The organism is Streptomyces sp. NPDC099050, from assembly GCF_044759865.1.
GTDB lineage: Bacteria > Actinomycetota > Actinomycetes > Streptomycetales > Streptomycetaceae > Streptomyces.
The window spans coordinates 278183-393525 of sequence record NZ_JBIWAE010000001.1 but is presented as its reverse complement, the minus strand read 5'-3'; the positions used below and the strand labels follow the sequence as shown (position 1 = coordinate 393525).

The 115343-nt window shown below is 72.2% G+C and carries 85 protein-coding genes and 5 pseudogenes (2 of these 90 running past the window's edge); 43 read left to right on the top strand and 47 right to left on the bottom strand.

All coding sequences use genetic code 11. The features are described 5' to 3' along the window. The 3 genes from ACIQV3_RS01720 to ACIQV3_RS01710 form a co-directional block, all read left to right on the top strand. Window positions 1–4248: the 3' portion of an amino acid adenylation domain-containing protein gene (locus tag ACIQV3_RS01720; RefSeq protein WP_403708660.1), read on the top strand. The gene continues 1452 nt to the left of window position 1, outside the view; 4248 of the gene's 5700 nt are visible here — the last part of the coding sequence; its start codon lies off the left edge, out of view; it ends in the stop codon at window positions 4246–4248. Continuing rightward, window positions 4245–7613, top strand: a complete 3369-nt coding sequence (locus ACIQV3_RS01715) for an amino acid adenylation domain-containing protein (protein WP_403708658.1) — start codon at window positions 4245–4247, stop codon at window positions 7611–7613. Before ACIQV3_RS01720 ends, ACIQV3_RS01715 begins: the two co-directional genes overlap by 4 nt. A gap of 195 nt (window positions 7614–7808) precedes the next feature. After that, on the top strand, window positions 7809–10943 hold the full coding sequence (locus tag ACIQV3_RS01710; protein ID WP_403708656.1) for an AMP-binding protein: 3135 nt from the start codon (window positions 7809–7811) through the stop codon (window positions 10941–10943). 131 nt (window positions 10944–11074) lie between these two features. On the opposite strand, the gene ACIQV3_RS01705 is transcribed toward ACIQV3_RS01710, so the two are convergent. The 3 genes from ACIQV3_RS01705 to eno form a co-directional block, all read right to left on the bottom strand. Continuing rightward, window positions 11075–11503: a hypothetical protein gene (locus ACIQV3_RS01705; protein WP_403708654.1), complete on the bottom strand. Its 429-nt coding sequence runs from the start codon at window positions 11501–11503 to the stop codon at window positions 11075–11077. 475 nt (window positions 11504–11978) lie between these two features. Further along, complete coding sequence (locus tag ACIQV3_RS01700) at window positions 11979–12341, bottom strand: transglycosylase family protein (protein WP_403708652.1); 363 nt, start codon at window positions 12339–12341, stop codon at window positions 11979–11981. 196 nt (window positions 12342–12537) lie between these two features. Beyond that, a complete protein-coding gene (gene eno / locus ACIQV3_RS01695; RefSeq protein WP_403708650.1) occupies window positions 12538–13851 on the bottom strand; it encodes a phosphopyruvate hydratase in 1314 nt (437 codons plus the stop codon). A gap of 176 nt (window positions 13852–14027) precedes the next feature. Between eno and ACIQV3_RS01690 the strand changes: the two genes are divergently transcribed. From ACIQV3_RS01690 to ACIQV3_RS01660, 7 genes and pseudogenes are all read left to right on the top strand, one after another. Beyond that, window positions 14028–14450, top strand: coding sequence for a MarR family winged helix-turn-helix transcriptional regulator (locus tag ACIQV3_RS01690; protein WP_403708648.1), 423 nt, complete (start codon window positions 14028–14030; stop codon window positions 14448–14450). Window positions 14451–14599: 149 nt separating this feature from the next. After that, window positions 14600–15820, top strand: a complete 1221-nt coding sequence (locus tag ACIQV3_RS01685) for a 4-hydroxybenzoate 3-monooxygenase (RefSeq protein WP_403708646.1) — start codon at window positions 14600–14602, stop codon at window positions 15818–15820. Between the two features lie 215 nt (window positions 15821–16035). Continuing rightward, window positions 16036–17778 (top strand): annotated as a pseudogene (locus ACIQV3_RS01680) (methyltransferase); the annotation flags it as partial. 272 nt (window positions 17779–18050) lie between these two features. After that, window positions 18051–20240, top strand: a complete 2190-nt coding sequence (katG, locus tag ACIQV3_RS01675) for a catalase/peroxidase HPI (RefSeq protein ID WP_403708644.1) — start codon at window positions 18051–18053, stop codon at window positions 20238–20240. 190 nt (window positions 20241–20430) lie between these two features. After that, window positions 20431–22953: a SpoIIE family protein phosphatase gene (locus tag ACIQV3_RS01670; RefSeq protein ID WP_403708642.1), complete on the top strand. Its 2523-nt coding sequence runs from the start codon at window positions 20431–20433 to the stop codon at window positions 22951–22953. A gap of 90 nt (window positions 22954–23043) precedes the next feature. Next, on the top strand, window positions 23044–24411 hold the full coding sequence (locus ACIQV3_RS01665; protein WP_403708640.1) for a pyridoxal phosphate-dependent decarboxylase family protein: 1368 nt from the start codon (window positions 23044–23046) through the stop codon (window positions 24409–24411). A 196-nt stretch (window positions 24412–24607) separates the two neighbouring features. After that, the gene (locus ACIQV3_RS01660) at window positions 24608–25645 is read left to right on the top strand and encodes a PP2C family protein-serine/threonine phosphatase (protein WP_403708638.1); all 1038 of its coding nucleotides are present in this window, start codon (window positions 24608–24610) and stop codon (window positions 25643–25645) included. Window positions 25646–25655: 10 nt separating this feature from the next. Here the strand turns inward: ACIQV3_RS01660 and ACIQV3_RS01655 are convergent, their stop codons facing one another. The 4 genes from ACIQV3_RS01655 to ACIQV3_RS01640 all read right to left on the bottom strand — a co-directional run bounded on the left by ACIQV3_RS01655 (window position 25656) and on the right by ACIQV3_RS01640 (window position 31585). Then, window positions 25656–28250, bottom strand: coding sequence for a SpoIIE family protein phosphatase (locus tag ACIQV3_RS01655; RefSeq protein ID WP_403708636.1), 2595 nt, complete (start codon window positions 28248–28250; stop codon window positions 25656–25658). A 238-nt stretch (window positions 28251–28488) separates the two neighbouring features. Continuing rightward, a complete protein-coding gene (locus ACIQV3_RS01650; RefSeq protein WP_403709142.1) occupies window positions 28489–29736 on the bottom strand; it encodes an RNA polymerase sigma factor in 1248 nt (415 codons plus the stop codon). A 155-nt stretch (window positions 29737–29891) separates the two neighbouring features. Beyond that, complete coding sequence (locus ACIQV3_RS01645) at window positions 29892–30242, bottom strand: YciI family protein (protein ID WP_403708634.1); 351 nt, start codon at window positions 30240–30242, stop codon at window positions 29892–29894. A 269-nt stretch (window positions 30243–30511) separates the two neighbouring features. Further along, a complete protein-coding gene (locus ACIQV3_RS01640; protein WP_403708632.1) occupies window positions 30512–31585 on the bottom strand; it encodes a glycosyl hydrolase in 1074 nt (357 codons plus the stop codon). 303 nt (window positions 31586–31888) lie between these two features. Between ACIQV3_RS01640 and ACIQV3_RS01635 the strand changes: the two genes are divergently transcribed. Beyond that, window positions 31889–32500 carry a hypothetical protein gene (locus tag ACIQV3_RS01635; protein WP_403708630.1) on the top strand — a complete coding sequence of 204 codons (612 nt, stop codon included), beginning with the start codon at window positions 31889–31891 and terminating at the stop codon, window positions 32498–32500. Between the two features lie 133 nt (window positions 32501–32633). Here ACIQV3_RS01635 and ACIQV3_RS01630 read toward each other — a convergent pair whose 3' ends face one another. Then, the gene (locus ACIQV3_RS01630; protein WP_403708628.1) at window positions 32634–33764 is read right to left on the bottom strand and encodes an NADH:flavin oxidoreductase; all 1131 of its coding nucleotides are present in this window, start codon (window positions 33762–33764) and stop codon (window positions 32634–32636) included. Between the two features lie 161 nt (window positions 33765–33925). Here ACIQV3_RS01630 and ACIQV3_RS01625 point away from each other — a divergent pair, with 161 nt between their 5' ends. Further along, on the top strand, window positions 33926–34426 hold the full coding sequence (locus tag ACIQV3_RS01625; protein WP_403708626.1) for a MarR family winged helix-turn-helix transcriptional regulator: 501 nt from the start codon (window positions 33926–33928) through the stop codon (window positions 34424–34426). Here the strand turns inward: ACIQV3_RS01625 and ACIQV3_RS01620 are convergent. Continuing rightward, window positions 34416–34766: a PRC-barrel domain-containing protein gene (locus tag ACIQV3_RS01620; protein ID WP_403708624.1), complete on the bottom strand. Its 351-nt coding sequence runs from the start codon at window positions 34764–34766 to the stop codon at window positions 34416–34418. The two genes, ACIQV3_RS01625 and ACIQV3_RS01620, sit on opposite strands and share 11 nt — an antisense overlap. 97 nt (window positions 34767–34863) lie before the next feature. Beyond that, a complete protein-coding gene (locus tag ACIQV3_RS01615) occupies window positions 34864–35715 on the bottom strand; it encodes a DUF1206 domain-containing protein (protein ID WP_403708622.1) in 852 nt (283 codons plus the stop codon). 225 nt (window positions 35716–35940) lie between these two features. Between ACIQV3_RS01615 and ACIQV3_RS01610 the strand changes: the two genes are divergently transcribed. Then, a complete protein-coding gene (locus tag ACIQV3_RS01610; RefSeq protein WP_403708620.1) occupies window positions 35941–37044 on the top strand; it encodes an AI-2E family transporter in 1104 nt (367 codons plus the stop codon). A gap of 113 nt (window positions 37045–37157) precedes the next feature. Here ACIQV3_RS01610 and ACIQV3_RS01605 read toward each other — a convergent pair whose 3' ends face one another. The 4 genes from ACIQV3_RS01605 to ACIQV3_RS01590 all read right to left on the bottom strand — a co-directional run bounded on the left by ACIQV3_RS01605 (window position 37158) and on the right by ACIQV3_RS01590 (window position 41965). Next, window positions 37158–37868, bottom strand: coding sequence for a CAP domain-containing protein (locus tag ACIQV3_RS01605; protein WP_403708618.1), 711 nt, complete (start codon window positions 37866–37868; stop codon window positions 37158–37160). 369 nt (window positions 37869–38237) lie between these two features. Further along, window positions 38238–39002, bottom strand: coding sequence for a phosphatase PAP2 family protein (locus ACIQV3_RS01600; RefSeq protein WP_403709140.1), 765 nt, complete (start codon window positions 39000–39002; stop codon window positions 38238–38240). 196 nt (window positions 39003–39198) lie between these two features. Further along, on the bottom strand, window positions 39199–40152 hold the full coding sequence (locus tag ACIQV3_RS01595) for a YihY/virulence factor BrkB family protein (protein WP_403708616.1): 954 nt from the start codon (window positions 40150–40152) through the stop codon (window positions 39199–39201). 85 nt (window positions 40153–40237) lie between these two features. Continuing rightward, entirely contained in the window at window positions 40238–41965 is a 1728-nt protein-coding gene (locus ACIQV3_RS01590) for a diacylglycerol kinase family protein (protein ID WP_403708614.1), read from the bottom strand. A 268-nt stretch (window positions 41966–42233) separates the two neighbouring features. Between ACIQV3_RS01590 and ACIQV3_RS01585 the strand changes: the two genes are divergently transcribed. Next, window positions 42234–42842, top strand: coding sequence for a LuxR C-terminal-related transcriptional regulator (locus tag ACIQV3_RS01585; RefSeq protein ID WP_403708613.1), 609 nt, complete (start codon window positions 42234–42236; stop codon window positions 42840–42842). A gap of 38 nt (window positions 42843–42880) precedes the next feature. Here the strand turns inward: ACIQV3_RS01585 and ACIQV3_RS01580 are convergent, their stop codons facing one another. The 4 genes from ACIQV3_RS01580 to lanKC all read right to left on the bottom strand — a co-directional run bounded on the left by ACIQV3_RS01580 (window position 42881) and on the right by lanKC (window position 49446). Next, a complete protein-coding gene (locus ACIQV3_RS01580; RefSeq protein ID WP_403708611.1) occupies window positions 42881–44662 on the bottom strand; it encodes an ATP-binding cassette domain-containing protein in 1782 nt (593 codons plus the stop codon). After that, window positions 44659–46560 carry an ABC transporter ATP-binding protein gene (locus tag ACIQV3_RS01575; protein ID WP_403708609.1) on the bottom strand — a complete coding sequence of 634 codons (1902 nt, stop codon included), beginning with the start codon at window positions 46558–46560 and terminating at the stop codon, window positions 44659–44661. The genes ACIQV3_RS01580 and ACIQV3_RS01575 overlap by 4 nt, the downstream gene beginning before the upstream one ends. Before the next feature lie 67 nt (window positions 46561–46627). Then, a complete protein-coding gene (locus tag ACIQV3_RS01570; protein ID WP_215025788.1) occupies window positions 46628–46762 on the bottom strand; it encodes a SapB/AmfS family lanthipeptide in 135 nt (44 codons plus the stop codon). Continuing rightward, complete coding sequence (gene lanKC, locus ACIQV3_RS01565) at window positions 46759–49446, bottom strand: class III lanthionine synthetase LanKC (protein ID WP_403708607.1); 2688 nt, start codon at window positions 49444–49446, stop codon at window positions 46759–46761. Before lanKC ends, ACIQV3_RS01570 begins: the two co-directional genes overlap by 4 nt. A gap of 244 nt (window positions 49447–49690) precedes the next feature. Here lanKC and ACIQV3_RS01560 point away from each other — a divergent pair, with 244 nt between their 5' ends. Then, window positions 49691–50539 (top strand): YihY/virulence factor BrkB family protein, encoded by an 849-nt coding sequence (locus ACIQV3_RS01560; RefSeq protein WP_403709138.1) that lies wholly within the window; start codon window positions 49691–49693, stop codon window positions 50537–50539. 81 nt (window positions 50540–50620) lie between these two features. Here ACIQV3_RS01560 and ACIQV3_RS01555 read toward each other — a convergent pair whose 3' ends face one another. Next, on the bottom strand, window positions 50621–51001 hold the full coding sequence (locus ACIQV3_RS01555) for an ATP-binding protein (protein ID WP_403708605.1): 381 nt from the start codon (window positions 50999–51001) through the stop codon (window positions 50621–50623). A 73-nt stretch (window positions 51002–51074) separates the two neighbouring features. After that, window positions 51075–51860 carry a response regulator gene (locus ACIQV3_RS01550; protein ID WP_403708603.1) on the bottom strand — a complete coding sequence of 262 codons (786 nt, stop codon included), beginning with the start codon at window positions 51858–51860 and terminating at the stop codon, window positions 51075–51077. A gap of 113 nt (window positions 51861–51973) precedes the next feature. On the opposite strand from ACIQV3_RS01550, the gene ACIQV3_RS01545 reads away from it, so the two are divergent. The 3 genes and pseudogenes from ACIQV3_RS01545 to ACIQV3_RS01535 form a co-directional block, all read left to right on the top strand. Next, window positions 51974–53581 (top strand): ATP-binding protein, encoded by a 1608-nt coding sequence (locus tag ACIQV3_RS01545; RefSeq protein ID WP_403708601.1) that lies wholly within the window; start codon window positions 51974–51976, stop codon window positions 53579–53581. Beyond that, entirely contained in the window at window positions 53578–54756 is a 1179-nt protein-coding gene (locus ACIQV3_RS01540) for a PP2C family protein-serine/threonine phosphatase (protein WP_403708599.1), read from the top strand. The genes ACIQV3_RS01545 and ACIQV3_RS01540 overlap by 4 nt, the downstream gene beginning before the upstream one ends. Before the next feature lie 107 nt (window positions 54757–54863). After that, window positions 54864–55004 (top strand): annotated as a pseudogene (locus tag ACIQV3_RS01535) (DUF6357 family protein); the annotation flags it as partial. Window positions 55005–55065: 61 nt separating this feature from the next. Here the strand turns inward: ACIQV3_RS01535 and ACIQV3_RS01530 are convergent. Both ACIQV3_RS01530 and pgm read right to left on the bottom strand, forming a co-directional pair. After that, window positions 55066–56706 (bottom strand): oleate hydratase, encoded by a 1641-nt coding sequence (locus ACIQV3_RS01530; protein WP_403708597.1) that lies wholly within the window; start codon window positions 56704–56706, stop codon window positions 55066–55068. A 155-nt stretch (window positions 56707–56861) separates the two neighbouring features. Next, window positions 56862–58502 (bottom strand): phosphoglucomutase (alpha-D-glucose-1,6-bisphosphate-dependent), encoded by a 1641-nt coding sequence (pgm, locus tag ACIQV3_RS01525; protein ID WP_403708595.1) that lies wholly within the window; start codon window positions 58500–58502, stop codon window positions 56862–56864. Between the two features lie 507 nt (window positions 58503–59009). On the opposite strand from pgm, the gene ACIQV3_RS01520 reads away from it, so the two are divergent. From ACIQV3_RS01520 to ACIQV3_RS01510, 3 genes are all read left to right on the top strand, one after another. Next, window positions 59010–60473: a hypothetical protein gene (locus ACIQV3_RS01520; RefSeq protein WP_403708593.1), complete on the top strand. Its 1464-nt coding sequence runs from the start codon at window positions 59010–59012 to the stop codon at window positions 60471–60473. A gap of 236 nt (window positions 60474–60709) precedes the next feature. Further along, complete coding sequence (locus ACIQV3_RS01515; RefSeq protein ID WP_403708591.1) at window positions 60710–61618, top strand: hypothetical protein; 909 nt, start codon at window positions 60710–60712, stop codon at window positions 61616–61618. Window positions 61619–61784: 166 nt separating this feature from the next. After that, window positions 61785–62879 carry a glutamate--cysteine ligase gene (locus tag ACIQV3_RS01510; RefSeq protein WP_403708589.1) on the top strand — a complete coding sequence of 365 codons (1095 nt, stop codon included), beginning with the start codon at window positions 61785–61787 and terminating at the stop codon, window positions 62877–62879. Window positions 62880–62939: 60 nt separating this feature from the next. On the opposite strand, the gene ACIQV3_RS01505 is transcribed toward ACIQV3_RS01510, so the two are convergent. The 4 genes from ACIQV3_RS01505 to ACIQV3_RS01490 all read right to left on the bottom strand — a co-directional run bounded on the left by ACIQV3_RS01505 (window position 62940) and on the right by ACIQV3_RS01490 (window position 65451). Next, entirely contained in the window at window positions 62940–63350 is a 411-nt protein-coding gene (locus ACIQV3_RS01505) for an SsgA family sporulation/cell division regulator (protein WP_403708587.1), read from the bottom strand. A gap of 106 nt (window positions 63351–63456) precedes the next feature. Further along, window positions 63457–64512: an iron-containing redox enzyme family protein gene (locus tag ACIQV3_RS01500; protein ID WP_403708585.1), complete on the bottom strand. Its 1056-nt coding sequence runs from the start codon at window positions 64510–64512 to the stop codon at window positions 63457–63459. Then, complete coding sequence (locus ACIQV3_RS01495; RefSeq protein ID WP_403709136.1) at window positions 64509–64775, bottom strand: CDGSH iron-sulfur domain-containing protein; 267 nt, start codon at window positions 64773–64775, stop codon at window positions 64509–64511. The genes ACIQV3_RS01500 and ACIQV3_RS01495 overlap by 4 nt, the downstream gene beginning before the upstream one ends. A gap of 4 nt (window positions 64776–64779) precedes the next feature. Continuing rightward, a complete protein-coding gene (locus ACIQV3_RS01490; RefSeq protein WP_403709134.1) occupies window positions 64780–65451 on the bottom strand; it encodes a HemK2/MTQ2 family protein methyltransferase in 672 nt (223 codons plus the stop codon). 287 nt (window positions 65452–65738) lie between these two features. On the opposite strand from ACIQV3_RS01490, the gene ACIQV3_RS01485 reads away from it, so the two are divergent. Together ACIQV3_RS01485 and ACIQV3_RS01480 are read left to right on the top strand one after the other, a co-directional pair. Beyond that, window positions 65739–66467: a VOC family protein gene (locus ACIQV3_RS01485; RefSeq protein ID WP_403708583.1), complete on the top strand. Its 729-nt coding sequence runs from the start codon at window positions 65739–65741 to the stop codon at window positions 66465–66467. Window positions 66468–66654: 187 nt separating this feature from the next. Beyond that, window positions 66655–67032 (top strand): STAS domain-containing protein, encoded by a 378-nt coding sequence (locus tag ACIQV3_RS01480; RefSeq protein ID WP_403708581.1) that lies wholly within the window; start codon window positions 66655–66657, stop codon window positions 67030–67032. Window positions 67033–67047: 15 nt separating this feature from the next. On the opposite strand, the gene ACIQV3_RS01475 is transcribed toward ACIQV3_RS01480, so the two are convergent. The 4 genes from ACIQV3_RS01475 to ACIQV3_RS01460 all read right to left on the bottom strand — a co-directional run bounded on the left by ACIQV3_RS01475 (window position 67048) and on the right by ACIQV3_RS01460 (window position 70936). Next, complete coding sequence (locus ACIQV3_RS01475; protein WP_403708579.1) at window positions 67048–68001, bottom strand: AraC family transcriptional regulator; 954 nt, start codon at window positions 67999–68001, stop codon at window positions 67048–67050. A gap of 285 nt (window positions 68002–68286) precedes the next feature. Beyond that, window positions 68287–68610: a plasmid stabilization protein gene (locus tag ACIQV3_RS01470; RefSeq protein WP_403708577.1), complete on the bottom strand. Its 324-nt coding sequence runs from the start codon at window positions 68608–68610 to the stop codon at window positions 68287–68289. A 144-nt stretch (window positions 68611–68754) separates the two neighbouring features. After that, a complete protein-coding gene (locus ACIQV3_RS01465; RefSeq protein WP_403708575.1) occupies window positions 68755–69873 on the bottom strand; it encodes a fatty acid desaturase family protein in 1119 nt (372 codons plus the stop codon). A gap of 7 nt (window positions 69874–69880) precedes the next feature. Beyond that, the gene (locus ACIQV3_RS01460) at window positions 69881–70936 is read right to left on the bottom strand and encodes a ferredoxin reductase (protein WP_403708573.1); all 1056 of its coding nucleotides are present in this window, start codon (window positions 70934–70936) and stop codon (window positions 69881–69883) included. 86 nt (window positions 70937–71022) lie between these two features. Between ACIQV3_RS01460 and ACIQV3_RS01455 the strand changes: the two genes are divergently transcribed. Then, window positions 71023–72195: a PucR family transcriptional regulator gene (locus tag ACIQV3_RS01455; RefSeq protein WP_403708571.1), complete on the top strand. Its 1173-nt coding sequence runs from the start codon at window positions 71023–71025 to the stop codon at window positions 72193–72195. A 52-nt stretch (window positions 72196–72247) separates the two neighbouring features. Here ACIQV3_RS01455 and ACIQV3_RS01450 read toward each other — a convergent pair whose 3' ends face one another. The 6 genes from ACIQV3_RS01450 to ACIQV3_RS01425 form a co-directional block, all read right to left on the bottom strand. Continuing rightward, the gene (locus ACIQV3_RS01450; RefSeq protein WP_403708569.1) at window positions 72248–73255 is read right to left on the bottom strand and encodes a sugar phosphate isomerase/epimerase family protein; all 1008 of its coding nucleotides are present in this window, start codon (window positions 73253–73255) and stop codon (window positions 72248–72250) included. A gap of 16 nt (window positions 73256–73271) precedes the next feature. Beyond that, window positions 73272–74513, bottom strand: a complete 1242-nt coding sequence (locus ACIQV3_RS01445; RefSeq protein ID WP_403708567.1) for a Gfo/Idh/MocA family protein — start codon at window positions 74511–74513, stop codon at window positions 73272–73274. Between the two features lie 121 nt (window positions 74514–74634). Continuing rightward, window positions 74635–75681: a substrate-binding domain-containing protein gene (locus tag ACIQV3_RS01440; protein ID WP_403708565.1), complete on the bottom strand. Its 1047-nt coding sequence runs from the start codon at window positions 75679–75681 to the stop codon at window positions 74635–74637. 128 nt (window positions 75682–75809) lie between these two features. Continuing rightward, the gene (locus ACIQV3_RS01435) at window positions 75810–76841 is read right to left on the bottom strand and encodes an ABC transporter permease (protein ID WP_403708563.1); all 1032 of its coding nucleotides are present in this window, start codon (window positions 76839–76841) and stop codon (window positions 75810–75812) included. Continuing rightward, window positions 76838–78361 carry a sugar ABC transporter ATP-binding protein gene (locus ACIQV3_RS01430; RefSeq protein WP_403708561.1) on the bottom strand — a complete coding sequence of 508 codons (1524 nt, stop codon included), beginning with the start codon at window positions 78359–78361 and terminating at the stop codon, window positions 76838–76840. Before ACIQV3_RS01430 ends, ACIQV3_RS01435 begins: the two co-directional genes overlap by 4 nt. Window positions 78362–78615: 254 nt before the next feature. Then, entirely contained in the window at window positions 78616–79797 is a 1182-nt protein-coding gene (locus ACIQV3_RS01425) for an ROK family protein (RefSeq protein WP_403709132.1), read from the bottom strand. 414 nt (window positions 79798–80211) lie between these two features. Here ACIQV3_RS01425 and ACIQV3_RS01420 point away from each other — a divergent pair, with 414 nt between their 5' ends. From ACIQV3_RS01420 to uppS, 4 genes are all read left to right on the top strand, one after another. Then, window positions 80212–83058, top strand: coding sequence for a PQQ-dependent sugar dehydrogenase (locus tag ACIQV3_RS01420; protein WP_403708559.1), 2847 nt, complete (start codon window positions 80212–80214; stop codon window positions 83056–83058). Between the two features lie 17 nt (window positions 83059–83075). Further along, the gene (locus tag ACIQV3_RS01415; protein WP_403708557.1) at window positions 83076–84827 is read left to right on the top strand and encodes a ThuA domain-containing protein; all 1752 of its coding nucleotides are present in this window, start codon (window positions 83076–83078) and stop codon (window positions 84825–84827) included. Window positions 84828–84972: 145 nt separating this feature from the next. Continuing rightward, a complete protein-coding gene (locus ACIQV3_RS01410) occupies window positions 84973–85134 on the top strand; it encodes a hypothetical protein (RefSeq protein WP_403708555.1) in 162 nt (53 codons plus the stop codon). Between the two features lie 503 nt (window positions 85135–85637). After that, complete coding sequence (uppS, locus tag ACIQV3_RS01405) at window positions 85638–86411, top strand: polyprenyl diphosphate synthase (RefSeq protein ID WP_403708553.1); 774 nt, start codon at window positions 85638–85640, stop codon at window positions 86409–86411. 312 nt (window positions 86412–86723) lie between these two features. Here uppS and ACIQV3_RS01400 read toward each other — a convergent pair whose 3' ends face one another. Beyond that, on the bottom strand, window positions 86724–86846 hold the full coding sequence (locus tag ACIQV3_RS01400; protein WP_403708551.1) for a hypothetical protein: 123 nt from the start codon (window positions 86844–86846) through the stop codon (window positions 86724–86726). A 486-nt stretch (window positions 86847–87332) separates the two neighbouring features. Beyond that, on the bottom strand, window positions 87333–87470 hold the full coding sequence (locus ACIQV3_RS01395) for a hypothetical protein (protein WP_403708550.1): 138 nt from the start codon (window positions 87468–87470) through the stop codon (window positions 87333–87335). Between the two features lie 31 nt (window positions 87471–87501). Here ACIQV3_RS01395 and ACIQV3_RS01390 point away from each other — a divergent pair. The 3 genes and pseudogenes from ACIQV3_RS01390 to ACIQV3_RS01380 form a co-directional block, all read left to right on the top strand. Next, a pseudogene (locus tag ACIQV3_RS01390) lies at window positions 87502–88794 on the top strand (phosphoketolase); the annotation flags it as partial. Window positions 88795–88912: 118 nt separating this feature from the next. Then, the gene (locus ACIQV3_RS01385) at window positions 88913–89398 is read left to right on the top strand and encodes a Crp/Fnr family transcriptional regulator (RefSeq protein ID WP_403708548.1); all 486 of its coding nucleotides are present in this window, start codon (window positions 88913–88915) and stop codon (window positions 89396–89398) included. Window positions 89399–89442: 44 nt separating this feature from the next. Then, entirely contained in the window at window positions 89443–90132 is a 690-nt protein-coding gene (locus ACIQV3_RS01380; protein ID WP_403708546.1) for a response regulator, read from the top strand. Window positions 90133–90141: 9 nt separating this feature from the next. Here the strand turns inward: ACIQV3_RS01380 and ACIQV3_RS01375 are convergent, their stop codons facing one another. Then, window positions 90142–90984 (bottom strand): universal stress protein, encoded by an 843-nt coding sequence (locus tag ACIQV3_RS01375; protein WP_403708544.1) that lies wholly within the window; start codon window positions 90982–90984, stop codon window positions 90142–90144. Next, complete coding sequence (locus ACIQV3_RS01370; protein ID WP_403708542.1) at window positions 90981–91889, bottom strand: universal stress protein; 909 nt, start codon at window positions 91887–91889, stop codon at window positions 90981–90983. Before ACIQV3_RS01370 ends, ACIQV3_RS01375 begins: the two co-directional genes overlap by 4 nt. A gap of 266 nt (window positions 91890–92155) precedes the next feature. Here ACIQV3_RS01370 and ACIQV3_RS01365 point away from each other — a divergent pair, with 266 nt between their 5' ends. Beyond that, window positions 92156–92785: a CBS domain-containing protein gene (locus tag ACIQV3_RS01365; RefSeq protein ID WP_403708540.1), complete on the top strand. Its 630-nt coding sequence runs from the start codon at window positions 92156–92158 to the stop codon at window positions 92783–92785. 161 nt (window positions 92786–92946) lie between these two features. After that, window positions 92947–93810, top strand: coding sequence for a slipin family protein (locus tag ACIQV3_RS01360; RefSeq protein ID WP_403708538.1), 864 nt, complete (start codon window positions 92947–92949; stop codon window positions 93808–93810). A gap of 88 nt (window positions 93811–93898) precedes the next feature. Here ACIQV3_RS01360 and ACIQV3_RS01355 read toward each other — a convergent pair whose 3' ends face one another. Both ACIQV3_RS01355 and ACIQV3_RS01350 read right to left on the bottom strand, forming a co-directional pair. Continuing rightward, on the bottom strand, window positions 93899–94402 hold the full coding sequence (locus tag ACIQV3_RS01355) for a flavodoxin domain-containing protein (protein WP_403708536.1): 504 nt from the start codon (window positions 94400–94402) through the stop codon (window positions 93899–93901). A gap of 252 nt (window positions 94403–94654) precedes the next feature. Continuing rightward, the gene (locus ACIQV3_RS01350) at window positions 94655–95743 is read right to left on the bottom strand and encodes an alcohol dehydrogenase catalytic domain-containing protein (protein WP_403708535.1); all 1089 of its coding nucleotides are present in this window, start codon (window positions 95741–95743) and stop codon (window positions 94655–94657) included. 232 nt (window positions 95744–95975) lie between these two features. Here ACIQV3_RS01350 and ACIQV3_RS01345 point away from each other — a divergent pair. From ACIQV3_RS01345 to ACIQV3_RS01335, 3 genes and pseudogenes are all read left to right on the top strand, one after another. Beyond that, window positions 95976–96648 (top strand): annotated as a pseudogene (locus tag ACIQV3_RS01345) (CBS domain-containing protein). A 170-nt stretch (window positions 96649–96818) separates the two neighbouring features. Next, window positions 96819–97400, top strand: coding sequence for a DUF5994 family protein (locus ACIQV3_RS01340; protein WP_403708533.1), 582 nt, complete (start codon window positions 96819–96821; stop codon window positions 97398–97400). 405 nt (window positions 97401–97805) lie between these two features. Further along, a pseudogene (locus ACIQV3_RS01335) lies at window positions 97806–98127 on the top strand (histidine phosphatase family protein); the annotation flags it as partial. A gap of 337 nt (window positions 98128–98464) precedes the next feature. Here the strand turns inward: ACIQV3_RS01335 and ACIQV3_RS01330 are convergent. Then, a complete protein-coding gene (locus tag ACIQV3_RS01330) occupies window positions 98465–98740 on the bottom strand; it encodes an isoamylase early set domain-containing protein (RefSeq protein ID WP_403708531.1) in 276 nt (91 codons plus the stop codon). A gap of 206 nt (window positions 98741–98946) precedes the next feature. On the opposite strand from ACIQV3_RS01330, the gene ACIQV3_RS01325 reads away from it, so the two are divergent. Next, on the top strand, window positions 98947–99159 hold the full coding sequence (locus tag ACIQV3_RS01325; RefSeq protein WP_403708529.1) for a hypothetical protein: 213 nt from the start codon (window positions 98947–98949) through the stop codon (window positions 99157–99159). 620 nt (window positions 99160–99779) lie between these two features. Here ACIQV3_RS01325 and ACIQV3_RS01320 read toward each other — a convergent pair. Then, the gene (locus ACIQV3_RS01320; RefSeq protein WP_403708527.1) at window positions 99780–100817 is read right to left on the bottom strand and encodes a magnesium and cobalt transport protein CorA; all 1038 of its coding nucleotides are present in this window, start codon (window positions 100815–100817) and stop codon (window positions 99780–99782) included. A 412-nt stretch (window positions 100818–101229) separates the two neighbouring features. On the opposite strand from ACIQV3_RS01320, the gene ACIQV3_RS01315 reads away from it, so the two are divergent. From ACIQV3_RS01315 to ACIQV3_RS01305, 3 genes are all read left to right on the top strand, one after another. After that, on the top strand, window positions 101230–102375 hold the full coding sequence (locus ACIQV3_RS01315; RefSeq protein WP_403708525.1) for a magnesium and cobalt transport protein CorA: 1146 nt from the start codon (window positions 101230–101232) through the stop codon (window positions 102373–102375). Window positions 102376–103012: 637 nt separating this feature from the next. Beyond that, a complete protein-coding gene (locus tag ACIQV3_RS01310) occupies window positions 103013–104416 on the top strand; it encodes an MFS transporter (protein WP_403709130.1) in 1404 nt (467 codons plus the stop codon). Between the two features lie 91 nt (window positions 104417–104507). Then, entirely contained in the window at window positions 104508–106430 is a 1923-nt protein-coding gene (locus ACIQV3_RS01305; protein WP_403708523.1) for a helix-turn-helix domain-containing protein, read from the top strand. A gap of 95 nt (window positions 106431–106525) precedes the next feature. On the opposite strand, the gene ACIQV3_RS01300 is transcribed toward ACIQV3_RS01305, so the two are convergent. Further along, a complete protein-coding gene (locus ACIQV3_RS01300) occupies window positions 106526–107239 on the bottom strand; it encodes a response regulator (RefSeq protein ID WP_403708521.1) in 714 nt (237 codons plus the stop codon). Next, window positions 107236–108120 (bottom strand): sensor histidine kinase, encoded by an 885-nt coding sequence (locus ACIQV3_RS01295; protein WP_403708519.1) that lies wholly within the window; start codon window positions 108118–108120, stop codon window positions 107236–107238. The genes ACIQV3_RS01300 and ACIQV3_RS01295 overlap by 4 nt, the downstream gene beginning before the upstream one ends. Window positions 108121–108318: 198 nt before the next feature. Between ACIQV3_RS01295 and ACIQV3_RS01290 the strand changes: the two genes are divergently transcribed. Together ACIQV3_RS01290 and ACIQV3_RS01285 are read left to right on the top strand one after the other, a co-directional pair. Continuing rightward, on the top strand, window positions 108319–109173 hold the full coding sequence (locus tag ACIQV3_RS01290; protein WP_403708517.1) for an ABC transporter ATP-binding protein: 855 nt from the start codon (window positions 108319–108321) through the stop codon (window positions 109171–109173). Beyond that, the gene (locus ACIQV3_RS01285) at window positions 109170–111479 is read left to right on the top strand and encodes an FtsX-like permease family protein (protein WP_403708515.1); all 2310 of its coding nucleotides are present in this window, start codon (window positions 109170–109172) and stop codon (window positions 111477–111479) included. The genes ACIQV3_RS01290 and ACIQV3_RS01285 overlap by 4 nt, the downstream gene beginning before the upstream one ends. A gap of 34 nt (window positions 111480–111513) precedes the next feature. Here the strand turns inward: ACIQV3_RS01285 and ACIQV3_RS01280 are convergent, their stop codons facing one another. Further along, window positions 111514–112233: an ABC transporter ATP-binding protein gene (locus tag ACIQV3_RS01280; RefSeq protein WP_403709128.1), complete on the bottom strand. Its 720-nt coding sequence runs from the start codon at window positions 112231–112233 to the stop codon at window positions 111514–111516. A gap of 232 nt (window positions 112234–112465) precedes the next feature. Between ACIQV3_RS01280 and ACIQV3_RS01275 the strand changes: the two genes are divergently transcribed. Then, window positions 112466–115343, top strand: partial view of an FtsX-like permease family protein gene (locus ACIQV3_RS01275; RefSeq protein ID WP_403708513.1) — the 5' portion only. 473 nt of this gene lie beyond the right edge of the window; only the first 2878 of its 3351 coding nucleotides appear in the window; the start codon lies at window positions 112466–112468; its stop codon lies beyond the right edge, outside the window.

Here is a 115343-nt window from a genome sequence, read left to right as displayed (position 1 = left end):
GTACTGGGGGCCTGGGCCACCGGTCCCGCGCTGCCGGACGGCGGTCCCGCGACGCTCACCCGGGCACTGGCCGAGGCGGCGGCCCGGACGCCGCAGGCGCCCGCGCTGGTCTTCGAGGACCGCACGCTGACCTACGCCGACCTCGACCGGCGAGCGAACGCCATGGCCCGGCGCCTTCGGGCCCTGGGCGTGGGCGCGGACGACCGGGTCGCCGTCTGCCTGGAGCAGTCCGCCGAACTGGCCGTCGCCCTCGTCGCCGTACTCAAGGCCGGCGGCGGCTATCTGCCGCTCGACCCGGAACAGCCCCCCGCCCGGCTCGCCCACCTGGTCGCCGACGCCGGCGCCAAGGTCCTGATCACCGACACCGTGCTGCGCGCGCGGTTCGGCGACCACCCGGCGGCCGACCTGCTGACGGACGATGACGGCGACGCCCCGGACATGGACGCTCCGGAAGGCGACGGGACCCCGCTGGAGGAGGTCTCCGGCGCCGACCACCTGGCGTACGTGATCTACACCTCGGGCTCCACCGGCACGCCCAAGGGCGTCGCGGTGCAGCACCGCCAGATCCTCAACTACCTCGCGGGAGCGCGCGAGCGGCTGCGGATCGAGCCCGGGGGCTCCTACGGGCTGCTCCAGTCGCTCTCCTTCGACTTCAGCATGACCATGCTCTACCTGGCGCTCACCACCGGCGGCCGGGTCCATCTGCTGCCGCGCCGGATCGCGGGCGTGGAACTGGCCGCCGAGATCGAGCGGGCGGGCATCGACCACCTGAAGATGACGCCCTCCCACCTGGCCGCGCTCACCGCCGACGCGCCGATCGAGCGGCTGCTGCCGCGCCGCACCCTGGTCCTCGGCGGCGAGGCCAGCAGCTGGTCCTGGGCCGCGGGCATCGCCGCACTGGGCCGGTGCGCGGTGTTCAACCACTACGGGCCGACCGAGGCTACGGTGGGGATCACCGTCCACGAGGTCACCGCCGACGGCCTGGAGGCTCCGGGCAACACCCCGATCGGCAGTCCGCTGGCCGGCGGGCGCTGCTACGTGCTGGACGAGGCACGCAACCCCGTTCCGCCGGGCGTCACCGGCGAGTTGTACCTGGGCGGGGACCGGCTGGCCCGGGGATACCTCGGCCGGCCGGACCTGACCGACGAGCGGTTCCTGCCCGACCCGTACGCGGACGCGTACGCCGACACGTCCGGCGACACGCCCGGGGACGGCCCGTACGCCCACCCGTCCGGCGGAGGCCCGGGCGCCCACGCGACCGGCGGCCCCCGGATGTACCGCACCGGCGACCTGGCGCGCTGGCGCACCGACGGGACCCTGGACTACCTCGGCCGCGGCGACGACCAGATCAAGGTCCGCGGCTACCGGGTCGAGCCCGGGGAGATCGAGGCCGCGCTGACCGCCCTGCCCGGCATCACCCAGGCGGTGGTCCTGGCGCGCGGTGAGGGGGTCAAGCAGAACCTCGTCGCCTACCTGGAACGCCCCGCCGGCGGCGAACCGCCGACCGCCGCCGAACTGCGCGCCACTCTCGGCGAGGTCCTCCCGGACTACATGGTTCCGGCCCGGTACGTGGTGCTGGAGCGGCTGCCCCTGCTCGCCCACGGCAAGGTCGACCGCAAGGCGCTGCCCGCGCCCGCCGACGGCCCGGCCGCCGGTACCCACGTCGACCCCGAGGACGGCGCCGAGCAGGTGATCGCCGCCATGTGGGCGGACCTGCTGGAGCTCCCCCGGGTCGGCGCGCTGGACGACTTCTTCGAGCTCGGGGGCCACTCCCTGCTCGCCACCCAGGTGGTCGCCCGGATGCGCCGGGCCTTCCCCGACCTGGCCACACCGGTCGGCGTGATGGACCTCTTCAAGCACCCGACGGTACGCCGGCTCGCCGCGCTGGTGGCCACGCCGGAGGCCGACCGCGGCCCGCGCCGGCTGCTGCACCTGCTCACCCCCGAGCGCCGCGAGACGGTCGCCAGTGTGGTCTGCGCCCCCTACGGCGGCGGCAGCGCACTGATCTACAAGCCGCTCGCCGACGCCATGCCCACGGACTGGGCCCTGCACTCCATCGCCGTCCCCGGCCACGAACTGGGCGAGGAGGCCATGGACATCGACGAGGTCGCCCGGCTCTGCGCCGAGGAGATCGTCGCCACCGTCCCGGGACCCCTGGTGCTCTACGGGCACTGCGGGGTCGGCGTCCGGCTGACCGTGGAGATCGCCCGCCGGGTGGAGGCCGCCGGCCGGGAGATCGACGCCGTCCACCTCGGAGGCATCTTCCCCTTCGCCCGCCCGAGGGGCCGCGGTGCGGCGCTGGCCGAGCGGTTCGCCGAGCTGGCCGCGCGGCTGCGCAGCGACCAGGGCATGATCAACGCCCTGGCCGCGGCGGGCCTGGACGTGGACGAGGTCGACGAGGAGCAGCTGCGGCTGATCGTGCACAACCGCCGGGTCGGCACCAAGGGCGCCGAGCGCTACTTCGGCGAGCTGTACGAGAGCGAGGGCGGCACCATCACGGCGCCGGTGATCGCCGTGTGCGGGGACCGCGATCCGGCGACCGAGTTCTACGAGGAACGCTTCCGCGAGTGGCACCGGATCACCGGTACCGCCGCCGTGGTGGTCCTGGACGAGGCCGGGCACTTCTACCTCAAGTACCGCGCCGAGGAACTGGCCGGCATCGTGACCGGGGTGCACCGCTCGATCGCCGCCGGCGAGGAGGCGCGCCACGAACGCACCGCCGACGCCACCTGGTGGCTGGCCGGGCTGTCCCGGGACGCGGCGGGGGCGGAACCCGCCCCCGCGACGGAGCCGCACCCCGGGCGGGAACTCGGGCCGGAACTCGGGCCGGAACCCGGGCAGCCGGAGGAGCCGGAGCGGTCCGGGAGCCCGGGGAAGTCCCGCGGGACCCGCCCGCGCCGGCCCGTCCGGCCGACCATGGGCCGCTTCCTGGCCATCGCCACCGGCCAGCAGCTCTCGATGATCGGCTCGGCGCTCACCGAGTTCGCCCTGCCGATCTGGATCTACCTGCAGACCGGGTCGCTGTTCCAGCTCGGCCTGCTCGCCGCCTTCGGCCTGGTGCCCGGCATCGTGGCCGCCCCGCTCGCCGGCGCCATCGTCGACCGCGGCGACCGCCGCCGGGTGATGCTGTGGGGCGACGTCGCGGCCGGCCTGACGCAGGCCGCGCTGCTGGCGCTGTACCTCAGCGACTCACTGGAGATCTGGCACTGCTACGTGATGATCTCCCTGCTCTCCGCCGCGCTCGCCTTCCAGCGCGTCGCCTGGGGCTCGGCGGTGCCGCAGCTGGTGCCCAAGCGGTTCCTCGGCCGCGCCAACGGTGTGGTCCAGATGGCCCTCGGCCTCGCCCAGTTCCTCGTTCCGCTGATCGCGGTCGGCATCCTGCACGTGATCGGCCTCGGCGGCATCCTGATCTTCGACGTCGTCAGCTACCTGATCGCCACCGGCGTCACCCTGGCCGTGCGCTTCCCCGACGTGATGGCCGCCACCCGACGCGAGAGCGTCGCCGCGGAGATCCGCGCGGGCTTCCAACGGGCTCTGGGCAGCCGCCACTTCAGGGCCATGCTGTTCTGGTTCGCGGCGCTGAACATCTTCCTCTCCCCACTGTTCCTGCTCGTCACCCCGCTCGTGCTCTCCTTCTCCTCGACCGCCGCGGCCGGCTGGGTGTCCACCGCGGCCGGTCTGGGCGCCGTCCTCGGTGGCCTCACCCTGCTGGTCTGGGGAGGCCCGCGCCGGATGCGCCTGCGCGGCGTCCTGTTCGCCACGCTCGGTGTCGCCGCGGCCTGTTTCGTCACCGGCCTGCGGCCCTCGGTGACCGTGGTCGCCGTCGGTGCGTTCGGCATGACCTACGGGCTGGCCCTGCTCAACGGCATCTACGCGACGGTCATCCAGACCAAGGTGCCGATGCGCTTCCACGGCCGGGTGATCGCGGTGAACACCCTGGTCGCCTGGTCCACCCTGCCCATCGGCTTCGCCCTGGTCGCCCCGGCCGGGCCCGAACTGCTCCAGCCCTTGATGGACGAGGGCGGCGCGCTGGCCTCGAGCGTCGGCGCGCTGATCGGCACCGGCGACGGGCGCGGCATCGGCCTGCTCTACCTGGTGTTCGGCCTCGCCATGGCCGCGCTGGTCCTGATCAGCCTCTGCATTCCCGTCCTGGCCCGCTTCGACCGGGAAGTCCCGGACGCCGAGTCCGACGACCTGATCGGCCTGGAAACCCTGCAGGCCCGCACGAAGAGCGAGACGAACAGATGACTTCACTGACCTCTCCTGTCTCTCCGAACTCCCCGGCCTCCCCGGCCTCCCCAGCCTCCCCGACCCCGATCTCCCGTCACCCGCTGACCGATGAACAGCGCCGCCTCTGGTTCCTCCAGCAACTGGGGCCGAAGGACGCCGGGTTCAACATGTACCTGAACCGGCGCTGGAGCGGTCCGATCGATCCGCGCGCGCTGGGTGCGGCGCTCACCCGGCTCACCGCGCGGCACCGGGTGCTGCGCACCCGGTTCGCCCTGGACGGCGAGCAGCCCGTCCAGCTCGTGGAACCCGTACGGGACGTCGAGCTCACCCTGGTCCCGATACCGGATGCCGCGGAGGAGTCCTTCACCGCGGCCTGCGCCCCCTTCGTCAACGCCCCCTTCGACCTGAGCGAGCGCCCGCCGCTGCGGGCCGTCCTGGTCAGCGCGGGCGACAACGAGCACGCGCTGAGCGTGGTGGTCCACCACATCGTCTCCGACGGCTGGTCGTTCACCGTGCTGTGGCGCGAGCTGCTCGCGCTGTACCGCGAGGAGACCGGTGAAGGTCCGGCCGAACTGCCGGAGCTCAAGCTCCAGTTCGGCGACTTCGCGCTCGCCGAACGGACCAGGCTGGACGGCGGAGCGGCCGAGGAGGCGGTCCGCTACTGGACCGGACGCCTGGCCGGCGTCGGCGCCCTGCGGATGCCGCTGGACCACCCCCGGCCCGCCGAGCCCGCCCATCCGGCCGGCTTCGCCGAGCTCGCCCTCGGTTCCGAGCTGGTCTCCGGACTCGACGCCCTGGCCCGCGAGCAGCGCTGCACCCCCTTCATGGTGCTGCTCGCCGCCTACCAGTGCGTACTGGCCCGCTGGAGCGGCACCTACGACTTCGCCGTCGGCACCCCGCTGGCCGGCCGCAACGAGACCGCCCACGAAGCCCTCCTCGGCTACTTCTCCCGCACCGGGGTGATCCGCGCGGACCTCACCGGTGACCCCGGCTTCCACACCGTGCTGCGCCGGGTCCGCTCCGCCACGATGGCCGCGCTGAGCCATCAGGACGTCCCGGTCGAGCGGGTGGCCGCCGAACTGGGCCTGCCCGTACGGCCCGGCGTCGGCCCGCTCTACCAGGCGGTGTTCGTCCACCAGAGCCAGTACGAGCTGGCCGGCGCCGGCGAGCGGACCTCGCTGCCCGCGGGTGTCCGTACGGCGGACATGGACTCCGGCTTCGACCGGGCCAAGACCGATCTGCTGCTGGACAGCTGGCGGACCCCGGACGGCGGGATGACGCTGTCGTTCTGCTTCGACCGGGAGCTCTTCGAACGCGCCACCGTCGAGGCCCTGGCCCGCCGGGTCCGCGACCTGCTCGGCCGGGCGATCGCGGACGTGGAGGTCCCGCTGCACGGCGACTGGCTGCCGTCCGGCGAGGAACGCGCCGCGCTGCTCGCCCTCGGCGCCGGGCCCGCCGTCCCCGTCGCCCCCGCCGCCAGGGACGGCGCCGGCACGATCCTGCGCGGCTTCGCCGACCAGGTCGCCGCCCGCCCCGACGCACCGGCTCTCGAATGTGCCGGCACCATCCTGACCTACGCCGAACTCGACCGCGCCTCGGATGAGTTGGCCCGCAGGCTGGGCCCGCTGGCCGGTCGCGCGGTGGGCGTCCGGATCGAGCCGTCCTTGGAACTGGTCACCGCCCTGCTGGCGATCTGGAAGGCCGGCGCCGGCTACCTGCCGCTCGACCCCGCGCACCCGGCCGAGCGGCAGCGGCTGATGCTCGGGGAGGCGGACGCCGCCCTCCTGCTCACCGGAGGCGAGCGCCCGGACCTCGGAGTCCCGGTGCTGGCCGTCGGCGGACCGGACCCCGAAGGCGGGCATTCGGCGCACACCGGCATCGGGGCGGGAAGTACGGGGCCCGCGCTGCCCGGGACCGACCCGCGCGGCCTCGCGTACGTCCTCTACACCTCGGGCTCCACCGGCGCCCCCAAGGGCGTCGCCGTCGAACACGCCGCGCTGGCCGGGCGCGTCCGGTGGATGGCCGGACCGGAGGGCTACGGGCTCCGGCCGGGCGACCGGATCGTACAGTTCGCCTCCATCGGCTTCGACACCCACGCCGAGGAGATCTGGCCCGCCCTCACCGCGGGCGCCTGTGTCGTCCTGCTGCCCGGCGGCGGCCGGATGCTGCCCGACCTGCTGCGCGGCGGGGCCGGACGGACCGTCACCGTACTGGACCTGCCCACCGCGTACTGGGAGGAGCTGGTCTCGCTCGGAGACCAGGCCCCGTGGCCGCCGGCGCTGCGCCTGGTGGTCCTCGGCGGTTCCGAGGCGCGGGCCGCCACGCTCGCCCGGTGGCGGGAGCGGCACGGCGACACCGTCCGGCTGGTCAACACGTACGGCCCGACGGAGGCCACCGTCATCGTCACCGCGGGCGAGCTCGCCGGCGAGCGGTCCGGCGAGCGCGGCAACGGCTCCGGCGATGCCGCCGGTACCGGGCCCGGCGGCCGTCCCACCGCCGAGCAGCGCCCTCCGCTCGGCCGTCCGCTGCCGGGGGTGCGGCTCTACCTCCTGGACGAACGCGGCAGCCTGCTGCCCGCCGGATCCGAGGGCGAGCTGTACATCGGCGGCGCCGGCCTCGCGCGCGGCTACGTGGCCCGGCCCGATCTGACCGCGGAGGCCTTCCTCCCCGATCCGTTCACCGACGCCCCGTACGGCCGGATGTACCGCACCGGTGACCGCGCCCGGTGGCGCACCGACGGACAGCTGGAGTTCCTCGGCCGCGCCGACGGCCAGGTGAAGATCCGCGGATACCGGATCGAGCCCGCCGAGATCGAGGCCGCCCTCACCGCCCATCCGGCCGTCGGCCTGGCGGCCGTACTGGTCCGGGACGGCCGCCGGCTGATCGCGTACGCCGTCCTGCGACCGGCCGCCGGACAGGGGTCCCCGGCAGCCGCGCCGCGGCCGGGCGAGCTGCGCGAGCACCTGGCGCTGCGGCTGCCGGCCTTCATGGTGCCCGACAGCGTGGTGCTGCTCGACGCCCTCCCGCTCACCGCCAACGGCAAGCTCGACGCGGCGGCGCTGCCCGACCCGGTTCCGGCGGGGGCCGGCGCCGGCTACCTGGCGCCCCGTACCGATGCCGAGGCCCTGGTGGTGGACCTCTGGCAGGAGGTGCTCGGCGTACCGAAGGTCGGCGTACTGGACGACTTCCTCACCCTCGGCGGTGACTCGCTGCTGGTCACCAGGGTCGCCGCCCGCATCCGGGCGGGGGTCGGACTCGACGTGTCGATCCGCGACGTCTTCGAGAGCCCCACCCCTGCGGCCCTGGCGGCCCGGATCGAGGCACTGCTGATCGCGGAGATCGACGCCCTCAGCGAGGAGGAGGCGGCCGGCCGGCTGGACTGACCCGGCGCCGACGCCTCGATCCAGACCGGTCCGCCCTGTCCGCCCGGACCGCCCGGACCGTCGCTCCAGCGGACCGTCGGTCCAGCGGGCCGTCGCTCCACCGGACCGCCATCAGACGCACTGCCGGGCAGCAGGCTCGGTCCTGCTGCCCGGACCTCCCACCGAATCGCACCGGAGACCGCCATCGCCACCACCGTGCCGCCCACCGCGACGACCGTCCCGGAGCTCCTCGACGCCCGGGCCACCGAACACCCTGACCACGTGGCGCTGCAGGTCGTCGGCGGCGGGGAACTGACGTACCGCCGCTGGCGCGAGGAGGCGCTGCGCGCCGCAGCCGGGCTGGCCGCGGCCGGGATCGGACCGGGCGACCGGGTGCTGCTCCGGTTCGCCAACGCGCGCTGGGAGCGGTACGCCGTGGGCTTCCTCGCCGTCCAGTACGCGGGCGGGGTGCCCGTACCGGTCCGCGAGGACCTGTCCGGGGCCGATGCCGCCGCCCTGGCCGAGCTGGCCGGAGCCCGTACGGTCCTGCGGGACGGTGAACCGACCGCCGTACCGGGGCCTGCGGAGCTGGACCTGGACACCCTGCTGGCGGCGCACCCCGAGCCGCCGGCCGGGCCGCCGCACCGGGTCGGCCCGGCCGACCCGGCCCAGGTGATCGGCACCTCCGGCACCACCGGCGCGCCCAAGGGCGTCCTCGCCGCACACGGAAACCTGACCGCCGGTCTGGCCACCCGGCCCCGCCGCCGCGCCTACGCGCACTCGCGGCACGCCCTGCACGCCTTCCCGATCGGGACCAACGCGGGCCAGGTGATGCTGCTGGGCGCGCTGACGGCCGCGCCCACCACGCTCAGCCTGCCGCGCTTCGACGCGGACCAGTTCGGCATCGCGGTCGAGAAGTTCGGGGTCGGCACCGCCTTCCTGGTGCCCTCGATGGCGATCGAACTGGTCAACGCGGGCACCGCCGGGCGGTACGACCTGAGCAGTCTGCGCCTGGTCAACTCCTCCGCCGCCGCGCTGCCCGTGCCGGTGGCGGCCGCGCTGGCCGCGGCGCTGCCGGGCGCGACGCTGGTCAACACCTACACCTCCGCCGAGGCCTCGCCCGCGCAGATCTCCACCGTCGTCGACACCCGCCGCCCCGGTTCGCTGGGCCGCCCCTCCGACCCCCGGGACCTGCGGATCCTCGACGCGGACGGGCACGCGCTGCCCGCCGGGCAGGTGGGCGAGGTCTGGCTGCGCCAGCCCGGACCGCCCCGCGGCTACCTCGGCGCCGACGGGGAGAGCGCGAGGGTGTTCCGGGACGGCTGGGTACGGATGGGCGACGTCGGACGCCTCGACGCGGACGGCTACCTGTACTTGGTCGACCGGGAGAGCGACGTCATCAAGAGCGGCGCGCTGAAGGTCTCCACCCTGCGGATCGAGGAGGTGCTGCACGAGCACCCAGCGGTCGCGGACGCCGCCGCGCTCGGCCTGCCGCACCCCGTGATGGGCTCCGTGCCGGTGGCGGTCGTGGTGGCCGGGCCCGGCGGGCTGGACCTGGACGAGCTGCGGCTGTTCCTGAGCGCCCGGCTCGGCAGGCCCGAACTGCCGGTACGGATCCTGCTCGCCGCCGGCCTGCCCAGGAATCCGAGCGGCAAGGTGGTCAAGCACCTGCTCCGCCCCCTCTTCGACGCGCCCCCGGAGCCCACCGGTCCGGCGGTCGCCCCGGCCACCCCGACGGAACTGCGCCTGGCGGGGCTCTGGCGGCGTCTCCTCGGACGGCCGGTCACCGACGTGGCCGCCGAGTTCTTCGCGCTCGGCGGCGACTCGTTCCGGGCGGTCCAGCTCGCCGCCGGCATCAGCGGCGAGTTCGGGGTCCCGACGGGCACCGCCGTGGTCTTCGAGCGGCCCTCGCTGCGCTCCCAGGCCGCTTGGGTGGACCACCCCGACCGGCGTGCGACCACTTCCGGCGGCGCGTCCGCCGGGACGGAGACGATGACACCGGACACGGTGGTACGGGACACCGTGGCACGAGACACCGCGGCACGGGACACGGTGGCACGAGAGACGGTGACGCCCTATCTGGCCGCGCTCCGCGCGCAGCCGCACGCGATCGCGCTCACCTCGCAGCAGGAGAACTTCTTCCGCTGGATGGCCGAGGCCCCCGGGCGGGACGCCGGCGCGGTGACGGCGCTCTTCCGGGTGACCGACCGGCTGGAGCCGGAAACGCTCGGCCTGGCGCTCACCGAGGCGGTCAGGCGCCATCCGGCGCTGCGGACCCGGTTCGAGGCGGCGGTCGACGGGGTCGTGCGGGCGGTGCTGGACGAGGAGCCCCGGGTGCGGATCACGCTGACCCGCGCCCCCGGGGCCACGGACGCGGAGGTGGACGCCCTGCTGCTGGCCGAACGCGACCGCCTCACCGACCTGGCCGCCGACCCGATGGCACGGCTCCTGGTGGTGAGCCGTTCGGAGACCGACCACGTGGTGCTGGTCGCGGTGCACCACATGGTCTCCGACGGCTGGTCGGTCGGTGTGCTGCTGGCCGACCTCGGGGTGTCCTACTCCGCACTGCGGCGCGGCCGGTCGGCCCCGCCGGCCCGCTCGGGCCCGGGCTACGAGGAGTTGGTGGAGTGGGCGAACGCGCACTGGCCGGCCTCCCGGGCCCACTTCGCGGCCGCGCTGGCCGGAGCCCCGCAGGCCCTGGAGCAGTTCGCCGGCCGCCGGGCGGTGGAGGAAGTCCTCACGCAGGGGCACGAGTTCGAGGTGCCGGCGTCGTTGGCCGAAGCCCTGCGGGCCAGGGCGGCCGAGCTGGGCGCGACCCCCTTCCTGGCCGTGACGGCGGCCTGGACCGGACTGCTGGCGCGCCGCAGCGGCCGTCCCGACCTGGTGGTGATGACCCCGGTGCCCGGCCGCCCGTGTCCGGACTCCGAGCGGACGGTCGGCTGCTTCGTACAGTCCCTGCTGCTCCGGGTGGACGCGAGCGGGGAACCCGGCTTCGCCGAACTCGTGGACCGCCTGCGGACCACGTACAGCGAGGCGCTGGACCACCAGCTGTACCCGTTCGCCGAGTTCAGCCCGTCCGTACCGTTCGCGGCCTGGCTGCGCTACGAGGCCTGGGCCGCGCCCGCCCAGCTGCCCGGCCTGACCTGCGCGCCCTGGGAGCTGCCCCGCGGAAGCACCGTGCCCTGGCCACTGCCGGGCGGGGACCGGGGCGTGCCCGAGCTGACCGTGGTCGAGCAGCCGGACGGCGGGCTGCGGTGCTGGCTGCAGTACAACGCGCTGGCCTTCGACCTCCCCGTGATCACCGAACTCGCCGGGGAGTTCACCGCCGCGCTGACGGCCGCGTGCGGCTGACGGGGTGCGGGCCCGGCCGACGGTGCGGGCCCGGCCGACGGGGTGCGGGCGGGGCGCCCCTACCGCGCCCCGCCCGCACCCCCGAAGCCGGGCCTCGCCCGGCGGTGCGTCCCGTCTGCTTCAGCCCCGTGTCAGCCGCACTGCAGGCTGCTCTGGGCGCTCGCGACGGCCGTGTCGAGCTTCTGCAGGTCCGGGGTGAGCTTGGTGAGGGCCTCGGCACCGGTGGTGTCGCCGGGCAGGTCCTCGTACGTCTTCTTCACGTCGTTGGTCGCGTTCTTGACCGCGTCCTTCTGGGCGGCGTTGAACTGCGCGGTGGACTCGGCGACGGTCTTCCAGTCGTCCTGGACGGCCTTGTGGGCGTCCTTGATCTGGTCCTTGGTGGCTGTCGCCGGGTCGAGCGCACGCAACTTCGCGTTGTCGGCCTTGAGTTCGGTCAGACTGCTGCACAGCTGCGTGGTCGCGTCGTCGGTGGGCCCCGCGGCGAAGGCCGAGGCGGCCCCGCCGGCCACGAGAAGCGCTGCGGCGGCCGTGCTCACGGCCGTGGCGAGAAGTCGATTCATCTGTGATGCACCCCTTCGGGGAAGACGCCCCCCGCGGTCCAGCCCCCACTCGTACCAAGCTGACACAGGGCCCCGGGGCCCGCATCCGCACGGCATACCCCCACCCCGTTCCCGTTCGGGATGAAGCCGCAGGTCAGACAGCGTGTACGGCCCCGCCGGAACGGGGGCCGCACTCAGCCGTGGGGTGGCCTGAACGTCCGGCGCCGGCGAGCGGGCACGCGTACTCCCATCGGGCCGTCCGGCAACGCCGCGCCCGCCCCCGACCGTCTCGCCTGCCTCGTCCGCCTCGCCGGACTCATCCAGACCGCGGCGCGCGCGGTCACCGGCAGGCGAGGGAGGCGTCCCCCTCCACATGCCGTACGTGTTGATCGGCAGCGGGCGGCGGCGCGGGAAGTTCATCGCGCCCGGCCTTCGGGGGCGCCCCCTGCGCATCGCCCCAACAGGGCTGTGGAGCAGCCCTGTTGGGGCATTCCCCTCAGCTACGGCGTGCGCAGGTCCAGGCCCCCATTCCCTGGATCCTGGCGAGCCTCCTCGCCGTGGCGATCTGCTCCGACTTCGTGGCGAGGTCGGCCCGTGGTGCGTACTTGCGGCCTCCGGCCGCCTTCCAGCTCGACTGGGTGAACTGCAGTCCGCCGTAATGGCCGTTGCCGGTGTTCGCCCGCCAGTTCCCGCCGGATTCACAGCGGGCGATGGCATCCCAGTCGGGGCCCTGTTTGGAGTGGACCGCGGCGGCGTGAGCCCCGGAGACGTCCAGGAGCGGAACCGCCAACACCATGACCAGGAAGAGCAGTTGACCGATCCTGCTCCGCCTTCGCCGGTCCTTCGAGTAGCGCGACATCAGTCCTCCTTCGCTGTTGGGGCCGTACCTGCCGCGAACAGCGGGCGGGCCCGCGTACGACCGTGCTCGGGTCGTGGCCACAGCACAGCACGGACCTGCCGACTTCCAGGCGCACTTACCACCCGCAAAGGGACAACGCCACCCGAACGGACGCTCTACGCCCCTCGCGCGGCCGCGTCCACCCTCGGACCGCCGCTCATCCGCGGCCCAGTGCGGAGCGGCCCGCGTAGCGTGCCGAGTCGCCCAGTTCCTCTTCAATCCGGATCAGCTGGTTGTACTTCGCCGTGCGGTCGGAGCGGGAGAGCGAGCCGGTCTTGATCTGACCGCAGCCGGTCGCGACCGCCAGGTCCGCGATGGTCGTGTCCTCCGTCTCACCCGAACGGTGGGACATGACGGCCGTCCAGCCCGCCCGGTGGGCCGTGGCCACCGCGGCCAGCGCCTCGGTCAGCGTGCCGATCTGATTGACCTTGATCAGGATCGAGTTGCCGGCGCCGGTGGCGATGCCTTCGCGCAGCAGCGTCTCGTTGGTGCAGAACAGGTCGTCGCCGGTCAGCTGGCAGCGGTCGCCGACGCGGGCGGTCAGCTCGCGCCAGCCGTCCCAGTCATTCTCCGCCATCGGGTCCTCGATGGAGAGGATCGGGTAGGCGTCGATGAGCTTGACCAGGTAGTCGACGTTCTCGGAGGGGGTGCGGCGCACCCCCTCGCCCGCGTAGTCGTAGACCCCGTCGCGGAAGAACTCCGACGACGCCGGGTCCATGATCAGGCCGATGTCCGTGCCGGGGCGGTAGCCGGTGCGCTCGATGGCGGCCATCACGAAGTCCAGCGCTTCCTCGGCGGAACGCAGCGCGGGCGCGAACCCGCCCTCGTCTCCGACTCCGGTGGAGTGACCGGCGGCCAGCAGATCCCGGCGCAGGGTGTGGAAGACCTCGCTGCCCATGCGGACGGCTTCGGCGAAGGTGTCCGCGCCCACGGGCGCGATCATGAACTCCTGGAAGTCCAGCGGGTTGTCGGCGTGGGCTCCGCCGTTGACGATGTTCATCATCGGCAGCGGCAGGAGGCGCGCGTCGGCTCCGCCGAGGTGGCGATAGAGGGGCAGGCGGCGGGCCGCCGCGGCGGCCTTCGCGGCGGCGAGGGAGACGCCGAGGATGGCATTGGCTCCGAGCCGGGACTTGGTGGCGGTGCCGTCGAGGGCGACCAGGGCGGCGTCGAGGCCGGCCTGGTCCGCCGCGTCCCGGCCGCGCACGGACGCCGCGATCTCCCCGTTGACGTGAGCCACCGCCTGATCGACACCCTTGCCGTGCCAGCGCGCGGAGTCTCCGTCGCGCAGCTCCACGGCCTCCCGGGCGCCGGTGGAGGCGCCGGAGGGGACGGCCGCGCGTCCCAGGGATCCGTCCGCCAGGACGACGTCGACCTCGACCGTGGGGTTGCCCCGGCTGTCGATGATCCGGCGAGCGGTCACGGTCTCGATGGCGGCGGCGATTTCGGTGGTTCCGACTGCCTGTGCGGACATGGGAGTCCCTCCCCGTTGTCGTGTTGCCGTGGCCCCGGCTGCGACAACGCTGGCGCTGAGCCCGACAAGCCAAACCATACAGCAAGACTGCACAGTTGTGCTGTACAGCCAGCCTGTACAGCATTACTGCGCAGATCAGGTGCACAGCTTTGCTGACCAACGGGGTAAAGTGCCCTATGCCCACCCCGGAAGCCGCCGCCATCGCCGCCGAACTACGCACCGCGATGGGCAAGCTCACCCGACGCGTCAAACACGAGGACCACATCCCGCTGGGCCAGATCGCCGTGCTCGGCGCACTCGACCGCGACGGCGCCATGACCACCAGCGATCTCGCCGCCGATCAGCGCGTACGCCCCCAGTCGATGGCCCGCGCCGTGGGACTCCTCCTGGAGCAGAACCTGATCACGCGCCGCGCGCACCCCACGGACGGCCGCAAGTCGCTGGTCGAGCTCTCAGACGCGGGGCGGGCCGCACTCGAAGCGGAGCGCGGCCGCAGGGCCGGCTGGCTCGCCCAGGCCATCGAGGCCGAACTCACAGATGAGGAAAGGGAGTTGCTGGCACGGAGCGCCGCCCTGCTGGAGCGGCTCGCCACCCGCTAGCGCCACCCTCGCGGCCTTCGCGGCCTTCGCGACCACCGGCGCCGTCCTCGCCGTCGACGAGAACGGAATCCGGCGATTTTCACCCTATTGCTGCATGTGGGCGACTGGTGATCTTGCTCGGGTTTTTCCGTGCTTATGATTCCCGCGCTATGACAGAAAGTCAGAATTGTCGAGGCTTACGCGCCTCGGCCGACGTGGTCGTGCTCGGTGCCGGCCCCGCCGGCCTGGTGCTCGCCAACCTCCTCCTCGCCGCCGGGATCGACTGCGTCGTTCTCGAACGCGCCGACCGCTCGCACGTCCAGACCCGGGCCCGGGCCGGCTTCCTCGCGCCGAACACCGTACGGATCCTGGACCGCCACGGCCTCGCCGACGGACTGCACCGGCACGGGCGTACGCACGGCACGTGCGAGTTCCGCACCGGGGACGGCAGCTTCCGGCTCGACTACGGCTCCTTGGGCCGGGGCGAGCAGCACACCGTCTACCCGCAGCAGAACCTGGTCACGGACCTCCTGGCGCACTATCTCGACGCCGGGGGCAGGATCCACTTCGCGACCGAGGCGCTGGCGGTCCACGACGCCGACGGCGCCCGGCCGTACGTCACCGCCCGGGAGCCGGACGGCCGCCCCGCGCGGTGGGACGCCCGGTACGTCGCCGGCTGCGACGGCCGCCACGGAGCCTCCCGCCGCTCGTTGCCGCCCGAGGCGGTCCGCCACCACCACGACCACGGAGTGAGCTGGCTCGGCCTGCTCGCCGAAGCTCCGCCCAGCCTCGACGCCGTCGGGTACGCCGTCCACGACCGCGGCTTCGCCGGCCACATGGCCCGTAGCCCGCAGGTCACGCGGTACTACCTCCAGTACCGGCGCGGCGTCCCAGCCGACGCCTGGTCCGAGGAGCGGATCTGGGACGAACTCGACCTGCGGATGCGCGCAGCGGAGCACGGTCCGCTGCACAGGGGGCCGATCATCGAGCGCGGCGTCGTCGACCTCGCCTGCGATGTGGTCGAACCGCTGCGCCACGGCTCGCTCCTGCTCGCCGGCGACGCCGCGAGCCTGACGGCGCCGGCCGCCGCGAAGGGCGCGAACCTCGCCGCACTGGAGGCGGAGATCTTGGGCGGAGCCCTCGCCGAGACCCTCGCCGGAGGGGACGGCGCAGCCCTCGACCGCTACTCGGCGCACTGCCTGGCGCACATCTGGCGCGCCCAGGAGTTCACCCAGTGGATGACCGGCCTGCTGCACGCGATCCCGGGCCCGGGCCCAGAGCGATCGGGCGGATCGTTCTTCCAGGCATCCCTGCGGCGTGCCCGCCTCGACTCCTTGCGCACCTCCCGCGCCCACCAGGACTGGTTCGCCGAGAACTACGTCGGCGTGTGACCGCCGCCCTCCCCCGCACCCTCCCCCTCCTCCCATCCTCTTCCCCTTGCCTCACCCTCCCCGTTCCCCGTGCCCTCCCCCTCCCCCCTTCCCCTTGCCGCACCCTCCCCATTCCCGGTGCCCTCCCGCCCGCGCCGCACCCCCGCACAGCCAGTCCGTCCACCGTGCCCGCTCCACCGGAGCACCCGCCCCCGCACCGCCCGAGGAACTCCGCGATGACGACGACCCTCCCCGCCGAAGCGACGCTCCCCGCCGGATCGCCGCCTCGTGGCGAAACGATGCTTCCCCTCGACACCATGCTCCCCGACGACACGGCCCGCCTGCGCGCGGCCGTCGCCTTCGTACGGGACCACGAGACCGCCACCCTGTTGCCCCTCCTGCTGCCCGGTCTGCGCGGCCCCGAACTGCGGTCCCTGGCCCCGCACTGCCGCTTCGCCCACGCCGGCCTGCTGCTCTTCCCCACCGACCCGCAGGACCTGCGCCGCCACCTCGCCGACTGCGGGCTCGCCGTCGACACCCCGTCCCAACCCAGCGTCGTCGTACGGGAACGGCTCGCCCGGCGCCACCGCCGTGACCTGGTGGAGCTCGACGTCCGCATCCTGCGACCCCGCGTCCACGGCCCGGCCGGAGAGCACCGCGCGGTGGAAGTGTTCGCCCTCACAGTGCCCGCGCACTCGGACCTGGAAGCGCTCGCCGCGCACGAACGCGCCCGGGGCCACGAGGCCCACCTGGCCCTCGAACTGGAGCATCCCGACCCGCTGGTCCTGCGCGGCCTGTGCGCGGTGCTCGGCCGACACGGCGCCCGCCCCGACGGCGGCGGCTACAACCCGCACGAGGACGGCACCGTCCTCTACTTCACCACCCCCGCGGCCGGAGCGTGCGGGTACCGCCGCCTGGAGCTCTACACGCCCGGCGACCACCGGGACGCCCTGGAGGACCACCTCCGCGCAGACCCGCGGGGGCGTACCGACGCGGGCCGGCCCGCCGAGGCGCTCCTGCGCCTCCTCACCGGAGCATGGACCACCCAGGCACTCGCCGCGTTCGCGCGCCTGGGTCTCCCCGACGCCATGGACCCGGACGCGGCCACCAGCACCCGGGAACTCGCCCGGCGCACCGCCACCCGCCCCGAGAACCTCGCCACGCTCCTGCGCTACCTCACGATGCTCGGCGCCGTGGCCGCGGAGCACACCGGGAACACCCGGCACACCGACCAGACCCGGCGCTCCGACGAAGAGGAAGGCTTCCGCCTCACCCCCCTCGGAGCCCTGCTCCGCGCGGACTCCCCGGACTCGATGCGCCCGCTGGCCCTGATGTACGCCGGCCCCTTCTACCGCTCCTTCGCCGCCCTCGACCACACCGTACGGACCGGGCTGCCCGCCTTCGACCACCTCTTCGGCGAGAACCACTTCGACCACTTCGCACGCGACCCCGAACTCGCCGACCTCTTCGACCGTTCCATGGGGGCCAGTTCGCGCATGTTCGAACCGCTCCCCGCCCACCCCGTGATCACCGCCGCGGCCCGGGCGTCCACCCCGCGGACCGTCGTCGACGTCGCCGGCGGCAACGGCGAACTCCTCGGGCGCGTCCTGACCGCGCACCCGACGCTGCGGGGCATGCTCTTGGAGCGCCCGCACGCCGTCGAGGCCGCTCGCCGCTCGCTCGACGCCGCCGGCTGCGGCGCGCGGTGCGGCTACCGCAGCGGCGACTTCGCCGACGTACCGCACGGCGGCGACGTGTACGTCCTCTCCCGCATCCTGCACGACTGGGACGACGACCGGTGCCGGGAGATCCTGAGCCACTGCGCCCGCGCGATGCCCGCCCACGCCGACCTGCTGGTCGTCGAGCGGCTGCTGCCCGCCGACGGTTCCCCCTCGCTGGCCACGGCCTGGGACCTCCACATGATGTGCAACGTCGGCGGTCGCGAACGCCGCCGCGAGCACTACGCCCGGCTCCTCGCCGACGCCGGACTGGAGCTGGTCGACCACACCCCCCTCCCCCTGGAGGCGTACGTCCTGCACGCCCGCAAGTCCGGTAGCCGAGGCCCGTCCGCCATTTCGCCGCGAAGTCCATCAGGCCATTCGGAGAATCGCGCCCTGCGTGTTCTCACACCGCTCCGGCTCACGGTGCGAAACCATACGGACGCCGAGACCCGTTCCGCGTACGGAAGCGGGCACGGTACTCGATCGAACCGAATCGAATCGGAAAAGCAGCGACAGGAAGAAGGACGGACGTGTCCGGCAGCGACAGCGAAAACCCAGCCATCCCCTCCCCCACCCCCGCGCCGGCCCGGCCCCGCGCGAACCGGGACTGGTGGCCGAACCAGCTGGACCTCCAGGTTCTCCTCCAGCCGTCCCCCGGCGCCAATCCGCTCGGTGCGGGCTTCGACTACGCGAAGGCGTTCTCCGCCCTGGACGTCGACGCGCTGAAGCGGGACGTCTTCGAAGTGATGACGACCTCGCAGGACTGGTGGCCCGCCGACTACGGCCACTACGGTCCGCTCTTCATCCGGATGAGCTGGCACGCCGCGGGCACGTACCGCATCGCCGACGGCCGGGGCGGTGGCGGATCGGGCGCCCAGCGTTTCGCCCCGCTCAACAGCTGGCCGGACAACGCCAGTCTCGACAAGGCGCGCCGGTTGCTCTGGCCGGTGAAACAGAAGTACGGCCGTAAGGTCTCATGGGCCGATCTTCTGGTTTTCGCCGGAAATTGCGCGATGGAATCCATGGGATTCGAAACGTTCGGATTCGGATTCGGGCGCGAGGACATCTGGGAGCCGGAGGAAATCTTCTGGGGGTCCGAAGACACCTGGCTCGGAGACGAGCGCTACAGCGGCGACAGGGAACTCACCGGTCCCTTCGGCGCCGTGCAGATGGGACTCATCTACGTCAACCCGGAAGGCCCCAACGGAAACCCGGATCCGATCGCGGCCGCCAAGGACATCCGTGAAACGTTCGCGCGCATGGCGATGAACGACGAGGAGACCGTCGCGCTCATCGTCGGCGGCCACACCTTCGGCAAGTGTCACGGCGCAGTCAGCCCCGAGTACATCGGTCCGGAACCGGAGGCCGCACCGATCGAGCAGCAGGGCTGCGGATGGAAGAACGCGGCCGGGAGCGGCGCGGGCCCCGACACGATCACGAGCGGCCTCGAAGGGGCGTGGACCTCCGAGCCGACGCGATGGGACAACGGCTACCTGGACAACCTGTTCCGGTACGACTGGGAGCTGACGACGAGCCCGGCCGGCGCGCAGCAGTGGGCTCCGACGGACCCCTCGGCCCGGGGCACCGTGCCCGACGCCCACGATCCGTCGAAGCGGCACGCTCCCATGATGCTGACCACGGACCTTTCCCTGAAGCTCGATCCGGTCTACGGGCCGATCGCGAAGAGCTTCCACGAGAACCCCGGCAAGCTCGCGGAGGCCTTCGCCAAGGCCTGGTACAAGCTGCTGCACCGTGACATGGGGCCCCTCTCCCGCTACCTCGGGCCGTGGATCCCGGCGCCTCAGCTGTGGCAGGACCCCGTGCCCGCGGTGGATCACGCCCTCGTCGGGAGCGCGGAGATCGCCGACCTCAAGGGCCGGATCCTCACCTCGGGGCTGTCCGTCCCCCAACTGGTCACCACCGCCTGGGCGTCGGCGGCCAGCTTCCGCGGCACCGACAAGCGGGGCGGGGCAAACGGGGCCCGGATCCGGCTCGCTCCGCAGAAGGACTGGGTGGTCAACGACCTGCCCGAGGTGGCGGAGGCCGTACGGACCCTCGACCGGATCCGGCAGGATTTCAATGCCTCCGCGGGCGGTGGGGTTCAGGTCTCCCTCGCCGACCTGATCGTGCTGGGCGGATGCGCGGCCGTCGAGCGGGCCGCCGGGAACGCCGGGCACCCCGTCACGGTCCCCTTCGCGCCGGGTCGCACGGACGCCTCGCAGGATCAGACCGACGTGGAGTCCTTCGCCGTGCTCGAACCCTCGGCCGACGGGTTCCGCAACTACCTGCGGCCCGGCGAGAAGCTGTCGCCGGAGACCCTCCTCCTGGACCGCGCCTTCATGCTGAACCTGACCGCGCCGGAGCTGACGGTTCTGGTGGGCGGGATGCGCGCGCTCGACACCGGCTTCCGTGGGGCCGCACACGGACTCCTGACCGACCGGCCGGGGACCCTGACCAACGACTTCTTCGTCAACCTGCTCGACATGGGGACGGAGTGGAAGGCTTCGGCCACGGCCGAGAACGTCTTCGAGGGCCGGAACCGCTCCACCGGCGAGGTCAGGTGGACCGCTACCGCGGTCGACCTCGTCTTCGGTTCGAACTCCCAGCTCCGAGCCGTCGCGGAGGTGTACGCGTCCGAGGACGGCGGGGAGGAGCTCGTACGCGATTTCGTGGCGGCGTGGGACAAGGTGATGAACCTCGACCGGTTCGACCTCGCCTGAGGACGTGTCCCGGCGGGCCGGGGGCCGGGGGCGGGGGCCGGGGGCGCTCAGGCCCCGTTCCCTCCCCGCGGCGCCGCGCTCGGCGCGCCGCCCGGGGAGGGCCCTTACCGGAATGGCGTAGCGCCTCTGGACCTCGTTCCGGACATCGACCAGCATGGACAAGAGGGACCGGCGGACGGGATGGGCACGCATGCGCGCCACTGAGGGCAACCAGGAGCATCCCTTCGCTGTCACGAACACGGCCGCGGCGCTGCTGGACGACGCCGGGACGATCGTCGCCTGGACTCCGGCCGCCGAAGCCCTCCTGGACCGCCCGTCCACGGACGTGTGCGGCCGGCCGGCGCGGGACCTCCTGGCGGACCCGGGCAGCTGGGAAGCGGTTCTGGCCCAGGGCGGGCGGGGAGAGCAGGAGGGACGGGAGGGGTGGCAGGGGTGGGAGGGACGCGCCACCCTGCGGCACGGCTCCGGGCGCACCCTGGAGATCGAGTTTCGCGTCGTCCCGCTGGACGGCGGGGAGGGAAGGGAGCGCGGGAAGGGCGGTGACACGGCCCGCCGGCTCGTGCTCGCCTCGCCCCTGGAGCAGGTCTCCCGATGGCGGCAGGACCACGCCTTCACGCACGAACTGTTCCTCCAGGGCCGAGTGGGCCTCGCCCTCTTCGACGCGGACCTGCGCCTGCTCCGGACGAACACGCACCTGCTGCCCTACACCGGGGTGCCCGTCGACCTGAAAGGCCTGCGCCTGGGCGACTTCCTGCGGGCCGAGGACGCGGGGATCATCGAGGACCGGCTGCGCGGGGTCCTGCGCAGCGGAAACCCCCTGACCGGTTTCAGCACGACCGCCCGCACCCTGCAGGACTCCCGGGGTGGCCGGGTCGTGACCATCCAGGCGTTCCGGCTGCAGGAACCCGACGGACATCCGATGGGCGTGGCGGCGGTGTTCACCGACGTCACCGACCACGAGCGGTCGCGCGGGCGACTGGACCTGCTGTACCGCGCGACCGGAGCACTGGGCGGTTCGCTGTCCGTCCCGCGCACCGTCGAGGACTTGGTCGGCATCCTGGCGCCGGGGCTCGGAGACTGCGCCGCGGTGGATCTCTCGGAGACCGTTCTGACGGGCGGTGAACCGGCCGCCGACGGGCATCCCGCGCAGCCGCTGATCCGGATGGCCGCGGCCGGAGCGGAATCGGACGTGCCGCGTACGGCTACGGTCCATTTCGCGGCTCCTCGCGCCGCACCCGACCCGACCGCGCCCGCGGCGCGGGAGTGCCGGGGGGAACTGATCACCGGCCTCGGGACCCGCTCCACCGGGCCCGGGAACGAGGGCGAGGGCGGGGATGAGGGCGGGGACGAGGACGACGCCGCGCCGGAGTGGGCCACTGCCGTCCCGGGTGCGCATTCGGCGATGACGGCGCCGCTGAGCGCACGGGGCATCGTGTTCGGAAGGATCACGATCTGGCGCACGGGGGACGCTCCCCCGCTGGACGAGGACGACCTCGCGCTCCTGGAGGAGATCGCGGCCCGTGCGGCCGTGGCCGTGGACAACGCGCGGCGGTACACCAAGGAGCGCCGTACCGCCGTGGGCCTGCAGCGCAGCCTGCTGCCCCCGGCCACCGCGGAGACGCCCGCGCTGGAGGCCGCCGGTCTCTACCTGCCCGCCGACGCGGACAGTGGAGTGGGTGGCGACTGGTTCGACGTCATCCCCCTGTCGTCGGCCCGCGTCGCCCTGGTCGTCGGGGACGTCACCGGTCACGGGCTGCACGCCACGGCCATGATGGGGCGCCTGCGCAGCGCCGTACGCGCGATGGCGGACCTGGAGCTGGAACCCGAGGAACTGCTGGCGCACGTGGACGACATGGTCCTGCAGGTCGTCGCCGAGGGCGACAGCGAGGACTCGGACGAGGGCGACGCGGGCACGCTGCTGCGCATCGGACCGGCCGGCGCCACCTGCCTGTACGCCGTCTACGACCCGGTGACCGGAAAGTGCGTCATGGCGAGCGCCGGGCACCCGCCGCCGGCCGTGGTCAGCCCGGACGGAACCGTGGAGTACGTCGAGCTGAGCCCCGGCCCGCCCCTGGGGGTCGGTGGCTGGCCCTTCGAGCCGGTCGAACGCGATCTGCCGCCGGGGAGCGTCCTCGCCCTGTACACCGACGGCCTGATCGAACGCGGAGAGGGCGACATCGACGAGGGGATGCGCGACCTGGCGGACCGCCTGTTGCGTACGGACGTACTCGGCCGGCCGCTGCGCCGGGCCCGGCACGACATCGTGGAGGGGCTGCCGCCGGGCCGGCTGAGGGACGACGTCACGCTCCTGCTGGCCCGTACCCGCATGGTCGATGCCGACTCCCTCGCGACCTGGTGGCTCGACGCCGACCCGGCGATCGTCGCAGAGGCCCGCCGTCTCGTCCTGGATCAGCTGACCGCCTGGGAACTCGACGAGCTCGCCTTCAGCACGGAGCTCATCGCCAGCGAGCTCGTCACCAACGCCATTCGTCACGCCGGCGGCCCGGTCCGGCTCCGGCTGATCCGGGCGGACACCCTGACCTGCGAGGTCTCGGACTCCAGCAACACGCAGCCGAGGATGCGGCGCGCGCGGAACCACGAGGAGGGCGGCCGCGGCCTGTACATCGTCGCCCAGCTCTCGCACCGCTGGGGCAGCCGCTACACCGTGGAGGGAAAGACCGTCTGGTCCGAGCAGAGCCTGCCCCCACCTTGACGGTTCCGCCGGGTACGGGGGCCGCCGGGTAGGGGCCGCCGGCCGGACCGTGGCTTGCGGGGTGGTGGCCGCTGCCCCATAGTCCGGAGTATGGACGCGCGCGAGGCAGCGCTCCGCCAGGCACACGGCCATGCCGTCCGCTGGCTCGCGAGCCTGAACGACCGCCCGGTTCCCGCCCGCGCCTCGGTCGAGGAGATCGTGCGCGCGCTCGGCACCGACCTGCCCGAGGCCCCCAGCCCGCCCGCCGAGGTCGTCGACCTGCTCGCCACGGCGTGCGAGCCGGGACTCACCGCGTTCCCCAGTGGCCGCTTCTACGGGTTCGTGGTCGGTGGCACCGAACCGGCCGCGCTCGCCACGGACTGGCTCGTCAGCGCCTGGGACCAGAACTGCGTGATGCGCGCCGCCTCACCCGCGTACGCGGCGGTGGAGGAGGTCGCCGGTGCGTGGCTGCTGGATCTCCTCGGCCTGCCGGACACCAGCGCCGTCGGCTTCACCACGGGAGCCACGATGGCCAATTTCACCTGCCTCGCCGCCGGGCGCGACGCGGTGCTGCGGCGCGCGGGCTGGAACGTGGCCCGCGACGGGCTCACGGGCGGGCCGGCCGTACGCGTCCTCGCGGGCGAGGACCGCCACATGGCCGTCGACCTGGCGCTTCGCTACCTGGGACTCGGCCGGCCCGAACTGGTGTCGGCGGACCGGCAGGGACGCATCGAGCCCGCGGCCCTGCGACGAGCCCTGGCATCCGGCGGGCGGCGCCCCACGATCGTGGTCCTGCAGGCCGGAGACATCCACTCCGGGGCCTTCGACCCCTTCGCCGAGGCGATCGGCGCCGCTCGCGAGGCGGACGCGTGGGTGCACGTCGACGGCGCCTTCGGACTGTGGGCGGCCGCGTCCCCCCGGTACGCGCACCTGACGGCGGACTGCGCGGACGCCGACTCCTGGGCGACGGACGCCCACAAGACCTTGAACGTTCCCTACGACTGCGGCCTGGCCGTCGTGCGCGACCCGTCGGCGGTCCGGTCGGCGATGGGTCTGCGCGGCGACTACCTCATCCAGGACGAGCAGGGCGACCCCATCGACAAGGTCCCCGAACTCTCCCGCCGCGGGCGGGCCTTTACCGTGTGGGCGGCCCTCAGGTCCCTCGGCCGGTCGGGCGTGGCCGACCTCGTCGACCGGCTGTGCCGGCACGCTTCGGCGTTCGCCACCGGGATCGCCGGGACGGACGGCGCGACCGTCCTCAACGATGTGGTGTTCACCCAGGTCTGCGCCGGGTTCGGCGACGACGAGCGCACGGAACGGGTGCTCACCCGGCTGCTCGACGACGGCACGGCGTGGATCAGCGGCTCCACCTGGCGCGGGCGGCGCGTCATGCGCATCTCGGTGAGCAACTGGTTGACGACCGACGACGACGTGAGGCGCGCGCTCGACGCGATCCGGCGCGCGGCCGCCGGCGCCTGACGCGGATCCCGTGACCAGGGCCGGGTGCGGCGGGGCCAGGCAGGCTAGGCAGGACGGGCAGGCCAGGCAGGACGGGCAGGACGGGCGGTCGAATCGGTCCGCCAGCGCGCCGCGCCTCCGTTCGGTGGATACCCTGACAAATGTGATCGAGTCTGGACCACCGCGGCGCCGTAGGCGCCCAGGCCCGGGAAGGCTTGTGCGGCTGTCGCCGGTCGTCCTGACCGTCGTCATCGCCGCCCTGGCCTACACGACTCCGCCGGACATGGCCTTCAGTCGCCTCCTCCCCGCGGCGCCGGCCCTGGCCGCCGCCATGTGGCCGGTCCTCCCCACGGTCCTGCTCGGGACGGTCTGTCTCCTTCTGATGATCGGCCTCAGCCTCGTCTTCCCCGATCTGGGAACGTGGTGGACGGCCTCGGGAATCATCGCGGTCACCGTGGCCGCCGCGTACGGAAGCCACGTCCGGCTCCAGCGGGAGCGCACCCTCTTCCAGGTACGGCTGGTCGCCGACGCCGCGCAGCAGGTGGTGCTGAGCCCCATGCCGCACCGCCTGGGCACCATCGAGATCGAGTCCCTGTACCTCGCGGCCGCGGCGGAGGCCCGCATCGGCGGGGATTTCTACGAGGTGGTCGACACGCCGTACGGGATCAGACTGCTCATCGGTGACGTGCGGGGCAAGGGCCTGCCGGCCGTGGGGGCGGCCGCGACGATCGTCAACGCCTTCCGGGAGGCGGCGTACGGCGAGAGCGACCTGGTCGACGTCGCCCGCAGGCTGGACGCCAGCAGCACCCGTTACAACGCCGCCTTTCCCCCGGAGGGGGCGATGGAGCGCTTCGCCACGGCCCTTCTCGTCCAGATCCCGCACGAGGGCGGACGCATCGGCATCCTCAACTGCGGGCACCCCCCGCCGATGCTCCTGCACCGCGGACGGCTTCGCGTACTGGAGTCCGCGGATCCCTCGCCGCTGATCAGCCTCGCGGAGCTCGTCGGCGACCACTACACCGTGGACGCCTACGATTTCGCACCCGGCGACCTGCTGCTGCTCTATACCGACGGGATCGCCGAGGCCCGCGCCCGCGACGGCGAGTTCTTCCCCCTGGCGGCCTGGATGCTCCGGCAGCCGACGACACCGCCCCGCGAGCTGCTCACGGCCCTTCACCGCGATCTTCTGCGTTACAGGCGGGGGCGCCTCGACGACGACGTCGCCGCCCTCGCCGTACGCCGGAGCGAGCTCTGAGCCCGCCCGCTCAGTGGTCCGGCAGCGGCTGCTCCGACCAGATGATCTTCCCGGTGGGCGTGTAACGGGTGCCCCATCGGCCGCCGATCTGGGCCACCAGGAAGAGCCCGCGCCCCCCTTCGTCGGTGGTCGCGGCGTACCGCAGGTGGGGTGCGGTACTGCTTCCGTCGGAGACTTCGCAGGTCAGCAGCCTGCCGTCGTTCAGCAGCCGGACACGGACCGGTGCGCTGCCGTGCCGGATGGCGTTGGTGACGAGCTCGCTCAGTACGAGTTCCGTACCGAAGGCGAGCTCGGACAGGCCCCATTCGTCGAGCTTCTCCACGGCGCGGGCCCGCACGCCCCCCACCGCCGTCGGCTCGAACGGCACCTCCCAGTCGGCGATGCGGTCCGCGCCCAGCGCGTGCGTCTGCGCGATGAGGACGGCCACGTCGTCCCGCGGGCGCACCGGCATCAGCTCCTTCAGGACCGCGCGGCAGGTCTCGTGGGGCCCCGGGCCGGCGTGGGAGAGTGCCGAGCGGAGCAGCTCCAGGCCCTCGTCGATGTCGCGCCCCGGGTCCTCGATCAGGCCGTCGGTGTAGAGCACCAGCTGCGAGCCCTCGCTCAGGTCCAGCTCCGCCGACTCGAAGGGGAACCCGCCCAGCCCCAGCGGGGCGCCCGGGGGCAGGTCGGGCATCTCCGCCGATCCGTCGGGACGCACCACGAACGGTGGCACGTGCCCCGCGCGGGCCATCGTGCACCGCTGGGTCACCGCGTCGTACACGGCGTACAGGCAGGTCGCCCCGATCAGTTCGCCGTCGTTGACGCCGCCCTCCCCGCTCTGGTCGATGTACTGGACGAGGTCGTCGAGGCGCGCCAGCAGTTCGTCGGGGGGAAGGTCCAGGGACGAGAAGTTGAGTACGGCCGTCCGCAGCTGGCCCATGGTCGCCGCGGCGCGCAGTCCGTGGCCGACGACGTCGCCCACGACCAGGGCGACCCGGCTGCCGGGCAGCGGGATCACGTCGAACCAGTCGCCGCCGACCCCGGAGTGGGCGGGCAGGTAGTAGTGCGCCACCTCCACGGCGCTCTGTTCGGGCAGCTCGCGCGGCAGCAGGCTGTGCTGGAGCGTCACGGCCAGTGCGTGCTCGCGGGTGTAGCGGCGGGCGTTGTCGATGGTGACGCCCGCCCGTGCCACGAGCTCCTCGGCGAGCGAGAGGTCGTCTTCGTTGAAGGGTTCGGGCTTGCGCGAGCGCCAGAAATTGGCCACGCCGAGCGTGACCCCGCGGGCCGTGAGGGGGGCGGTGATCAGGGAGTGGATCCCGAAGTCGACGATCTCCCGGGCCCGGCGTGGGTCCTGGGCGTGCCAGCCGGGCGCGTCGGCGAGGTCGGCCACCACCTCGGCCCGGCCGCTGGCGAAGCCGCGGGCCTGTGGTGTGGAGGGCAGGAAGTCGATCAGCCTGCCGCGCGGGTAGAGGGGCGAGTCGTCGCGGATGCCGCTGACCCCGGTACGGCGCAGGTCCGAGTCCGGGGCGGGCTCGTCCCCGTGGAGCACGGTCTCGGCCAGGTCCACGGTGGCGAAGTCCGCGAAGCGCGGTACGGCGACGTCGGCGAGCTCTTGGGCCGTCCGCTCCACGTCGAGGGTCGTGCCGATGCCGGTGCCGGCGTCGTACAGCAGCTTCAGCCGTCTGTGGGCCGCGTCGGCCCGTGCGCTGAGCACGCGCAATTCGGTGGAGTCACGGATGGTGACGGCCGCGCCCTCGGGTCCGCCGCCGGGCCGGGTCGGCCGCTGGCTGATCACCAGCAGCCGGTCCCCGGCCTCGTGCACCTCGTCGGTGGCTTCCCGACCGGACAGCAGGAGCTCGGACACCTGCCGGTCGAGGCCGGGCAGGTCGCGGATGAGGGCCCCTTCCGCACCGGGGGAAAGCCGCAGGAGCCGCTTCGCCTCGTCGTTCGCGAGCAGCAGCCGCCCCGCGCCGTCGGTGATCAGCACTCCCTCGCGGACGGAGTGCAGCACCGCGTCGTGGTGCTCGTACATCCGGGTCATCTCCAGGGGGCCCAGGCCGTGGGTCTGGCGCCGGAGGCGTCTGCTGATCAGTGCCGCGCCCCCGGTGGCCAGGGCGAGGCCGGTCGCGGCGAGACCGAGGATCACGGGGAGTTGCCGGTCGACCGCTCCGGTGAGGTTCTTGACGGTGAGACCGGCCGATACCAGTGCCACGACCCGGCCGTCGTCGGAGAACACCGGCACCACGGCCTGGATCTCGTTGCCCAGCGGACCATCGACGCTCTCGATGTACACCTGACCTGCGAGCGAGGGCGCGATCGTCCCCACGAACCGCTTGCCGATGCGGTCCGGCAGGGGGTGGGTGTAGCGGATCCCCTCGGTGTCCATCACGACGATGAAGTCCACCCCCGTGGCCTTGCGCGTGGACTCGGCGAGGGGCTGGAGGATCGCGGAGGGGTCGGGTGAGCGCAGGGCCTCCTGCAGCCCGAGCGAGCGGGCGAAGGTCTCGGCGACCGCCACGGACCGGCTGCGGGCCTCGCGGTCGATGTCGTGGCGCGACTGGAGCACCAGGGCCAGCACCGCACCGGCTGCGAGCAGCACCACGACCGCCACCTGCAGGACGAACACCTGGCGGGCGACGCTTCGCGGGCGATTGGCGCTCAGTGACCGCACCGACGTCCCCGGTACGGGTTACAAGGAGAGGTCACAAACCAGTTGTAGCACTGCCGACCGCCCGTCGTGGGGTAGGAAGGCCGTGCCGGGCGAGGTACCTGCCCGGCACGTGATGCCGAGCGGGAGGTCACCGCCCCGTGCCGCCGCGAGCGGGCCGCCGTCGGGAACCGGAACCGCCGTCCGGCGGCCGCCGTCAGGAACCGGAACCGCCGTCCGGCCCGGGCGGCAGCACCGCGTCCAGCCTGCGCCGCAGGTGGGCGCGTTCCGGCTCGGTGCCGGCCAGGTCGAGTGCTTCCCGGTAGGCCGCCGCGGCCTCCGGCAGCCGGCCGAGCCGGTGCAGGAGGTCCCCCCGGGCGGCCGGGTAGGGGTGGTGGCCGCGCAGCTGCTGCTCGCCGGCGAGGTCGTCGAGCAGGGTCAGGCCGGCTTGCGGGCCGTCGCGCATGGCCACCGCCACCGCCCGGTTCAGCGCCACGACGGGGGACGCGGTGAGCGCGAGCAAGACGTCGTAGAGCGCGACGACCTGCGGCCAGTCGGTGGTGTCGAGATCGGCGGCCTCGTCGTGCAGGGCGGCGATGGCGGCCTGCACCCCGTACGGACCGGGTGGACCCCCGGTCAGGGCGCGGACCACCAGGCCCTGGCCCTCCTCGATCATCGACCGGTCCCAGCGGCCGCGGTCCTGGTCGTCGAGCAGCACGAGCTCGCCGTCCGGTCCGGTGCGGGCATCGCGTCTGGCGTGGATCAGGAGCATCAGCGCGAGCAGGCCGGCGACCTCCCGCTCGGCGGGCAGCAGCCGGCGCAGGATCCGCGCCAGCCCAATGGCCTCCTCGGCCAGGTCGAGCCGTTGCAGCCGCGGGCCCGAACTGGCCGCGTACCCCTCGGTGAAGACCGAGTAGACGACCTGGAGCACTCCGGGCAGTCGCTCGGGCAGCTCGTCGGCGCCGGGTACCCGGAAGGGGATGCGCGCCTCGCGGATCTTCCTCTTGGCCCGCACGATCCGCTGCGCCATCGTCGCGGGCGGCACCAGGAAGGCACGCGCCACCTCGGGCGTCGTCAGACCGGCCAGGCAGCGCAGGGTCAGGGCCGTGCGGTCCTCGGCCGCGAGCGCGGGGTGGGCGCACGTGAAGAACATCTGCAAGCGCTCGTCCGGCAGCCCGCCGTCGGCGTCCGCGGGCGGGGCCGGGTCGGCCCGCTCCGCCTCCACCTGAAGGACGGCTAGCCGGGCGGCGTACGCCTGGTCCCGACGCAGGCGGTCGACGGCCTTGCGCCGGGCCGTGGTCAGCAGCCAGGCCCCGGGTCTGGCCGGAACACCCTCGACGGGCCAGTGCACCAGAGCCGCCTCGACCGCCTCCGAGGTGACCTCTTCGGCCAGGTCGAGGTCGCCGAAGCGGCGGACGAGGGAGGCGAGGAGCCGGCCGCGCTCCTCCCGGAACACCGCCTCCACGGACGATCTGGCGGAAGACCGGTGGACGGACCCGACGGACCCGACGGACCCGACGGACCCGACGGGCCCGTCGGACGGGTCGCACCCGGCGGTTCCCTCGTCTCCGATGCCCTCGTCCCTGAGGCCCTCGTCCACGATTCCCTCGTCCCCCACCGTCAGGCCCCGAAATCGGCGATCGGGCGGACCACGACCGACCCGCTGCCGCGCGCGCCGGGGCAGCGGGCGGCCCAGTCGAGCGCCACGTCCAGGTCCGGTACGTCGATGACGTAGAACCCGCCGAGCACCTCGCGGGTCTCGGCGAACGGCCCGTCGGTGACGGCCCGCCTGCCGTCCTGGCCGACCCGCACCGTCGTGGCGGTGACCAGGTCCGCGAGCGATTCCCCGGACACCCAGATCCCGGCCTCCCTGACCTCCTTGTCGTAGACCATCCAGTCCTCGACGGTGCACTCGGCGGCGCCGCCGTCCTCGGCGATCGCACCAGCGTTGATCAGCAGCATGTACTTCATGGTCCGGCTCCTATCAGGCCCTGTCGGGCCTGTCGTTTCCTGGTGCGGCGGGTGGCCGCACACCATGACGACGAACGGGGCGGGGCCGGATCGACACCGCTCCCGAGATTCTTTTCCGAGACGCACCCCTCGGCCGTGCCGCCGCTCCGGCGATCGGCCTGACGGCGGCACGACCGTCCTGCCCTGGGTCCGCCGGCGAGGCTCAGCCCGGCCCGGATGCGGGGCGGCGGCGGCGGCACCGGCCGGAGGAGCCCACGCTCCACCCCACGTCAGGTAGCGGAACCGGCCCCCGCGCCGCCCGTGGACGTGATCCCACCCCGCCACGTACCTGCCACCCACCCGCCACCCGCCCTGCGACCTGAGAGGGAGTCCCGGAACACCCGCGAGGAGCGCGGGTTCTGCCCGCACTGCCACACGCCATGCGGGCAGAAGTCCGTGATGCTGTGGTAGAGCGGCCTGGTTTCCTCGATCCATTCCAGCATGCGCCGCACGTACTCGGGGTTGTCGCCGTGCCGGAACAGCCCCCACTCGGGGTACGAGGTGTCCTTGCCGTGCGCCCTGGCGAAATCGACCTGGTGCCGCAGTCCGTAGGGCTGGGACACCTGCTCGTCGAAGGTCCGGCCGGGTTCCTGGTCGTACGAGTCCATCCCGACGACATCGACCACGTCGTCACCCGGGTAGCACCGGGTCCACGCGATCGCGTCACCGCCGCGGTTGGGGGCGAAGTCGAAACGGAAGTCCTGCCCCGCGACGGAGCGCATGGCGGCCACGATGCGCCGCCAGTACTTCTTCCAGTTCTCGGGGTCGGGCCGGCACCGGTGGGTGTAGTCGAAGCCGTTCATCTCCCAGCCGAGCACGATCACGGTGTCCGGCACGCCGAGGTCGACCAGGCGCTCGGCCAGCCGCCGGAAGTGGTGGTCGTACGTGCCCCGCGCACCGCTGCGGATCAGCTCGGCGACCCGGGCGTCGGTCAAGCGGGCCTCGTTGCGCTCCTGCATGGGCACGTTCAGGACGAACAGCCGGTCGGCTCTCGCGTTGCGCCACCGCGCCCAGGTGCGCAGGGAATCGGGCGCCCCCTCGATGTTCGCCCAGGTGTCCCCCGGCAGATAGGTGTGCCCGGCACGCAGCTCCGTACCCCCGAGCCAGCGCGAGAGCTCCTGCATCCGCTCGACGCCCGGCGATCCGTAGTGCAGGTAGGCACCCACCGCGACCTCGCTCCCGGCCCGCGTGCCGGGGTCCTGGCGCGGCGGCGTCGGGCCGCCCCGGGCGCCCCCGGTCAGGAGCAGGCCGACGGCGACCGTGGTCGCGCAGACACCCGCCAGCAAGCCGCCTCGACGGGACATGACACCTCCACGAGCCGCACGCACCGATGTCTCTGCCAGCGACGTTAGGCATCTCATCCGATGTACGGCCTGTCCGGTGTCCCGATGCTGGGCCATTCGCGGCAGCCACCCGCCCCCGCTTGACCCGACCAGGTGAAACCTCACCATGCGCCCGGCCCGGGCCGTCGGCGGCGGCACCGGCACTGCGCCAACCCGGCGACGTGTCACGGCCGCACACCGACGGACACCACCTCATGCCAGAGTCCGGCATACGGTCGAGTGACCGGCCGACCCCCGCCGCCGGCGCCGGAACAGGAGCAGCCCATGCCCGTGCGTCTCTACGCCCAGACCCCGGCACGGCGGAACCGACAGATCCTCGCGGACCTGTTCGCCGTCCTGCTGATCGCCGCCGCGGTGACGTTCGCCCTGACCGTCCACGGCGCGATCATGCGGCTGGCCGAACCCGGACGCAAGGTCGAGCGCTCCGGCGAAGGCCTCGCCGACGCCCTCACCGAAGCCGGCGACACCGCCTCCGGCGTGCCGCTCGTCGGCGACCTCCTGAGGAAACCGTTCCGGTCCGCGGCGGACGCCGGCACCGGACTCGCCGACGCGGGACAGTCGCTGCAGGACGTCGTCAGCCAGGTGGCCACCCTGGCCACGCTCGCCCTGATCGTTCTCCCCGTGGCCTTCGTCCTGCTGCTGTGGCTGCCCCTGCGCGTGCGCTGGATGCGCCGCAGCGCGGCCATCCGGGACCTCCTCGACGCACCCGGAGGCGCCGACCTGCTCGCCCTGCGCGCCCTCACCGGACCGCCGCGCGCCCTCTCCGCGGTCCCCACCCCCGCGGGCGGACTCGCCGACGCCTGGCGCCGCGGCGACCCGCACGTCATCGCCGATCTGTCCGAGATCGCCCTCAGGCGGGCGGGCCTGAAGCCCTGAGGGGCGCGGCAGGCGCGCGGGGTCGAACCGGAAGGAGCGGAGCGGTCACCTGGACATCCTGCGCGAGATGCCCGACGGCACGGCCGGCCCCTGGATACGGGGGCCGGCCGTTCGGGCGGCGTCCGGCTTCGGGCTATCGGCTGAGCGACTTCAGGGCCGCCGCGTCGTACGGCTTGAGCTCGTCGAAGCGGTTGCCCAGGACCTTCGCCGCCCAGTGCGGGTCCTGGAGCAGCGCCCGGCCGACGGCGACCATGTCGAACTCCTCCCGCTCCATGCGGTCCAGGAGGTTGTCGATGTCGCCGAGCGCCGCGCCTTCGCCGGCGAAGGCGCGGAGGAAGTCGCCGTCGAGGCCGACCGAGCCGACGGTGATGGCCGGCCGGCCGGTGAGCTTCTTGGTCCAGCCCGCCAGGTTCAGGTCCGAGCCCTCGAACTCCGGGATCCAGTAGCGCCGGGTGGAGGCGTGGAACGCGTCCACCCCGGCCGCCGTCAGCGGTGCCAGGATCGCTTCCAGCTCCTCCGGGGTCCGCGCGAGCCGCCCGTCGTAGGCCTCCTGCTTCCACTGGGAGAAGCGGAAGATCACCGGGAACTCGGCCGCGACGCGCTCGCGCACCGCGGCGACGACCTCCGCGGCGAACTTCGTGCGGGCCACCGCGTCGCCGCCGTAGGCGTCGGTGCGGCGGTTGGTCCGCTCCCACAGGAACTGGTCGATCAGGTAGCCGTGGGCGCCGTGCAGTTCGACACCGTCGAAGCCGATCCGCTCCGCCGCCGCCGCCGCGTCCGCGAACGCGCCGATGACTTCGTCGAGGTCGGCGCGGGTCATCGCCTTGCCCGTCCCCTCGGTGCCGTCGACGCGGATGCCGGAGGGCCCCACGGCGGGGGCCTCGGCGTACGGTGCCTCGCCCTGGTTGCGCACCATGCCTATGTGCCACAGCTGGGGCACGATGGTGCCGCCCGACTCGTGCACGGCCGCGGCGACCTTCGCCCACCCCGCCAGCTGGTCCTCGCCGTGGAACCGCGGGACCCGGTCGCTCTGCCCGGCGGAGTCGTGACCGACGTAGGTGCCCTCGGTGACGATCAGGCCGACACCCGCCGCGGCCCGGCTGGCGTAGTACGCCCGCACGTCCTCACCGGGCACGCCGCCGGGGGAGAACATCCGCGTCATCGGCGCCATCGCGATGCGGTTGGGGACGGTCAGGCCGTTCAGTTCGACGGGCCGGGACAGGATCTCGGCCGCGCGGGAGGCAGGGGACGTGGTGACGGTCATGCGGGTCCTCCGGGTTGAGCTGCGGCTCGCCGGATGACGACGAGAAGTGCATAGTACACACGCTATGTATCATGCATATTGCAGCCCGGCCCCGGGCGGCGGCGCCGCACCCGGGCCGGTCCGTGGGGGCCGCCGACCCCCGCGTTCACACGTCCGCGACAATGGGACATCGCAAGGAGCGGGGAGGCGCAGTGCTGGAAAAACTGGAGCGGGAGCTGATGCTGCTCGCTCGGCACCAGGTGCCGGCCCGGCGCGAGCGCGACACCGAACGCCTGGAGCGGTCGGCATACCTGCTGCTCAGCCGGATCGACACACAAGGCCCCATGTCCATCGGGCAGTTGTCGGAGGCGTTCGGGCTCGACACGTCGACCGTGAACCGCCAGACGGCCGCGCTGCTACGCTGCGGGCTGGCCGAACGCGTTCCGGACCCGGAAGGCGGCATGGCCCGCAAGCTGTGCATCACGGACGAAGGCGGTCGCCGGCTCGCCGAGGACCGCGAGATCAACCGGTCCTGCCTGGCCCGGGTGGTCGCCGGCTGGTCCCCCGAGGAAGTGCGGCAGCTGGAGGACTCCCTCGTCCGCCTCAACCGCAGCGCCGAGGCCCTCGAAGGACGGCACTGGCCGCGCCTCGAGGAGAACGGCCCCCGACGTCTCAGCCCATGAAGCCGCCGTAGTAGCCACCGATCCGGCTGTAGTAGTCCGTGTCACCGGCGTGCTTCTCGCTGAAGAATTCGGGAGCGGCCTTGATCTGGTCCTTGGTGCGGTCGACGTGGATCTTCTCGCCCTCCACGTCGACATGGATGACCGTGCCCGCCGGCAGGAGCACCTCTCGGCCGAAGATCCAGGGCCCGGTGTCCACGACGATGTACGAGGTGCCGACCTCGTCGGAGTGCTTGCTCACCTTGCCGATGCTCCCGTCGGCCGCCTCGACCTCGAACCCGCGCAGGTCGACCGCCTCCAGACGGCCCGAAGTCTCGCGGTAGCTCCACACGTTCACGTTCACGGGTATCTCCTTCTCCTCCGGGTCTGCGCACCCGCTCCCCCGTCGTCCGACGCGGGAGCGAGTGCCTCGGCCAGGCGACTGCCCCGAGACCCGGGTCTCACACGTCGTCTCGCCAGCAGGCCATGGCCCAGGAGAACAACCCGAACAGCACGAGCCCGACGGCGACCACCACGAGGAGCCACGGGCCCGCAGGGGTCTGGGTGAACGCACGGAGGGTGTCGTCGACCCCCTTCGCCTTGGCCGGGTCGTAGCTCAGGGCGGCGTGCAGGGCGAAGCCGCCGGCCGCGGCGAAGACGGTGCCGCGCGCCACACCGCCCACCACGCCGAGGAACTCGACCGCCTTGCGGACCCCCTCGGGCTGCCGGTTCATCGCCAGGTGCTTGCGGAATTTGCGCCGCGCGGCCTGTACGGCGATCACGACACCGCCGATGGCTATCCCCACTCCCACGACCGCCACCCACCACGGACCCCCGGGTACATCGAGCACCCGGGCCGTCACGTCACGCGACTGCTCGTCGCCGGACTGGCCGCCGCCACCACCACCGCCACCACCGCCGGTGCCGGCGGCGAAGGAGAGTACGGAGAACGCGGCGACCCCGTAGAACACGGCCCGGGCCGCCGCGGCCAGTCGTTTGCCGGGCTTGTGTCCGTCGGGGCCGGACGCACCCAGCGCCGCCTCCGAAAGCCGCCACAGCGTCATGCAGACCAGGCCGATGCCGACGGCCCATACGAGGAAACCACCGAAGGGCTTCTCCGCGAGCTCCTCCATCGCGCCCGTCCGGTCCGCTTCCCCACTGCTCACGCCGAAGGCGACGCGCACCGCGAGTACACCAACGAGCACGTACAGCAGCCCCCGCGTCACCAGGCCGCACCGCGCGAGCAGGCCTCGCGCCTTGCCACCGCGCGAGGCGGTCTCCAAACCTTCTCGTACCGCTCCGCCAGCCGTCATGCTCCGCGAATACCCTGCATTCCCCGCTCCATGCCCGGCCCGCCGGGGTCACGGGCGCGGTGCGGGGTCCGGAATGTCCGGGCCCCCTGGAGCGGTCGCCCGCGGGGAAGATCGAAGCCACAGGAGCGGCGCGGGAGTTGCCGAGTCCCGCCCTCTCCCACCTTCGCGATCCGTACCCACCGGGGCGGGGGCCGTCGGCGTCGTGGCGCTCCATAGGGTGAGCCCATGCCTGACACGCTGAGTTCGAGAAAGACCGCGTCCGCGCTGCGGACGTCCGCGCGGGTTTCCGCCGAGTTGCTCCTGGTCCTCGTCATGACCGCCGTGACGTTGTGGCTCCTGGGGCGGATGTGGCCGGTGGTCTGGCCACTGGTCGTGGCCCTGCTGCTCACCACGCTGACGTGGCCCCTGGTCGCGTTCCTGCGCCGGCGCGGCTGGCCTCCCGCTGTGGCCGCGTCCTTGGTGACCGTACTGTTCCTCGTGGTCGCCGCGGGCGTCGTGGCGCTGATCGCCGTGCCGGTGGCGTCGCAGGCCGGCGAGCTGGGCGACGGCGTGGTCAAGGGGATCCAGCAGCTGCGCGGGTGGGCTGCCGGGCCGCCGCTGAACATTGGCGACGCCCAGATCACGGCGGCCTTCGACAAGGCGGTCGACCGGGTCCAGAACAGCGTCGGCACCACGGTGTCGACGGTCGCCACCGGCGTGAGCACCGTCTTCAGCGGTCTGGTCACCGCCGTCCTGGCGCTCTTCCTGATGTTCTTCTTCCTCAAGGACGGCCCGCGGTTCCTGCCGTGGCTCACCCGGCAGCTCCCCGGCCGACTCGCCACCGACGTCCCCGTGGTCGCCGAGCGCGGCTGGGAGACCCTCGGTTCGTTCGTGCGCTCGCAGGCGTTCGTCGGGCTGCTCGACGCCGTGTTCATCGGGCTGGGGCTGTGGATCGTCGGTGTGCCCCTGGTGTTGCCGCTGGCGGTACTGACCTTCGTGTCCGCGTTCGTGCCGATCGTGGGTGCCCTGTTCGCCGGCCTGGTCGCGGTGCTCATCGCGCTGGTCTCGAACGGCCTGACGGACGCGCTGATCGTGCTGGCGATCATCATCGTGGTGCAGCAGCTGGAGGGCAACGTCTTCCAGCCGATGATCCAGAGCCGCGGTCTCGGGCTCCACGCGGCGGTGGTCCTGTTGGCGGTGACGCTGGGGGGCAGTCTGGCCGGAGTGGTCGGCAGCCTGCTGGCGGTTCCGGCCGCGGCGCTGATCGCGATCGTGTGGAGGTACCTGCGCGAGCAGCTCGCCGAGCCCGCGGCCGACCCGGAATCCGGCACGCGACCCGACACGGGCTGAACGGGGCCCCGGCTGTGAAGCGGGGGGCGGACGGATGCCGACCGCCCCCCGCCCTCACTCGTCGTACGCCGGCTGCCGACGCGGGCGGATCAGCGGCCGGATCAGCGGCGGGATCAGCGGCCGGCGCCGAAGTCCTGAGTCCAGTACTGACCGGGCTGCGCCAGGCCGATGCCGATCTCGTTGACGCCGCAGTCGAGGATGTTCCGCTTGTGGCCCGGGCTGTTCATCCAGCCCTCCATGACCTTGGCGGCGGTGTCGTAGCCGTACGCGACGTTCTCGGCGTACGTACTCCACTGGTAGCCGGCACGGGTGATCCGCTGCCCCGGGTCGGATCCGTCGGAGCCCGTGTGGGACATGTGGGAGTGGGCCGCCATGTCCTCACTGTGGGCCTGCGCGGCCTTCGTCAGCTTCGCGTTGACGGTCACCGCGGGGCACCCGACGGCGGCGCGCTCCTTGTTGACGAGCGCGAGGACCTCGGCCGGCGCTCCGGAGGGTGCCGCCGAGTCCGAGGGCGCGGGGGTCCCGGCCGGCGCGGCGGGCGGCTGGTCGACCGGCTGCTCGGCGGTCTCGGCGGGGCCGCCGACCTGAACCGGGATCTCCGCGGGCTGCCGCGCGCCGGGGTCCCCGTACGGCTCGCCGTAGGGCTCGCCCTGGGAGTCGGCGTACCAGGGGCGGCTCTCCTGCCCGGCGGCGACAAGCCGCATCGGCCCGGCCTCCTGCGGGTCGAGGCAGGCCATGGCCGTGGTGGGTACGGCCACGAGCGCGAGCGCCCCGATGGCGATGGATATCTTCCTGTGGTGCGTCTTCCTACGGTGCTTCTTCATGCGGGACCTCACTCGGTGATCGCGAAGCTCCCGGCGCCGGACCGCGAAGGCGCCGGAGGAATCGCCATTCTTAGAAGCCCGCCGGCGACCTGGCAAGCCGTCGCCGCTCAGCCGCGCAGGACGTGCGGGAGGCGGCTTGAAACGGCCGCAAGATCGTGCATCCACCCGTCGCGGCCGGTGCCGCACCCGCCTGGCCCGCCGACAGAACCCACCCCCGTCAGCCGTGTTGAAGACGAGGAAACAGGAGCGGCAGCTTCCGTTTCCGGCGGAGTACGGCATGTCATAGCCAAACAAGTACATACGGCGAAATGTCCAAGGCCGAGGATCGCCGAGGACGGCGCCACGGCGGCCTGCGGACCGTGACGCATGTCACGAGCCGGAGGGGGAACCGGGCGACGCTTCGGGGTCGGGTCCGGTGAGTTCCGGCTCAAGGCCCTCGGCCACCGCGCTGCGGCGCCGTCCGGTGTCGGACCGCCAGGCCTCGAAGACCAGCGCCGTCGCGGTGACCACCCCGAGCCCCAGCAACCAGCCGCCCACGACGTCGCTGACCCAGTGGACCCCGAGCGCGACCCGCGTGTAGCCGACGCCCACCACGGTGACCAGCGCTGCCGCCCAGGGCAGCGGACGCCAGGCCCGCGGAACCAGGGGCAGCAGGACCAGCAGCAGGACGGCACACGAGGTGGTCGCCGTCATCGCGTGGCCGGAGGGGAAGGAGAAGCCGGGCGCGTGGGCGACGGGATCCGGCAGGTGCGGCCGCGCCCGCTCCACCGCACTCTTGGCCAGGAGCCCGATCAGACCGCCCGCGATCGCCGTGACGCCGGCCCAGGCCGCCAGCCGCCAGGCGCGCCGGCTCACGAGCCAGGCCACGAGCACGGCGACCATAAGGCGCATGGTGACCGGGTCCCACACCCAGTCCGAGAGCACGCGCAGGAAACCCACCCGGTCCGGGTGGGCGAGCGCGTCGGCATGGAGGCTTTCGGCCGTGCCCTGGTCCAGGCGGCGCAGTGGCGCCCACTGGGACTCCACCAGCACCAGGGCGAGGGCGAACGGTACGGCTGCCACGGCCGTCGCGGCCGCGGCGAGCAGGAGTCTCGCGCCGAAGGTGGCGTCGGGCCCGGCGTGCCGCGCGAGCAGGCTGCGTAGCGGACCTCGCGGATGACGCGGTCCGCGCGGATGTCCGGCTCCTTCCGAATGCCCGGCTCCTACCGGATGCCCGGCTCCTTCCGGATCTCGCTGAACGTGTCGGGCACCCTTCGTGCGCCGTGCCATGGTTGCGGCTTCCTCTCGTGTGCGTGCGGTGGCGGCCTCCGGCCGCCGGTGGCCGGGGTGGTCAGACCCCGGGATCGTTCTTGACCGGTCCCTTGACCCCCGCCCGTACGGCTTCCAGCTGGGCGGCGAAGGAGAGGCCGAGGAAGAGCGCCATCGAGGTCAGGTAGGACCAGAGCACCAGGGCCACGATGGCGCTGAGGGGTCCGTACACGCTGGTGAAGGAGCTGCTCTCGCCGATGTAGAGGCTCAGCGCCCAGGTCGCGAGGTTCCACAGCACCAGGTGGACGACGGCCCCGAAGGCCAGCCAGGTGTAGCCGGGTTGGCGCCGGCGCGGGGAGAGCCGGAAGATCGCGCTGGTGGCGATGACGGCGAGCAGGATGCCCAGCGGCCAGCGCAGGAGTTCCCAGGCCCGCACGGTGTCGGGAGAGAGCCGGTACACCTCGGCCAGCGCACGGGTCAGGTGGGTGCCCAGCACCGTGAGGATGAAACTGAGCCCCAGCGGGAGTCCCGCGAGGGCCGCCATCGCCAGGCCCCGGCCGTACTTGGCGAGGAAGGGCCGGTCCCGCTCGTTGCCGTAGATGCGGTTCGCGCCCCGTTCGACCTGGCAGAGGGCGGTGGTGACGTTGGACAGGGAGAACAGCAGGCCCAGCCACAGCGCGGCCTGGCCGCCGTCGCCGGCGTGGCGTCTGCTCTCGCTGAGCGCTTCGTCCACGACGGCCTGGCCCGGGCCGCTGGTGAGCCCGCGGATGGTGAGCTCGGCGACCCGGCCCACGTCCTCGGTGTGCAGCACCCCGGACAGGCCGACGGCGGCGATGGCCAGCGGGACTATCGACAGGACGGTCTGCAGGGCGAGCGCGCGGGCGTGGCTGAAGCCGTCCGCGTAGCGGAAGCGCACGAAGGAGTCGCGCGCCAGGCTCCAGCCGCCGTAGCGGCGCAGTGCGGTCCACGCCTCGTCGGCGGAGAGTTCCTCGCCGCTCACGTCGTGGCGTTGCGGTACCCGTGTCGCGGTGCCCATCGTGTTCCTGCCTTCTGGTGTCTCGTGGAGCCCGCGGACCTACGGGGCTTGCGGTCGGCCGGTGGTGTGGGGGCGCCGCAGGACTTCAGGACGGTGCGCCGGGGGCCGCCGCCGGAAGCCGCTCGGCGGGCGGGTCCTGCGGCGCCCCGGGAGCGCGGGGCAGGTACAGGAGCAGGGCGCCCGGTTCGATCTCGGCGGTGAGGCGGACACCCTCGCTCACGGCATCACCGTCGAGCTCGCGCGGCTGCGGTACGGCGCAGCGGACGTCGATCCGGGTGGCACTGAAGTACTCCAGCGCTCCCCCGGCCTCGCTCCGCCCGTCCGGGGCGGCCGGGCCGGCGACCGCCGGCGGGCGCCGGCGCAGCGGGCGGGTCGCGAGGTGCCCGGCCGCGGTGAGCCATCCGAAGGGACCGCGCGGGTCGAAGAGCACCACTTCCAGGCGTCCGCTGTCCGCTCTGGCCGCCGGGAGGAGCGGCAGGCCGCCCTGCAGGGTGCCGACGTTGCCGATGACGACCATGCGGGCCCGGCGCCGCAGCCGGCGGCCCCCGTCGATGCGGACCGTGAGGCGGACGCCGGGATCGCCCAGGTGCCGCAGGGCCGACAGGACGTACGCGGCCCAGCCCATCCGTGACTTGAGCCGCGGGGAGGCGTCCCGGACCATCGCGGCGTCGAATCCGGCCCCGGCCATGACGGTGAACCGCATCGGCTCGAGCCCGTCGCCCCGGACCCGGCCGAGGTCGATGCCGAAGCTCTCTCCGGACAGGGACCCGGCCAGGGCGGCGACCGGATCCATCGGGAGGCCGACGTTGCGGGCCAGGAGGTTTCCGGTGCCGCAGGGTGCGACGGCCAGTGGGATCCGCGTGCCCGCCAGGATCTCGGCGCAGGCACGCAGGGTGCCGTCGCCTCCGCAGACCACCACGAGGGCGGGGCGCACGGTACGGAGCTCCTCGGCCAGGGTGCCGCAGGGGAGCTCGGCGGAGGTCAGGATCCACCGGAGGTCCCGGTGGCCGTGCTCGCGCAGGACGGCGGCCAGCCGGTCCGCGAGCTCGTCCGGGCAGCCGTACGGGTGGCGCACGACGAGGACCGGACCACCCGCGGCGCGCGGGGCGGGCACGTCCCGGTCGGATCGCTCCGTCGCGTCGGGCTCCGCGGCGGGCCGTCGCGCGTACAGCAGCGCGAACCCGGTGATCAGCAGGGTCAAGGTGCCGTTGAGCAGGCCGCCCGCCACATCGCTGGGGTAGTGCATGCCGCGGTACATCCGCGACATTCCGACGGCCGGCGGGATCAGCAGCAAGGTGCCCGTCACCACGTAGCGCCACGGGCCGCGCATGCGCAGCGCGGCGATGACGGCCAGTCCCCCGTAGAGCGCGAGGGAGGCGCCGACGTGCCCGGAGGGGAAGCTCGACGTGGGCGGCGCGGCGTCCTCGTGGGGAACCGCGGGCCGCGGGCGGTCCACCAAGGCCGTCACCACCACGAACACCGCCGACTGCGCGGCCACCGAGATGCTGAGGAACAGCGCCTCGCTCCGCAGCGCGACGCGCGGGAGGACGAGCAGGGCGACGACGCAGACCAGGGTCGTGCCGATGACTGCCTGGGTGTCGGCGAGTTCGGAGAACAACCGCGTGACTCCGGTCGTCGCCGGATCCCGGCCCGCTGCCAGCTCCCTGCCGATCGAGGCCTCCGCCGACAGCGGCCAGTAGCCGGCGCCCGGTCCGGTGACCAGCCGTCCCAGCCCGACCATCAGGGCCAGCTGCACCGGAAGGAGCAGGAACGGTCTGGCACCGCGCACGGCGGCGCCGCAGCTTCTCTTCATGGATGCCTTCTGGCCCGCGACCACCGAAAGATGCACGACCCCGGCCCCTGGGCCGGCGGCCCCGCCCCGCAAACGGCGTTGTTGCGGGTTGTTCAGGCTTGTTCAGCCTTGTTCAAGGGGGTAACCCGCCGAACGGAAGCGGAATCCAGTGGGCATCTCGGCCAAGGTTGTCCTTACGCCCCTGCGCGCCCCCGCAGTGACGTTCCATCGTCCCCGTACGGGGGCACCCGCGTGGTGTCGTTGGTTCGTCTACCGAGGAGAGCACACGATGACGACCGTCCTCGTCCTGCACAGCGTCAGCCTCGTCAGGTCGGCTCTCGCCGCCCTGCTGAGATCGGAGGGGCCCTTCGACGTCACGTCGGCGGGCTGGCGGACCGCCTCGCGCCGCGCCGAGTCCTTACGACCAGACGTGACCGTGGTCGACGTCGACTGTCCCGGGGCGGCGGCCGCACTGGCTTCCGGTGGGAACGCCGACCGCCAGGGCCTCCCCTCCACCTCCCGGGTCCTGATGCTCGCCTCGGCCGGGACGCCCGGCACGTTGCACCGGGCCTTCCGGGCCGAGGCCCGCGGATACGTCGACAAGGGCGGTTCGCCCGGGCGGCTCGTCCGGGCGGTCAGCCAGGTCGCCGCGGGAGAGAGGTTCATCGACGCCTCGCTGGCCTCCGCCTTCATGGAGGCGGACCCCGCACCGCTGAGCCGGCGGGAGCTCAGCGTGCTGGCGCGGGCCGCGGAAGGCGATTCCATAGCCGAGATCGCCGGCACGCTGCACCTGGCCACGGGCACGGTGCGCAACTACATGGCCGCGGCGACCCGCAAGACGGGCGCCCGCAACCTCATCGACGCGATCCGGATATCCCGGCGGGAGGGCTGGGTCTGACCGGATCGGAGGCCGCCGCGGGCGGGTACGCAGTACTGTCATGCGTCCGCGGCACGGTTCCACATTCCCACCAGATCCCGGTACAGCGGCGATCTGGCCGGGAGTTCCGCGTGCGTGCCGGAGACGACGCGCGTTCCGTCGAGGACGAGGACCCGGTCGGCGCGGGCCGCGGACGTGATGCGGTGGGCCACGACGACGAGGGTGCCGGGGCGGTCCGCGAGGACCCGTTCGGCGCGCTCCTCGGTACGCGCGTCCAGGTGGCAGGTGGCCTCGTCGAGGAGGAGCAGCGGCGCCGGTGAGAGGTAGGCGGCGGCGAGGGCGAGGTGCTGGCTCTCGCCCCGCGACAGCAGCCGGGGGGACACTTCGCCGTCCAGGCCGCCCAGCCGCTCCACCAGTGCGTCCAGCCCCAGTCGGGCGACGGCGCTTCGTACCTGTGCGTCCCCGGGCAGGTGGCCGTCCGGGGTCGCGGCCAGGTGGGTGAGGTTCTCGCGCACGGTGCCGGTGAACACGTACGCCTGCTGCGGCAGCAGGGTGCGCCGCGGGTCGGGACCCCCGGCTCCGGGTTCCCGCCGGGCGGACTCGCCCGCGACGAGGACCGTTCCCGCGCCGGGGGACAGCATTCCGGCGAGCAGGGCGGTGAGCGTGGACTTCCCGATGCCGCTCGGTCCGACGACGGCGAGGTGCTCGCCGGGCCGCACCACCAGGTCGAGGGCGTCGAGCACGGGCGCCGCACCCGGGCCGTAGGCGAAGGTGACGCCGCGGAGTTCGGCCGCCGCCGTGGACTGGGCGCCGGCCCGCGGACCGGCGTGGCCGTGCGCCCGCGGCTGCGTCGTGCCGCCGCCGTCCCCGGTCGGCGGCGCCGGGGCGCAGAAGCGTTCGAGGACCACCAGCAGGCGGGTGCCGGCCGTGCCCAAGGCGGCCATGAGCGTGTCGAGGGCGGGCAGCAGGGCCTGCACCAGGTAGGTGAGGGCGCCGGCCAGCGTGCCGGCGGTGATGCCGCGCGCGAGGAGCCAGGGCGTCGCGACGAGCAGTGCGACCACCGGCAGCCGGCCTGCGATACCCAGGGCCAGCGTGCGCAGGGCCGACCAGTGCGCGAGGCGGCTCGCGAGCCGTTCCTGGGTCGCGATGAGGGGCTCCACCCCGGCTTCGGCCGCGGACGCCGCGCCGCAGGCCACGATGTCGCGCAGCCCTTCCGCCACCGCTCCCACCCGGTCCGACAGCGCCTCATCGGTGTCGAGCCACCGGCGTTGTACGGATGCCATGGGCCGGAGCGTGGCCAGGAAGGCGGCCGCTCCCAGCAGCAGCGGGGGCAGCACGATCAACAGCAGGACGGGGGCCAGGGCCGCCATGCCCGCGATGGCCCCCACGGCGGTGAACACGAAGGAACGTGCCGTGAGGACGAGTCCCGCGAAGGAGTCCCGGGCCATCTCGGTCTGCTGGGTCAGCCGGGACACGGATCCGGTGTCGGGCGCGCGCGCCGGGTCGCCGACCGCCCGGTCCAGCGCCTGCCGCACCGCCCGCCTGACCAGGCCGTCGCGCAACGGCTCCACGAGGTCAGCGAGTTCGGCGAAGACGCCCCGGAGCGCGAACCCGCCGAGCAGTGCGCCGGCTCCGGCCGCGGCCAGCCAGGCGAGGCCGACGGATACGTGGCCGGCCAGGAAGCCGTCGTCGAGTGCGCGGGCCACGCCGTAGCCGCCGAGGAACGTGTGCGCGGACTCCAGGAGCGACCACGCCGCCAGTCGTACCACGGTGCCCTTGCGGCCCCGTAGGAAGCGGCGGCCCTCGGGGGCCACCCGCCGCCAGGTTTCGGCCTCGGTCACCGCGCCGCCCCTTCCTTCTCCGGGGGTGCCGACCGCTCGTCCGCCTCCGCGAGCCCTTCCGCTCCGGGAGCCGCTTCCGCCTCTGGCGTCCCTTCCGCTTCCGGGAACCCTTCCGCTTCCGGGGCCCCTTCGGCTTCCGGAGGCCCTTCCGCTTCCGGGGACCCTTCGGCGAACACCGCGCGGTAGGCCTGCTCGTGCCGCCACAGCTCGTCGTGGCTGCCGGTCCCCCGTACCCGACCGTCCTCGAGCCATACGACGAGGTCGGCGCGGACCGCGGACGAGAGGCGGTGCGCCACCACGATGCGGGTGCCCGGCCGCACTTCGTGGGCGAGGGCCCGCTCGACCTCGCGGGCGGTGACGGTGTCGAGGCTCGAGGTGGCGTCGTCCAGCACGAGGAGCCGGCCCGCTCGGCAGAAGGCCCGTGCCAGCCCCAGGCGTTGGACCTCGCCGCCGGACATCGGGGCGTCGGCGAGTCGCGTGTCGTACCCCTGCGGGAGGCGCGCCACGAACGCCTCGGCGCCCGCCGCGCGGGCCGCGGCGCGGACTGCTTCGCGGCCGGGGTCCGGACCCGGCCCGAAGCCGATCGCGCCGCCGACCGTGCCGCCGAGCAGCGCCGGCCGGTCGAAGGCGTACCCGACCTCGCGGCGCAGCGCCTCGGCGGTCACCTCGCGCAGGGGTACGCCGTCCAGCAGGACCTCGCCCGCGTCGGGGTCGGTGAGCCGGCCGGCCACGGCGGCGAACAGCGTCTTGCCGGCCCCCGACCTGCCCACCACGGCCACCGTGGCGCCTCCGGGGACGACCAGGTCGATGTCGTGCAGGACCGTCGATCCGCCGCGCACGACCCGGACTCCGCGCAGTTCCAGGGTGCCGGGGCCGCCGTCCGGCAGCTCGGCCCGGCCGTGGTCGAGTACGGGAAGGGAGAACAGCACGGCGGTCCGCCGGGCTCCGGCCCGGCCGCGGACGACGGCCGCGAGGCCTCCGGTCACGGCGCCGACTCCGGCGGCGAGGCCCGCGTACCGCGCCGCGGCGAGGAGTTCGCCGACGCCCAGGGCGCCGGCCGACAGGCGGATGCCGCCGACGGCGAGAACCGCGTAGAGGAGCATCGGCATGAGGGCGGTCGAGCGGGCCGTGGTGCCGCCGTAGACCTGCCACATGCGTCGGCCCTCGGTGCCGAGTTCGGGCAACTGGGCAAGGATGCGGGCGCGTTCGCGATCCGCGGTACCGGCGGCGGCGATCGTGCGGGCCCCGGCGAGCGCCTCGACGAGCCGGCCGGCGGTCGCGAGCTGCACCTGCTGGTAGCGGGCGACGCTCGTGCGGGTGTCCCGGGCGAAGGCGCGCAGCAGGAGCACCAGGAGCGGAACGCCCGCGAGGAAGGCGAGCGCGGTCCACAGGTCGATGAGGAGGAGCGCGGCGATCGCGCCGAGCGGCGGCAGCAGGGCGGCGACGGCGTGGGCGACGGCGGTCGGTACCTTCCCGGCCTCTACGGCGTTCGCGGTCAGCCGCGCGGCGGTTTCGCCGGGTGCGTGGCGGGCCGCGTGGTGCGGGGCCGTCCGCAGCAGCCGGGCGAGCCCCAGCCTGCGCAGTCGGGCGGTGGAGCGGCCGTCCACATCTCCGGACAGCCGTGCGGCGGCGGCGTCCAGTACCACTTCGGCCGCGATGACCGCGGCGCACAGCAGCGTCCAGGCCCGGCCCGCGGGATCCCGGCGGAGCAGCAGGTCGAGGGTGTGGCCGAGGACCACCGGTTCGGCGAGCGCCGCCGCGGCGGCGGCCACCGTGCATGCCAGCAAGGCGACGGTGCGCCCACCGCTGTGCCGTGCCGCCGCCACGAGCGCCCGGTCGGCGGCGCGTGCGAGGGCCTGCTCCTGCGCGGTGTCGGCCTCCGGACCGGGGGCTTTCATCGGCGGATGCCTCCAGGGGTGTGGTGCGGGCCCGGGCGGCGAACCGCCCGGGCCCCAAGTGACCTGGTCAGTTACAGGTCGTGATGCTCAGGCTGCTGTCGCCGCAGAGCAGCAGGCTGGCCCGGCTTCCGCCGCCCGTCATGCCGACCTCCGCGGTCTCTTCCTTCGGGGTCTCCATCGACTGCAGGTCAAGAAGCGTCATGTCAGATTCCTCTTCATCGGTCGAGTGGTGCGATGGGTCACGGCCCCGGACGGGGCCGGCTCTGGGGCCGCCGCGCGCTCGCGCAGCGGCGGGAGGAACGGCAGGTGTGCGCGCCCGCCGGGCGCGGCGCTGCCGAGGGCGAGGAGTGCGCCGGCCGTGCCCGTGGTGAGATCCATGGACAGGCGCATCATCTGCTCGCCGGGGAAGGCCAGGTGGCCCTGGTACGGGACCGCGTGCCGGGCCAGCGCGTCGATCTGGCGGGCGACGGCCGCGGTGTCGGTACCGGGGCCCGGGGTGGTGGTCCGGGCCAGGTGGAGGATCATTCCGGCGGCGCCGCGCATCAGCCCGGGCTGGGCGTAGAAGGTCGCCTGGGCCGCCCGTACGATCTCCGGCCGGGCCTGTTCGAAACGCTCGTCCGGGCCGTGTTCCAGCCAGTCGTCGAGCACCATGCCGATGCCGACGCTGCCTTCGCCGAGGTACGGCATCGTGCGCCAGCCCTCGTTCACCTGGAGGGTGCCGAAGGCACTGGTGACGCAGCGGTCCAGGTCGCGGTGGAGCGCCTGGGAGGCCTGGAGCAGCAGGTCCTTGTCACCGGTGCGTTCGTACAGCCGTACGAGGAGCAGGGCGGGGCCGGAGTTGCCGTACAGCAGGCCCGCGCGGGCGGGTCGGTGCTCGGGCCGGGCGATCAGTTCGGCGCAGTGCAGGGCCGCGGCGTGCAGTTCGCCCTCGCCCGAGGCGGCGCCGAGCGCGTCCAGGGCCAGGCCGATGCCGGCGAGTCCGCCGTACAGGTCGGGTCCCGCACTCTGCCAGGGCTGGTGCAGCAGTTGGTCGACGAGGTCGAGGGCGCGGCCCGCGTGTCCGAGCCGGTGCAGCGTCCAGGCCGTGCCGGCGAGACCGTCGTAGAAGCCGAGCGGAGTGCCGGACGTGGTCTTCGCGGTCCGGTCGAGCAGCCACTCCTCGGCCTCGGGCCAGGCCTCGGCCCCGGTCTCGGCGAGGGCGTACAGCACCCCCGCGATGCCGACGCCGAAGCCGAAGCCTCCGCCGGCGGTCGCGAACTGGGCGATGTCACCGGGGACGAGACGGTCCTCTCGGTCCGGGGTGGCGCTCGCGCGCAGCGCCGCGGCCATCGACGTGCGGGCGGCGGGCCATTGCCCCGGCCCGACGGTCAGGTACGGGCCGGACGGCGCGGGACGGCGCCCGCCGTTCGGGGCTCCGACCGGGACTCCGACCGGGGCTCCGGTCAGGGCTTCGTTCGGGGCTTCGTTCGGGGCTCCGGTCAGGATTTCTTCGACGGCCTCGTCCAGGAACTGCCGCGGTACGGGGAACTGTTCGGCGATGACGGTGGCCAGGTGGGTGGCCTTGGCCCGGTCCAGCACGAGCAGGCTGGTCAGCGGGAGGAACAGGGCGAGCCGCAGGCAGGCGAGGGCGTAGCGGTCGACGGAGAATCCGCGCCGTTCGGCCGGGGCGACGAAGGCGGGGTTCGCCACGGTCTGCCGCAGGCCCTCGTCGACGTGCGCGGCGGCTTCGAAGTCCAGGAGCGAGACGGTGGGTTCCCCGGCCTCGTCCTCCGCGACCATGATGTTGAAGAGGTGGAGGTCGTTGAAGACCACCCCGCGGGCGTGCACGGCGTCGACGGCCTCCGTCACGCGCCGGTGGATGGCGAGGGCCCACTCGGTGTACGCGGCGAGCTCGGCGGCGTCGGGATCGGCTTCGATCAGCGGGTGGCGGCGGGCGAAGTAGGTGTTGAGCGGTTGGCCCGCGAGATGCTCCAGGACCAGGAAATGATGGTCGCCGAGCGTGAAGGTGCCGCGGACCGCGGGGACGCAGTCGAGGCCCGCCAGCCTGTCCAGCGCGGCCCGTTCGCGGTGCAGCCGGGCCACGGCGTCGGCCCCGTCGGCGGCGAGGCCCGCGTGCGGCCGGGCCTCCTTGAGGACGACGGACTCGCCGGTGCGGGTGTCCTTGCCGACGTAGACTCCGCCGCCGTTGGAGAAGTGCAGCGCCCGCTCCACCGTGAACGGGATCCCGGTCAGGGTGACCGCGGAGCGCGCTGCGAGGTGGGGCTTGAGGAAATCGGGCAGTTCGAGCCACTCGGGCGGCTGGAAGACGGGCCCCCTGAGGTCCGGCACGAGCTGCCCGTCGGGGGTCTCGATCGCCGGGACCAGCTCGCCGTGCTCGTCGTAGCAGTGCCGCAGGGTGAAGCTGCCGTAGCGGAGGTGGACCGGTCCGGCGCCCCACCGCAGGTCGCTCAGGATGTACGGGCCGGCCGCACCGTCGAGGGCGGCGTCGAGGTCCTGGGCGATCCGGCGGCACTGCTCCTCGTCGGCCGGGTACACGGTGATGAACTTTCCGCTGGCCGCACGATCGGCGTACTTGGCATTGCGCAGGTGCAACAGGTACTGGCTGGGGACGAACTTGAAGGCGATGCGCCGGGCGGTGCAGTACTCGTACACCGTCGTCAGCAGCGATTCGGCGTTGCCGAGCGTGGCCGAGACGTGGATCTTCCAGCCCTGGGCGGGGAGTTCCGCGTCCACGGGGCGCAGCGCCAGCCAGTCGCCGCTCCGGTGCGAGCGCCATCCGGCCGGGACTGGGGCGAGGGCGGCCCGGTAGCTCTCGCCGGCGCGCCGGTACGGCGCGTCGTAGAACCAGCGGTCTGCGTCGCAGAAGGCGGCGTACCCCTTGTTCACACCTGCTCCCTCGGTCGGTTGCTGACCCGACCGTGTCACGTCCGGCGATGGCGCCGACAGTCACCGCTGTCACCGCCGGATGTGCAGTACTCACGAGTCACATGCCGCGGGTCTCCTCGCGCCCCCGTGGGCGCGATCTTCCCCGCGGGCGCATGCGACGGGCCCCGTAGGGCACCTGCGGGGCATGACCGGCATCCCCCGCAGCGCAGCATTCAGTGGACAACGTCCCACCCTCGCCCTCGTGATGCGCACCCGCGGCGAGCTGCGGCGTACCGCCGTCCGCGTCTGGACCGACAACGTCGCCGATCACGCGGCCGCCCTCACCTACTACGCCGTACTGGCGCTCCTGCCCGCGCTCGTCATCGCGGTGTCCCTGGTGGGGTTCGTGGGCGGGGCGACGAGGGAGCGGTTGATCACCGACCTCACCTCGTACGCACCGCCCCAGTCCGCACAGGTGCTGCGCGACGCGCTCGGCGGCCTCGCCGCCGGGCACGCTTCGATCTGGGCCCTGATGATCAGCGGCGGAGTGAGCGCCCTGTGGTCGGCGTGCAGTTACCTCGCGGTGTTCCGCCGCGCCCTGCACGCGATGCACCAGGTGCCGGACACCCGGCCCCCGCTCCGAGCCGCCCACACGCTGATCACCAATGCCGTGCTGCTGCTCGTCCTGCTCGTGGTCGGCGCCGCGGGGCTGGTGGTGTCCGGGCCGCTGGCCCGCTGGCTCGCGCACACCACGGGCGGGGCGAGCGCCGAGGGGATCGCGCTCCTGCGCTGGCCCGTGCTCCTGTCCGTCGTCACCCTGCTGGTACTGATGCTCTTCCGGACCGGACCGGCCCAGAGCCGGGGCACCCGCCGGGGCCTGCCCGGCGGCGTACTGGCCGCCCTGCTCTGGCTGGCCGCCTCGGCGCTCTTCACGCTGTACACGGAGCTGGACACGTACGGCCGGGTCTACGGGTCGCTGGCCGGCATCGTGGTCTTCGTCATCTGGCTCTGGTTCGCGAACCTGGCCCTGCTCACGGGAGCACAGTTCAACGCCGAGCGCGCACGGGAGGACCATGCCCCAGGGCCATCGGAAACCCCCCGGGCCGTCGGATAGGGTCCGCAGCGCCAACGGTCCGATCGAGAAGTCACGGCCCGGGGGCGACCCCGAACCGAGGCGCGTGGAGAGTCGGGTTCGCTAAGCGGCCGGAACGCCGAGGGGAAGGTAGGCGGTGATCGTCTTTCCGTCGCGGCCGGACCGGATCTGCGTACGGTCCGCGAGCTTGTTGACCAGGAGCCAGCCGAACCCGCCCGGCACCGAAGCCGCTGTCCCCGGCGAACGGGGCAGGACCGGTGACGCGTCCGAAACCTCGACCGCAACGGCGTCCGGGAGGCGCAGGACGCGGAAGCCGGTGACGCCGCCCGCGTGACGGATCGCGTTGGTCACCAGCTCGGCCACCACCGTGAGCACGTCGTCCAGGACCCGCTCCGCCACACCCTGGGCGGAAAGAACCTCCCGGGCGACCTTCCGGGCATCCGCAGGTCTGAGGCCCGTCACGGGACCCGATGGTCCTGACATCACAGCTCCTCTCTCCCCCCTTCCGTCTTCCCCGGCAGCGCCCCGAATCCCACCGCGGCCGCCGGTTCGCGCCTCAGCTGCGGGGACGCGTCGCGGTATCGAGGTAGAAGGCGTCGATGCTCTGGACCGCCTTCTCGAACTCATCCAGGTTGACCGGCTTGGTGACATACGCGTTGGCGTGCCCGCTGTAGGCGCCGACGACGTCGTCGGGTGCGGAGGAGGTGGTGAGGACGACCACGGGGATGGTCTGGAACGCCTCGTCGTTCTTCAGGATGCGGAGCAGGTCCCGGCCGTTCATGCGGGGCATGTTGAGGTCGAGGACGATGAGATCGGGGCGGACGCTGCCGGGGGCACGCAGGTGTTCCAGGGCGGCGACGCCGTCGGTGACCTGGACCAGGTTGCGGGCTCCCCGCTCGGAAAGGGCTTCCTCGATGAGTAGGGCGTCGGCCATGTCGTCCTCGACCAGGAGGACGTCGAAGGGCCGGGCGGGGGTGGTCATCATCGGATGCTCCATGGGTGCTTCGTCGGTGTGGTGGAAGAGTCCCGGCCAGCGGCGCCGTGCACCCTGCCGGGTCAGGCCGCATGCGGAGCCCAATTGCGGGTATCCGGCTCCCGCGCGGGCCGCCGCGCCGGCCGTCTCCTGTTGGAGTCGTTCCGTTGCCTTCTGCAGGTGCTCCAGCAGGTGCAGAAGGGCCAGCGCCCGCGCCGGCCCTTGCCGCGACGGCTCTTGCGGTACCGGACTGTCCGGGGTTTGGAGCAGTTGGAGGGCAAGACGTCTGGCAAGGTCGCCGACTGCCGCGTCCACGACGGCGGCGGTCTCCTGCGGGTCAGTCCGCAAAACGAAATTCTTGCCAGGCATACCGGGCACCTTAGGCCCAAGATCTACCCGCGACAACATGAGTTGTCGCCCTCCCTCTAGAGTGTGCGGGCCGCGCTCCTTCTTGGGCGGCTTTTCGTGGAGGGATTTACAGCATGAGCGGCGATCCAGAACTTCCGCGCGCGCGGAAGTTCGCCACGTGGACGACCCGGCGCTGGCTGCGCGCGGGAGTGGCGGCCGCCTCGTCGGTACTCGTCCTGCTCGGGGTGACCGGAGCGTGGGTGCTCGGACGTACGGCCTCGCTGACCGAGGATCTCGTGGACACCCGCTCCCCCGCGCTGACGATCTCGTTCCGGCTTGAATCCGCCCTGCTCAACCAGGAGACCGGAGTCCGCGGCTACGGCCTCACCGGCGCCCCCGACTTCCTCGATCCGTACCGCGAGGGGATCGCCGAGGAGCAGGAGTACTCCGCGCGGCTGCGGGAGCTGCTGCGCGGAGACCGCGCAGGCCTCGACGACCTGGATGCGGTCCAGAGCGCGGTGAGGACGTGGCAGGAGCGGATCGCCCGGCCGATCGCCGCCTCACCGGCCGGCTCGGCTTCCCCGCTGATCGCGGAACGCGCCGCGGAGGGCAAGACGACCTTCGACGCGGTGCGCGCGACGATGGCCGCCCAGCAGGAGCGACTGCGGGCCTCGCGGGAGCGGGCGAGGGACGACCTGATGGCCACGATGGCCCTACGGAACTGGCTTTTCTTCACGATCGCCGGAGTGATCGCCCTTCTGGCGATCCTGGTCTTCGAGGGGCTGCGCAGGGGCATCACGACACCGCTGGGACAGCTCGGGTCGGACGCGCGGGCCATCGCCGGCGGTGATTTCGACCATCCCATCGCCTCGATGGGCCCCGCCGACCTGCGGCGCCTCAGTGCGGAGATCGACTTCATGCGCCGGCGTCTCGTCCGGGAACTCGCCTTCACCGAGGAATCCCGTCAGCGTCTCGACGCCCAGGCCGCCGACCTCCAGCGGTCCAACGCCGAGCTGGAACAGTTCGCCTACGTCGCCTCCCACGACCTGCAGGAACCTCTCCGAAAGGTCTCCAGTTTCACCCAGCTCCTCCAACGACGCTACGGCGGGCAGCTCGACGCCAAAGCCGACCAGTACATCGAGTACGCCGTCGACGGTGCCAACCGCATGCAGACCCTGATCAACGACCTCCTCGACTTCTCCCGCGTCGGCCGGGTCCATCACGACCACCAGGACGTGGACCTGAACAAGGTGCTCGCGCGGACACGGTCGTCGCTGGAGGTGAGCATCGAGGAGTCCGGTGCCACGATCACCTCGGACCCCCTGCCGACGATCGCCGCCGACCCCACCCAGATGGGCATGCTCTGGCAGAACCTGATCGGCAACGCCGTCAAGTTCCGCCGCCCCGGGCATGCCCCCGAGATCCGCGTCACCGCCGCCCGGGAGGACGATCTGTGGCGGTTCACCGTGACCGACAACGGGATCGGCATCGCCCCCGAGTACGCCGAGAAGGTCTTCGTGATCTTCCAGCGGCTCCACACCAAGGACGTCTACAGCGGCAGCGGCATCGGCCTGGCCATGTGCAAGAAGATCGTCGAGTTCCAGGGCGGCACCATCGCCGTGGACCCCGAGCACCGCGACGGCACCCGCGTCACCTTCACCCTCGCCCCCCAACCCCCGCAGAACCCCGGCCCGTCCAGCATGCCGGAGGCCACTCGCGCCGGCACGGAGCCGCAGCCATGACCGAACCACTTGCCGACTCCGTCGCGACCACCTACCGCATCCTCCTCGTCGAGGACGACGCGGGTGACGCCCTCATCGTCGAGGAGCTCCTGGAGGACACCGGGCTCCGGTTCGAGCTGATCACGCGAACGACTTTGGACGAAGCCCGCACCGAACTGACCCGCGGACCCGTCGACTGCATCCTCCTCGACCTGCACCTGCCGGACACGTCCGGGACCAAAGCGGTCACCACCGTGCGGGACCTGGCCCCGCATACAGCGGTCATCGTCCTGACCGGACTGTCCGAAGCACAGGCGGGCACGGACGCCATGGCCGCCGGAGCCCAGGACTACCTCGTGAAGGGCAAGGTCGACGCGGACCTGCTGCACCGCACCGTCCGCTACGCCGTCTACCGCAGCGAAACCGAACGCGTCAGCGCCGAAGCCCAGGCCGTTCGCCTCCGCGCGGAGGAGAACGCCCGCCTCGAACGCGGCCTGCTGCCACAGCCGCTTCTGGGCACGTCCGCCATAGCCGTCACCACCCGCTATCTGCCCGGCGCCAAAAGCGCCCTCCTCGGAGGCGATTTCCTCGACGTGGTGGAGGAAGACGACGGGCTGCTGCACGCTGTGGTCGGCGACGTCAGCGGACACGGCCCCGACGCGGCGGCCCTCGGCGTGTGCCTGCGCATCGCCTGGCGCTCCCTCGTCCTCGGCGGCCACCGCGGCCCCGAACTCCTCCACCTCATGGAGCGGCTCCTCGTCGCCGAACGCGGCAACCTCCCGCTGTTCGCGACCTGCGCCCTCCTCACCCTCGACCAGAGCACCCGCACCGCCACCCTCCACCTCGCCGGCCACCACGAGCCCCTCCTCACCACCAGCCAGGGAACCCGCGAACTCCGCGCCACCCACGGCATCGCCCTGGGCGTCGCTCCGCAACTCGGCAACTGGCAGCCCACCGTCATCCCGCTCCCGCACTCCGGCGCACTCACCCTCTACACCGATGGGCTCACCGAGGGACACAACGGCGCCGCTCCCGGCAGACTCGAAGTCGACGGACTGCTCACCCTCATCGACAGCCTGCCCCCGGCCGATCCCGCCACTTTCCTCGACCGCCTCATCAAGGAGGCCCAGACCCTCAACGCGGGCCGGCACACCGATGACCTCGCCGTCCTGCGCCTCGACTGGGACGGTCCGTAGCGCCGTGACCACCGGATCCGCGGAACCGGCGGCATCCATGAGAGAGATCGTTTCACGCGCGACAGCGGCTGGATCCCGACCGTGATCCGCGAGGACGGCTGCTCGCCGCGCCCAACGGAACACGAGCTCAGGTGGACCACGCGGACCGCCGCCGCGCCGAGCGCGGAGCGGTACTCGCTCCGCTCGACGCCGCGGTTCTGAGGTACACGGGCCAGTATCCGCACGGCTCGGCGCGACGGGCATCGGATGGAGACGGCGGTCCAGGAGCCCGCGCACACGCCGCCGGCCGCTCCGGCGAGGGATCCGCGGCTACGGCGCCTCGGGGATGAGCCCGAATTCGGTCAGCAGTTCGCCGATCTCCGTCTCCTGCAGTTTGCCCAGCAGTCGCTTGCGCAGGATTTCGGGGCCGGGCAGGCCGATCGCCTTCCCGTCGCGCAAGTGACCCGCCGCGTCCAGCAGGGCGCGGATGTCGTAGGTGGAGTTGACCACCTCGGGTACGCCGCGTTCGATGCCGAGCAGCCGGTAGGCGGCTTCCATTCCGGTCCGCACGGAGTACTCGGTGGTGAAGATCGTGTCCCGCGTCGTCTCGGCGAACTGGCCGATGAACCCGAAGTTGACCGCGCCCTCGGGAACCACGTCGGGGCGGTCGCCGGCCCGGCGGGGCAGGAAGAAGGAGGTGACGTACGGCATCATCACCGGGACGCACAGGGCGCCGGAGGCCGCGAGCTCCGCGATGTCCTCGACGGGAGCGCCGAGGTGGTAGAGCCACTCCTGGGTGATCTCCTCGCCCGTGCAGTCCTGCATCGGCTTGGCCACGTAGTCGCCGGGACGGTCGGTGAACAGGCCGTACAGCCAAACCACGATCTGGTCCGCGGGCTGCTGTGTGAAGTGGGGCTGCCGGTTGACCGTCCAGCTCATGAGCCAGCCGGAGTCCCGGGCCGTGACGATTCCGCCGGTGACGACCTTGCCGCTGAAGGGATCCCGCTTGGCGATCTTCTCGATCAGCTTCGGGATGCGCGCGTCGAGGGTGGTGACGGTGGCCGACTCCCACTTGCTCTCGGGAATGTTGCCGCAGAACACCTCCGGCCGGCCGAACGCCTCGTCGTGGCGGGCGATCTTCCGCCACAGGTCCCACGCGGGCGCCGGGCCTTCGTCGAGGCGGGCCGCGGTGTGGTGGTCGCCGTTGTCGGAGTTCTCGGTGAGGGAGCCGATCGTCGTGAAGAGCAGGTCGTCCGCGCCGAGGTCCGTACCGCCCGGCTCACCGCCGCTGAGCCACTCGATGCGGGTCGCCTGCTTGCGGCCGGGGGTGATCTCGAAGCCGATGTCGGTGACCTCGGTGTCGAAGCGGAAGGTGACTCCCTGCCCGATCAGCCACCGGGTCAGGGGCAGCACGAGCGACTCGTACTGGTTGTACTTGGTGAACTTCAGCGCCGACAGGTCCGGCAGTCCGCCCACGTGGTGGATGAAACGGTGCAGGTAGAGCTTCATCTCCAGCGCGCTGTGCCATTCCTCGAAGGCGAACATGGTGCGCCAGTACAGCCAGAAGTTGCTGTCGAGGAAGGAGCGTCCGAAGACCTCGCTGATGCGCTTGCCCTCCATCTCCTCGCGGGTCGCGAGGAAGACCTTGACGATGTCCTTCTGCGCGCGGTCGTCGAGGGTGAACAGCCCGTCGGTTCCCGCGTCCTGGCCCTGCCGCTCGGTGACGCGCTGGAGGGAGGAGTTCGGGTCGTCCTTGTTCAGCCAGTAGAACTCGTCGAGGACCGACGCACCCTCGATCTCCAGGGAGGGGACCGACCGGAAGAGGTCCCACAGGCACTCCATCCGGTTCTCCAGCTCACGGCCGCCGCGGATGACGAAGCCCTTCTTCGGCTCCTTGATCCCGTCGAGCGCGCCCCCCGGCAGCTTCAGCCGTTCCAGGACGGTGATGCGGCCCCCGGACAATAGACGCAAAGCAAACGGAAATGCGATGCGCAATACGACTGTGCGAATCAGTTGGAATGTACAGCCGCTTGCTCAGCGGCGGCCGGGGCGACACGGCCCCGGCCTCGGCCGCGCCCCCGGTTCCTCACTTACGCGGCCCAGGGCGGCCCCGCGCGGTCCAGGCGTCAGCCGCCCAGAGCTGCCAGTACCACGGACCTGGCTTCCTCCTGGACCCGGCCAAGATGGTCCTGCCCGAGGAAGGACTCCCCGTAGATCTTGTACACGTCCTCGGTGCCCGAAGGTCTGGCCGCGAACCAGGCGTTGGCGGTGGTGACCTTGATGCCGCCGAGGGCGGCGCCGTTGCCGGGCGCCTCGGTGAGGACCGAGGTGACCGGGTCTCCCGCGAGGGTGTCGGCGGTGATCTGGTGCGGGGACAGCTTGGCGAGCAGCGCCTTCTCCTCTCGGGAGGCCGGGGCGTCGACACGCGCGTAGGCCGGGGCGCCGAAGCGGTCGGTGAGCCGGACATAGTGCTGCGAGGGGGTCTTGCCCGTCACCGCCGTGATCTCCGAGGCGAGCAGGGCCAGGACGATGCCGTCCTTGTCGGTCGTCCACACCGAGCCGTCGCGGCGCAGGAAGGACGCCCCCGCGGACTCCTCGCCGCCGAAGCCGAGCGTCCCGTCGGACAGACCCTCCACGAACCACTTGAATCCGACGGGGACTTCGACCAACGGTCGGCCCACGTCCTTCGCGACCCGGTCGATCATGCTCGACGACACGAGGGTCTTGCCGATCCCGGCGCCCGCGGGCCACTGCTCCCGGTGCGGGAACAGGTACGAAATGGCCACGGCCAGATAGTGGTTGGGGTTCATCAGGCCCGCGTCCGGCGTGACGATGCCGTGCCGGTCCGCGTCGGCGTCGTTCCCGGTGGCGATGTCGTAGCGGTCGCGCTGCTCGATGAGCGAGGCCATGGCGTGGGGCGAGGAGCAGTCCATGCGGATCTTGCCGTCCCAGTCGAGCGTCATGAAGCGCCAGGTGGGATCGGTCAGCGGGTTGACCACCGTCAGGTCGAGCGCGTGCTGTTCGGCGATGCGGCCCCAGTAGGCGACCGAGGCTCCGCCCAGCGGATCGGCGCCGATGCGCACGCCGGCGGCCCGGATCGCCTCCAGGTTCAGCACGTTCGGCAGGTCGGCGACGTAGGTGCCGAGGAAGTCGTACCGGCCGGTGCCGGGTGCGGTCAGCGCGCGGCCGTACGGGATGCGCCGTACGGCCTTCAGCCCGTCGGCGATGATCTCGTTGGCCCGGTCCTGGATCCAGGAGGTCGCCTCGGAGCCGGCCGGGCCGCCGCTCGGCGGGTTGTACTTGAAGCCGCCGTCGGCGGGCGGGTTGTGCGAGGGGGTGACCACCACGCCGTCGGCGAGGCCGGAGGTGCGGTTCCGGTTGTGGGTGAGGATGGCGAGCGACACCGCCGGGGTGGGCGTGTAGCCATCGGCCTGGTCGATGAGGACGGTCACGTCGTTGGCCGCGAACACCTCCAGCGCCGTGACGCGGGCGGGCTCGGACAGGGCGTGGGTGTCGGCGCCGAGGAAAAGGGGGCCGTCGGTGCCCCGCGCGGCGCGGTACTCGCAGATGGCCTGGCTGGTGGCGGCGATGTGGTCCTCGTTGAACGCCGCCGCGAGGGAGGAGCCGCGGTGTCCCGAGGTGCCGAACGCCACCCGTTGCCCCGGCTCGGCCGGGTCGGGGTGCAGTGCGTAGTACGCCGTGACCAGGCGGGCCACGTCAACGAGGTCCTCCGGCCCGGCGATCTGCCCCGCTCGCACATCGTGCATCTTCCCGCTCCTCCGCAAGGTCGACCGTTGTGAACGGCCCCATTCTGCCCAGCCGGGCCCGCCCGGGCCGTCTCTTTCGGGTCTTGCCGGGCCCCGCGTCGGCGGGAGCGGCGACGGCCCGTGCGGTTGGGGCGTGCCCGGCCGGGCCCCACGGCGGCGACAACCCCGCCGTCTGTTGCTCCGATGCTGCGGGAGCGTGAACTACGTGAACAAGCCGTGGCCGGCGGCCACGGAAAGATCCGGATCGCACGGGCACCGGCTAGCGTCCCTGACAGAGCCGTTCCGAGGAGCAACCTCCCCCCGGAACCAAGGGCCCGGAACCGCACCATCGGCTCCGCACCATCGGCTCCGCACCATCGGCTTCCGCCGCGTCGGCCGGCACCACCGCGTCGGGCCGGCGCCGCAGCGTCTCGCACGGCCATGGTGACCGCCGGCCCCTCGCAGCACACCTCGTTGTCCGCAGCGCTTCCCGGCTGCTCCCTCCCCCTCCAGTTCCGAGGACCCCTGATGCCGTTCTCCCTGCCCTCGGGCGGGCGCCTCGCCGTGCTCGCCCTCTCCCTCGCCGTGGCCCTCAGCGCCGCGGGCCTCGGCGGAGCGCCCGCCTCCGCCGCCGACCCGGCTTTCCCGTACGGCCCGCAGCCGCCGCAGAACCCGGTCACCGCGGCCAACGGCGCCGCGACCATGCACGGCGACAGTGCCTCCAGTGGCACCACGCCCTACCCGGGGCCCGGAACGGCCGGCATCAACTACAGCCGCACGGCGCTGGCTTCGGCCTGCCCCACCGTGGTCGTGGGCAGTGACGGCTACGTGCTCGCCCTGTGCACCAGCATTTTCGGCCAGACCCCGACCGTCCACCTCCTCGACCCCGCCACCGGCGCCGACCTCGCTTCGCTCGCCCTGCCCAAGGGCAGTCTCTTCGGCGGCGTCTACGCCTACCTCGACAACGGCGACCGTGTGGTCGTCGTCGACGGAAACAACAACCTCGTCCGCATCGGCCACCACCGCGCCGGATCCGGATGGACGCTCCGGATCGACCAGTCCACCCCCCTCGGCAACGCCGTCCCCGCCGGGGACAACATCGTCGGCCTGACCCCCGCCTGGGACGGCAAGGTCTGGTTCGCCACCAGCGGCGGCGTCATCGGTACCGCCGACACGGGCACCGGGGCGGTGCGCAGCATCAGCACCGGCGAGGGCGTCCAGAACAGCATCTCCACCGTCCCCGGCCGCACGGCCGTCGCCACCGACCACGCCCTCTACCTCCTGTCGGCCGCCCCCGACGGCACCCCCGTCGTGGACTGGCGGGCGCCGTACGACCGGGGACCGGCCCGCAAGCCCGGCCAGCTCAGCTGGGGCACCGGTACCACGCCGAGCTTCTTCGGACCGGGCGACGGCACCGAGTACGTCACCATCGTCGACAACGCCGCCCCGCACCCGAACCTGCTCGTCTACCGGGCGGCAGGCGGACCCGACCCGGTCTGCCGGATCCCCGTACTCACCCAGCACGCCCGCAGCGGCACCGAGGACGCCGTCATCGCCTCCGGCCGCAGCGTCTTCGTCACCAACACCTACGGCTACCCCTACCCGGCCCTGCCCGAGGGCGCTCCGGCGAGCAGCCCCGCGTCCGCGGACTTCGACGGCGGTCTCAGCCGGGTCGACGTCAACGCCCAGGGGACCGGCTGCGACGTGGTGTGGAACAGCCCGGTGAAGTCCGCCGCGCTCCCCCGGCTCTCCCTGGCCGACGGGAAGATCTACACCATCTCCGTGAGCGGCCCGACCGGCAGTGCCGGGCTGAACACCTTCGCCCAGTACCACCACTCCGTCATCGACCCGGCCACCGGCGCCCAGCTCACCAGCTCCTACCTGGGCATCGGACTGGTCTACAACCCGCTCCAGATGCGCGGGACGGCCGCCCCGGACGGCACCCTCTACCAGGGCACCACCACCGGAGTGGTCCGGATCTCCAAGCGCTGACCAGGACGCCCCGCGCATGCCGATGCTCAACGGCACGGACTCCCAGCCCCAGACCTCGGCCCCCGAGGTCTGGGGCCGAGGAGTAGGCCGCGGCACCTGCGGACGCGAGCCCGGACGCTCCGTCAGTGGGCGGTGGAGCAGACCTCCGTGCTCCGCCGAGCCGACCGGGCAGCGCCTTCCTCACGGGTCGTGACGGACGCAGACGGCGTGAACACCGGCGCAAGCCGCGGCGGTTGATGTTCCTCACCGCCGCCATGGCCTCGGCGGCGGTGATCGCCGCCGGCATCGCCTACTCCGGACTGGGCGATGATGCCCGGGCCGTGTCCGTACGAGCCGGTACGGAGGCCGCCGCACCGGCCGCCGCGCCCGCCCGGGACCAGGAGCCCGAACCCCTCGCGGCCGCGCCCGCCAACGAGACCGCGCGCGGCATGGTCTACGACGGTCTCGCCCCCGCCCCGAAGGGCGATCGGTGTGCCGGCGTCTACCGGACCCGCGCGGGTCTGTGTACCCACGGCCCGGACGCCCCGCCCAAGGGCGTCGACATCACGAAGGACATCGCGCCCGCGGTCAAGGCCTCGGCACCGGCGGCCGACCCGGCTCGCCCCGCCGCCGACGACCCGGCCGGCGGCGCGGGCGGCGGGCGTCCTCAGGACGCGCCCGCGGCCGACGCCGACCGCGCGGCCGACAAGTCCGCGGCGCCCGCACCCTCCGCCAGCGGCCAGTCCGTCGCCGCGGTGGCCGCCGGCCCCGCGGGCCAGACCGTCCAGTGCGACGGAGACGGCAGCACGGGCAACCGCGTCCAGGTCGTGTACGTCCACGGCCCCGGCCGTGACCGCTACTCCCAGTACGTGGCCTCGTTCCGCAAATGGGCGGCCGACGCCGACCTCATCTACTCCGCCAGCGCCCAGGAGACCGGAGGCGTCCGGCACCCGGTCCAGGGGCTGTCCGGGGACGGCCGGAGTCACCGGGCTGACCGACATCACGGGCGGGAATCGTACGGTCGGCGTCCCGGCCGCGTAGTGGCAGGGGGGGAGGCCACTACGCGGCTCGGGCCGCTCGGGAGCCCTGCGCGCTCACCGCCGCGGACTCCCCTGTCCACGCTTGTGGCCCGTTTTCCGGGGCCCAAACCGAATGCCGGGTCTTGATTCCAGTTGGCACCGCCGCACCTCCGGCGGTTGCGAGGCCTGCTCGGGAGTGATTCCCGTCGCACAGCCCGGGTGGCCGCCCGTGCGGACCGTGTCCGCGCGGACCGCGTTCGCGGCATCGGGACGGCGGGCGCGTGATCAAGGCGTGGCGGGGTAGTCGCCGGACGTGATCACGGTAGGCGTCGAAGAAGAGTACGTGCTGGTGGACCCGGTGACCGGGCTGCCGGTGTCCCGGGTGGAGGATGTCCGCCGCACAGCGGGCCTCGGGCCGCTCACCGAACGGGGAGAGGTCCAGGACGAGCTGCTCCAGGCCCAGATCGAGGTGGCCACTCCCGTCTGTTCGAGCCTGGACGAGGTGGGCGGACACCTGCTGCGCTTGCGCCATGCGGTGGCCTCCGCCGCGGAAGCGAACGGCTGCCGGATCGCCGCCACGGGTACGGCACCCTTCCGGGGGGCCCTGCCCGTGCCCGTGACCCCCACCCCGCGCTACCTGCGGATGGAGGGGGAAGCACGGCAGCTGGTCGACGAGCACCTGATCTCCGGGATGCACGTCCACGTGGCCGTCCCCGACCCCGAAACGGGCGTCGCTGTGCTGAACCGGATACGTGGCTGGCTGCCCGCGCTGCTCGCCATGTCCGGTAACTCACCCCTGTGGGAAGGGCGGGACACCGGATTCGCCAGCTGGCGAACCATCATCTTCGGACGCTGGCCGGTGAGCGGCCCGCCGCCGGTCTTCGGCGGCTTCACCGACTACGAACGGCGTCTGGACGCCCTGGTGGAGTCGGGGATGATCGCCGACCGCGGTCAGGTGTACTGGCAGGCCCGCCTCTCCGACCGCTATCCCACCATCGAGGTGCGCTGCCTGGACGTCCAGCTCCGGCCCGAGGACGCCGTCATGCTCGCCGGCATCGTACGGGCGCTGGTCGCCACGTCGATCGCGGAGGAGAAGGCGGGCGCACCCCTGGCCATGAGCGACCAGGAGCTCCTGCAGGCCGGAAACTGGCACGCGGCCCGGCACGGACTGAACCGCACCCTGCTGGATCCGTACGGCCACCCGCACTCCAGCGGCGACGTGCTCTGCTCCCTCCTGCAGCACATCACCCCGGCCCTGGAGGAAGCCGGTGACCTCCGGGAGGTCAGCGCCCTCATCCACCGGCTCCTGCGGGAAGGCACCCCCGCAGACCGCCAACGCCGCGCCTGGGCCGAAGGGGGACTGCCCGGACTGCTCGCCCTGATCACCGGTGCGGCATCCGTGGCCTGACTCCCCACCGGCACCGGCACCCGTGCCGGTGCCGGTGCCGGTGCCGGCCACGTTCCGCTTCTACCGGGCCAGGAACTCGTCGAGGAGTCTGTCGAGGTCCAGGAACTCTTCCCCCGCGCCGATGACCGTGTAGGTCTGCTCCAGGAAGACCGCGAGCGGGTCGGCATCCACGAAGAGGACGGCTTCCTCTTCCCGCTCACCCCCCTGGCCGCGCAGGTCGATCCGAAGTTCACCGATGCCGGCCCGCGCGTGGGGACGGAAGGCGACGTCGCCCTCACCCACCGGGCGGTGGAGCCCCTCGGCGAGCATCTGCCGGTCGAAGCGCCAACGTGCCAGGAGGCAGGGGCCGTCGAAGAACGCCGCCTGCACCGCGAACGGGTCACGGTCGTTGTACGAGAAACGGACGAGGAGGAGCACACCGCCCGTCGACGCATCAAGACGCACAGGGACCGGAGCGGACTCGCAGAACATCGACAGGCCTCCTGGGTGGGCTGGTGCACGGCTCCCTTCGTCTGCCCTGCCTCGCCGCCTGCCACACTGCCCCACAGAAATCCGCGCGCAGGGGGCCGCATCTCCCCTATGCGGTGGTGTCGTGGCTGGGCAGAGGCGTGCGCAGGGCGCTGGCTCCCTGCGTCCACGCCGTACGGATGTGGGTCGCGAGGCGGTCTTCCAGGAAGACGGTCGCCGTGCAGCCGAAGGCCACATCGGGTTCCAGCCCCGGCTCGTCGGTCAGCAGTCCTGCGATGACCTCGTGGCGCACGACCTGCTCGTGGACGGCGTCGGCCTCGACGTGCTCGGCGTAGAAGTGCTCGGCGGCCGGGCCGGCCCCGCAGCGCCGCATGGCGTTGGCCAGGCGTCGGGAGCCGGGGGAAGAGGTGACTTCGACGCACGCGAAATGACCGACGAGCGCGCCGCGCAGGGCCCGGTGCAGACCGAAGAGGGACATCAGGTTCACGGTCGCGAGCAGGGGCGCCGGCGCCTGTTCCACGTAGTGGCCGTAGGCGGGTTCGAGGCCGAGGTCGCTCATGAGGTCCGCGAAGAGCCGCGCGTGGATGCGGTCGGCATGCCCGGCTCCGAACTCGTCGTACTCGATGGCCGCCATCGCGGCCTTCGCACGGCCGGTCAGCCTGGGGATCACCCACACGTGCGGGTCGGCCTCTTTGAGGTGGTAGAGGGAGCGCAGGGCCGCGTACTCGCGCAGTTGCCAGAGCTCACCCTCGGTTTCGAGATGGTGGCTGAGGCTGTCGGAGAGGTCCACGGGTTCCACCAGGAGCGGGGCGAAGGCCTCCTCCACCGATCTGGGCCCGTCGGAGAGTTCCGTGCGCAGGGCGTGCAGGAAGCGGTCCTCCAGAGCCCGGCGCAGCCGCAGCAGGTCCGGGTCCCACTCCCGGGCATCGTCCACTCCCTCGAAGCCCCGGTAGTGCGGTTCGTACAGCAGGTAGAGGGCGAGCTGCAGGTCCTCGCCCCACGGATCCGCCTTCAGCACCGTGCCGAGGGCGTACACCGGTGGGGCCCCCGATGTCAGGGCCTCGATCACGGCGTCGGAGAGTTCGCCCCGCCCGTCCGCGAGGTGGGGACCGGGGGCGATGGCCGCGGCACTCGTGCCGGGCGTGATCGTGGGCTTCAGGGTCATCGAGGGCTCCTGACGTCGGGCGTCGCCGGGCGTTCACGGCGACGGTGGCTGGTGTCGCACCAGGGCTGGGTGCGGCTCCGGCGGCAGGTGCACAACGCGACGACGAACCGGTCGGACCGGGCCACCGTCCCGTCTTCGAGGGCGATCTCCACGGGGCCCTCCACCAGTACCGGGCCACCGGGCTCGACCGACACCCGGCGTGCGTCCGCCTCCCCGAGCGCGGCGGGGCGCGGGCAGTCGGGGCGCGGGCAGTCGACGGCGATGTCGTCAGTGGAGTCGGGCACGGATGACCACCAATTCTTCCCATTGCTCCGCCGCGTCCACCAGACCCCTCTGCTCCAGCCAGGCCCGGCGTGAGCGCAGGACGGGCCCCCAGGGCACCGCCGCCTTCGCGGTGATCTCCGCGGTCATCCCCGCGCCGGTCAGCCGGGCGAGGGTCTTTCCCGCCCCGCACAGGCCCGAGTGGACCATGAGCAGGACCCCGCCGGGCCGCAGCAGGGCCGGGGCGCCCGCACAGATGCGGTCGATCACCGCCCGTCCGTCGGTTCCCGCGTCCCAGGCCCGCGCGGGCCCGTGTGTGGGCAGGCGGCTCTCCGGGGCCGGGACGTAAGGGGGGTTCGAGACGACCATGTCGTACCGGTGTCCCGCCGTGCGTGCCTCGAAGTCCCCGTGGAGCACCCTGAGGGGAAGCCGGAGCTTCCGGGCGTTCAGCCGGGCCGTGGCCACCGCCCGCCAGGACACGTCGACCGCCGTGACACGGGCACCCCTCTTCGCGGCGTGCAGGGCCAGTGCGCCCGTACCCGTTCCGATCTCCAGGAGCTCCGTCCGGGGGCCGATGTCCTCGAGCGCGAGGGCATCGGCAAGGAGCCGGGTATCGGCCTGTGGCCGGTAGACGCCTTGCAGGGCCAAGAGGCTGCCGGGCAATGCAGCCGAGGTCAGAGCTGGATTGGACACCGTACCTCCGCTTGAGCCGTGGCCCTCGAAGTGGCCGCCGGAACTTGATCGGGTACTGCGCCTGCCCGGTCCGGAGCACCTCATCCGGACCGGCGCGGATCTTCGGAGGTTCAGACGGAGTCGATCTTCGGAGGTTCACACGGAAAGGGCCCCCCTCCTCGCCGGAGGCTACCGTGGAGAGATCCCCCTGCGAGGTGAGCGCCATGATGCGGCCCGGAGCTGCGACCACGTCAAGTCATGAGGTACTCGGCGCTCCCTGCTGGGTGAGCCTGATGACCCGCGATCTCGATTCCGCCCGGAGGTTCTACGGCTCAGTACTGGGGTGGACCTTCCGCGGCACCCACTTCGGCGAGCGGTTCGCGCTCGCCCACCGTGACGGCGCTCCGGTCGCCGGCTTCGGGATGCTCGCCGACGATCTGACACTGCCCGCCGCTTGGACTCCGTACTTCGCCGCCGACGACGCCGACCTCGCCGCCGCCCGCATCCGCGAGCGCGGTGCGACCGTGGCCGTCGGCCCCCTGGCCTTCGGCGCCGGCCGGGCCGTACTGGCCGCTGACCCCGCCGGGGCGGTGTTCGGGCTCTGGCAGGGCGCCGTCCTGCGGGACTGGCGCGTGGGCCACGGCCCCGCTCCGGCCTGGCTGGAGCTCCGTACGCGTGACGCCTTCGCGGCCGCCATCTTCTACGGGGAGGTCCTGGACTGGGCCGGCGAGGGACCCGGAGCCTGCGCGGCGGCCTACGAACACGACCACGTCGTCCTGCGCCACGGCAACGACACGGTCGCACGGATCAGCGGCGGAGCGGTGGACGAGGACCCCGACCCGCACGTCCGGCCCCGGTGGCACGTCCATTTCCGGGTGCCCGACCTGGAGGCCGCCGTCACGGCCGCGACCAGCGCGGGCGGGCGGCCCGTCTCCCCCGTGGAAACCTCCGCGGCCGACCGGTGGATCACCCTCCGGGATCCCGAGGGGGGCCTGTTCACCATCCTGGCACCGCGGGGGTGAAGGCCTCGTCGCCCGTCCGCCTGGTCTGGTCGGCGGTCCGTTAAACGAAGAAGGTGTTCTCGTCGTTTACGGGGCTGTCGGTTCCGCCTGCCGCGGCTACGGTCGAACCACGCAGACGAGCGAAGCCCGACCGGTCGCACCCGCTGCCGCGGACGGTTCCACGACCGCATCCGAAGGAAGGAGTGGCGTGAACCCGACCGACCCCCCAGGTCCGCAGGACGTCACGGTCCGCACTCGCCCCGATGCCACCGTCATCACGCTCACCGGTGTCATGGACCTCGACCACGTCGACGCCTTCCGCACCGTTCTGTCGGCCGCCTGTACCGGCGTCAACGCCCCCGCGCGCGTCGTCATCGCTCTCGCCGGGCTCACCTTCTGCGACTCCACCGGGCTCAACGCGCTGCTGCAGGCACGATTGATGTGCACGCAGAGCGGGCGCACGCTGACCCTCGCGGGCCCGAGCCCGCAGTTGTCGCGCCTGCTGAGCATCACGGGCGCCGACACCCTCTTCGACATCACCGACTCGGTCGGCGACGGCACGGACCGGTCCGCGACCGCGTGGTGACACCGCCCGTCGGGATCACCTCGTACCGAGGGTGACCGACGGTGCCACCTCGTAGACCTTCCGGTACGCGGCGGCGAAACGGCCCTGGTGGGCGAAGCCCCAGCGGGCGGCCACACCGGACACGGTCGCCCCGGACGCCGGGTCCGCCGCGCCGAGTTCCGCATGCGCGCGGGCCAGCCGGACGCGGCGCAGATGACCGAGCGGCGTGGTGCCGGCGTGGCGGGTGAAGGCGTACTGGACCGCGCGCGGCGTGACGGGAATCGATGCCGCAATGTCGGCGAGGGTGATGTCGCGGTGTGCGTTGGCCTCGATGAACTCGACGGCGCGGCGCAGAGTGCCGCTGCCGGCGTCGCGGCTGTCCCTCGGGTCCCTTCGCTGCGCGTACGTGGTGTTCGGCAGGGTCGCCAGGACCGTCGCCGCCAGGTGCTGGGCAGCCGTGGAGACCACCAGTCGGTTGCCTTCGCCGGACGCGGAGGCCTCGTCCAGAACGTGGTCGCGCAGATAGGCGACGGCCGCGCCCAGCTGCCGGTTCGCGGCCGGTGCGATCGGCCGGGCTCCGGTGATCCGCACCTCTCGGCCCGCCTGCGTCGAGGAGACCCGGTCCAGTAGCCGGGGATCGAACATCGTGATCGTGTACCGGGCCTCGCGGACCCGTCCCGCGTACGGCCGGTCGTGGGGGGCCAGGAGGAAGGTCTCGCCCGGGCCGAACACCTCCTCCCGGCCGCCGGTGGTGTCCACGATCGTCCCGGCGTGCATCGTCACCAGGCAGACCTTGCCGAGGCAGCCCGCGTCGTAGGCCAAGGTGTATCCGAACTCCAGCCGGTCCACGCTCAGCCCGCCCACCGCCCTACGGGAGATCCGCGCCCGCGTCTCCGCGGGGCGGCCGCCGATCCGCATGGGGGTGTAGGCCGAGGACAGGAACTCCTGCGTGGCCTCCAGGTCTCCGCTGTCGAAAAGCAGGCTCTCCACCGACTGCTCCCCCTCCCCGACGACTCGGCGCCCTCCCCCGGGATGTCGCGCCCATGATGACGCCGTCCCCAGACCCGAGGGACAGGGTTTGCGGCCACTCCCGCCATTCTCGCATCGGCCGTCGCCACCGCCCGACCGCCCGTTCAGCCCTGGCGGTGTCGCTGCGCTGCAGCCGCCACCGGGCCCGGATCGTGCCGGGCGGGGCCGTGGGAGTCGACACGCGGGCCAAGGTCCGCGTCGTTGCGGCGATCCCGCGTCAGTTGCGGCACTCTCCCGTCCTCGTCTTCAGTGACCGAGGGCGCGCTTGAGTTCGGCCTTGTCCATCGTGGAGCGGCCCTTGACGTTGCGCTGCTTCGCCTCGTTGTACAGCTGCTCCTTCGTGGGGCCTTGCGCGCCGCTGTGCGAGCGCTGCCCGCCCCGCTTCGAGGAAGACATGTCTTCCGTCGAGGACCGGCTTGCGGTCTTCGACTCGCCGGCGCGCGCCCGCTCCTTGTTGACGGTGCGGGCCGCGATCTCCTTCGCCCGCTTGGTGCTCTCGCCGCGTGCCTCGGCGCTCTCCTTGATGTGCTCGTACTGCCGCTCCCGCTTGGGACTGGAACCGCGAGGCATGGCCACTCCTCGAGTCGTCACGTGCCGGCCCGGTGGCGGATCCCCCGGACCCGCCTTGCGCCTGCCCACACGAACGCGGCTCACACGGGGCACAGGAACGCGAGCTACCGCAGCGGAGGAGTGGGCAGCGGCGCGACGGATGAATCAGGCCGCGACGAGCTCCTGCTCGCGGTCCGGCGTCTTGACCTTGGGCTTCTTGTTCGGCAGCGAGAGCCGGAAGACCTTGTGCCAGGCGGAGAACACCTGCTTGGGCAGCGGGCCGGTGACGTACTCCAGCTCGTACTTTTCGAACAGCGCGCGCACCTTCACCGCGACCTCGGCGTACCGGTTGCTCGGCAGGTCCGGGAACAGGTGGTGCTCGATCTGGTGCGACAGGTTGCCGGTCATGAAGTGCATGGCCTTGCTGCCGCTGATGTTCGCCGAGCCCATCATCTGGCGCAGGTACCACTGGCCGCGCGTCTCGCCCCTGATCGAACGGCGCTCGAAGACCTGTACGCCCTCGGGGAAGTGCCCGCACATGATCACCGAGTGGGTCCAGATGTTGCGGACCAGGTTCGCGGTGAACGTGGCGGCGAGCGTGGGCAGGAACGACGGGCCCGACAGCAGCGGGTGGATCACGTAGTCCTTGAGCACCTGCTTGCGGATCTTGCGCCCCACGGCCTTGGCCCGCGCACGGAACTCCGGGTTCTTGCGGCGGCGCTTGTGCAGGTTCTTGCCGAGCTCCAGGTCGTACGCGGCGATGCCGTACTCGAAGAAGCAGGCGTTGAGGAAGTTCCACAGCGGCTGGCCGAGGTGGAACGGGTGCCACCTCTGGTCCTCGTCGACGCGCATGATGCCGTAGCCGAGGTCGTTGTCCTTGCCGATCACGTTGGTGTACGTGTGGTGCAGCTCGTTGTGCGAGTGCTTCCACTGCTCGGACGGAGACACGTGGTCCCACTCCCAGGTGGTGGAGTGGATCTTCGGGTCCCGCATCCAGTCCCACTGGCCGTGCAAGATGTTGTGGCCGATCTCCATGTTGTCCATGATCTTCGCCACGGACAGCCCGGCGGTGCCGATCAGCCAGGCGGGCGGGAAGATCGAGAACAGCAGCACGCCCCTGCTGACCAGCTCGAGCTTGCGCTGCGCCGAGATGACCTTACGGATGTAGGCGGCGTCCTTCTCTCCGCGGTCGGCGATCACCTCGTCGCGGATCGCGTCCAGCTCGCGGCCGAGCTCCTCGATCTGCTCCGCGGTCAGGTGGGCGGTGGGGTCGATGGCGGTCAAGGTGTTCCTACCGTTCGATGTCGCAGGGGCCCGCGGCGGCGGACACGCAGGTCTGGATGAGGACGCCCGGCTCGGCCTCGGTGATCGCGCCGGTGCGCAGGTCGCGGACGGCGCCCGACTTGAGCGGCGTGACGCAGCCGAAGCAGATGCCCATGCGGCACCCGGAGGGCATGAGCACGCCGGCCTCCTCGCCGATGTCCAGCAACGGCGTGGCGCCGTCCGCGTCGACGGTCTTGCCGGTGGCGCTGAACGTGACCTCGCCGCCGTCGCCGGCGACGACGATGCCGGGGCGGAAGCGTTCGGTGTGCAGGCGCTCTTGGACGCCGTGCTCGGTCCAGTGCTTTTCGGCGGCGTCGAGCAGGCCGGCCGGTCCGCAGGCCCAGGTCTCGCGCTCGGCCCAGTCGGGCACGAGTTCGTCGAGACGGGCGATGTCGAGCATGCCGTCCGTGTCGGTGTGCAGCTCGGTGAGACGCAGCTTCTCGTCCGCGACCAGCTCGTGCAGCTCGCCGCGGAAGATCACGTCTTGCGGCCGTGGCGCGGAGTGGACCATGACGACATCGTCGAACTCGGTGTCGCGCAGCATGCCCATCACGGGCGTGATGCCGCTGCCGGCCGTCAGGTAGAGCACTTTGGCGGGCTTGGCCCGCGGCAGCACGAAATCACCGGTCGACTGGTCGAGCTGGATCAGCGTGCCCGGTTTCGCCTTGCGGACCAGGTGGTTGCTGACCTTGCCGTCCGGGATCGCCTTCACGGTGATCGTGAAGCGGCCGTCCCGGCGGTTCGTCGGCGAGGTGATCGAGTAGGCACGCCACAGGCGCACCCCGTCGACGTCTACCCCGATCCGCACGTACTGACCGGCCGTGTGGCCGCGCCAGCCCCGTCCCGGCCTGATCACGACGGTCGCGGCGTCATCCGTCTCGGGGTGCACGGCCTCGATGCGCCCACGCAGGTCGGCGCCCGCACGCAGCGGGCTGACCAGGTCGAGGTAGTCCGACGGCAGCAGCGGCGTCGTGACCATCTCCAGCAGTTTCCAGGCCCTGCTGCGGAGGGCTGTGCTCGTCATGACCCCAGCTTGCTGCGCCTCAGGGCGTAAAGTCCTGTCCGTAGGACGTGAATCTGATCGGCTGGATTGTTCGTAGGGAACAAAAAATGGGGCATGCGGTCCGGAGAGCCAGCGAGCTGGCTCTGGATGAGACGACGGTCACAGCAGTTCGGGCCGCGCTGAAGAGCACCGCCGACGAGGTCGTCCAGGCGATCATCGACGAGGTCCCGTCCTACGCCAACGCCCTTTCGGGCCGCATGGGCGGCACCATCCGCCGATCCGTCCGCACCGCCCTGGGGCACTACCTGGACCTCGCGAGCGGCAACGCCACGGGCGGTGACGCCGGTGACGCGGCCTACGAGCTGGGCCGCGGCGAGGTGCGCGACGGCCGCTCGATGGACGCCCTGCTCAGCGCCTACCGCGTCGGCGCCCGCGTGGCCTGGCGATGCCTGGCAGCGGGCGCCGTACCCGCGGGTCTGCCCGCCGCCGAGGTCGCCAAGTTCGCCGAGCTGACCTTCGCCTACATCGACGAGCTCTCCGCCGCGAGCGCCGCGGGCCACGCCGACGAACTGGCCGCCCGGGGCAGGGCTCACGAGCGCCACCTGGAACACCTGGCCCGCGATCTCCTCGCCGACGCGAGCCCGGACGTGCTGCTCGCCTCTGTTCAACGGGCCGGGTGGCAGCCTCCGGTCTCACTGACCGTGGTCCTGCTGCCCGCCGCCCAGGCCCGGCCCGCCTACCGCGCGCTCGACCCGAGCACCCTCGTCCTCGATGATCTGCCGGACGCCACCGGTGTGCTGCTCGTACCCGACGCCGACCGGCCACATCTCTTGCGGCAGCTGACCGACCGCACCGTCGTGGTCGGCCCGGCCCGGCCGTGGACCCGCGCGTCCGCCTCGTACGCACGAGCCGTACGCGCGCGCTCCCTCTCCTCTGACATTCGCGACACCGAGGACCACCTGCCCGAGCTGGTGCTGAGCGCCGACGCGGACGCGTTCGCGGACCTGCGCGCTCGAGCCCTCGCGCCGCTCCGGACCGTGCCTGCCGCGACCGCGCGGCGGCTGGAGGAGACGTTGCGGGCGTGGCTGCTGCACCAGGGCAGGCGGGACGAGGTGGCGGCGGCGCTGTTCGTCCATCCCCAGACGGTCCGGTACCGGATGGCACAGGTGCGGGAGCTGTTCCCGGACCTCGCATCTCCACAGCGGGTCCTCGAACTGACGCTGGCGGTCGGCCCCCGGGTGCGAGCGGGGGGTGGCCGGCCCAGTAGGGCGCCGGGATGAGGATCTCGTGCGCCGCTCCGCGAGAGCGGAGCTCCGGCTCCTGGGTGGGCGGCTACCGCTCGCGACCGGAGAACGCGGCGTCGAAGGAGGCGCTCGGCGGGTCGAAGTCGAACCGCTTGAGGTGGGCGAGCGCCTCGGGGGCTCCGGTCAGGCGGTCCATCCCCGCGTCCTCCCACTCCACCGAGATCGGGCCGCCGTAGCCGATGGAGCGCAGCATCCGGAAGACGTCCTCCCAGGGGACGTCACCGTGTCCGGCCGAGACGAAGTCCCATCCGCGCCTCGGGTCGCCCCACGGCAGGTGGGAGCCGAGCCTGCCGTTGCGTCCGTCGAGGCGTTTGCGGGCCTCCTTGCAGTCGACGTGGTAGATCCGGTCCCGGAAGTCGTAGAGGAAGCCGACCGGGTCGAGGTCCTGCCAGACGAAGTGGCTCGGGTCGAAGTTCAGCCCGAACGCGGGCCGGTTCCCGACGGCTTCCAGGGCCCTTTGGGTGGTCCAGTAGTCGTACGCGATCTCGCTGGGGTGCACCTCGTGGGCGAAGCGGACTCCCTCGGTGTCGAACACGTCGAGGACGGGGTTCCAGCGCTCGGCGAAGTCCTCGTAGCCGCGCTCGATCATGCGCTCGGGGACGGGCGGGAACATGGCGACCAGGTGCCAGATCGAGGACCCGGTGAAGCCGACGACGGTGTCCACGCCGAAGGCCGCGGCTGCCCGCGCGGTGTCCTGGATCTCGGCCGCGGCCCGCCTCCGGACCCCCTCCGGCTCGCCGTCCCCCCAGATCCTGCCGGGCAGGATGCCCCGGTGGCGTTCGTCTATGGGGTCGTCACAGACGGCCTGGCCCACCAGGTGGTTGGAGATCGCCCAGCACCGGAGTCCGTACTTCTCCAGCAGGGCCCGCCGGCCGTCTAGGTAGGAGGGGTCGGACAGTGCCTTGTCGACCTCGAAGTGGTCACCCCAGCAGGCGAGTTCGAGGCCGTCGAAGCCGTTGTCGCGGGCGAACGCGCAGACTTGCTCGAGCGGCAGGTCGGCCCACTGTCCGGTGAACAGCGTGAAGGAACGGGGCATCGGCTCTTCTCCTCGGTCAGAGCTGTGCTCGCGCGCGCCCGGCGCCGGGCGCCGGGGCGAGCACGGGGACGGGCGTGTACACGGCGTTCTTCGCGGCGCTCTCCTCCACGGCGGCCAGCACGCGCTGGACCTGGAGGCCGTCCGCGAACGACGGCGCGGGGTCGGTTCCCGCCGCGATGGACATCACCAGGTCGCGCGCCTGGTGGGCGAAGGTGTGCTCGTACCCCAGCACGTGGCCCGGCGGCCACCACGCCTCCAGGTAGGGGTGGTCCGGCTCCGTGACCAGGATGCGCCGGAAGCCGGCGACGGCGGCCGGTTCCCGGTGGTCGTGGTAGAGCAGCTCGTTGAGTCTCTCCAAGTCGAAGGCGAGGGAGCCGAGTTCACCGCTGATCTCCAGGCGCAGGGAGTTCTTGCGGCCCGGCGCCATCCGGCTCGCCTCGAAGGTCGCGAGCGCACCGGACGCGAGGCGACCGGTGAACACGGCCGCGTCGTCGACGGTGACGGGTCCCCGTCCGGTGCCGCCGGATGCGCTCGGCCCGGCCGACACCCCCGCGAGCAGGGGCCGCTCCCTGACGAACGTCTCCAGCTGCGCCGAGACCCCGACCAGCGGCTCCCCGGCCAGGAACTGCGCGAGGTCGACGATGTGCGCCCCGAGGTCTCCGAGTGCGCCGGAACCGGCGCGCCGGCGCTCCAGCCGCCAGGTCAGGGGGAACTCGGGATCGACGAGCCAGTCCTGGAGGTAGGTCAGCCGTACGTGGCGCAGGGCGCCGATCCGGCGCTCCGCGATGAGCCGGCGGGCGTGGGCGATGGCGGGGACCCGGCGGTAGTTGAAGCCGACCATGGCGACCTGGCCGCGCGCCCCGGCCCGCTCGGCGGCCTCCGTCATGGCCTCGGCCTCGGCGACCGAGTTGGCCAGCGGCTTCTCGCACAGCACGTGCTTGCCCGCGTCGAGCGCGGCGATCGCGATCTCCGCGTGCCGGTCGCCCGGGACGCAGATGTCGACGAGTTGCACGTCGTCGCGGGCCACCAGCGCCCGCCAGTCGGTCTCCGCGGCGGCCCAGCCGTGCCTGTCGGCCGCCGCGCGCACGGCCGCTCGGTCCCGGCCGGCCATGGCGGCGAGTACCGGGCGCAGCGGCAGGTCGAACACGCGGGTCGCGGTGCGCCACCCCTGGGAGTGCGCGGCGCCCATGAACGCGTATCCGATCAGACCGACGCCGAGCGTCGGCGGCGGCGCCGTCTCGCTGTGCCTGTCCTGCATGGGTCTCCTCTCGCGGGCACCGGACGCGGCCGGTGCGGATGGCGGTTCGGTGGAGCGCTACGGGGCCGGGGCCCGCCCGGGTGGGGGCTTCCGGGAGCCCGCCCGGGCAGCGCTCGCGCCGTCAGTTGAAGCCGACGGGCAGGTAGTCGTCGACGTTGTCCTTGGTCACCACGGCCGAGTAGAGGGTCACGGAGGACGGGATCTCCAGCTCGGCCATGCCGGTGAGTCCCCGGCCCTGTCCCAGGGCGCGGGCCAGGTCGATGGCGGAGGCGGCCATCGTCGGCGGGTAGAGGACGGTCGCCTTCAGCACGCTGTCGTCGGCCTTGATGGCGTCCATCGCGGATCGGGCGCCGGCGCCGCCCACCATCAGGAAGTCCTTCCGGCCGGCCTGGGCGATGGCCCGCAGGGCACCGATCCCTTGGTCGTCGTCGTGGTTCCACAGTGCGTCGAACTTGGGCTGGGCCTGCAGCAATTGGGCCATCTTGGCCTGACCGGACTCGACGGTGAACTCGGCTGCCTGGCGGGCGACTTTGGTGATGTTGGGGTAGTTCTTCAGTGCGTCGTCGAAGCCCTGAGTCCGCTGCTTGGTGAGTTCCAGGTTGTCCAGGCCCGCCAGTTCCACGACCTTGGCGCCGGGCTTGTCCTTGAGCTTCTCGCCGATGTAGCGCCCGGCGTTGAGTCCCATTCCGTAGTTGTCGCCGCCGATCCAGCAGCGGTAGGACTGCGGGGAGGCGAACACGCGGTCCAGGTTGACGACGGGGATCCCGGCGGCCATGGCCTGAAGTCCGAGCTGGGTGAGCGCCTTGCCATCGGCGGGCAGGATCACCAGGACGTCGACCTTCTTGTTGATCAGCGTCTGGATCTGGCCGATCTGGGCGGCCGTGTCGTTCGAGCCCTCGGTGATCTCCAACGTGACGTCGGGGTACGTCTTCGCTCTGTCCCTGGCGTTCTGGTTGATGGCGTTGAGCCAGCCGTGGTCGGCCTGCGGTCCCGCGAAGCCGATCGTGATGGCCTTGCCCGGCGCGTCGGTGGCGACGGGGGCGCCCTGGGGCGCGGCGGCCTTGCTCTTGGGTTCGTTGCTGGTGCAGGCGGTCAGGAGCGTTCCGGCGGAGACGGCGGCGGTGCCGAGGAGCAGTCCTCTGCGGGTGGGGGTACGGGTTTCGGGCATGGCGGATCCACCTCTTCGGTCGGGTCGGTCCGGGCGCGGGAGGTGCCGGACCGGGCGGGGGGCGAGGAACGGGCGGGGGGGAAGAGGAACGGGCGGGCGGAGGGGAGGAGCAGGGGGATCGGGCGCGGTCAGCCGTCGCGGAGGGTGCGGCGCTGGATGAGGACGGCGGCGACGATGATCGCGCCCTTGGCGATCTGCTGGACGGCGCTCTCCAGGTTGTTCAGGGCGAAGATGTTGGTGATCGTCGTGAAGACCAGGACACCGAGCACCGAGCCGACGATGGTGCCGCGGCCGCCGCTGAGCAGGGTGCCGCCGATGATGGCCGCGGCGATGGCGTCGAGTTCGTAGAGGTTGCCGTTGGTGTTCTGCCCGGAGCCGGCCAGGACGATCAGCATGAACGCGGCGATGCCGCAGCACAGACCGGACAGGAGGTAGAGGTGGAGGCGCTGGCGGCGCACGTCGATGCCCGCCAGCCGCGCGGCCTCCGCGTTGCCGCCCACGGCCACCGTCCGGCGCCCGAAGGTGGTGCGGTTGAACAGGACCCAGCCGACGAGGGTGACGGCCGCGAAGACCAGGGCGAGCGGTGGAACGCCGAGGAGGTAGGCGTCCTTCACACCGAGGTCGAGCACGGTGTCGACGGTGACGATCTGGGTCTTGCCGTCGGTGAGCTGGAGGGCGAGACCCCGCGCGGAGGCGAACATCGCGAGGGTCGCGATGAAGGGGACCATGCCGCCGTACGCGACGAGGACTCCGTTCACCAGTCCGCAGCCCACCCCTACGGCCAGGGCCGTGAAGAGGATCCCGGCGAATCCGTACTCCTGGGTGGCCACCGTGGTGGCCCAGACGGAGGCCAGGGCGACGATGGCCCCCACCGACAGGTCGATGCCGCCACCGGTGATGACGAACGTCATGCCGACGGTGACCACACCGATGATGGACGCCTGTGTCAGGACGAGTTGCAGGTTGCTCGTGGCGAGGAAGGAATCGGGCCGGGTGATGCCTCCGACCGCGACGAGCACGGCGAGGACGCCGAGTAGGGACAGGTTGCGCACGTCCGGTCGGAAGCCGAGCGGCCGGTGCGCCGCGGGCTTCCCGTCCGGCGCGAACGGGGCGGGTGCGACCGGCGCGTCCTGCCCCGCCGGAGTGGCTGACTGCGTCATGCCGTCGGGCTCCCTTCCATCACGAGATCGAGTACGCGGTGCTCGTCGAGCTCCCGGGCGTCGCAGGTGTGGACGACGGTGCCCTCGCGCAGCACCAGCACGCGGTCGGCGAGGCCGAGGACTTCGGGTACCTCGCTGGACACGAGAAGGACGGCGAGGCCGTCGTCGGCCAGCCGTCTGATCACGGCGTACAGCTCGGCGCGGGCGCCGATGTCCACGCCTCGGGTCGGCTCGTCGAGCAGCAGGATGCGGCAGCCGCGCAGCAGCCAGCGGGCGAGCACCGCCTTCTGCTGGTTCCCGCCCGACAGGTTCCGGACGGGGGTGTCGGGGTTGTCGGGGCGCAGGGACAGTTCACGGGTCGCCAATTGGGCTGCGGCCCGCTCCCGCCGGCGGTCGAGCCAGCCGCCGCGGGAGAAGCGGGAGAGCGTGGCGACGGTGACGTTGCGGGTGACGGACTCCATCATCAGCAGGCCCTGGGCCTTGCGTTCCTCGGGGGCGAGGCCGATGCCGGCGCGGACGGCGGAGCGGACGCTGCCGGGCCGCAGGGGCACGCCGTCGACGAGGACCCGCCCGGCGGTGGGCCTGCGCGCCCCGTAGACGGTCTCCAGGATCTCGCTGCGTCCCGATCCGACGAGCCCGGCGAGTCCCACGATCTCGCCGGGCCGCACCTCCAGGTCCACGGGGGCGAACTCGCCCTGCCGGCACAGTCCTTCGACGCGCAGTACGGGTTCTGTCGTGGCGGCTCCCGCTCGGTGGGCGCGCGGCTGGAAGACGTGCTCGACGTCGCGGCCGGTCATCAGCGTCACGACCGCGTCGGTCGAGGTGGACTTGGCGGGCAGCCCGCACGCGACGGTCCGGCCGTCCTTGAGGACCGTGACGCGGTCCCCGATCCGTCGGATCTCCTCGAGCCGGTGGGAGATGTAGATGACGGCGACGCCCTCGGCGGTCAGGTCGCGGACGGTCCTGAACAGGTTGTCGACCTCCTCCGGGTCGAGGGCCGCGGACGGCTCGTCCATGACGATGAGCCGTACTTCGTGGGAGAGCGCGCGGGCCATGGAGACGATCTGCTGCTGGGCCGCGGAGAGCTCACCGACTTGGCGGGCGGGGTCGATCTCACCGTGGCCGAGACGTTTCAGCAGGGCGGCAGCCTCGGTCCGGGTGGTGCGGGCACGGACGAAGAAGCGTGCGGAGGTGGGTTCGTGGCCGAGGAAGACGTTCTCCGCGACGGACAGTCCCTCGACCAGGTCGAGTTCCTGGTAGATGGTGGCGATGCCCAGGCGCATGGCCACGATCGGGGAGCCCAGCGACACCTTCTCGCCGCGCCAGGTGATCCGTCCCCCGTCCGGCTGATGCGCGCCGGCGAGGATCTTTATCAGGGTGGATTTGCCGGCACCGTTCTGGCCCAGGACGCAGTGGACGTCTCCGGCGCGGACCTCCAGGTCCACGCCGTCGAGGGCCCGGACGCCGGGGAAGGATTTGGTGATGCCCGACATGGTGAGCAGGGGTGGTTCGGGTGCCATGACGATTCCTCGGCTGGGTGCGGGAGGGCCGTGAGCGGGCGGTACGCGGCGCGGGGCTGGAGCGAGCGGTGGCGGCGGGGGCGGTGGCGGCGGTGGCGGCGGGCCTGGCATGCCAGGACGAACGCCGGCGGGTGCGTACGGGGTCGGCCTCGTGCGTGCCGGACTCGGCGGGTGCATGCCGGGATCGGCGGGAGCCTGCCGGGATCCGGCGGGTGCGTGCCGGCCGGCTCGGGGCCGGGTCGGTCTGCTCGGGGTCAGGCCGGGGAGAACAAGTGGTCGCTGATGAGGCGGGCGGCGCCGATCACGCCGGCGGTCGAGCCCAGTTCACCGAGGACGATCGGCAGGTTCCTGGTCGCCAGGGGGAGGGAGCGCCGGTACACCTGGGTGCGCACGCTCGCCAGGAGCGTGTGCCCGAGCCCCGTCACCCCTCCCCCGATCACGACCATCCCCGGGTTGAAGAAGCTGACGAGGCCCGCGATGACCTGACCGACCCGGTCACCGCCCGCCCTGATCAGGTCCAGGGCCGCCGCGTCACCCGCGACGGCCGCCGCGGAGACGTCCTGCGCCGTCAGCTTCCCGGCCGCCTCCAGCCGCGCGGCGAGTTCGGGCGAGCGACCGCCGCGCGCCGCGTCCTCGGCGTCGCGGGCCAGCGCCGCTCCGCTGAAGTGGGCTTCCAGGCAACCCCTGTTGCCGCATCCGCACACCCGCCCCTCCGGGTCGACCTGGATGTGCCCGATGTCGCCGGCGCTGCCCGTCGGGCCGCGGTGGACGTTGCCCCCCGCGATGATGCCGCAGCCGATTCCGGTGCCGATCTTGACGTAGAGGAAATCGCTCACGGACCGGGCCACACCCGCGTGCTGCTCCCCCATGGCCATCAGGTTCGCGTCGTTGTCGACCATCACGGGGCAGCCCAGTTCCTGGCTGAGCGCTTCCCGGACGGGGAACCCGTCCCATCCGGGCATGATGGGAGGAGCCACCGGGACTCCCTCGGGAAAGCGGACCGGTCCCGGTACGCCGATGCCCGCGCCGTCCAGGCCGTCGGCCAGGCCGGATGCCTTGAGCTTGGCGGTCATCGACAGAACCTGCTCGAAGACCGCGACGGGGCCTTCGCGCACGTCCATGGAATGGTTGAGGTGCCCCAGGATCTCCAACTCGGCGTTGGTCACCGCGACGTCGATCGAGGTGGCGCCGATGTCCACGGCGAGGAAGCGCAGGGTGGGCGCCAGCCGGATGTTGTGCGAGCGGCGGCCGCCACGCGAGGCGGCGAGCCCGTCCGCGACCACGAGTCCGGTCTCCAGGAGGCGTTCCACTTCCACCGCCAGCTTGGATCGCGAGAGGTCGACATGATCGCCCAGCTGTGCGCGGGAGTTGGGGCCGCCGTCCCGCAGCAGACGGAGCAGTCGAGCCTGATGGGCGTTGCCTGGCCGAGCCGTCATGCGTCGCACGTGTCCCTCCTCCACAACCGGTTCCGATCGGTCAACTTCCGCTGACCGTCTGTGCTTTCGACGGAACGTAGCAGCACTCCTCTCAGCACGGAAGAACTTGCGCACGGTTCCCTTCGACTTTCGCCGAGGTGAGGACAAAGGTCGGTGCGACGGCATCCGGCCCGTCTCCGCTGCCGCGTCCACCGCGCACCGAAGGGGGCTTTGTCCCGTCGATGGAGAAAGTTGCGAGAACTCGCGCGCACCGGGTTACGGACTCCGACGAAGCCCGCTAACTTCCGTGAAACACACCGCTGTTGAAGCGAGGTACCGCCCCCGAAGGCACGACGGCACACGCCGGCGGCCACGCACAGCGGTCCGTCGAGGCTTGCCATCACCCCCCTCTTACTTCAGGAGAGCTCTGTGCGCATGAGCCCGCCCGGACACAGACGCGTCCGCTTCCTACTGACCGCTGTGGCGTGCACCCTCGGCTGTCTCCTGCCGGTGCCGCCGGCCGGCGCTGCCCCCAGACAGGAAGGCGGTGCGGCGCACACGTCGGCCGCATACGATTTCCAGCAGGTCACCTTGGCCAAGGGGGTCGCCGAGATGGGCGAGCCCATGACACTGACGGTGCTGCCCGACCGCTCGGTGCTGCACACCTCGCGCGACGGCACCGTCCGCAGGACGGATGCGGCGGGAAACACCGCCGTGGCGGGCAAGGTCGAGGTGTACAGCCACGACGAGGAAGGTCTGCAGGGCGTCGCGGCCGATCCCGGCTTCTCGACGAACCGTCACGTCTACCTCTACTACGCGCCGAAGCTCACCACCCCGGGCGGTGATGCCCCGGCGGACGGCACGGCCGGCGCCTTCACCCCGTTCGATGGGGTCAACCGGCTCTCCCGGTTCGTCCTGAAGACCGACGGGACCCTGGACCTCGGGAGCGAGAAGAAGATCCTCGACGTGCCGGCCTCCCGTGGCATCTGCTGCCACGTCGGGGGCGACATCGACTTCGACGCGGCCGGCAACCTGTACCTGTCCTCGGGCGACGACACCAACCCCTTCGCCTCGGACAGCTACACCCCGATCGACGAGCGCCCCAACCGCAACCCCGCCTACGACGCCCAGCGTTCCGCCGGCAACACCAACGACCTGCGCGGCAAGGTGCTGCGGATCAAGGTCAACGCCGATGGGTCGTACTCGATCCCGACCGGCAACCTCTTCCCGCCCGGCACCGCGAAGACCCGCCCCGAGATCTACGCCATGGGTTTCCGCAATCCCTTCCGGATGAGCGTCGACAAGGCCACGGGAATCGTCTACCTCGGCGACTACGGCCCCGATGCCGGCAGCGCCAGTCCCTCGCGGGGCCCCGCCGGCCAAGTGGAGTTCAACCGCATCACCCAGGCGGGCAACTACGGCTGGCCGTACTGCACCGGCGACAACGACCCTTACGTCGACTACGACTTCGCCACCGGCACCTCGGGCTCCGCCTTCGACTGCGCCGCCCCCAGGAACAGCTCGCCCCGCAACACCGGCCTGACCGATCTGCCGCCGGCCCGGCCCGCCTGGATCCCGTACGACGGCGGCTCCGTGCCGGAGTTCGGCAGCGGCTCGGAGTCCCCGATGGGCGGCCCGGTCTACCGCTACGACGCCGCGTCGACCTCCGGGGTGAAGTTCCCGCAGGAGTACGACGGTGACTACTTCGCGGGCGAGTTCGGCCGCCGCTGGATCAAACGCATCGAGGCGGACGGCGCCGGCACCGTGCAGGCCATCGAGCCGGTCGCCTGGAGCGGCACCCAGGTGATGGACATGGCCTTCGGCCCCGACGGAGCCCTGTACGTCCTCGACTACGGCACCGGCTACTTCAACGGCGACGAGAACTCGGCCCTGTACCGCATCGAACACGTCACCGACGGTCTCGCACCGACCGCGCAGGCCAAGGCCTCGGTCACCTCCGGCAAGGCACCGCTGTCCGTCCCGTTCTCCTCTGCCGGCAGCAGCGACCCGGACGGTGGCGCCCTCGGCTACGCCTGGACCTTCGGTGACGGCACCACCTCCACGGCCGCCAATCCTTCCCACTCCTACACCGCCAACGGCCAGTACACGGCCACGCTGAAGGTCACGGACCCCACCGGAAAGTCCGCGACGGCCTCCGTGCGGATCACCGTCGGGAACACCGCCCCCACGGTGAAGCTGGAGCTGCCCGTGACCGGCGGCATCTACGACTTCGGCGCCGCGATCCCCTTCCAGGTGACGGTCACCGACCCGGAGGACGGCGCCATCGACTGCTCCAAGGTGAAGGTCAACTTCATCGTCGGGCACGACAGCCACGGCCATCCGCAGACCTCGGCCACGGGCTGCTCCGGCACCCTCCAGACCCTGGCGGACGGCGAGCACGACCCCAACGCCAACATCTTCGGCGTCGTCGACGCCGAGTACACGGACAAGGGCGCGAACGGCCAGCCCGCACTGACCACGCACGACCAGCACCTCACCCAGCCGACCCACCGGCAGGCCGAGCACTACGGCGCCTCCGCCGGTGTCCAGGTGGTCAGCCACGCCCCGGCGCACGGCGGCAAGACCGTCGGCTACATCGAGAGCGGCGACTGGATCTCCTTCACCCCGTACGCGCTGGACAGGGTGACGCGGTTCACCGCGCGGGTCTCCTCGGCGGGCACGGGCGGCACCATCGAGGTGCGTGCCGGGTCCCCGGCCGGCACGCTGCTCGGCACGGCGACCGTGCCGGTGACGGGCGGCTGGGAGACCTTCCAGGACGTCACGACCACCCTCGTCAACCAGCCGGCCGGCTCGACGACGCTCCACCTCGTCTTCAAGGGGGGCAGTGGTTCCCTGTTCGACATCGACGAGTTCTCCTTCACCACCTCCGCCGTCGGATCCGGCCCGGGCGAGGTGAAGGGCGTCAACGGGAAGTGCCTGGACATCGACGGCGCCGGCACGGCCGACGGTACGCGGGCGCAGATCTGGACGTGCAACGGATCCGCTGCCCAGGCGTGGACGGTTCCCGCGGACGGCACGCTGCGGGCGCTCGGCAAGTGCCTGGACGTGTCGGGCGGCGCCGGCGCCAACGGCACGAAGGTCCAGCTGTGGACCTGCAACGGTACGGAGGCCCAGAAGTGGGCGGCCCAGGCCGACGGCACGGTCCGCAACCCGCAGTCCGGCAAGTGCCTGGACGCCTCGGGCGGCACCTGGAACGACGGAACCCCGGTCCACCTGTGGACCTGCCACACCGGCCCCAACCAGAAGTGGACCCTGCCGTAGGAAGGAGGCGTCCGTTCATGCGTACCCATCTCAGAGCACTCATCGGCCTGTTCGCCGGCGCGGTGCTCGGTCTGGCCCCCCAGGCCACGGCCCTGCCCGCCCCCGTGAGCCACTCCCCCGCCGCGCAAGAGCGCGCGGCCGCCGATCCGGCGTACCGGATCCTCGTGTTCTCCAAGACGGCCGGCTTCCGGCACTCGTCGATCGACGACGGCATCGCGGCCCTCCGCGGCCTCGGCACGGCGAACGGCTTCACCGTCGACAGCACCGAGGACGCCCAGAGCTTCACCACCACGAACCTCGTTACGTACCGGACTGTCGTCTTCCTGTCGACCACGGGCGACGTGCTGAACGCCGCCCAGCAGACCGCCTTCGAGCAGTACGTCCAGGGCGGCGGCGGATACGTCGGCATCCACGCCGCCGCCGACACCGAGTACGACTGGCCCTTCTACGAAGGCCTGGCCGGGGCCCTCTTCCACTCCCACCCGGCCATCCAGTCCGCCGGCGTCCGGGTGGAGGACCGGGCCCACGACGCCACCGCGCATCTGGGATCCACCTGGCAGCGCACCGACGAGTGGTACAACTACCGCACCAACCCGCGCACCAGCGCCCGCGTCCTGGCCTCCCTCGACGAGTCCAGCTACTCGGGCGGGAACATGGCGGGAGACCATCCCATCGCCTGGTGCAAGGATTACCGGGGCGGCCGGGCCTTCTACACCGGCGGCGGACACACCGACGCGTCCTACACCGAGCCCGCCTTCCTGCGGCACCTGCTCGGCGGCATCCGCTGGGCCGCGGGGATGACCGAGGCGGACTGCCGGCCCGAGTCCGGTTACACGGCTCTCTTCGACGGCTCGTCCACCACCGGCTGGAAGCAGGCGGGACCGGGCGGATTCGACCTGGTGGACGGCAGTCTCGTCACCCGGGGCGGGCTGGGCATGCTCTGGTACTCCGCGCGGGAGTTCACCGGCGACTACTCCCTCAAGGTCGACTGGAAGGCGACCGCGGACGACAACTCCGGTGTGCTCGTGGGCTTTCCGGCTTCCGACGACCCGTGGTCCGCGGTGAACAACGGCTACGAGGTCCAGATCGACGCCACCGACTCCGCCGATCGCACCACGGGATCCGTCTACGGCTTCCGGTCCGCCGACATCGCCGCCCGCGACGCCGCGCTGAATCCGCCGGGCGAGTGGAACACGTACGAACTGCGGGTGACCGGCGAACGGCTGGAGGTCTTCCTGAACGGCAGCAAGATCAACGACTTCACCCATGCCGATCCGGCCCGGAGCCTGCGTCAGGGCCACGTCGGCATCCAGAACCACGGGGACGGCGACGAGGTGGCCTTCCGCAACGTCCGGATCAAGCAGGGCGGCGGACAGCAGCCCGGTCCCCGCACGGGTGAGGTGAAGGGCGTCAACGGCAAGTGCCTGGACGTCGACGGCGCCAACAGCGCCGACGGGACGCGGGTACAGATCTGGACGTGCAACGGTTCCGCTGCCCAGAAGTGGACGCCCTCCGACGACGGCACGGTGCGCGCGCTCGGCAAGTGCCTGGACGTGTCGGGCGGCGCCGGCGCCAACGGCACGAGGGTCCAGCTGTGGACCTGCAACGGCACCGGCGCCCAGAAGTGGACCGCCCAGGCCGACGGCACGGTCCGCAACCCGCAGTCCGCCAAATGCCTGGACGCCTCCGGGGGCACCTGGAACGACGGAACCCCGGTCCACCTGTGGACCTGCCACACCGGCCCCAACCAGAAGTGGATCCTGCCCTGACCGTCCCGTCCGACACCTGGCCGTAGGGCCGTTGCGGGTGACCGAAGCGGCCCTACGATCGTCCGGGCGGGAGTCCCGGCCGCTGCGCCGGGCTCCGCCGGGCTCCCACAGCACCTGCGCGATCCCGTGGGAGAACATCGCACTCGTGGGCGCCGTGAACCTGCTCGATCCGCAGGCCGTGGTCCTCGGCGGGTCGCTGTCGCGGCTGGCGCCCTGGTTGCCGCCCTCGCTGGACAGGGAGCTGACGCTCCACACTCCGTCGCACGAGCGGGTCCTGGACGACCCCGCGGCCTACGCGCACGGGTGAGAGGCAGAAAGGACTGACCCGCTCGGCACTCAGGCCGGGGCGTTCCCGCTCCGCGGGCCGCAGGGCGGGGCCACTGCGACCCCCGTTACGCCCCGTCCCGGTGTGGCGCGTGACCCAGAACCGCCGGCGATGGCCGCAGTAGGCCGTGGAAAACATCGTCCGGCACCTGGCGGCGGACCGTGTCCATCGGCAGCAACGTGCCGTCTCGGGCCGGCAAGGGCCGGCAGGGCCGGCAGGGCGATGCTCAGGTTCGACCTGCGACGTACCCGATCAGGACGAACTCGCCCCGTCGTGGCCGAAAGCGCACCCCGTGCGACCCCGATCTCCCGAGCGGTCACGGTCAGGCGGGAACACGCCGAGAGTGCGGACGAGTAGCACCCCGGGCCACCTACGGCGCTGCTCTCGTGACCATGTGTGCCCGTGGACTCCACTGTCGAGCCGTCAGCAACTCCCTGTCGTAAGGTGATACGCCGCTTGATCATGAAATCTCCGGGGGACCAGCGATGCCGTACGACACCGACTCAGGCCCTACCGGCGATCTGGATCTACTCCCCCGTCCATGCCGACATCCCGCAGTGGTGGAGGCGGCAGCGGGGCTACCTCAACACCTTGCTGTGATCCTGGACGGGAACCGTCGCTGGGCGCAGGAGCAGGGCCGAGCCCTGACCGGCGGGTACCAGCTCGGCGGCGAAAAGGTACTCGATTTCCTGACCTGGTGCCGACGTGCGGAGATAGCGTTCGTGACGCTGTGGGCGCTGTCCCTGAACAATTTGAACCGGGCGGCCCACGAGGTCACCCCGATTCTGGACTCCGTCGTGCGTGCGGTGGAGGTCCTTGCCGAACAAGAGCTTTGGCGCATTCGCGTGATCGGCCTCACGGACCTCCTGCCGCCCACCGTCACACGGCGCCTCCAGCAGGCCGTCGAGACCACTGCCGCCGTGACCGGCCCCACGGTGAACATCGCGCTCGCCTACAACGGGCGGCAGGAACTCCTCGACGCGCTCCAGAACCTCCTCTCAACTCCCGAGGGCATGGAACAAGCCCGGGCGGGACTCACGGCGGAGATCCTCGGCAGCCACCTCTACACAGGCGGTCAGCCGGACCCCGAGCTGATCATCCGTACCTCCGGGGAGCAGCGCCTTTCAGGATTCATGCCCTGGCAGTCCGCCCACAGCGAGCTGTACTTCTGCGAGAGGCCCTGGCCCGAGTTCCAGGAATCCGATCTCCTCCGGGCCTTGGCCTTCTTCGCCACCCGTACGCGCCGCTTCGGCCGATGACCAGGAGCGCACTGCGCGCCCTTGATCGACTCCACCCCACCCTTCCCGGCATCCGTGGGCACCACCCGGGCCGGGCCCGGCCCCGGCGTCCATGATGTCGAGCTCGGCGGCGGTGGCCTGGAGCTTCCAATTCGGAGGCGACCGCCGCGTAGGTCGTGACGTCGTGCCTGCACCCCTTGGTGCGGAACAGCTGGCGCAGCGTGGCCTCGGGGCGCAGAGCAGCGGCGTGCATGACCTGGGGCATCTGGCGGTGGTCGCTGCGGTGACCGGCCCAGATCTGGTGCGGGACGAGCCGCCCGAAGCCGGACGCCATCAGCAGGCGTCCGGCTTCGTGTCCGTGGCCCCGTACGGGGCACCGGGGAGCACTGCGAGGCTGGTCAGCATCGCAGTGCTGCCGTAGTCCTCGACGAGCAGCCCCACCGGGCCGATACACACCCGCATCCTGCGGCCGTTTCCGGCTCCGGCTCGGAGCTGGAGGTGATGCGTTGCCGTGAACGCCGCTGCGGCCGGCGGGCGGGGCACGGAGAGCAGCGGGTGGTAAGGAGCGAGGTCGAAGCGGCTCAGAGGAGGCCCGACAATCGCCCGGTGCCGTTCCGCGGCCACGAATCAGTGCTGCGCCGCCTGCCCCAGCGCCAGGAACAGCGGCAGGCCGGCTGTGAGCGTGGCGGCGCACAGGAGCATCCGTTTCGTCTTCATGCCGGGGGCGTTGACCCCCGGCCATCAAGGGGAAACGGCTCCCACCTGGTGACGGCCCCCAACCCTCAAGGCTCGCAGGTTGGCGATCCGGCCGCGCACCACTCTCCGACTGCCGGCAGCTCACTGGTCGATGGGCCGAGTTCGTGGCAGGCGAGCAAGCAGAAGGACGGGTACGAGCAGTGGACCCCCGGTCGGGTTTTGGCGGCAGCTCGACGGGCCTTGGGTCTACTGCTCGAGTTCGAGCGCCAGCCCCACCTGGTGTCCGCCTCGCCTCTCGACCGGGATGAAGACCGGCTCCTCGGGTACCGCACCGGGGAGGCCGGCACCGGCCACGATCGCGTAGGCCTGGGCCAGGTCGACCAATTCCCCCGGTGTCGCCTGGTCGGCCGCTGTCGCGAGCCCGTACGCCAACGGCGGCCGGCTGCTGCGCTCGCTCCCGCTGCCCGGACTGGACGCGTGGGCCGTCCCCGTGGAGAAGCCCGGAAGCACCCTGCACGAGCCGACCCGCGTCCTGGGCCGCTACCTCGCGCAGATCATGAGGGACACAGCCGGACGACGGGACTTCCGGGTCGTCGGGCCCGACGAGACCGCGAGCAACCACCTCGACGACCTGTACGACGTGACGGGCAAGGCCTGGCAGGGCATGACGGAACCCACCGACCGGAACCTGTCCCGGGACGGCCGGGTCATGGAGATCCTCTCCGAGCACGTGTGCCAGGGCTGGCTGGAGGGCTACCTCCTCACCGGCCGCCACGGACTGTTCTCCACGTACGAAGCTTTCGCCCACATCGTCGACTCCATGGTCGGCCAGCACATCAAGTGGCTGAAGACCGCCCGCGAGCTGAGCTGGCGCGCGCCCGTCGCCTCCCTCAACTACCTGCTCACCTCGCACGTCTGGCGCCAGGACAGCAACGGCTTCTCCCACCAGGACCCCGGCTTCGTCGACCACGTCCTCAACAAGAGCCCGGACGTCGTACGCGTCTACCTGCCGCCGGACGCCAACACCCTCCTCGCCGTGGCCGATCACGCACTGCGCAGCCGTGACCAGGTGAACGTGATCGTCGCCGGCAAACAGCCCTGCCGTGACTGGCTGGCCATGGACGATGCGCGGACACACGTCGCGCGGGGCGCCGGAATCTGGGCATGGGCGGGCACGGACGACGGGACGCGCGAGCCCGACGCCGTGCTGGCCTGCGCCGGGGACGTACCCACCATGGAGGTCCTGGCCGCCTCGGCCCTGCTGCGCGAGCACCTCCCCTCGCTGGCCGTCCGGGTCGTCAACGTCGTCGACATCACCCGGTTGATGCCCCACGAGGAACACCCGCACGGCATGACCGACACCGAGTACAACGCCCTCTTCACCACCGACAAACCCGTGATCTTCGCCTATCACGGCTACCCGTGGCTCATCCACCGTCTGGCCTACCGCCGGACCGGCCACGCGCAGCTGCACGTCCGCGGCTACAAGGAGTCCGGCACGACCACTACCCCGTTCGACATGGTCGTGCGCAACGACCTCGACCGGTACCGGCTCGTCATGGACGTCATCGACCGCGTCCCCGGCCTCGCCGGCCGCGCCGAAGGCCTGCGTCAGGCCATGACCGACCACCGCATCCGCCACCATGACTGGATCCACGAGCACGGCACCGACCTGCCGGAGGTAGCCGACTGGTCCTGGCCCTACTGATCGTCCCGCCCGGAACGGTACGGGTGGGCCGTCCGGGCCGGGGAGGGTACCGAACGGCCCTTTCCGGGCACGCCGCCACCGGCGGAGGGTGGGAGGCGCACCCGAACGGAGAACCGCCATGAGCACCTCTTCCTCCCACCGGCTCACCTCCTCCCCCAACCGCTTCGACCACGCCCTCTCCCCGGACCAGCGCGACAGCCTGCTGGCCCTCGCCCACGAGGCGGACTTCCCCGCCGGCGCGCGCATGTTCAACCAAGGCGGGCACACCGGCCACTTCTGGGTCGTCCGGTCGGGGAACGTCGGCATGGACGTGCACGTACCCGGCAGGCAGGCGGCGGTGGTCGAGACGGTCGGTCCCGGCGAGCTCGTCGGGTGGTCCTGGCTGTTCCCTCCCCACACCTGGCACTTCGGCGCCGAGGCCATGACGCCGGTGCGCACGGACGAGTTCGACGCCGCCGCCGTGCGCGAGCTGATGGACTCCGATCCCGCGCTCACCTCCGCGATGTGGCAATGGGTGGGCCAGGTGCTCGCCCACCGGCTCGTCTCCGCCCGGATCCGGCTCCTCGACCTGTACGCACCCCACGGCAGCGGAAGCCGCATCTGAGACAATCGACCCGAGACGTATCCCGACCCGAGGGTGTGGCGTGGATGTCCGATGCACCAGCTGCCGCCCCGGCGCCCATCCGGGTGTTCCTCCTCGACGACCACGAGATCCTCCGGCGCGGACTGCACGACCTGCTGGGCTCCGAGCCGGACATCGAGGTGGTGGGCGAGGCGGGCACGGCCGCACAGGCCCTGGCCCGCGGGCCCGCCCTACGGCCCGACGTAGCCGTACTCGACGTCCGGCTGCCCGACAGCGACGGCATCAGCGTCTGCCGCGAGCTGCGCTCGCGCATGCCGGACCTCGCCTGCCTCATGCTGACGTCCTTCGACGACGAGGACGCCCTGCTCGACGCCATCATGGCGGGCGCGGCCGGGTACGTACTGAAGCAGATCAAGGGCTCGGACCTGGTCGCCGCCATTCGGACGGTGGCGACGGGCCAGTCGATGCTCGACCCCGCGACGACGGCCCGTCTGATGAGTTCGCTCCGGGATCCGACCGCCGGGAAGCCGCCCGGGGACGAGCGGCTGACGGTGCTCTCCGAGCGCGAGCGAGCCGTACTCGAACTGATCGGCGAGGGCCTCACCAACCATCAGATCGGAAAACGGCTCTTCCTGTCCGAGAAGACGGTCAAGAACCACATCTCCCGGCTCCTCGCCAAGCTGGGCGTCGAACGCCGCGTACAGGCCGCCGTCATCGCCGCCGAGGTCCGCGAGCACGATGAAACCGGCCGCTGAGGCCCGCACTCATTGAGTAGGTTTAATCGGGATCCGCCAGCCCAGACGGGTTCCGACACCGGCCGGGCGCGGTGAGACGGACAGCCCTCCCCCGCGGGCCTCAGCGCGCTCCGCGAGGTTGCGCAGACCACTCCGACGGCCACCGTCCGCGACACCCACACCGTCGTCACTCAGCTTGACGTCCGGGTACTCATGCGCCCAGCCGGCGGCCGTCTCGGTCAGCATGCGGCGCTGGGCCCCCACAGCTGCCGTCTCGTTCTGGAACGAGAAGACGGGCGGCTGCCACACCGAGATCGCGTGCAGCTCGCAGCCCCGCAGGCTGGCCTCCTGGAAGGCCAAAGCCATGGCCGTCTTCGACGACTCGCTGCCGTCGACTCCGACGACAAGATGAGGCGGGCTCTGGGCGATGCCCTCGGAACCTTCCACCACGACGACCGGGCAGTGAGCCTGGGCGGTGACGGGCAACACGACGGAGCAGCCGCTGAAGATCTCCTCGGGCCGGGTCAGGTGCCGGGAACCGAGGACGACCATGCGTGCGTGTCTGGACGTCCCGCAGAGCACCGGTGCCGGGTAGCCGTCGCGCAGGACGGTTGCCAGTTCCGTCCCGGGGTGGCGCTCACGCGCCCAGACCGCGGCCTCTTCGAGGGCCTCCGAGCTGGCCTGGCGTAAGGCATTGTGCTGCGCGGTGTCGTCGACGACGTGCTCGGTGTCGTGGGGCGAGGGCACGGCCAGGACGAGACGGAGTCGTACATTGCTGCGGTGTGCCTCGTCGGCAGCCCAGGCCAGGGGCAGGAGCCACCCTCCGGCGGGATCGATCCCCACCGCGATGTCCCGTCCTTCCGTGCCCGTCATGACGCGCCGCTCCCCTGCTCCTCGTCATGCCGCGGAATGAGCTCCACGGGGCAGTGCGAGTGGTGCAGAAGACTGTGTGTCGTACGTCCCAGGGTGGGCCCGAAGTACCCGGGCGATCGCCGTCCTCCCATGACGAGCAGGTCCGCATGGCGCGATGCCTCGACCAGGACCGAAGCCACCGAGACGCTCTTCTCCGCGTCGGTGTTCACCGCCAACGCCGGAAACTCCTCGCGGACGCGGTCGGCGACGGACTTCAGACCGCGGACATGACGGCCGGCGAACTCATCGACGTCATCGAGCATGGTGACGGCGGTTCCGGCGTACTGGAGTACGTTCCACACCGTCAGCAGGCGCAGCGTTGCTTTGCGCAGCTCTGCTTCGCGGGCGGCGCGTCGCGCGCATTCGAGGTCGTACTCGTCCCGAACCGCGGCCAGCACCACGCCGCTCTCGGCAAGGTCCTCGCCGCCGCGCACCACGATGACGGGGGTCGTAGCGGCTGCCGCGATCCTCAGACCGACCGAACCCAGCATCAGCGACTCGAATCCGCCCAGCCCGCGGTGACCGACCACAGTGGTGCTGTGCTTCGCCCCCACTCGGTGCAGACCGGAGACGGGGTCCCGGCGGCTGTACTCCGTGGTGACGTGGAGGCTCGGGAACCGCTCCGAGACCGTAGCGGCTGTGAGCTCCAACAGGTCACGGCCCTCTGTGTGGACGCGTTCGATGATCTCCGCCGACAGGTAGAAGACCCCGTCGGCGGTGTCGGCCGCGTAGAAGATGTGAAGGGTGCTGTTACGTCGGGCCGCCTCGTCGGCAGCCCAGAATGCCGCTGTCAGCGCGGTGTTCGATCCGTCGACACCGACGACGACCGAGCCGAGGTCCGGACGGTGCTGGGTGGAGCCTTCCATGGCTTCCTCCTCTGTCGAACAGCGTCGGGGGTGCCTTCACACTGCCACCCGGGCCCGCGCGAGGAATGGGCCGCAAGGGTCGGGCAAGGGACCGAAGGTCCCTTGCCCGCCACGCACCGCCTCACCGGCCGCGCACCGCAGGGACCGGTCAGGCCTGACAGAGGACCCGTTCGGCCCTCGCACCGCGGGCGGACGCGGCGGATGGTGACTGGTGAGGGCGCTCCGCACGACGCGCTCGCTGACTGAAGCCGACAGGAGGGCCACAGATGAAGCACGCCAAGGTCGGCTTCCTGATGACCGACGAGGTCGTCTCGGTCCTCGGGAGGACTCCGTCCGCGGACGTGGCCGCGCTGCTCGTCGAACACGACATCAGCGGAATGCCCGTCCTGGACGCGGACGAGCGTGTCCTCGGGGTCATCTCGCGGACCGATCTACTCGTCCAAGACCACCTCACCGCTCAAGACTTGATGACCGCGCCGGCCGTCACCATCCATGCCGAACAGACCGTCACCGAGGCCGCCCGCCTCATCACCCGACGCGGGGTGACACGGCTGCCGGTCGTCGACGAGGAGGACCGGCTGGTCGGCATCGTGACCCGACGGGACCTGCTCCGGGTGTTTCTGCGCCCCGACCACGAGATACACCGGGTGCTGGTCGAGGACGTGCTGGCGGACACGATGGGCATCGATGCCGATGCCGTGAGCGTGCGCGTCGTGGACGGGGTCGTCACCTTGGACGGCCGACTGTCCAAGAGCAGCCAGATTCCCGTCGCGCTCCGGCTCGCCGGACAGTTGGACGGCGTGGTCGCGGTCATCAACCGGCTCACGGCCCACTCCCACGACACCCACACCCGCACCGCTCCGCCGGACCGCGGCACCGAAGACGCTCCCCGCTGATGCGAGATGTGGACCGTTCGGCCCCTGCCCGCCCCACCCGCGCCGCGCGAGCATGGAAGACAGGCAAGCTGTCCGCACCCGGTCACACCCGTGCGGCGCCCTGCAGACGGACCCGGGCCATCCCCCTTGCTCCGCCACCGCACTTCGTGAGGAGCACCTTCATGGAAGTCCTGATCTTCGCCCTGATCGCCCTGGCCGTGGTCGCCCTGATAGGGCTGACGATGGCCCTGAAGATCGTCAAGCAGTACGAGCAGGGCGTGCTGTTCCGCTTCGGCCGGCTCATCGGGACCCGCGAGCCCGGCCTGCGGGTGATCGTGCCGTTCGCGGACGTCCTGCACCGGGTGTCCCTGCGGATCGTCACCATGCCCATCCAGTCCCAGGGCATCATCACCCGGGACAACGTGAGCGTCGACGTCTCCGCGGTCGCCTACTTCCGCGTCGCCGACGCCACCAAGTCGGTCATCGCGATCGAGAACGTGGGCGCGGCCATCAACCAGATCGCCCAGACCACCCTGCGCAAGGTCGTCGGCCAGCACACCCTCGACGAGACCCTCTCGGAGACCGACCGCATCAACCTCGGTATCCGCGAGATCCTCGATGTCACCACCGCCGAATGGGGCGTGGAGGTCACCCTGGTCGAACTGAAGGACATCCAGCTGCCCGACAGCATGAAGCGCGCGATGGCCCGCCAGGCCGAGGCCGAACGGGAGAAGAGGGCCAAGATCATCAACGCCGAGGGCGAATCGCTGGCCGCCACCGCACTCGGCGACGCCTCCGACACCATGATGGCCCACCCCCTCGCCCTGCAACTGCGCAACCTGCAGAGCCTCGTGGAGATCGGCGTCGACAAGAACACCACCGTGGTCTTCCCCGCACCGCTCATGAGCACCATCGGCGAACTCGGCGCCTTCCTCGCCCGCGAAACCGCGGCCGCGACCCTCCAGACACCGCGCACGCCGGAGATCACCACGCCGCTCCCCAACCCGTCCCCGCCGAACGGAGCGCGAGCGGTCAAGACCATGTGACCGAAAGTCGGCGCCGCCGTGCGGAGGACGTTCTCCGTACGGCGGCGCCGACTGGTGTGCTGGCCGACTGCTGTGCTGTGGGGCGCGTTCAGTGAGTCACCGCGAGTTCGGCGCCGATCCGACGGGCCCAGGCGCGGATCCGCTCAGGATCGCGGAAGTCCCCGGCCCGGCCCTGGCGCACCAGGATCCGTGCGAGCAGACCGGGGGTCGTGTCCGTGATGCTGCCACCGAACGTAACGTGCTCGCGGGCGCCGAGACTCTCCATCGCCCGAGCCGCGTCCCGTACGGGTGTCAGGTTCCGCTGCTCGGCAGAACTGTCCACCGGACCACTGCTGAACAGCCACACCGGGCGGTGGCGCAGGTGCTCGCCGTTTCGTTCGACGCAGCGCCGCGCCCTGTTGTTCCAGCGGCCGGCGTACAGCGAACCGCCCAGGACCACCCCGTCGTAACCGCGGACGTCCTCCACGTCCTGGGCAGGCGCGACGACCACCTCGAAGCCGTCGTCGCGCAGTGACCTGCCGATCTCCTCCGCGATGCCGGCGGTCGCGCCGTGCTTGCTGCCGTAGGCGACCAGTACCCGCTGTGCGTTCATGGGCCCGCCTCCTTCCTGTCTTCTCAGTACGGCAGGACGCGCCCCGACGGCGTGCACAGGTCGAGGGGCGGGGGGCGGTGCGGCCGTGGCCGGGGTACCAGGATCTGGATCCGAGGCATGGTGGATCACCTCTTCGGGAGCAGGACGCGGAACAGGTCCGCACCCCAGAATCGCCCGGTACGACGATCGCTTGTCAGGGCCGGCAGGGACAGAAGAGGGGGCCGACCGGCCCCAGCGTCAGCACCGGGGCCTTCACGTCTTCTGGACGCGCGACGGATTCGACAGGGCCAGGTCGTCGTGGCGCGGCCCGCCCAGCACGACCTTCAGCGCGCCCGTCTCACCGGCACGGGAGAACACCTCGTACGCCTCTTCCATCTGTCCCAGTTCGAAACGATGGGTGATCAGCGACGAGGTCGGCAACCGGCCGGCCGCCAGCATGCGCAGCAGCATCGGCGTGGAGGAGGTGTCCACGAGCCCGGTGGTGATGGTGACGTCCTTGATCCACAGGTCTTCGAGGTGCAGGGTCGCGGGCTTGCCGTGGACGCCGATGTTCGCGACCCGGCCGCCCGGGCGGACCATGCGGGTGCACATCTCGAAGGTCTCCGGCACGCCGACGGCCTCCATGACGACATCCGCGCCGAGACCGTCGGTCAGGTCACCCACGAGCATTTCCGGTTCCTCGGCGGCGTTCACGACCGCGTCCGCCCCCACCTCGCGCGCCGCCGCCAGCCGTGACGGCGCCAGATCGACGGCGATGACGCGGGCCGGCGAGTACAACCGTGCCGTGGCGATGGCCGCGAGTCCTACGGGGCCGGCGCCGACCACGACGACGGTGTCCCCGGGCCGCACGCTGCCGTTCAGCACTCCCACCTCGTAGGCGGTGGGGAAGATGTCCGCGAGCAGGACGGCGTCGGCGCTGTCGACCGTGCTCGGCAGCGGGTGCACGGAAAGGTCGGCAAACGGCACCCGGACGTATTCGGCCTGGGTGCCGTCGATGGTGTGGCCGAGCACCCAGCCACCACCCCCGCGGCATTGCCCGTAGCGGCTCTCACGGCAGAACCGGCACCGGCCGCACGAGGAAATGCACGAGACCAGGACCCGATCGCCGGGCCGCACCGAACGGACGTCACCGCCGCACTCCACCACCGTGCCCACGGCCTCGTGCCCGAGCACCCGGCCGGCAACCACCTCCGGCAGATCACCCTTGACGATGTGCAGATCCGTACCGCAGATGGTCAAGGCATCGACGCGCACGATCACGTCGGACGGATCCTTGATCGCCGGATCCGGCACCTCCTGCCACGCGGTGCGCCCCGGTCCCTGGAAAACGAGTGCCTTCATGACGCCACCTCTCCATGTCTCCCGTGCTCCGTTCGGCAAAGGTCACTTCATGCTGTCCCCGCCGCTCGGTTCCCGGACAGGGCCGGACGGTCCCGAACACGGGCCTGACAGGCCCGTCCGGCCTTGCCGTGGACGTGTGATGGTGGATGGCGGGGTCTCCTTCACCGGAGGACGGCCGCCGTTCTCCGGGGCAACGCGGGGAACCTTTCACCTGCTCATCGAGGACTACGCCATGACCTCCAGTCCGCATCTCGTCCGTGACGTGATGACGAGAATCGTCGTCAGCGTCACGCCCCTCGCCGAATTCAAGGAGATCGTCGCCGTCATGAACCAGTGGCGAGTGACGGCGGTACCGGTCATCGAGAGCGAGGACGCGAGGAGGGTCATCGGTGTGGTCTCGGAAGCCGACCTGCTTCCGAAAGAGGAGTTCCGCGATCACGACCCCGGTCTCATCGAGCAGATGCGGCGGCTCGGTGACACATTGAAGGCTGGCTCGACCCTGGCCAAGGACCTGATGACGACCCCCGCCGTCACCGTTCGGCCCGACACCACCCTGGCCCAGGCGGCGCGGCTCATGGCGGAGCGGCACATCAAACGACTGCTGGTCGTCGACCCGGCCGGCACCCTCCAGGGCATCGTCAGCCGCGCCGATCTACTCAAGGGTGTTCCTGCGCCCGGACAGTGAACTCGCGGACGAGATACGGCGCGAGGTGGTCGGCCGGCCGTTCCCCCTCGCACAGCACAGGGTGCGGGTCGACGTCCACCACGGCGTGGTCACCCCCTCCGGCGGCATCCTCGACGCCTCGCTCATCCCGGTGGCAGCACGTCTCGCACGCGCCGTGGAAGGCGTGGTCGACGTCAACTGCGCGCTGACCACGTCGGTCGCGCGGACGGCCGGAGCGTAGAGCCTCCGCCTCAACGGAAACACCTGGTCAGAACCCCTTTTGATCTCCGCGCCGGAGTAAGATGGAGGTACCGGGAGTATTTCGCGCATCGGATGCAACTCAGGTGTCATTTCCGGCGATCAATACGCCGGACCGTCGAACTGCGGGCGGCCCGGGGACAGGTCTCCACCATGACCGTCATCCTGGAACGCAGCACACCTGCCGCGTCACCCACTGCCGCGCCTCCTCGGGCCGCTCGCCTCGTATTCGCGCCCAAGACCGCCCTGGCCGGGCAGCTGGACGGCGCCTGGTGGCCCCGCTCCCGTGACCTCGAAGCCGAACTCCCCGTTCTCGTAGCCGCCTTGGCCGAGCCATGGGGGCGCATCACCCGCGTCACCGTGAACCCCACCCGATGGCCCGTCATCCCGCACAAGGTCCCCGTCGCCGGACACGCCGTGCACGTAGGCTGGTTCACCGAACAGGATCCCGACAAGCTGATCCTGCTCTCCTACACCGTCGGCCGCTGGGACCTCCTCGTCGTCCCGCCCCAGACCGCACCCGCCGCCGCGGCCCGCCTGATGGCCGCCGCCGCCGTCCCCGGCAGCGTCCTGACCGCCCGCGCACTGATCGCCGCCGAAGCCGTCATCAGCCGAAGGCCCGACCTCCGGAACCGCGAAGACGCCTGGGAGAGCGAAGGCGGGGCGCGCGCATCCGACATCGGCTCCCTCGCCAGGCTGCCGGTCGGACCACTGTCCGCCGGCGCCTGGTGGTGAGCCTCGTCCGCAGGATGCCGCCGTAGCGGCAGGAGGCGAAGCGTCGAGGCCTCGGGCGCCGCCGGCGGTCGGGAGGCGGAGGTGGCCGATCCGCGGACGCTGACGGAGCTTGGGGCACCGACGGCACGCGCGGCGCCGAGGCATCCGGGGGAACGCCGGGGCAGTGATCATCGAGTACTGAGGCCGGGCGTCGGTGCGCCTCCCTCAGGCCGGCGCGGCGGCAACGTCGGCGTTCTGCTCAGGTCCTCCCCCGTACCGGAGGTTTTCAGGACTAGCCTTCGCATCATGCTGAGCATTGCCGACACCCGGACCGGCCGGTGCCAAATTCGAGACGTTCGCCTTCCTCTACCGGATCCTCGGGCTCGACCTCGCGCGGGAGGTGGGGCACCAACACCCTGCGACGCCATGACGCCAGGCAACTCCCGGCGCCTGGTCGTCCTGCGGCACGCCAAGCCCGCCTGGCCGCCGGTGGCCGACCACGAACGGCCGCTCGCCCCGCGCGGCCCCCGCGACGCCCCGACAGTCGGCCTCTGGCTGCGCGAGGCCGGCTGTGTTCCCGACCCCGTCGGAGCTGGTGCTGATGCTCGCCGGTGAGGCCGACGGCTACGCACTGGAGCCGGCCGGTACGAAGTTCCCGACGTCCGCGATCGCCGTTCTGCGCGTGCCAGGGCCCTGGGAGTCCCTCGAACCGGGTGCCGTCCGGCTGACCGAGATGGTCGTACCCCGCGCTGACGAAGCGGGGTCAGCCGCGTTCTTCCTCATCGGCCTCCATGCGCCGGATTCCCCCGTGGTTGCCTTCGATGACTTCATATCAGGATGCGCAGAACCTGTTCGCGGTATGCCTTGCGCTCGCGCAATGCCGCCATGGCCAAGTCCCCCTCGCCGATCCCGGCCTACCCCTGGAGGCGACCTGCGACCGGCTCCTGGCCACACTGCGTCACCCTGATGCCGCCGCCGGCGCCCTCGTCATCGCCCAGGTCCGACCCCACCCGCCCGCAGACGAGGCGCGTGCAATGACGGGTTCAACGTGACGAGCCGTGCCCGGTCATGCCGGGTTGGGCCGATCAGGTGTGCAGGCGGCTGTTGGGGCCGTCCTGGTCGCCCGCGCTCTCGTCGTTGAACCAGTAATCCCCGGCGGCCAGGTACCGGAAGGAATGCGTGCCCTTGCTCGGCAGCTCGACCGTGACGGCCCGCCTCCCGTCTTTGCGGGGCCGCAGGGTGTGGGCACCGGGCTGCCAGTCGTTGAAGTCGCCCACCACGCTGACGGGGCCGGGTGGGGTGTCGGCGGGCAGGACGAAGGTGACCTCCGTGCGGTTCTTGCGCAGCGTGCGCTCCAGCATGGTGCGGGCTCCTTACAGCGGGTGGGGTGGGGATCGTGCCCATCCTCGGACCTGAAGGGACGGCCCGCCTTCCGACCCCGCCACATCGAGGGACGGGCGTCACCCGTGTGCCTCGCTTCGCAGTCGACCTGATGCAGACCGTCACGCTGCGTGTCAGCGTGATCCGAGAGGAATCCGTACCCCACGCATCAAGAGGAGTCGCCGTCATGGGCGGTACGCAGGACAAGCATCAGGAGCCGGGCAAGGGCCGCGAACCGCAGGAGCACCGTCGCCCCGGAGACCCTGCGCAGCCCCAGCCGGGCAAGCCGTCCCGCGAGCAGGGACAGAAGCCGGTCCAGAAGCCGGGCAAGGAAGAGGCTACGCGTCGTCGCGAGGACGACCTGCTGCGCGAAGAGGACCTGCACGACGAGACGCTCTGACCAGAGCACCACTCGTCCCCGCACGCAGAGCCCGGCCGGTCCACAGACACCCCGGCCGGGCTCCGTCACGTCGCGCCCGATGCCGTCCCTGACGCCCGCAGCTCCACACGACGCCGACGCCACGGCAGGCCCGCGCCGTCCGGAAAGCCACCCGCGGAGGGCGGATCTCCCCTGGAATGTGCGACATCGCACTGACCGGCATCACCGCCGCCGTCCGTCGGAGTCATCGCCAGCCTCGGCCTGCACTTCGCTTTCCACCCCTTCTTCAAGGAGGGGACGAGACTGGCTGGGGCCCCCTGCACCACCTCGTCCATGACCTGGCGAGCATCCGCCCGAGCGCGCTGGCCATCGCGGCGGCAGCCCTGCTGATGATCTTCAGGCTACGGTGGAGCGTCCTGCGCGCCCTCGACGTCTGCGCCGCGCTGGGCCCCGGAAGCGCGGCCGTCCAAGCCTTGTGATGACAGTGGCGTCACCTCTTCCGCGCAGCCCTCACCCCTGTCGAGGGGGATGGTGGACAGATGCTCTGACGTGCGAGTTCCCGGCAGCGATAGCTTGGAGCTGTCAGCCCTTCGATCACGGAGAAGTCCTGGTGGCTGCCTACCCGTGCACCGGCCGGGTCGCTAGAGCCATTTGTTTCGGCGTAGCGCGCGGTAGATGACGGTGCACACGACCGCCATGAAGGCCCAGACCGCGGGGTAGCCGTACGGTGATTTGAGTTCGGGCATGTGCTCGAAGTTCATGCCGTAGACGCCGACGATCATGGTGGGGACGGCGATGAGTGCGGCCCAGGCGCTGATCCGGCGCATGTCGGCGTTCTGCTGGACGCCGAGCTGGGCGATGCTCGCGCTGAGCATGCCGGAGACGAGTTCGTCGAAGGACAGGATCTGTTCGCTGACCCGCTGGTGGTGGTCGGCCACGTCCCGGAAGTACGTGGCGACCTTCGACGGGATCCCGGGGACCGCGCCTTCACTGAGGCGCTGCAGGGCGCCGGCGAGCGGCATCACGGCTCGCTTGAATTCGAGGAGCTCGCGCTTGAGCTGGTAGATCCGCCCGGCGTCGACCGGACGGTCGGGGGAGAAGACCTCGGCTTCGAGGGAGTCGACGTCGCCGGCGAAGGCGTCCGCGACCTCGACGTAGCGGTCGACGACCATGTCCGCCACGGCGTGCAGGACGGCCGCGGGTCCGCAGCCCAGCTGCTGCGGATCCTCCTGGAGCCGGCGGCGCACGTCGTCGAGCGGCGGTGCGCTGCCGTGGCGGACGGTGATCGCGAAGCCGGGACCGGCGAAGACCATGATCTCGCCGGTGTCGACGATCTCGCTGGTCGCGGTGACCTTCTCGTGGTCGACGTAGACGATCGTCTTCAGCACGAGGAACAGCATGTCGCCGTAGCGTTCCAGCTTGGGCCGCTGGTGGGCGTGGACGGCGTCCTCCACCGCGAGGGGGTGCAGACCGAAGGCCTCGGCGACCTCCTGGAGCTGCTCCCCGGTGGGCTCGTACAGGCCGATCCACGCGAACCGGCCCTCCTGCGGGTCTATGCGCTTCATGACCGAGTCCAGGCTCACCTGGCCGGGGATGCGGTGCCCGTCCTCGTAGAGCGCGCAGTCCACCACCGCAGACGGCAGGCCCGCACCGCCCTCGCCACCCCGCTCCGCCACCATGCGCTGCCTCTTGTTTCCTTGTCCGATACGTAGGGATGCAACCTACCCGCGACCAGCAGGTGATCACCCGCGCCCCTGACCGCGGCTGGTGCCATCGGGGTGACGGCCCCTTGTCCCCCGCCTGACGCCGTCGCGCTGCTGCCCGCCCCGCCGGGCGCAGGGGTCTGGGATCGGTGAGTGCTGCGGGGAGAAGTCCAGGGCGTTCTTGCGGCGGGTATACCCTGCTCGATGGCCTATGTCCCGCGTACCGAAAGGCAGGTGAGTTCCCCGATGTGTGGTGAACCTCCCAGTCGTGCGCCGCGGGACGCTGCCGTGCCCGGCTCGTAGCCGGCTCTGCAGGCGGCGTCTGCGGCGTGCCCTTTGCGCATCCCCAACGCCTTCTACTTCCCGCCTGCGGAAGGACCCCCTGCCCGTGTCCGAGCGTCGCCTGCGCGCCCTGCGCGCGTTCACCAAGCCCGCCAAGCGCCCCGCCGAGCCCCGCCCCGATGCAGGGCAGCCCGCGCCGACCGTGTCGGCCGGCCAGCAGCCACCGCGCGGGAACAGCGTGGTCACGGCCGCGATCTACCACGACGGAGTCCGCACCAGCACCCATGACTCCCTCGCCGAGACCTTCGGCAAGCTCCGCGAGGCGGAAGGGGGCATGGCATGGATCGGCCTGCACCGGCCGACCGAGGCCGAGCTGCTGTCCGTCGCCGAGGAGTTCGACCTGCACCCCCTCGCCGTTGAGGACGCGCTGGAAGCCCACCAGCGGCCCAAGCTGGAACGCTACGGCGACACCCTCTTCGTCGTGCTCCGCGCCGCCCGCTACCTCGACGCCGCGGAAGAGGTCGACTTCGGCGAACTGCACATCTTCGTCGGACCCGACTTCGTCATCACCGTCCGCCACGGCGCCGCCCCCGACCTGGCAGCGGTCCGGCACCGGATGGAAAGCAGCCCGGATCTCCTCAAGCGCGGCCCCGAAGCCGTCCTGTACGCGATCCTCGACGCGGTCGTCGACGGCTACGCCCCCGTCGTGGCCGGCGTGGAGAACGACGTCGACGAGATCGAAACCGAGGTCTTCAGCGGAGACCCGAAGGTCTCCCGCCGCATCTACGAGCTTTCCCGGGAAGTGGTCGAGTTCGCCCGCGCGACCCGACCCCTGACCCGGATCCTCGAAGGGCTCTCGGCCGGCTTCGAGAAGTACGGCATCGACGAGGAACTCCGCCGCTATCTGCGCGACGTCGCCGACCACGCCACCCACGTGACCGAACGCGTCGACGGCTTCCGCCTCGCGCTCCAGGACATCCTCGCCGTCAACGCAACGCTGGTCAGCCAGCAGCAGAACGAGGAGATGAAGCAGCTGGCCCAAGCCGGCCACGCACAGAACGAGGAGATCAAAAAGATCTCCTCCTGGGCAGCCATCCTCTTCGCCCCGACCCTGGTCGGCACCATCTACGGCATGAACTTCGAGACCATGCCCGAACTCGGCTGGGTCCTCGGCTACCCCTTCGCCGTCGCCCTGATGGCCATCGTCTGCCTCAGCCTGTACGTGATCTTCAAGCGCCGCGACTGGCTCTGAGCCGCAGCCGGTAGGTCGACCGTCGGCCCGCCCGTTCCGAAAGTGATGGCGCGACGGTTCGCCTGATCGGATCTGCCAACGCAACAAGACCGACGACGGCGCGCCCTCGGGAACAAGTCGAGGCATCCGGCTCATGAAAGCTCCGTCGAAGCTGGCGCCCGGAGATGGTCGCGGGGGCCAACACGGGGCGGTAATGACGCGCGGCTCCCCTCCGGTCACCGCGGCGCGTCGGTCAACGCCCAGCGCGAAAAGGGCCCGAGAGCCGGAACTCAGCTTGATTCTCCGCGCTTCCGCTTCGCCCCGCCTCGGCCCCAATCAGGTCGCGCTCAACGCAGCGTAACCAGCACCAAACCAGCACGGGACGGGTCGCGATGGGTGCTGACGTGGGGTTTCGGGTCAGCACCAAACCAGCACGGGAGTCAGCACCGCCTAGCCAAAAGGGGGCTAACTCTGTAATTCCGGCAGTGCCTCACGACCCCGTACCGGAGGGGTTGCAGGGCCGGCGCTCGGTCATGTGGTGCGCGGGCACACCAGTCGTGGCCCGATTGTGATGGCGGGCCACATATGCGGGTGACCTGCAGACTTCTACGTTGTGGCCACACCCGACGTCCCCGCAGACACCCTGGAAGTGGTGCACATGGCCTCCCCCGCAGCCGACCCGCAGGCTCCATCCGGAATCCGGCGCATCGTTGCCGCCAGTCTCATCGGGACCACCATCGAGTGGTACGACTTCTTCCTCTACGGGACCGCCGCCGCCCTGGTCTTCAACAAGCTGTTCTTCCCCACCGCGGATCCGCTCACGGGCACGCTGATCGCTTTCCTCACCTACGCCATCGGGTTCCTCGCCCGGCCGTTGGGCGGGGTCGTCTTCGGGCATTTCGGGGACAAGGTCGGGCGCAAGAAGCTGCTGGTGCTGAGTCTGCTGATGATGGGCGGGGCGACCTTCGCCATGGGGCTGCTGCCCACCCACGCGAGCATCGGAGTCGCAGCTCCGATCCTGCTGACCGTGCTGCGCCTGGTGCAGGGCTTCGCGCTGGGTGGCGAGTGGGGCGGGGCCGTGCTGATCGTGTCCGAGCACGGCGGGGCCGAGCACCGCGGGTTCTGGGCCTCCTGGCCGCAGTCCGGCGCGCCCGGGGGGAACCTGCTCGCGACGGGGGTGCTGGCGCTGCTCGCCGCCGTGCAGTCCGATGCGGCGTTCCTCGCCTGGGGATGGCGGATCCCGTTCCTGCTCTCCGGGGCCCTCGTGGTGGTCGGGCTGTGGATCCGCCTCTCCGTGTCCGAGTCGCCCGTCTTCCTCGCGGCGCAGGCCGCGGCCGCGGCCTCCGGGCGGGCCGAGGAGGAGAAGGCCCCCGTGGTCCAGGTGTTCCGCAAGGACTGGCGGCAGGTGCTGACCGCCATCGGCACCCGCTTCGGCGAGAACATCTCGTACTACGTCCTCACCTCCTTCCTCCTCGTCTACGTCACCACCCACCTCGGGCTCCCCAAGACCACCGCGCTCAACGCGCTCCTGATCGGCTCGGCCGTCCACTTCCTGACCATCCCGGTCTGGGGCGCGCTGTCGGACCGGATCGGTCGCCGGCCGGTGACGCTGATCGGTTCGGTCGGCATGGCGGTGTGGGCGTTCGCGTTCTTCGCGCTGGTGGACTCGAAGTCGTTCGCCGTCATCACCCTCGCCGTCACCGCCGGGCTGCTGCTGCACGGGGCCATGTACGGCCCGCAGGCCGCCTTCATCTCGGAGATGTTCGACACCAAGGTCCGCTACTCGGGAGCCTCCATGGGCTCCCAGCTCGCCTCGATCTTCGCGGGGGCCCTGGCCCCGATCATCGCGGTCGAGCTCCTGAAGGACTACGACTCCTCCGTTCCGGTCTCCGTCTACCTGTCCGGGGCCGCCCTCGTCACCACCCTCACCGTCCTGCTCGCCCGCGAGACCCGGGGCCGCGACCTGTCCGTCCCGAAGGCGGGGGCGGGGCCGGCGGGCGGGGGGTCAACGGCGCCGGCCGCGGGGAACGGGTACGCCGCCGCGGTCTCCGATTCCGCCTGATCCCGACCGACCCGCGGTCCGCCCGCCGTGACCGGTGCCTCGGGTCCGGCGGGCGGACCCGCTCGCCACCCCGGAGCGAAGGGCTGCCAGCATGGCCCCCGTGAACGATCCCACCGCGCCCGCGGCCGCGCTGCGGCAGCTCCTGGACCTGCTCGCCCAGGGCGCGCCCGTCGAGCACTTCGCGCGGCCCGGCGCGCAGGCCCGTACCGCCGGCGCCGGCGCCGCCGATCAGGCCCTCGTCGAGGAGGCCACCCGGGTCGCCCTCGACATCCGGCGCACGCTCGACCAGCACCGCAGGCGCGAGGCGGAACTCACCGCCCTGTTCGACACGGCCGGAGACCTCGCGGCCCTGCGTGATCTCGACGCGGTGCTCCGGGCCATCGTGCGACGGGCCCGGACCCTGCTCGGGACGGACTGCGCCTACCTCACCCTCAACGACCCCGTCGCGGGCGATACCTTCATGCGGGTCACCGACGGCTCCGTCTCCGCCGCCTTCCAGCAGTTGCGCCTCGGCATGGGCGAGGGCCTCGGCGGTCTCGTCGCGCAGACGGCCCGGCCGTACGCCAGCGCCGATTACCGCGCAGACGACCGTTTCCGGCACACCAGCACCATCGACGCCGGCGTGCGCGAGGAGGGGCTGCGGGGCATCCTCGGCGTGCCGCTGCGGGTCGCCTCGCGGGTGATCGGGGTGCTCTACGCGGCCGACCGGTCGGTGCGCGATTTCACCCCCGACGCGGTAGCGCTCCTCTCCTCGCTGGCCGACCACGCCGCCGTCGCCATCGACGGGGCGCGGCTGCTGGAGGAGACCCGTACGGCGCTGGTCGAGTTGAACGCCGCCACCGAGACCGCCCGGGCCCACAGCGAGGCCACGCGGCTGGCCACCGAGACCCACGACCGGCTCACCGATCTGGTCCTGCGCGGCGGGGACGTCACCGATGTGGCCCGGGAGGTGGCCGCGCTGCTGCGGGGCGGGCTGGTGGTGCACGATGCCGAGGGCGCCGAGCTGGCCCGGGTCGCCACCGAACCGATCCGCGCGCCCGCCCAGGGGGTGGCGGCCTCCCGCTCCGGCGGCCGGGCCGTACCGGTCGACGGGGTGTGGGTATGCGCCGTCCTGGCCGGGCACGAACTCCTGGGCAGCATCGCCCTGACGGGCCGGGCGGAGCTGTCGGACAGCGACCGACGGCTGTTCGAACGCACCGGCCTGGTCACCGCGCTCCTCCTGCTGCTGCGCCGCTCGGTGGCCCACACCGAGGACCGGGTGCGCGGCGAGCTCCTCAGCGACCTGCTGACCCCGCGGAGCCCGGGGCACACCCCCGACAGCGGCAGCCGGACGATCCGGGCCCGCAAGCTCGGCGTCGACCTCGCTCGCCCGCACTCCCTCCTGGTGCTCCACTGCGACGCGGCGCAGCGGCCCCGGCTGTCGACGGAGGCCGCGCGCCGCGCCCGCGCCCTCGACGGCCTGGCCGGGCTGCACGAGGGCCACGTGGTACTGCTCGCCCCGGCCGAGCGGCCCGGACACCTCGCGCGGTCCCTCGCGGCGGAGCTGGGGCAGGCGCTGGGCACGCCCGTCACCGTGGGCTCGGCCGGACCGGCCGGCGACCCGGGCGGGCTGCCGGGCGTGTACGCCGAGGCCGTGCGCTGCCTGCGAGCCCTGCACGCGCTGGGCCACTCCGGCCACGGGGCCGCCCTGCCCGACCTGGGCTTCGTCGGCCTGCTGCTCGGGGACCACGGTGACGTCGGCGGGTACGTCGACCAGGTACTCGGCCCCGTCATCGACTACGACGCCCAGCGCGGCACCGAGCTGGTCCGCACCCTCCAGGCGTACTACGTCCACGGGGCGAGCCTCTCCAAGGCCAAGGAGGCGCTGCACATCCACGTGAACACCGTCGTGCAACGCCTCGACCGGATCCGCCGCCTGCTGGGCGAGGACTGGAACACCCCCGCACGCGCCCTGGAACTCCAACTCGCCCTGCGCCTGCACCTCCTGGCACGCTCCGGCCCGCCGACGGACTGAGCCGCGCCACTCAGCCTCCCGACTCAGCCTCCCGACTCAGCCGGAGGACCGAACCGGAGGACCGAACCGGAGGACCGAACCGAAAGGACCCCGCCCTACCCCGTCCCCGGGGTGACCAGGCCCGTCTCGTAGGCCAGGACGACCGCCTGGGCGCGGTCGCGCAGGCTCAGCTTGGCGAAGATCCGGGCCACATGGGTCTTCACGGTGGCCTCGCTGAGCGTGAACTCCCGGGCCAGTTCCGCATTGGAGAGGCCGTGGCCCATCAGGGTGAGCACCTCCCGCTCCCGCGGGGTGAGGGCGTCCAGGTCGGGGTGCGGCGCAGCGGTCGCGCCGCCGCGCGCGGCCGATGCCGAGGCGCAGCGCTCCACCAGTCGTCGGGTGATCGAGGGGGAGAGCAGTGCGTCGCCGGTGTCGACGAGCCGTACGGCGTTGGCGAGGTGCTCGGGCGTGACGTCCTTGAGCAGGAACCCGCTGGCTCCGGCGGCGAGGGCGGCGTAGACGTACTGGTCGAGGTCGAAGGTGGTCAGCATGATCACCCGGCATTCCGGGGCCTCGGCGAGGATCTGCCGGGCGGCCTCCAGTCCGTCCAGGCGGGGCATTCGGATGTCGAGGAGGACGACGTCGGGGCGCAGCCGGCGGACCTCCGTGACGGCCTCCACCCCGTCGGCGGCCACGCCCACCACGTCGATCCCCCGAGCCGTGAGGATCATGCGGAACCCCGCGCGGACGAGTTCCTGGTCGTCGGCGATGACCACCCGGGGCGAGGCGGCCCTCGGCTCCGGCCCGGCGGCCGGGGCGTTCGTGGTCACGGCCGCTCCAGCGGGAGGCGGGCACGCACCCGGTATCCGCCGCCGAGGCGGCGGCGTGCGTCGAAGTCCCCTCCGTACACGGCGACCCGCTCGCGCAGCCCGACCAGCCCGTGCCCCGCACCGTCCGCCTTCGGGCGCGACGGGGCGGACTCCCCCGGGTGCGCCGCGGGTATCCGGTCTCCGGACAGCACGCTCGGTCCGCTGTTGAGCACCTCGACCCTCAGTGCCCGATCCGCGTATCTGACCGTCACCTCGGCCTTCACCCCGTCCCCGTGTTTGAGTGCGTTGGTCAGTGCCTCCTGGATGATCCGGTAGGCGGTGACGTCGATCCCGGCCGGCAGCGGCCGCGGCTCGCCGGATATCCGGACCTCGACCGGCAGCCCGGCGAAGGCTATCCGGTCGATGAGCGGACTGAGCCGGCTCAGGCTCGGCTGCGGCGCCAACTCCACGGCCGGACGCCGTCCTTCGACGGCTCCGCCCCCGTACGGTTCGTCACGGCCGTCCTGCGCCGGTGCGAGCAGTCCCAGCAGGTGACGCAGTTCGGTCATGGTCGTACGCCCGGCCTTCTCCACGGCGGCCATCGCGGCCGCCGCCTCCACCGGCATCGTCGCCAACACCTCGCGCGCGGCGCCGGCTTGGACGATCATCAGGCTGACGTTGTGGCTGACTATGTCGTGGAGCTCCGCCGCTATCCGGGCCCGCTCCGCGTCCACCGCCGCCCGCGCCGCCGCCTCCCGCTCGCGCTCCAGCAGCCACCCCCGCTCCTCGATCGCCGCCCGGTGCGCCGCCCGGGCCCGCAGGAGCGCCGCCGTCAGCCCGCACCCCGCCGCCACCGCGCACACCGTGGCCACCACGGCAGCGACCGCCCATCCCGTCGTCACGACAACTGCCCTCCCCCGCCGGTGGTCGTCACCGTTCTCGATCTTCCAAGATTCTCCTACCCGACCTTCGCAGGCATCCCGCGTAGTCCACATCACCCTCCGGGTGCTGTCCCCGCGTACATCCCCAGGATGACGCGACCTCCCCTTTACATCCGGGGGGTGACGCGGCACGTCCGACGGGCCTTCTAGGTTCGTGCCATGCCCCTTCATCACGACAGCTCCGGCAAGGTCCCCCAGGTCGTCGTCCGCCTGGACCGCGTATCCAAGGAGTACGGCGACACCCTGGCTCTCGACGCGCTGTCCCTGGAGATCCGCCGGGGCGAAGCCGTCGCCGTGATGGGCCCCTCCGGCTGCGGGAAGTCCACCCTCCTCAACATGGTGGCGGGCCTGGACCGGCCGTCCGCCGGGACGATCGACGTGCACGGCCAGGACCTCGGCGGCCTCACCGAGACGGGCCTGGCCCTCTACCGGCGACGCGACGTCGGCATGATCTTCCAGTTCTTCAACCTCATCGACGATCTGCCGGCGCTCGACAACGTCGCGCTGGCGGCCCAGCTCACCGGCACCTCCGCCCGCCAGGCCCGCCGCCGCGCTCTGGAACTGCTCGACGAGCTCGGCGTCGCCGACCGGCGCAACAACTATCCGGCGACCCTGAGCGGCGGCGAACGCCAACGGGTGGGCGTGGCACGGGCACTGATGAACCGTCCGGCCCTGCTCCTGGCGGACGAGCCGACCGGGGCCCTCGACAGCCGCTCGGGCGAGCAGGTGATGGACCTGCTGATCGACCTCAACCAGATAGGCCAAACCCTGCTGATCGTCACCCACGACCCGCACCTGGCCACCCGCTGCGCCAGCCGCCTCGTCGAGATGGCCGACGGCCGCATTGCCCGCGAACGCAGCCTGGACGGCGGAACCTTGAACGGCGATCCCTTGAAGGGCGAGTCCTTGAAGGGCGAGTCCTTGGAAGGCGAGTCCTTGGAAGGCGAGACCCCGAACGGCATGATCCCGCACGGCGAGACCCCGAACGGCAAGCCCCTCGAGCGTTCCGCGTGAGCGCCGTATGGCGCGCCTCCCGGGCCGCCGTGAAGCGCCGCAGGGTCCAGACCTTCGTCATCGGCCTCGTCGTCCTCTGCTCCACCACCACCGTGCTGCTCGCGCTCGGCCTCCTCGCCGCCGCCTCGGCCCCCTTCGACAAGGCGTACACCGCGCAGCGCGGCGCGCACACCGTGGCGACGTACGACCCCGCGAAGGTCTCCGACGCCCAGCTCGCGCAGACGGCGCACCGTCCGGGGGTCGCGGCCGCCGCGGGACCGTTCCCCCAGGCGGTCGTCGACGTGCCCACGGACTGGATCGGGAGTCCGCCGGGCCCCCTCACTGTCGTGGGGCGCGCCGATCCGGCCGGGCCGGTGGACCGCGTCCGGATGCGGCAGGGGCGCTGGGCCGAGGCGCCCGGCGAGATCGTCGTCAACTGGAGCACCAACGGCACGCCGGACGCCGAACTCGTCGGCACAAAACTGGAAGTACCCGGGCTCCCGACGCTCACCGTCGTCGGTTTCGCGACGAGCATGAGCCGGTCGGCCGCCGCCTGGGTGACGCCCGAGCAGGCCGAGGCCCTCCACCCGAAGTCCACGCAGATGCTCTACCGCTTCACCGACCCGTCCACCGGCGCGCAGCTGCGCGACTCACTCGCCCGGGCCACGGACGGACTTCCCGCGGACTCGGTGACGGCCGCGCAGACCCACCTCACCCTCAAGAAGGCCTTCTCCGCCCGCGCGGACGCCTATCTGCCCTTCATCTCCCTCTTCGGCCTCCTCGGCCTGCTCGTCTCCTCCCTGATCGTCGCGAACGTGGTCAGCGGCGCCGTGGTCTCCGGAAGTCGGCACATCGGCGTGCTCAAAGCCATCGGCTTCACGCCGAACCAGGTCGTCGCCGTCTACCTGACGATTGTCTCGGTCCCCGCGGTGGCCGGCTGCCTCTTCGGCACCCTGCTCGGGAACGCGCTGGCCGCGCCCATCCTGCAGATCGCGTTCTCCGGCATCGAGACCGGGATGGCGGGCGTGGGCACCCTCTCGCCCTGGCTCAGCGTCGCCTGCCTGGCCGGGATGCCCGCCTTGGTGCTGCTGACCGCTCTCATACCGGCCCTGCGCGCGCACCGGCTGCCGGCCGCGCGGGCCATCAGCGCGGGCGGCGCGCCCCGCACCGGGCGCGGGCTGCGCGTCCAGCGCGTACTGGCCTCCTCCCGGCTGCCGCGCTCCGTCAGCCTGGGCCTCGGCCACCCGTTCGCCCGCCCGGGCCGGGCCTTCATGACCATGGCCGCCATCGTCCTCGGTGTCGCCACGGTGACCCTGGCGACCGGGCTGACCAGCACGATGGTCTCGTACGCACAGACTGCCCGCGGCCCCGGCGGAACCGTGGTCTACGTCGCGGTCGGCGGCCACGGCGACAACCCCGTCGAACCGCTGCTGACCGACGCGCAGATCGAGGAGCGGCTGCGGTCACTGGGGGCGCAGGAGTTCCGGGCCCGCGCGCTGACCCAGGTCGGGCTGGTCGGGTACGCGCAGCCCGCGTTCGGGAACTTCTACCGGGGGAACCCGTCCCCGCCCGAGTCCTTCGTCGAGGGCCGTCCGCCCAGCGGACCCGGTGAGATCGCGGCGGGTCCCTCGTTCCTCACCGAACGCGGCCTGGCGGTGGGAGACCGGGTCACCCTGGAGGCCAACGGGAGGCGGGCGGTGGCGACCGTCGTCGGCCGGCTGATCGACAGCGACGCGCGCTCCCTGGAATCCACGTGGGAGACCCTCGGCCAACTCGCCCCGGACAGCCGCCCGGTCGAGTACACCGTCCGGCTCGGCCGGGGAGCGGACGACCGCGCCTACGCGGACGCCGTCGCCGCGGCCGACCCCGGACTGCACGCCGAGGTGGTGGACTCCGCCAAGGTCAACGCCGCCACCACCACGGTCGTCGGTTTCTCCTCGGTGTTCTCGGTCGTGCTGGCCCTGGTCGCCTCGCTCGGCGTCTTCAACACCGTGCTGCTGAACACCCGCGACCGCCGCCGCGACCTGGGCATGCTCAAGTCGATCGGCATGACCCCACGCCAGGTGGTCGCGATGACGGTGACCTCGGTGACCGGACTGGGCCTGGTCGGCGGGCTGCTCGGGATCCCCCTCGGGATCGTCGCGCACCGGCTCGTCGTGGACAACGTGGGCATCGTCGCCTTCCCCGAGTCGATGAAGGACGTCTGGCACGCGCCGCAGCTCGCCGGGATGTTGTGCGCGGGGGTCGCGATCGCCGTCCTGGGGGCGCTGGTCCCGGCCCGTTCGGCGGCCCGGATGACCATCGCCGCGGCCCTGCACACCGAGTAGCGCCCGCCGTCCGCCCCGCAGGGCTCGCAGGCGCTCAGCCCTGCGGGTCCCCGTTCCCGTTCCCGTCCCCGTCCCCGTCCCCGGAAGCAGCCTCCACGATGCGCCCGTCGCGCAGCTCCACCACCCGGTCCGCCAGTTCCATCAGCGCCGGGTCGTGCGTGGCCACCAGCGCGGTGACCCCCTCGCTGCGCACCACGGCGCGCAGCAGCCGCATGATCTGCCGGCCCGTGTCGGAGTCGAGCTGGCCGGTCGGCTCGTCGGCGATGATCAGATCGGGCTCGTTGGCGAGGGCCCGGGCGACGGCGACCCGCTGCTGCTGGCCGCCGGAGAGTTCGCCGGGGCGCTGCTCGGTCTGTTCGGAGAGCCCGACGAGGGCGAGCAGGGTGCGGGCCCGTTCCTCGCGCTGCTTCGCCGGTACCTTGCGCAGCCGCATCGGGACCCCGACGTTCTCGGCGGCGGTCAGTGCGGGGATCAGGCCGAAGGACTGGAAGACGAAGCCGATCCGGTCGCGGCGCAGCGCAAGCCGGCCGTCCTCGTCGAGGCCGGCGAGATCGGTGCCGTCGAGGGCGACGCTGCCGCCGGTCGGGGTGTCGAGGCCGCCGACCAGGTTCAGCAGGGTGGTCTTGCCCGAGCCGGACCTCCCCTTGAGCGCGGTGAGTTCGCCGCGGCGGACCTCGAAGGACACTCCGCGCAGGGCGTGCACCGCCTGCTGACCGGTCCCGAAACTGCGCCGCACGTCGTCGACCACCACCATCGGCGCCCCGGCGTCCTGCCGCGGTCCGGGTCCCGGTTCCTGTCGCCGTTCCTGGTCGTGCGTCATGCTGCGGCTCCCCCTCCAAGCTGAATGCGGTGTTCTTGCGGTCCCGCCCCCACGATTTGTTCATCCGTTGCAGTACTCACGCAAGTCCCTTCCGCTCTCTGTTCGAATCTGGCAGCATCGTCCGGTATCCGGGGATACCAGTCCGGTGCGGGGGAGGAACAGGCACATGCTCGGCTTCGTCGTGCGCCGGTTGCGCGGGCGATTGCCGCTCGCAGCCGCCGTACTGCTGACCGTTTTGATCACCACGACCGTGCTCACCGCGCTCTTCGCCTTCACCCGCGGAGTCGGCGACGCCGGACTGCGCCAGGCCCTCGCGGGGCCCGGTCTCGCGCGCGGCACCGTGCTGGTCACGGGTTCCCACGCGGCGGCCGACCGGGCCGAGGACGACGAGGCGGTACGGGACTTCGCGCGCGGGCTGTTCGGCCCCCTCCCGACCGGCGCCGAGAGCGTGGCGCGCAGCCGTTCGTACGGGCTGCCGGGCCCGCACACTCCCGGCAAGGACGCCGATCTGACCTTGCTGGCGGCCTTCGCCAAGGACCGCGTGCGGCTTCTGGCGGGCACCTGGCCGCAACCCGTCGCGGGAGCGCTCTCTGATCGGACCCCCGTTCCCGTGGCTGTGCCGAAGGCGGCGCTGGACCGGCTCGGGCTCGCCGAGGGAGCGCTCCCCGCCCGGGTGCGGCTCGACGACCGGTACGGCGGCTCCCCGCTGACCGTGCTGGTGACCGGCGTCTACCGCGCGGCCGACCCGGACTCCCCGTACTGGCGGCTCGATCCGCTCGGTGCGCGCGGTCTCCAGGTCGCCGGATTCGCCACCTACGGGCCGCTGCTGGTGGACGACTCCGCCTTCACCGCCGGCGGACTGGTCCAGGACAGCCGCGCCGTGCTCCTCACCGCCGACTTCTCCACCGTGGACGCGGCCGGGGCCGAGGCCGTCCGCGGCCGGGCCGCCGCGGCCCTGAAGGAACTCCAGGGCACGTCCGGGCTCGCCCCGGCGACCGAGCTTCCGGCGCTGCTCGGGGAATTGCGGTCGGGCCTGACCGTCGCCCGCTCCACGCTGCTGGTCGGCGCACTGCAACTGGCCGTGCTCGCGGGGGCGGCCCTGCTGCTCGTCTCGCACCTGCTGACGGAGCGCCAGGAGGGGGAGCGCTCCCTGCTCGCCGCGCGCGGCGCCTCCCGCAGCCGGCTCGGTGTCCTCACCGCGGTCCAGTCGCTGCTGCTGGCACTGCCCGCGGCCCTCCTCGCGCCCCTGCTGACCCCGCCGCTGCTGCGCCTCCTCGGCGGCTACGGCTCGCTGGCGCACGTCCCGTTCGCGGTCACGCGGAGCTGGCTGCTCTGGCCCGTCGCCGCGGGCTGCGCCCTCGGCTGCGTCGTGCTGACCACCCTCCCGGTCGTCCTGCGGGGCGTCGCCTCGGCCGCCCTGCACCGGACCGGCCGCCGCCAGGCGCTCGTCGCCGGCGCCGCCCGGTCCGGCGCGGACCTGGCGCTGGTGGCCCTGGCCGTACTCGCCTACGAGCAGCTCTCCCGCTACGGCGCGGGCGGCTCCGGCCCGGCCTCGCGGTCCGACGGACCGTTCGGCGTGGACCCGGTCCTGGTCGCCGCCCCGACGCTGGCCCTGTGCGCGGGCACCCTGCTCGTACTGAGGCTGCTGCCCTTCGTGGCGCGGCTCGGCGCGCGGATCGCCGCCCGGGGCCGGGGGCTGGGTCCGGCGCTCGTCGGCTGGCAGTTGGCGCGCCGGCCCGGACGGGCCACGGGGCCGGTGCTGCTGCTCGTACTCGCCGTCTCCAGCGGGGTCCTCGCGCTCGGCCAGCACACCGCCTGGTCCGCGTCCCAGCGCGACCAGGCCGATTTCACCACCGCCGGGGGCCTGCTGATGTCCGGGAGCGACGTGCCCTCGCTGGGCCGGGGCGGCCGGTACGCGGCGCTGCCCGGCGGGGAGCGCGTCCTGCCGGTGCTCCGTGCCCGGCAGGACCTGCCGGGCGGGCGCACCGGCCAGGTCATGGCACTCGACGCGGCGGCCGCCGCCGACCGGCTCGCGCTCCGGGCCGACCTGCGCGACGGGCGCAGCATGCGGGAGCTGTTCGCCCCGCTGACCCCCGCCCCTGCCCCCGCCGCCTCCCCCGCCTCCGCGCCTGCCACCGGCCTCCCTCTCCCCGGCCGGCCTCAGCGCATCGACCTCTCGGTCTCCGTACGCTCCACCGGCGCGGGCGGCCGCCCCGGCCTCGGGCTGCTGCTGCGCGACCGGTTCGGCATCACCTACCGGGCCGCGATGGTGACGCTCCCGGAGAACGGTGACGCCACCGTGTCGGTGCACATCGGCTCGATGCTCGGCGCCCCCATCGGGTCGGCCGCCACCCCGCTCAGCCTGGCCGGGCTCGTCTTCTCGTACGACCGCGAAGGCCCGCTCCCCGGGACCGATCCGAACGCCGATGCGGGTGCCGGCTCCGGCTCCGGCGAGCCCGCCACCATCAAGATCTTCGACGAGCTGACCGTACGCGGCCTCGCGGTCGCCCAGACCCGGGACGGCGCGGCGGCGCCGGTAGCGATGCCCACACCCGGCTGGAAGCTGTCGGCCCCGCCGCTCAACGACGGCTCCCCGGCCGCCGAACTGCTCCCGGGCTCCGATCCCGCACCGGGCGGCCCGGCCCCGATCAAGCTGCGCTACCGGGACGGTTCCGGCGAACGCGGCGGCGTCCAGGCCAGTCTGACGCCGGGTCCCGCTCCGGCCGCCGAGATTCCGGGGATCGCCACCCGGGCGTACCTGTCCGCGATCGGTGGAGCCGTGGGCGATCTGGTGCCGGTCAAACTGGACGGCGTCACCCTCTCGGTCCGGGTCACCGCCGCGATCGGTTCCCTGCCCGTGGCCGGCGACACCGCGATCGCCATCGACCTGGACACGGCCGCCCGACTGCTCGCGTCGGGCGGCCGTGAGCTGCCGACGCCCGGCGAATGGTGGCTGCCGGCCGCCTCCGCCGACGACCCGGCCCCGGCCCGTGCCGCCGCGGAACTGCGCTCCGGCGCGGGCTCCCAGCAAGTGCGGCTGCGCG

Excerpts from the sequence above, each read along its gene's own strand:
- ACIQV3_RS01425 (WP_403709132.1), bottom strand. The coding sequence starts at position 79,797 with ATGACGGCTCGGCCAGGCAACGCCCATCAGGCTCGACTGCTCCGTCTG.
- ACIQV3_RS01310 (WP_403709130.1), top strand. The coding sequence starts at position 103,013 with ATGGCCTCCCCCGCAGCCGACCCGCAGGCTCCATCCGGAATCCGGCGC.
- ACIQV3_RS01670 (WP_403708642.1), top strand. The coding sequence starts at position 20,431 with ATGCGCGCCACTGAGGGCAACCAGGAGCATCCCTTCGCTGTCACGAAC.
- ACIQV3_RS01420 (WP_403708559.1), top strand. The coding sequence starts at position 80,212 with ATGAGCCCGCCCGGACACAGACGCGTCCGCTTCCTACTGACCGCTGTG.
- ACIQV3_RS01705 (WP_403708654.1), bottom strand. The coding sequence starts at position 11,503 with ATGAATCGACTTCTCGCCACGGCCGTGAGCACGGCCGCCGCAGCGCTT.
- ACIQV3_RS01520 (WP_403708593.1), top strand. The coding sequence starts at position 59,010 with ATGCCGTTCTCCCTGCCCTCGGGCGGGCGCCTCGCCGTGCTCGCCCTC.
- ACIQV3_RS01590 (WP_403708614.1), bottom strand. The coding sequence starts at position 41,965 with ATGAAGAGAAGCTGCGGCGCCGCCGTGCGCGGTGCCAGACCGTTCCTG.
- ACIQV3_RS01625 (WP_403708626.1), top strand. The coding sequence starts at position 33,926 with ATGGGACATCGCAAGGAGCGGGGAGGCGCAGTGCTGGAAAAACTGGAG.
- ACIQV3_RS01575 (WP_403708609.1), bottom strand. The coding sequence starts at position 46,560 with ATGAAAGCCCCCGGTCCGGAGGCCGACACCGCGCAGGAGCAGGCCCTC.
- ACIQV3_RS01280 (WP_403709128.1), bottom strand. The coding sequence starts at position 112,233 with ATGGTGGTGGTCGACGACGTGCGGCGCAGTTTCGGGACCGGTCAGCAG.
- ACIQV3_RS01485 (WP_403708583.1), top strand. The coding sequence starts at position 65,739 with ATGACCCGCGATCTCGATTCCGCCCGGAGGTTCTACGGCTCAGTACTG.
- ACIQV3_RS01430 (WP_403708561.1), bottom strand. The coding sequence starts at position 78,361 with ATGGCACCCGAACCACCCCTGCTCACCATGTCGGGCATCACCAAATCC.
- ACIQV3_RS01540 (WP_403708599.1), top strand. The coding sequence starts at position 53,578 with ATGACCGAACCACTTGCCGACTCCGTCGCGACCACCTACCGCATCCTC.
- ACIQV3_RS01350 (WP_403708535.1), bottom strand. The coding sequence starts at position 95,743 with ATGAAGGCACTCGTTTTCCAGGGACCGGGGCGCACCGCGTGGCAGGAG.
- ACIQV3_RS01440 (WP_403708565.1), bottom strand. The coding sequence starts at position 75,681 with ATGCCCGAAACCCGTACCCCCACCCGCAGAGGACTGCTCCTCGGCACC.
- eno (WP_403708650.1), bottom strand. The coding sequence starts at position 13,851 with ATGTCCGCACAGGCAGTCGGAACCACCGAAATCGCCGCCGCCATCGAG.
- ACIQV3_RS01645 (WP_403708634.1), bottom strand. The coding sequence starts at position 30,242 with ATGAAGTACATGCTGCTGATCAACGCTGGTGCGATCGCCGAGGACGGC.
- ACIQV3_RS01635 (WP_403708630.1), top strand. The coding sequence starts at position 31,889 with ATGCCCGTGCGTCTCTACGCCCAGACCCCGGCACGGCGGAACCGACAG.
- pgm (WP_403708595.1), bottom strand. The coding sequence starts at position 58,502 with ATGCACGATGTGCGAGCGGGGCAGATCGCCGGGCCGGAGGACCTCGTT.
- ACIQV3_RS01595 (WP_403708616.1), bottom strand. The coding sequence starts at position 40,152 with ATGGGCACCGCGACACGGGTACCGCAACGCCACGACGTGAGCGGCGAG.
- ACIQV3_RS01545 (WP_403708601.1), top strand. The coding sequence starts at position 51,974 with ATGAGCGGCGATCCAGAACTTCCGCGCGCGCGGAAGTTCGCCACGTGG.
- ACIQV3_RS01415 (WP_403708557.1), top strand. The coding sequence starts at position 83,076 with ATGCGTACCCATCTCAGAGCACTCATCGGCCTGTTCGCCGGCGCGGTG.
- ACIQV3_RS01665 (WP_403708640.1), top strand. The coding sequence starts at position 23,044 with ATGGACGCGCGCGAGGCAGCGCTCCGCCAGGCACACGGCCATGCCGTC.
- ACIQV3_RS01700 (WP_403708652.1), bottom strand. The coding sequence starts at position 12,341 with ATGTCGCGCTACTCGAAGGACCGGCGAAGGCGGAGCAGGATCGGTCAA.
- ACIQV3_RS01380 (WP_403708546.1), top strand. The coding sequence starts at position 89,443 with ATGTCCGATGCACCAGCTGCCGCCCCGGCGCCCATCCGGGTGTTCCTC.
- ACIQV3_RS01470 (WP_403708577.1), bottom strand. The coding sequence starts at position 68,610 with ATGCCTCGCGGTTCCAGTCCCAAGCGGGAGCGGCAGTACGAGCACATC.
- ACIQV3_RS01715 (WP_403708658.1), top strand. The coding sequence starts at position 4,245 with ATGACTTCACTGACCTCTCCTGTCTCTCCGAACTCCCCGGCCTCCCCG.
- ACIQV3_RS01450 (WP_403708569.1), bottom strand. The coding sequence starts at position 73,255 with ATGCCCCGTTCCTTCACGCTGTTCACCGGACAGTGGGCCGACCTGCCG.
- ACIQV3_RS01640 (WP_403708632.1), bottom strand. The coding sequence starts at position 31,585 with ATGTCCCGTCGAGGCGGCTTGCTGGCGGGTGTCTGCGCGACCACGGTC.
- ACIQV3_RS01630 (WP_403708628.1), bottom strand. The coding sequence starts at position 33,764 with ATGACCGTCACCACGTCCCCTGCCTCCCGCGCGGCCGAGATCCTGTCC.
- ACIQV3_RS01570 (WP_215025788.1), bottom strand. The coding sequence starts at position 46,762 with ATGACGCTTCTTGACCTGCAGTCGATGGAGACCCCGAAGGAAGAGACC.
- ACIQV3_RS01375 (WP_403708544.1), bottom strand. The coding sequence starts at position 90,984 with ATGACGGGCACGGAAGGACGGGACATCGCGGTGGGGATCGATCCCGCC.
- ACIQV3_RS01290 (WP_403708517.1), top strand. The coding sequence starts at position 108,319 with ATGCCCCTTCATCACGACAGCTCCGGCAAGGTCCCCCAGGTCGTCGTC.
- ACIQV3_RS01615 (WP_403708622.1), bottom strand. The coding sequence starts at position 35,715 with ATGACGGCTGGCGGAGCGGTACGAGAAGGTTTGGAGACCGCCTCGCGC.
- ACIQV3_RS01560 (WP_403709138.1), top strand. The coding sequence starts at position 49,691 with ATGCGCACCCGCGGCGAGCTGCGGCGTACCGCCGTCCGCGTCTGGACC.
- uppS (WP_403708553.1), top strand. The coding sequence starts at position 85,638 with ATGCCGTACGACACCGACTCAGGCCCTACCGGCGATCTGGATCTACTC.
- ACIQV3_RS01365 (WP_403708540.1), top strand. The coding sequence starts at position 92,156 with ATGAAGCACGCCAAGGTCGGCTTCCTGATGACCGACGAGGTCGTCTCG.
- ACIQV3_RS01555 (WP_403708605.1), bottom strand. The coding sequence starts at position 51,001 with ATGTCAGGACCATCGGGTCCCGTGACGGGCCTCAGACCTGCGGATGCC.
- ACIQV3_RS01460 (WP_403708573.1), bottom strand. The coding sequence starts at position 70,936 with ATGACGAGCACAGCCCTCCGCAGCAGGGCCTGGAAACTGCTGGAGATG.
- ACIQV3_RS01305 (WP_403708523.1), top strand. The coding sequence starts at position 104,508 with ATGGCCCCCGTGAACGATCCCACCGCGCCCGCGGCCGCGCTGCGGCAG.
- ACIQV3_RS01445 (WP_403708567.1), bottom strand. The coding sequence starts at position 74,513 with ATGCAGGACAGGCACAGCGAGACGGCGCCGCCGCCGACGCTCGGCGTC.
- ACIQV3_RS01325 (WP_403708529.1), top strand. The coding sequence starts at position 98,947 with ATGGGCGGTACGCAGGACAAGCATCAGGAGCCGGGCAAGGGCCGCGAA.
- ACIQV3_RS01515 (WP_403708591.1), top strand. The coding sequence starts at position 60,710 with ATGTTCCTCACCGCCGCCATGGCCTCGGCGGCGGTGATCGCCGCCGGC.
- ACIQV3_RS01685 (WP_403708646.1), top strand. The coding sequence starts at position 14,600 with ATGACAGAAAGTCAGAATTGTCGAGGCTTACGCGCCTCGGCCGACGTG.
- ACIQV3_RS01340 (WP_403708533.1), top strand. The coding sequence starts at position 96,819 with ATGACCGTCATCCTGGAACGCAGCACACCTGCCGCGTCACCCACTGCC.
- ACIQV3_RS01360 (WP_403708538.1), top strand. The coding sequence starts at position 92,947 with ATGGAAGTCCTGATCTTCGCCCTGATCGCCCTGGCCGTGGTCGCCCTG.
- ACIQV3_RS01585 (WP_403708613.1), top strand. The coding sequence starts at position 42,234 with ATGACGACCGTCCTCGTCCTGCACAGCGTCAGCCTCGTCAGGTCGGCT.
- ACIQV3_RS01435 (WP_403708563.1), bottom strand. The coding sequence starts at position 76,841 with ATGACGCAGTCAGCCACTCCGGCGGGGCAGGACGCGCCGGTCGCACCC.
- ACIQV3_RS01385 (WP_403708548.1), top strand. The coding sequence starts at position 88,913 with ATGAGCACCTCTTCCTCCCACCGGCTCACCTCCTCCCCCAACCGCTTC.
- ACIQV3_RS01330 (WP_403708531.1), bottom strand. The coding sequence starts at position 98,740 with ATGCTGGAGCGCACGCTGCGCAAGAACCGCACGGAGGTCACCTTCGTC.
- ACIQV3_RS01320 (WP_403708527.1), bottom strand. The coding sequence starts at position 100,817 with ATGGTGGCGGAGCGGGGTGGCGAGGGCGGTGCGGGCCTGCCGTCTGCG.
- ACIQV3_RS01690 (WP_403708648.1), top strand. The coding sequence starts at position 14,028 with ATGCCCACCCCGGAAGCCGCCGCCATCGCCGCCGAACTACGCACCGCG.
- ACIQV3_RS01370 (WP_403708542.1), bottom strand. The coding sequence starts at position 91,889 with ATGGAAGGCTCCACCCAGCACCGTCCGGACCTCGGCTCGGTCGTCGTC.
- ACIQV3_RS01455 (WP_403708571.1), top strand. The coding sequence starts at position 71,023 with ATGGGGCATGCGGTCCGGAGAGCCAGCGAGCTGGCTCTGGATGAGACG.
- ACIQV3_RS01505 (WP_403708587.1), bottom strand. The coding sequence starts at position 63,350 with ATGTTCTGCGAGTCCGCTCCGGTCCCTGTGCGTCTTGATGCGTCGACG.
- ACIQV3_RS01355 (WP_403708536.1), bottom strand. The coding sequence starts at position 94,402 with ATGAACGCACAGCGGGTACTGGTCGCCTACGGCAGCAAGCACGGCGCG.
- ACIQV3_RS01500 (WP_403708585.1), bottom strand. The coding sequence starts at position 64,512 with ATGACCCTGAAGCCCACGATCACGCCCGGCACGAGTGCCGCGGCCATC.
- ACIQV3_RS01605 (WP_403708618.1), bottom strand. The coding sequence starts at position 37,868 with ATGAAGAAGCACCGTAGGAAGACGCACCACAGGAAGATATCCATCGCC.
- ACIQV3_RS01550 (WP_403708603.1), bottom strand. The coding sequence starts at position 51,860 with ATGCCTGGCAAGAATTTCGTTTTGCGGACTGACCCGCAGGAGACCGCC.
- ACIQV3_RS01610 (WP_403708620.1), top strand. The coding sequence starts at position 35,941 with ATGCCTGACACGCTGAGTTCGAGAAAGACCGCGTCCGCGCTGCGGACG.